The sequence below is a fragment of the Pseudomonas sp. S2_B10 genome (assembly GCF_054668425.1).
Genome location: NZ_CP162768.1, coordinates 3,825,172 through 3,940,514, shown reverse-complemented (window position 1 = coordinate 3,940,514; position 115,343 = coordinate 3,825,172). Strand labels below are relative to the sequence as shown.

Sequence of the window (115,343 nt, the reverse complement as noted above, 5' to 3'; positions counted from 1 at the left end):
CCGGCACGGTTTCGCGGCGGCGCTGGTCGAGTTTCTTCAAACGCACTTCGGCCAGTTCCATGATCTGCTCGATCATCTCGGTGAAGCCGTGACTGGAGTCCTGCAAACGGTACAGCCACGGATCGCTGAGATCCACCGAGGCATCGTCCTCGTGCATCACCTGCCCGGCCTGCAATTTTTCGCAGCCCAGACCGATCACCAGTGCTTCGCCACCCAGGTTCGGGTTGCGCGCCAGATTGCGCACGGTACGAATCGGGATGTAGGCATCGGTCGCGGTAATCGCCACACCGCAGCCATAACTGTGGGTCAGCGCCACCACGTCATCGACGTGCGGGTACTTCGGCAGCAGCTCTTCCTTGATGCGCTTGACCGCGTGATCGAGCACACCGGTGACGCACTGCACGGTGGTGGTGATGCCGAGAATGTTGCGCGTGCCGACGGTGCCGTCGGCGTTGCGATAACCCTCGAACGTGAAGCCTTCCAGCGGTGCCTGCGCATCCGGCACGTCGGTGGACAGCGGCAAGCTGTCCAGCGGCGGCGCGGTCGGCATGCGCAGTTGATCTTCCTTGACCCAACTGCCGCGACGGATCGGCTGCAACGCATAGCCGATAATCTGCCCGTAACGAATCACCGGGCCGCCCTCAGGAATATCCTCCAGGGTGACCTTGTGGCTCTGCGGTACGAAATCCAGTGTGACCAGGCCATCGGCAAACTCGGTACCGGCCGGTACGCCCTGATCGTTGACCACCACTACAACGTTGTCCCGCTCGTGCAGGCGGATGTAGCGCGGCGAGTCGGAATGTTCAATCAACTGCATGACGCCGCTCCTCAGGAATGCGCTTGAGACAAATTGCCGGTGGCTTCATTGCCGCCCTTGGCTGGCGGCTCTTTCAGGACCACACGCTTGATCGGGCCGACGATCACCAGATAGCTGAACACCGCGACCAGTGCGTTGGCACCGACAAACACCAGCGCCCACTTGAACGAGCCGGTGGAGCTGATGATGTAGCCGATGACGATCGGCGTGGTGATCGAAGCGATGTTGCCGAAGGTGTTGAACAAGCCACCGCTCAGACCGGCGATCTGTTTCGGCGAAGTGTCGGAAACCACCGCCCAGCCCAGTGCGCCAACGCCTTTGCCGAAGAATGCCAGCGCCATGAAGCCCACGACCATCCATTCCACTTCAACATAGTTGCACGCGACGATGCTGCTCGACACCAGCAGGCCGGCGATGATCGGCGCCTTGCGAGCGAAGGTCAGCGAATGGCCCTTGCGCAGCAGGTAATCGGAAATCACCCCGCCGAGCACGCCGCCGATAAAGCCGCAAATGGCCGGCAACGAAGCGATGAAACCGGCCTTGAGAATGGTCATGCCACGCTCTTGCACCAGATACACCGGGAACCAGGTCAGGAAGAAATAGGTGATGCCGTTGATGCAGTACTGGCCCAGATACACGCCGAGCATCATGCGGTTGGTCAGCAACTGACGGATGTAATCCCACTTCGGACCGTCGGACTTCTTGCCCTTCTGATCCATGTCGACCATGCCGCCGTTGTCAGCGATGTGCTTGAACTCGGCCTCGTTGACCCGTGGGTGTTCGCGCGGGCTGTAGATGACTTTCAGCCACACCAGCGAGAACACGATACCGAGGATACCCATGACGATGAACACGTGCTCCCAGCCGAAGCTGTAGACGATCCAGCCCATCAACGGCGCGAACAGCACGGTGGCAAAGTATTGCGCCGAGTTGAAGATCGCCGAAGCGGTACCGCGTTCAGCGGTCGGGAACCACGCCGCCACGATGCGCGCGTTGCCGGGGAACGATGGCGCTTCGGCCAGGCCCACGAGGAAGCGCAGCATGAACAGCGCAACCACTGCCGTGGACATGCCGAATTCACCGACGAAGCCTTGCAGCACGGTGAACAGCGACCAGGTGAAAATGCTCAGGGCATAGACTTTTTTCGAGCCGAAGCGATCGAGCAGCCAGCCACCGGGAATTTGCCCGGCCACGTAAGCCCAACCGAATGCGGAGAAGATGTAGCCGAGGGTGACGGCGTCAATGCCAAGGTCCTTTTGCAGGCTGGAGCCGGCAATGGCGATCGTGGCACGGTCGGCGTAGTTGATCGTGGTCACCAGAAACAGCATGAGCAGGATCAAATAGCGGACGTGAGTCGGCTTGGAGGATTGCATGCAGATGTACTCCCACTGATTATTTTTATGCGGGGTGAAGCTTCTTTGGTCTTGCATTTATTGCCTGTAGGAGCTGCCGAAGGCTGCGATCTTTTGATCTTGATCTTGAAAAAAAAGATCAAAAGATCGCAGCCTTCGGCAGCTCCTACAGGGGTATTGCGTGTATCAGGAGCCTACATAGGCGGTTTTCACCACGGTGTAGAACTCTTGTGCATAGCGGCCCTGCTCACGGGAGCCGTAGGACGAACCTTTACGCCCGCCGAACGGTACGTGGTAATCCACACCGGCGGTCGGCAGGTTGACCATCACCATCCCGGCCTGGGAGTGGCGCTTGAAGTGGTTGGCGTACTTCAGCGAGGTGGTGGCGATGCCGGCCGACAAGCCGAATTCGGTGTCGTTGGCCATTGCCAGCGCAGCTTCGTAATCGGCCACGCGGACAATGTTGGCCACCGGGCCGAAGATCTCTTCGCGGCTGATGCGCATCGACGCTTCGCTGTCGGCGAACAGCGTTGGCGCGAGGAAGTAGCCCTCGGTGTCGCATGTCACCACACCGCCGCCGCTGACCAGACGTGCACCTTCGGACTGGCCGATGTCGATGTACTTCATGTCCTGTTCCAGCTGCGCCTGGGAGACCACCGGACCGATGTCGGTGCCGGCCTTCAGCGCGTGGCCGACCTTGATCGACTTCATGCGCTCGGCCATCGCTTCAACGAACTTGTCGTGAATGCCGGCGGTGACGATCAGACGGCTCGATGCTGTGCAGCGCTGGCCGGTGGAGTAGAACGCGCTCTGCACCGACAGCTCGACCGCTTGCTTGAGGTCGGCGTCGTCGAGAATGATCTGCGGGTTCTTGCCGCCCATTTCCAGCTGCACCTTGGCCTGGCGCGAAACGCAGTTGACGGCGATCTGGCGGCCAACGCCCACCGAACCGGTGAAGCTGATGCCGTCGACTTTCGGGCTGTTGACCAACGCCTCGCCAACCACGCGACCGCTGCCCATTACCAGGTTGAACACACCGGCCGGGAAGCCCGCGCGGGAGATGATTTCGGCCAGCGCCCAGGCGCAGCCCGGCACCAGATCGGCAGGCTTGAGCACGACGCAGTTGCCGTAGGCCAGGGCCGGAGCAATTTTCCACGCCGGGATGGCGATCGGGAAGTTCCACGGAGTGATCAGACCGACCACGCCCAGGGCTTCGCGAGTGACTTCGACGTTGACGCCCGGGCGTACCGACGGCACGTAGTCACCGGACAGACGCAGGCATTCACCGGCGAAGAACTTGAAAATGTTGCCGGCGCGGGTCACTTCACCGATCGCCTCCGGCAGGGTCTTGCCTTCTTCACGGGCCAGCAGGGTGCCAAGCTCTTCGCGACGGGCGAGAATTTCCGTGCCGACTTTATCCAGCGAATCGTGACGAGCCTGGATGCCCGACGTGGAGTACGCCGGGAACGCAGCGCGGGCAGCGTCGATTGCGGCGTTGACCTGGGTCAGGTCAGCCTTGGCGTAGTCGCCGATGGTGTCGCTGAGTTCGGACGGGTTGATGTTGGCCGAGTAATCGGCACCGGCGACCCATTCGCCATTGATGTAGTTGTCGTAGCGTTTTGCAGTTGTCACAGGGCAGCCCTCAACTCTAAAAGCCTTCACGCAAAAAGCCGCTGATTGCTCAGCGGCCTCGCTTTTCTCGCTTATTGCGCGCCTTGCTTGTCGATCAGCGCGGCGAGCATTTCGTACTCTTCGCCGGTCAGGTCGGTCAGCGGCGCACGCACCGGACCTGCGTCATAGCCGGCGATTTTTGCACCTGCCTTGACGATACTCACGGCGTAACCGGCCTTGCGGTTGCGGATGTCCAGGTACGGCAGGAAGAAGTCGTCGATGATCTTGCCGACGGTGGCGTGATCTTCGCGAGCGATCGCGTGGTAGAAGTCCATCGCGGTTTTCGGGATGAAGTTGAACACCGCCGAGGAGTACACCGGCACGCCCAAAGCCTTGTAGGCAGCGGCGTAGACTTCAGCGGTCGGCAGACCACCCAGGTAGCTGAAGCGATCACCGAGGCGGCGACGGATCGACACCATCAACTCGATATCGCCCAGGCCATCCTTGTAGCCGATCAGGTTCGGGCAGCGCTCGGCCAGACGTTCCAGCAGCGGCGCGGTGAGACGGCAAACGTTGCGGTTGTAGACGACCACGCCGATTTTCACCGATTTGCACACGGCTTCAACGTGGGCGGCAACACCGTCCTGGCTCGCTTCGGTCAGGTAGTGCGGCAGCAGCAGCAGACCTTTGGCGCCCAGACGCTCGGCTTCCTGAGCGTATTCGATGGCCTGGCGGGTCGAACCACCAACGCCGGCGAGGATTGGCACGCTGGTTGCGCAGGTGTCGACGGCAGTCTTGATGATTTCCGAGTATTCGCTGGCGGCCAGGGAGAAGAACTCACCGGTGCCACCGGCGGCGAACAGAGCCGAAGCGCCATACGGAGCCAGCCATTCCAGGCGTTTGATGTAGCCCGCGCGGTTGAAATCGCCCTGCGCGTTGAAATCGGTCACCGGGAAAGACAGCAGGCCGGCAGAGAGGATGGACTTCAGTTCTTGTGGATTCATTATTCGAACACCCTGGTAGCAACGTTTTATTGTGAGTGGACCGTTCAGCCTTCGCCGAAGTTGTAGGTCATCGTACAACTTAAAAAATAACCGTCAACTGCATTTCATCGTTGGCAGGGCTTTTTTGTCGGACAAGATTGGCTTTTGCGCTTTATGAAATGGCTACAAGGCTCGTGCTTGACGCTTTCGAAGGCTGAAATATCCGGTCTGGATTCGTTTAATTCTGTAGCGACCTGCGGCTCGTAAAGTACGTCGACTGCCACGAAGGATCGTGGCGGACCACTCAAAGGAAGCCGCTATGTCGATGCATTTTGCCGCCCCCACCCTCACCCACGTCGCCCCAGCGCAAGACGATTGCGTGACGCTTCAGCTCTCGCAATTGCCGGACATCCTCACCGTGCAGGTCCCGGATTCCAGCGATTTCGCAGCAAACTGGAGCGTCTACGCGGTCCTCGGCAGCGATGCCGAGGAACCTGAATGGGAAGGTGATGAGGTGGACACTGGCGCCTGGGACGACGCCGAGGATGAAATGGAAAAGTTGCTCGACATCGAGGTGCAGCTGCCGAAAGAGGCATTGCAACCGTACCTGAACCGCGAGGTGGAGCTGCGTTACAAGTTTCGCGATGAGTCGAGCATGGAGCCGTATTCGCTGCCGCTGCGATTGCGCATAGAGGCGTAAGACTCAGCTTCGCTGCGCCTGCGCCTCTTCATGAGCCTGGCGCAGTCTTTCACGGCTATTGGTCAGGTGCAGACGCATCGCCGCACGCGCGGCATCGGAGTCCTGACGGGCAATCGCGTCGTAGATTTCCTCGTGCTCGCGGCTCAGGCGGCTCATGTAGTGCTGTTGATCATCGTGGGCCAGCCGCGCCGAGTTCAGCCGCGTACGTGGAATGATGCTGGTGCCCAGGTGCGTCATGATGTCGGTGAAGTAGCGGTTGCCGGTGGACAGGGCGATTTCCAGGTGGAAAGCGAAGTCCGACGACACCGCATCGCTGGCATGGGACGCGCTTTCGTTCAAGGCGTCGAGGGCGGCGCGCATGGTTGCCAGTTGCTCGGGGCTGCGGCGTTGCGCGGCAAGGCCAGCGGATTCGACTTCGAGGCTGATGCGCAATTCGAGAATCGCCAGCACGTCACGCAGGGTGACAACGGTGGCCGGATCAATGCGGAAACCGCTCGGGCTCGGCGTATCGAGAACAAAGGTGCCGATGCCATGGCGGGTTTCTACCTGGCCGGCGGCCTGCAGACGGGAAATTGCCTCGCGGACCACGGTGCGGCTGACGCCATGGGCTTCCATGATCGCCGACTCGGTGGGCAACTTGTCGCCACGCTTGAGCAGGCCATCGCGGATCTGCTCGCTCAACACCGTAACCAATTCCTGGGCGAGGCTGCGGCGCTTGCGGGGGAGGCGCGGGGTGTCGATCAGCTTTTCCATGGTCTGCATCTTGTCTCGAAAGTTCGGCTTGGCGCCATCATAGCTCAAGCGGGTTGTACGATCACCGTCAACACGACCTCCATGTAGGAGCTGCCGAAGGCTGCGATCTTTTGATCTTGATCTTAAAAACCAAAAGATCGCAGCCTTCGGCAGCTCCTACAAGGGATCCGTGGGGTCAGGCAGTTACGGGTTGCTCCACCAGGTGCCCGCTGTCGATCCGCACGTGCCGTGGATGGAATCGTTTCAAACTGCTTCGGTGACCGACGCTGACAATGCTCAACCCCGGAATCTCATCGATCAACGCCTGATACAAGGTCGCCTCGTCCTCTTCATCCATCGCCGATGTAGCCTCGTCCATGTACAGCCATTGCGGTGCGTAGAGAAGCGCGCGGGCGAAGGCCAGGCGTTGTTGCTCGCCCGGTGAAAGCATGCGCTGCCAGTGATTGGCTTCATCCAGCCGCCCGACCAGGTGTGGCAGACGGCAAGTTTCCAGCACCTGTGCATAACGTTCCGGCGCGTAGGTGTCGCCCGGTTGTGGATAACTCAACGCTTCACGCAATGTGCCGATCGGCAGATAAGGCTTCTGCGGCAGGAACAGATAACGCGCCGCCGGCAAACGAATATTGCCGTGCCCCGCCGGCCACAAATGCCCCATCGCTCGCAGCAGTGTCGACTTGCCGCTGCCGGACCGCCCGCTGAGCATAACGCGCTCACCCGGTTCAACGGTCATGTCGGCGTCGGTCAGCAGGTGACGACCATCGGCCAGATCGAGGCCGAGGTTGTGCACCTGCAACTCACTGCCCTGGTTCTGCACGTCAATGGCCGGGGTGCGTTGTTCGTTGTCGCTCATGGCCTGACGGAAACTCAGCAAACGATCACAGGTGGCGCGCCACGCGGCGAGATCCGAGTAGGCGGTGATGAACCAGCTGAAATTCTCCTGCACGTTGCCGAACGCCGAGTTGATTTGCATCAGCTCGCCCAGTTCGATCTTGCCGGACAGATAGCGCGGTGCGGCGACGACAAACGGGAAAATGATTGCGATCTGCCCGTAGCCGGAGGTGAAGAACGTCAGGCGCTTGGACACGCGCATGATGTCCCAGAAATTGTGCCAGACCAGTCCGAAGCGATTGCTCAAGCGGCGGTTTTCATTGGGTTCGCCGTTGTACAAGGCGATGCTTTCCGCATTCTCACGCACGCGCACCATGGAAAAACGCAGGTCTGCTTCGAAGCGTTGTTGCTTGTTGTTCAGACCGATCAGACGGCGACCGATCAAATGCGTCAGCCAACTGCCGACCGCCGCGTACAACAGTGCGCACCAGAACATGTAGCCGGGAATCTCGATGCCGAACACTTCGATACTGCCCGACACGCCCCACAAAATGATCGAGAACGACACCAGACTGACAATCGTGCGCAGCAGCCCGAGGCCCAGGCTCAGGGTGTTGGCGGTGTAAGTGTTGAGGTCTTCGGAAATCCGCTGGTCGGGGTTATCGGTATAACCGCCCTGCTCCAGCTGGTAGTAATTCTTGTGGTCCAGCCAGCGCTTGAAGTGCTTTTCGGTCAGCCACGCCCGCCAGCGGATCGTCAGCATCTGCGTCAGATACAACCGATACACCGCGCCGAGAATCGCCACGGTCGCGATGCCGCAGAAATACAGAATCAACTGCCAGAACGCGGCTTCATCCTTTCTCTGCAAAGCGTTGTAGAAATCCTTGTACCAACTGTTGATCCACACCGAAATCGCCACGCTGAACAGCGTCAGCGCAATTACGGCAATCAGCAACGTCCAGGCCTTGCCCTTCTCTTCGCTGCGCCAGTAAGGCGTGGTCATCGCCCAGACTTTGCGAAAAAACTGCCCGCGCACAGCATCGTTGACCGCGGAATATTCAGCGTTCTGATTCATGGATAAGGCTCGATAGTAAAAAGAACGGACACGCGCCGATCATAGATGATCGGCGCGTTTTATCGCGAGGGCTGGCGATAGTCGTTCAGCGCAGGTTCAGCGACGCACCGGGCGCTTCTGCAGTTTGCGCTGCAAGGTGCGGCGGTGCATGCCCAGCGCGCGGGCCGTGGCGGAAATGTTGCCTTCGTGCTCGGTGAGCACGCGCTGGATGTGCTCCCATTGCAGGCGGTCGACCGACATCGGGTTTTCCGGCACCAGACTGTCGAGGTCGGCATGCTCGGACAGCAGCGCGGCCAGCACGTCGTCGGCATCGGCGGGCTTGCACAGGTAGTTGCAGGCGCCACGCTTGATCGCCTCCACTGCGGTGGCAATGCTCGAATAACCGGTGAGAATCACCACGCGCATTTCCGGATCGAGTTCCAGCAGCTTGGGCAGCAGGACCAGACCGGAGTCGCCGTCCATTTTCAGGTCCAGCGCGGCGTAATCAGGCAGATCGGCCTGGGCGATGGTCAGGCCTTCTTCAGCGGAACCGGCGGTGCTGACGCGAAAGCCGCGACGGGCCATGGCGCGGGCCATGACGCGGGTGAAGGTCGCGTCGTCGTCGACCAGCAGCAGATGCGGCAGTTCTTCGCCTTCGACTTGGATTTCGTCACTCATGTTGGTCTCCTCGGGCGCCGTGGGGCAGGCGCAGCTCGGTGAGCGTGCCGCCTTCCTCATGACTATAGAGTTTCACTGAGCCGCCGGCGCGTGTCACGCTGGCCTTGCTCAAAAACAGGCCCAGGCCGAAGCCTTTGCCCTTGGTGGTAAAAAACGGCTTGCCGATCTGCTCGGCGATGGCCAGCGGCACACCGGCGCCGTGGTCGCGAATGCTGATGGTCAAAGTCTCTGCGTCCCAGTCGAGGGTCACCTGGAGATTTTCCGGGCAGGCGTCGGCTGCATTGTTGAGCAAATTCAGCAAGGCCTGGGTCAGATCCGGCGGCGGCGCCATGCGCGGCACCGCCCCCTGACCGAGACGCTGGAAGCGATAACTGGCCTCCGGGCGCATCAGGTGCCAGCGGTTCAGCGCTTCGTCGAGCCAGTCGGTGACATCCTGCATCTCCACTGCCAGGCGCCGATTGGCCTCGGCGGCACGGACCAGTTGCTGCAAGGTTTCCTTGCACAGCTTGACCTGATCCTGCAGCACTTTCAGATCGTCCTGCAGCAGCGCATCGGGGTGATCCTGCTGCATTTCCTTGAGCAACACGCTCATGGTGGCCAGCGGTGTGCCCAATTCATGCGCAGCACCGGCGGCCTGGGTCGCAACGGCGAGCAGCTGCTGATCACGCAGCCCTTCCTCCCGACGAATCGCCCGCAGCTCTTCCTGCCGACGCAGTTCTTCAGCCATGCGCGCGGCGAAGAAGGTGATCACCGCAGCGGCCAGGGCAAAGCTCAGCCACATGCCGTAGATCTGCAGATTCTCACGGGCGACCGGCAAGGTTTCCAGCGGATAGAAACGCGTCAGCATCAGCGTGTACAGCGCCAGCGCGATGCCCGACAGAATCACCGAATAACGCCACGGCAAGGTCACCGCCGCGATGGTCAACGGCACCAGATAATAGGAAACAAAGGGGTTGGTCGAACCGCCGGAGAAATACAGCAGCGCACTGTGAATCACCAGATCGCAGGCCAGTTGCAGCGCGTATTCGAGCTCGGTCACCGGCCACGATGTGCGCAGGCGCACGGCAGTGAACACGCAGAGCAGAATCGAACAGCCCAAGGTCATAGCCAATTGTACCCACGGCAAAGGCAACAATTGCAGCCAGTAGGCCAGGCCCACGGAGCCGGCCTGCGCGGCGAGCACCAGGGTGCGGATGAAAGTCAGCCGCCAGAGGTTCTGGCGAGTGGCGGAAGTCAGTTGTACGGGGGCGAGCATGAGCTCTCCTGATGAGCGCTCCAGGCGGATCGCACGGAGTATAACCAACGCGCGGGGTTCAGAGGCGAAAGTGCGGCAAACGACCACATGGCGACGATGGAGAACTCATCTGAGTTGAAGAAAATTCCGAAGGCTATTGGAGATCATTGTGGCGAGGGGATTTATCCCCGCTGGGTGGCGGAGCCGCCCCAAATCATGCGACCTCATTTAACCAGACATACCGCATCAGCCGGATTTGCGCCTGCTGCGCAGCCGATCGGGGATAAATCCCCTCGCCACAGAAGCACTCCCCACTGCGCGCAGGTATCTGTATAGAAGTTGTAACTGGGCGAACCGGATCATAGAAGTTAGAGTCTGATGGTTCACGCAGGCCGCGACCCATCACCTGCGCCTCATTCAAGGAGCCTTCATGCACACATTTCGCCGCAGCGCCGCCCTCCTCGCTCTGACCGTCGGCAGCGTCGCCAGCCTCCCGGCGCTGGCCGCCGATGAGCTGCACTACAACCAGATTTCCCTGCGCGCCGAAGTCAGCCAGGAAGTGGCCCGCGACCAGATGATCGTGACGCTCTACACCGAAGAGCAGAACACCGACCCGGCCAAACTCGCCGCCGCCATCAGCACCACCATGAACAAGGTCACCACCCAGGCCAAGCAAGTCAAAGACATCACCCTGCGTACGGGCAGCCGCAACAGCTATCCGATCTACGACACCAAAGGCCAGAAGATCACCGGCTGGCGCGAACGCGCCGAACTGCGCCTGGAAAGCACCGACTTCGCCGCTCTGTCCAAACTCACCGGCGAGCTGCTGACCGACCTGAAAATGGGCGGCATGGACTTCGCCATCGCCGACCCGACCCGCAAGGCCAGCGAAGACCAGTTGCTCAAAGAAGCCGTCACCGCCTTCAAGACCCGCGCCCAACTGGCCACCGATGCACTGGGCGGCAAGGGCTACAAAATCGTCAACCTGAACCTCAACAGCAACGGTTATCCACAACCGTACCTGCGCGCGCCGATGATGATGAAAGCCGCAGCCATGGATTCCGCACCAGTCACCCCGGAAGTCGAAGCCGGCACCAGTCAGGTCAGCATGACCGCCGATGGCTCGATTGAAGTGTTGATGCAGTGATTTGAGCTTGGCTGAATGAAGGACCGGCAATCAGTAAATGGTTGCCGGTTTTTTTGTGTCCGGGTTTTGTAGTGAAGGATCCACCGCTATCGCGAGCAGGCTCGCTCCCACAGGTTGAACGCATTTCCATGTGGGAGCGAGCCTGCTCGCGAAGAACGATGACGCGATCTCAAGCGTGCGGATCAACCCGATCCAGCGCCCGATTCACCGCCAGCTCCGCCAGCATGATGATCTGCTGAATCGCCAGCGCCGTATTGCGTTGCGGACGACCGAGCTGATCGGCGAAATCGCTGGCCAGCGTATTGGCTGAAGCAAGGGACTCACAGGCGTGAGCCAGCAGGCTTTCGGTGTCGATGTCGGGCTGGATCAGAAACATCGTGCTGGGTGGATGGGGTTTGCCGGGTGGCGGGCAGAGATAGAAATCGAGGGCACGCTTGATGGCTTCGCGGTTCTTCGCGAGATCGTCGGCACGCAGCGCGGCTTCAAGGGGGGTTGAGGTTTCTTCGGGTGGGTCGGGGACTGGTTTGCTCATGCGCTTCACCTATGAGGTTGAGCCATCTCGATGCCGTTTCTCACACGACGAAGAGGTGGCAGCTTTGTGCGGGGTGAGAAAACCGGTCATAGGCACCCGGCCGGACATAAGCCCGCCCGCACAGAGCCGCCATAACGCACTTGCAGGCAGCAAACTTGCTGGCGGCAATTATGCGGATCTGGGCACTGAATGACTATGAATGTCGGGTTCTCACACCCGATCGCTGAACAACCAGCGACGACCCAAGCCTAGAGAGCGGACGTCCGACGGACAACCTGAAAACCTTGTGGGAAGGTTCTGGCTGTTTCGCAGCGGATTTAAACAGCCAAAAAGCAAACCCTCACCCTAACCCTCTCCCAGAGGGAGAGGGGACTGACCGAGGTGTTTGGGGGAGATACGCCAACGTGAAACTCCGAGTTGAACTCAGGATTTGAAAAACACACAAATCAGCCCCTTCTTCTCGGGGAGAGGGCTGGGGTGCGGGGCAAATCCACAACAAAAATAACGCCGAACACCCGCTCTTCACCACTCAATAGGCCGAGTGTCAGCTCGCCTGCTCTTGATCTTGATCCACCGGCGACGTCGGAAGGCTGAGTGGAGGGATTGATCCGGGCGTGGGAGCGCAGCGACCGTACGACGCAGTCGTACACAGCGAGTGTAGGTGCAGCGAAGCAAACCGGAGCCGCTGCGCCCGGATCAGTCCCGCAGCGAAGGAACCCGAGCCTGCGAGGGCCGAACGCAGGAGCAAGCCTTTTCGGTTACCTTTTTGGCGTTTGAAAAAGGTGACCCGCCGTAAGGGCGGAACCGCAATCCGCAACACTCGCAGAAACGGATATACACTCAAAACCCAAGAGCCTGGTCGGCCCAAAGGCCGCCAAGGTGCCACCAATCGAAACACCCAGTTGCACCAAGTAAAACTCCCCAATCCCTGCCCCAATCCACCCCACCAAAGCCCACCCCGAAAACCCCTCAACCCCGCCCATCCCCAAGGGTATAAATAAGTAACACCAAGCCCCACCCCAGCGCACCCGACACCTCCACCGCACCATTTCAGTGCCCCGAATGCACCGCAAAAACCACCCGCAAACGGTCAAATGCGTCAAAAGTTATACGGATGCGACATTAAGGTACGTTCGTGCCACCGTTTAACGCCGCCGACCGCTCTGGATCTTGCATTGGGTATGGGGCCTGCATAAGTATCCGCAGGCACGACTCACGAGGTCGTACCTCACAACTAAAAAATGACAACAAATCATGAGGCCAACATGCTTAAACACGCGGTCATTCCGTTTCTAGTCGGCGCAGGCTTGTTAGCCTCCGCACCTTTCGCCACCGCTGCGACTAACCTGGTGTTCTGCTCCGAAGGGAGCCCGGCCGGTTTTGATCCAGGCCAATACACCACCGGAACCGACTTCGACGCCTCAGCCGAAACCATGTTCAACCGCCTGACCCAGTTCGAGCGCGGCGGCACCGCCGTGATTCCTGGCCTGGCGACCAAGTGGGACATTTCCGATGATGGCCTGACTTACACCTTCCACCTGCGTGAAGGCGTCAAGTTCCACACCACCCCGTATTTCAAGCCGACTCGTGAGTTCAACGCCGACGACGTGCTGTTCACCTTCAATCGCATGATTAACAAGGATGACCCGTTCCGTAAGGCGTACCCGACCGAATTCCCGTACTTCACCGACATGGGGATGGACACCAACATCACCAAGATCGATAAAGTCGACGACCACACCGTCAAGTTCACCCTGAAAGAAGTCGACGCCGCGTTCATCCAGAACATGGCCATGAGCTTCGCTTCCGTGCAGTCCGCCGAATACGCGGCCCAACTGCTCAAGGATGGCAAAGCCGCCGACATCAACCAGAAGCCGATCGGCACTGGCCCGTTCGTATTCAAGAGCTACCAGAAAGACTCGAACATCCGTTACACCGGCAACAAGGACTACTGGAAACCTGAAGACGTGAAGATCGACAACCTGATCTTCGCCATCACCACCGACCCGTCAGTGCGTATCCAGAAGCTGAAAAAGAACGAGTGCCAGGTCACCCTGTTCCCGCGTCCGGCCGATCTGAAAGCGCTGAAAGAAGACAAGTCGCTGAAGATGCCGGATCAGGCCGGCTTCAACCTGGGCTACATCGCCTACAACGTGATGGACAAGGTCAAGGGCAGCAACGAGGCCAACCCGCTGGCTGACCTGCGCGTGCGTCAGGCGCTGGACATGGCCGTGAACAAGCCGCAGATCATCGATTCGGTTTACCAGGGCGCGGGCCAACTGGCCGTCAACGCGATGCCGCCGACCCAGTGGTCCTACGACACCACCATCAAGGATGCCAAGTACGATCCTGAGAAAGCCAAACAGCTGCTCAAGGAAGCCGGCGTCAAGGAAGGTACCGAGATCGTCCTGTGGGCGATGCCGGTGCAGCGTCCGTACAACCCGAACGCCAAACTGATGGCTGAAATGCTCCAGTCCGACTGGGCCAAGATCGGCTTGAAAGTGAAGATCACCAGCTACGAGTGGGGCGAGTACATCAAGCGCTCCAAAGGTGGCGAGAACCAGGCCATGATCATTGGCTGGAGCGGTGACAATGGTGATCCGGACAACTGGCTCAACGTTCTGTTCGGCTGCGACTCGCTGAGCGGCAACAACTTCTCCAAGTGGTGCGACAAGAAGTTCGACGGCCTGGTGAAAGAAGCCAAACGCACTACCGACCAGGGCAAGCGCACCGAGCTGTACAAACAGGCGCAACACGTCCTCAAAGATGCAGTTCCAATGACACCTATCGCTCACTCGACGGTGTATCAACCCATGCGCGCCAACGTGCAGGATTTCAAGATCAGCCCATTTGGCCTGAATTCCTTCTACGGCGTCAGCGTCAGCAAGTAAGACATTGCAACGGCGGCGTTTCTGACGTCGCCGTTGCTTTATCTACCGGGAAAAAAGGAAAAGGCCTACACCCAAATCCGCCGCAGATGATTGCTTCGGTATAGGCGCGTCGACTTTTCCTACGAGCATTAAGGCAATTACGTATTTACTGCCAGAGGCACGGTGCCTACCGTCGCGTACTGACCAGTGTCTGCGTGGGCCACCGGTTTTGCCGTACGTATTTGGATTGAGCTCAATGCGACCAGAAAGTCCCGGGATCGGGATCCAGGTGCATTGCATAACACTAAAAAAAGAGGGAGCGTCATGCGCCATACCTTGGTTTTTTCCGCACTGTTGGGCGCCGGCCTGTTGGCCGCCACGTCTGCAAGCTACGCCGCCAGCGACAGCCTGGTGTTCTGCTCGGAAGGCAGCCCGGCGGGTTTCGATACCGCGCAATACACGACGGCCACCGACAACGACGCCGCCGAGCCGCTGTACAACCGCCTGGTGGAGTTCGAAAAAGGCGCGACCAATGTCGTACCCGGTCTGGCAACCAAGTGGGACATTTCCGAAGATGGCCTGAAATACACCTTTCACCTGCGTGAAGGCGTGAAATTTCACACAACCCCTTACTTCAAGCCGAGCCGCGATTTTAACGCCGACGACGTGCTGTTCACGTTCAATCGCATGCTCGATGCGCAACAGCCGTTCCGCAAGGCCTATCCCACCGAGTTTCCGTACTTCAACGGGATGAGCCTGAACAAGAACATCGCCAAGGTCGAGAAGACCGGGCCGCTGACCGTGGAGTTCACGCTCAACAGTGTTGACGCCGCGTTCATCCAGAACATCGCCATGAGCTTCGCCGCCATTCTGTCTGCCGAATACGCCGACAAGCTGCTGGCCGACGGCAAGCCGAGCGACATCAATCAGAAGCCGATCGGCACCGGGCCGTTCGTGTTCAAGAGCTACCAGAAAGACTCGAACATCCGTTACACCGGTAACCCGCAGTACTGGGATCCGAGCCGGGTCAAGCTGAAGAACCTGATTTTCGCGATCAACACCGACGCGTCGGTACGTGTGCAGAAGCTCAAGGCCAACGAGTGCCAGATCACCCTGCACCCGCGTCCTGCCGATGTTGAAGCGCTGAAGGCCGACCCGAAACTGCAACTGATTTCCAAGCCAGGCTTCAACCTCGGCTACATCGCCTACAACGTGCGCCACAAGCCGTTCGATCAACTGGAAGTGCGTCAGGCGCTGGACATGGCGGTGAATAAACAGGGAATTCTCAACGCTGTTTATCAAGGCGCCGGCCAACTGGCCGTCAACGCCATGCCACCGACCCAGTGGTCCTACGACGACACCATCAAGGACGCCGCCTACAACCCGGAAAAAGCCAAGGAACTGCTCAAGGCTGCCGGCGTGAAAGAAGGCACCGAGATCACCCTGTGGGCAATGCCGGTGCAGCGTCCGTACAACCCGAACGCCAAACTGATGGCCGAAATGCTCCAGTCCGACTGGGCCAAGATCGGTCTGAAAGTGAAGATCGTCAGCTACGAATGGGGCGAGTACATCAAGCGCACCAAGAACGGCGAGCACGACGTCAGCCTGATTGGCTGGACCGGTGACAACGGGGATCCGGACAACTGGCTGGGCACGCTGTACAGCTGTGACGCCATCGGCGGCAACAACTACTCCATGTGGTGCGATCCGGCTTACGACAAGCTGATCAAACAGGCCAAGGTCGTCACCGACCGCGACCAGCGCACCGTGCTTTATAAACAGGCCCAGCAATTGCTTAAACAGCAAGTGCCGATCACGCCTGTCGCCCACTCGACGGTCAACCAGCCGTTAAGCACCCGGGTTGAAGGATTCAAAGTCAGCCCTTTCGGCCGCAACGTGTTCTCGGGTGTCAGTATCGATTAAACCAACCGATTAGCCGCAATGCTGAGGGGAGCCGTCTACTCCCCTCACGCAAGCGCTTTGCCTAAATTCGCCAATCCGGCTTTTTGCAAACGTTTGCGATGTGTGAACGAGTTCTAAACCAATAACCGGCATACCAAAAAAAGCCGGGATAAAAAGAAAGTAAAGGAGCTTCACCCATGAAACTGAGCAGCACCGCGATACTGGCCCTGGCCATCAGCAGCATCACCGCCACGGCTTATGCGGAAACCCAGAGCCAGGCGTTCACCCCGGTGACCGTCAACACCAAGAGCGCCCAGGCTGAGGCCACTGGGTTCGTCGAAGGACAGTCGATCACCGGTACGACACGTAACTGGTACGCCAACGAGCAACTGAAGCGCGGCGGCAAATTCTCCTATAAAAAAAATGGTTCTCCGGCCGAAACTGACCGTCGGATCAACTGGGTGCAAGGGACCATCGTCAAGTACAACTCGGGTTTCACCGAGGGCACTGTAGGTATCAGCACCGAAGTTGCGGCATATAACGCAATTGCGCTTGAACGTGATCGTGAAAATCTGGCTTCCGGAAATGGCGGCGCCCCAAAGACGGGCGTGGGATCGGGTAACAACCGCACCCTGACGCACAAGAATAACGGTGAAGCCGTAGATCAGTGGAGCAAGGTAGGCCTTGCCAACATCAAGGCGCGCGTTTCCAACACCACTCTGACTGCCGGTCGTATGAGCTTCAGCAGCCCGCAGGTCGACGTGATCGGCAACCGTGCACTGCCTTCGAGCTTCGAGGGTGTCTCCCTGCACAGTGAAGAGTTGAACAATCTGTCCTTCGACTTGGCCACTTTTGATCGCGTCTCGCCACGATCGGAACAAAGCCTGCAGAAATTCCGCGCCGAGTATGCCAACGGCCGTGTCGAATCCGACAAGGTCAACACCGCCGGTATCAGCTATCAGCCGCTCGAAAGTCTGAAAACCAGTCTATGGGGCACGCAAGTTGAAGATCTGTGGAACCAGTACTACTTCGGCGCCACCCATGAACTGGGTGACAGCAGCGTCCTCGCCCTGACTACCGGTTTCAACTACTACAAAACCGTCGACGAAGGTAAGAAGCTGCTGGGCGACATCGACAACGACACCTACTCGCTGTCGTTCGGACTGACCCACCAAGCGCATAACCTGACCTTCTCCTACCAGCAAGTAAACGGTAACGAGTACTTCGATTACCTGCACGAGACTAACGGTATCTACCTAGCCAACTCCCTGCTGTCGGACTTCAACGGCCCGAACGAGAAATCCTTCCAGGTTTCATACGCCATCAATATGGCCGAGTACGGTGTGCCGGGCCTGAAATTCAACATCTATCAAGCTCGCGGCTGGGGAATCGATGGCACGCACTACAACGGCAACAAAGGCGTTGAAGGCAAAGGCTACGACGGCATCCAGGAACAGGATGGCGAGCACCACTATGAATACGGCATCGGTGCGACCTATGCGGTACAAAGCGGTCCTCTGAAAGCCACCACGATTCGCGGCACCTACACAGCCCACCGTGCGAGCGAGTTCCAATCGGACGGCAGCATCAACGAGTTCCGCCTCGTAACCACCATCCCGTTCAACATTCTGTAAAAACGCCAACCGACGGCTGACTCATGATGAGTCGGCCGTTCGGTTTTCTGTCTTCAACCGATTGCAGAGGGTTATCGATGAAAATGCTTCCCCTACGTGCGGCCATCGCGGCTGCGTTGCTGAGTGTCGCTGTCGGCGCCTCGGCCAAACCCTTGGTGGTCTGCACCGAAGCCAGCCCGGAAGGCTTCGATATGGTCCAGTACACAACTGCAGTCACGGCGGACGCTGTGGCCGAAACCATCTTCAATCGCCTGGCCGATTTCAAGCCCGGCACCACCGAAGTGATCCCGGCGCTCGCCGAGTCCTGGGACATCAGCGAAGACGGCCTGACCTACACGTTCCACCTGCGCAAAGGCGTCAAGTTTCACACCACCGAATATTTCAAGCCGACCCGCAACATGAATGCCGACGACGTGGTCTGGAGCTTCCAGCGTCAGCTGGACCCGAATCACCCGTGGCACAAACTGTCGAGCGTAGGCTTCCCGTACTTTGAAAGCATGGGCTTCAAGGAACTGCTCAAAAGCGTAGAAAAAGTCGACGACAACACGGTCAAGTTCACCCTGACCCGTCGCGAAGCGCCGTTCCTGGCCGACATCGCCATGGCGTTCTCGTCGATCTACCCGGCCGAGTACGCCGACCAGTTGCTCAAGGCCAACAAGACCGGCGATCTTAACAACAAGCCGATCGGCACCGGCCCGTTTATCTTCCAGCGCTACGCCAAGGATGCGCAGGTGCGCTTCAAGGCCAACCCGGATTATTTCCGTGGCAAGCCACCGGCCGACGCGTTGATCCTGGCGATCGCCACCGACAACAACGTGCGCCTGCAAAAGCTCAAGGCCAACGAGTGCCAGGTCGCGCTGTATCCGAAACCGGATGACATCCCGAGCATCAAGAAAGACAGCAACCTGAAAGTCGACGAGCTGGACGCGATGACCGTTTCGTACATCGCCATGAACACCCAGCACAAGTACATGAGCGACGTACGCGTGCGCAAAGCCATCGACATCGCGTTCGACAAGGAAGCCTACGTCAACGCGCTGTTCGGCAAGGGCAACGCGTCGGTGGCGGTCAACCCGTACCCGCCGACCCTGCTCGGCTACAACCATGATCTGAAAAACCCGCCACGCGACCTCGACAAGGCACGCGCCCTGCTCAAGGACGCCGGGGTTCCGGAAGGCACCACTTTCACACTGTTCACCCGCAACGGCGGCGGTCCGACCAACCCCAACCCGATGCTCGGTGCGCAGATGATGCAGGCTGACCTGGCGAAAGTCGGGATCAAGATCGACATCCGCGTGATGGAATGGGGTGAAATGCTCAAGCGCGCCAAGGCCGGCGAGCACGACATGGTCTCGGCCGGATGGGCGGGCGACAACGGCGACCCGGATAACTTCCTGACGCCTATGCTCAGTTGCGAGGCCGCCAAGAACGGCGAAAACTACGCACGCTGGTGCAACGAGAAATTCCAGGCACTGCTGGATGAAGCGCGGGCTAAAGTAGATCCGGCCGAACGCGCCGCGCTCTACGAACAGGCTCAAGTGCTGTTTAATCAGGACCAGCCATGGATCAGCATGGCCCATACTCGGATGTTCACTGCAATGCGCAACAATGTAGAGGGCTACCACATCAGCCCTCTCACCACTAATAACTTCGCCACCACCCAGGTGAAGTAGATAAGAAACGCCCGGCGTCCCTTACCTGAGGGACGCCGGACACGCCTAACCGGCTGATGAGGTACCACACAAGATGTTTAGTTTTATTGCCCGCCGACTGGGGTTGTTGATCCCCACGTTTTTCGGCATCACCTTGCTGACTTTCGCGTTGATTCGCATGATTCCGGGCGACCCCGTGGAAGTGATGATGGGCGAACGTCGGGTCGACCCCGAAATGCACGCTCAGGCAATGGAACGCCTGGGGCTGAACAAGCCGCTGTATGCCCAGTATCTGGACTACATCGGCAAACTGGCCCAGGGCGATCTCGGTGAGTCGTTGCGTACCCGTGAAAGCGTGTGGACCGAGTTCACCTCTCTTTTCCCGGCGACCCTGGAACTGTCCATGGCCGCCCTGCTGTTCGCTGGCATCCTCGGGCTTCTGGCCGGGGTGATCGCGGCACTCAAACGAGGATCGCTGTTCGACCACGGGGTGATGGGCATCTCCCTCGCGGGCTATTCGATGCCGATCTTCTGGTGGGGCCTGATCCTGATCATGTTCTTCTCGGTGAGCCTGGGCTGGACCCCGGTCTCCGGGCGCATCGACCTGCTGTATGACATCGAGCCGAAAACCGGCTTCATGCTGATCGACACGCTGCTGGCCGATGACGTCGGCGCGTTCTTCGACGCTCTGCATCACCTGATCCTGCCGGCCATTGTGCTCGGTACCATTCCGCTGGCGGTAATCGCGCGGATGACCCGTTCGTCGATGCTCGAAGTGCTGCGCGAAGACTACATCCGCACCGCCAAGGCCAAAGGCCTGTCGCCGTCGCGCGTGGTGTTCGTGCACGGTCTGCGCAATGCGCTGATTCCGGTGCTGACCGTGGTCGGCCTGCAGGTCGGCACGCTGCTGGCCGGTGCGGTCCTGACCGAAACCATCTTCTCCTGGCCCGGCATCGGTAAATGGCTGATCGAAGCCATCGGCGCCCGAGACTATCCGGTGGTGCAAAACGGCATCCTGTTAATCGCCTGCCTGGTGATTCTGGTCAACTTCGTGGTGGACATCCTCTACGGCTTTGCCAACCCACGCATCCGTCATCAGCGCTGAGGTCAATACCCATGAGCACTCCAACATCCTCAGTAGCCACCGCCACGTCCGCCGTGGATCAGAGCCTGCTGTACCCGTCGCCGTACAAAGAATTCTGGCAAGCGTTCTCGAAGAACAAGGGCGCCGTTGCCGGCCTGCTGTTCATGCTGCTGATCATCTTCTGCGCGATCTTCGCGCCGTGGGTCGCGCCGCATAATCCGAGCGAGCAATACCGTGACTTCCTGCTGACGCCGCCGGCGTGGCTCGAAGGCGGGCAGATGCAGTTCCTGCTCGGCACCGATGAACTCGGCCGTGACCTGCTGTCGCGTCTGATCCAGGGTTCGCGCCTGTCGCTGCTGATCGGCTTGTCGTCGGTGGTGATGTCGCTGATTCCGGGGATCCTGCTGGGTCTGTTTGCCGGTTTCTTCCCGAAAGTGGTCGGCCCGACCATCATGCGTCTGATGGACATCATGCTGGCCCTGCCGTCGCTGCTGCTGGCCGTGGCAATCGTCGCCATCCTCGGCCCTGGCCTGATCAACACCGTGATCGCGATTGCCGTGGTTTCCCTGCCGTCCTACGTGCGTCTGACCCGTGCCGCCGTCATGGGCGAACTGAACCGCGACTACGTCACCGCCGCGCGTCTGGCCGGTGCCGGTCTGCCGCGCCTGATGTTCATCACCGTGCTGCCCAACTGCATGGCGCCGCTGATCGTGCAGGCAACCCTGAGCTTCTCTTCGGCGATTCTCGATGCCGCCGCACTGGGCTTCCTCGGCCTCGGCGTACAACCGCCAACCCCTGAGTGGGGCACCATGCTGGCCTCGGCCCGCGACTACATCGAACGCGCCTGGTGGGTGGTGAGCCTGCCTGGTCTGACCATTTTGCTCAGCGTGCTGGCAATCAACTTGATGGGCGACGGCCTGCGCGATGCGCTGGACCCGAAACTCAAGAACGCCGCCTGAGGAGATTCAAATGTCACTGTTAGAAATCAAGAATCTCAACGTCCGCTTCGGCGACAAGACCGCGACTCCGGTGGTCGACGGCCTCGACCTGAAAGTCGACAAAGGCGAAGTATTGGCCATCGTTGGCGAGTCGGGTTCGGGTAAATCCGTGACCATGATGGCGCTGATGGGCCTGATCGAGCACCCCGGCATCGTCACCGCTGACTCGCTCAGCTTCGACGGCAAGGACATGCTCAAGCTGAGCAATCGTCAGCGTCGGCAGATCGTCGGCAAAGACCTGTCGATGGTCTTCCAGGACCCGATGACCGCGCTGAACCCGAGCTACACCGTCGGTTTCCAGATCGAGGAAGTGCTGCGCCTGCACCTGAAAATGTCCGGCAAGCAAGCGCGCAAGCGTGCCATCGAACTGCTGGAAAAGGTCGAGATCCCGGGCGCCGCCAGCCGCATGGACGCCTACCCGCATCAACTGTCTGGCGGTATGAGCCAGCGCGTCGCGATCGCCATGGCGATTGCCGGCGAGCCGAAACTGTTGATCGCCGACGAACCGACCACGGCGCTGGACGTAACGATTCAGGCGCAGATCATGGATCTGCTGCTGGCGTTGCAGAAAGAGCAGAACATGGGCCTGGTGCTCATCACTCACGACCTCGCGGTCGTGGCTGAAACGGCCCAGCGCGTCTGCGTGATGTATGCCGGCCAGGCCGTGGAAGTCGGTCAGGTGCCGCAACTGTTCGACATCCCGGCGCACCCGTACAGCGAAGCGCTGCTCAAGGCGATTCCCGAGCACAGCCTCGGCGCCTCACGCCTGTCGACCCTGCCGGGCATCGTCCCGGGCCGCTACGACCGTCCGCAGGGGTGCCTGCTGTCGCCGCGCTGCCCGTACGTGCAGGACAACTGCCGCACCCAGCGTCCGGGCCTTGATCCGAAAGCCAACAGCCTCGCCCGCTGCTTCTACCCGCTGAACCAGGAGGTGGCGTAATGGCCGTCGTACTTACCGCCCGCGACCTGACCCGTCACTACGAAGTCTCCCGTGGCCTGTTCAAGGGCCACGCCACCGTGCGCGCGCTTAACGGCGTGTCGTTCGAACTGGAAGCCGGCAAGACCCTCGCCGTAGTGGGTGAGTCGGGCTGCGGCAAATCCACTCTCGCCCGCGCCCTGACGCTGATTGAAGAGCCGTCATCGGGCTCGCTGCAGATCGCCGGCCAGGAAGTCGCCGGCGCCGACAAGGCCGAGCGCAAGCAACTGCGCAAAGACGTGCAGATGGTGTTTCAGAGCCCGTATGCGTCGTTGAACCCACGGCAGAAAATCGGTGATCAACTGGCCGAGCCGCTGCTGATCAACACCAAGCTGTCGGCCACCGAACGTCGCGAGAAAGTCCAGGCGATGATGAAGCAGGTCGGCTTGCGGCCCGAGCATTACCAGCGCTATCCGCACATGTTCTCCGGCGGTCAGCGCCAGCGTATCGCTCTGGCGCGGGCAATGATGCTGCAACCGAAAGTGCTGGTCGCGGACGAACCGACTTCGGCACTGGACGTATCGATTCAGGCCCAAGTGCTGAACCTGTTCATGGATTTGCAGCAGGAGTTCAACACCGCCTACGTGTTCATCTCGCACAACCTCGCGGTGGTCCAGCACGTGGCCGATGACGTGATGGTGATGTACCTCGGCCGCCCGGTGGAATTGGGTCCGAAGAACGACATCTACGAACGCCCGCTGCACCCTTACACCCAGGCGCTGCTGTCGGCGACCCCGACCATCCACCCGGACCCGAACAAGCCGAAAATCAAAATCGTCGGCGAACTGCCCAACCCGCTGAACCCGCCACCGGGCTGTGCTTTCCACAAGCGCTGCCCGTACGCGACCGAACGCTGCAGCACGGAAGAACCGCTGTTGCGTGAGCTGGATAATCGGCAGGTGGCCTGCCACTACGCCGAGCAGTTTCTCGACGGCGCGGCGTAGGCCCACGAAATATCTCATGTGGGAGCGAGCCTGCTCGCGAAGGCGTCATTTCGGTCAACATCATCGGTGACTGATTAACCGCTTTCGCGAGCAGGCTCGCTCCCACAGGGAATTCGTGTTGATTCAAGAGTTCACGCGATAACAAAACCCCTTCCACCTCCATTGCGCATCAGTCGAGGCAGAAGGGGTTTTTCTTTGGCCGGCGATCTATGTCTGGCTATCGCCTTCGTCACCCGGATCATCGGTGTCCGGCTCGTCGGTCGTCGAGTCATCATCTTCGGCGCTGCCACCCTGATTCATATCCCCCGGCTCCGACTCGGATTTGGCCAGCATCAGCCCGCTATGCCCGACCTGCCCATTGAACGCCTGAGATTCGTGATCCTCGCACTCGGCCCACGCCGTTGCGGTGCCGAGGGATAGCATCACCATCACTTTCAACAACATCAAAACCCGTAGCAATCTGCTTTTCATGGCCGACTCCATCCTGTTGCGCTAAGACATGCTTGCCGGACTGGCTCCGTGTGAAATCTAGTTGCGATCCGACCGGCTCACCACCTAGGACGCGACCGCGCAGGCAGAAATGCCATCGACCGCCAGATTGCTTTCGAATAACCCCGATAACCGAATCAGCTAAGCGCCGCGCGTGGCCTGCCAGGTCAGTGGAATGGAAATCAGCACCAGCAGCGCGCTCATCAACCAGACACTGTGCCCGCCAAACTGGCCATACAGCTGACCGCTGAGCACCGGCGACAACAGCGCGCTGGCACTCCAGCTCATGAAGAACAGCCCGAAGTACTGACCGCTCTTGCCGCTCTGCGCAAAGTGCATCGCCAGCACATTCAGTGGAGGCATGAACAGCGCCTCGCCTAGCGTCCAGATCAGCGTCGACAGACAGACAAAAGCCAAGCCGGAACCGAACGGCAACATGCCCAGCCCACAGGCCAACAGGACACTGCCAACGAGCATCTGCCAACGCGAGCCCCAACGCTCGACCGCGTGCGATAGCGGGATTTGTAAAGCGATCACCAACAGCGCATTGAGCCCGAACTGCCAGCCGATCGCCTCTGTGCTAAGGTGGTAGTAATCACGCAGATAATTGCCCAGCGTGCTGTAGACCGTGTCGAACGCAATGCCGAGCACGGCCGTCGCCGCCAGCAGCCAGAGGAACGGCTTGTCGCGAAGCGGCACGCTCGAGCCATCGGTGGATTCGTCTCCAACCACCAGCACCGGCCGCCGCCACGTTGTGCGCACGAACCACAGCAACGCCAGCATCGTCATCGCTGCACTGGCAAAAAACACCCAACGAAAATCCGCCTGCGCCAACACCCCACCCGCCACCCCGGCAGCGGCCATGCCCAGATTACGCGCGACCCGACTAAGGGCCTGCGCACGCGAGCGTTGCGCGACTTGGCAATACTCCATGATCAACCGCTGATGCAACGTCCGAATCGCCCCATCGATGACACCGCTAAGCAATAGCAAACCGGCGAGCCAAGGCACCTGCGTCACCAGCCCCAACAGCATCAACACCCACACCGAAACGAAAAACAGCGCCGCCGTCAGCCGCGCCGTGCGCACGTGATCACTGAGCCAGCCACCGAGCATCGAACCGACCAACAACCCCCCGCCATAGGCCGACAGCAACCAGCCGACGGTTTCAATCGCCAGCCCCAGTTCCTGACGCAAGTACAACGCCATGAAGAGTTTGACCATGGCGCTGAGGCGGTTGATGAACAATAGAGCCGCGAGGACCCAGGCCATGGGGGTGAAATAGCCTTTAAGAAGCAACAGGGGATTCAGCCGACTTGTCACTCCATTGACCTCTTCGAACGACTTGCAGGGATTGAAACACTAACGATCAACACGGCGGTTGTCGCACACCTGCACACCAAAACCAGGAAAAAAAGGATTCGCCCTACAACCTGCTGTAGGACATGCCGCAGGCTGAGAACTTTTGACCTTGCTTTTCAAGCTCGCACTCTCCAACAGCCGAGCTGGATTGATTGCATCAAACAGAAAATCGTCGGCTCGCAGATCGCCTTCGCGAGCAGGCTCACTCCCACAATTGGAGTGGGGACGACCTCAAGAAACAGGCCGGCTGTCAGGCCGCCATCGCGAGCAGGCTCACTCCTACAATTTGACCGCGTACCTCCTCAGAAACAGGCCGGCTGTCAGGCCGCTTTCGCGAGCAGGCTCGCTCCCACAATTGGATTGGGGACGACCTCAAGAAACAGGCCGGCTGTCAGGCCGCTTTCGCAAGCACGCTCGCTCCCACAAAAAAGCAAAGCAGCGCAGCTGCACGCGGCAAAGCCGCCCCACTCAAAACAATGAGCGCAAGCTCGAGTGCCTTTGATCTTGCTTTTGATCCACGGGCGACGTCGGAAGGCTGAGTGGAGGGATTGATCCGGGCGAGGGAGCGCAGCGACCGTTCGACGAAGTCGAACACAGCGGAAGGAGGTGCAGCGAAGCAAACCGTAGCCGCTGCGCCCGGATCAGTCCCGGAGCGAAGGAACCCGAGCCTGCGAGGGCCGAACGCAGGAGCAAGCCTTTTCGGTTACCTTTTCGGCGTTTGGAAAAGGTGACTCGCCGTAAGGGCGAAACCGCCAGCCGCAGCCCCCGCAGCAACGGATATTCACCCAAAACCCCAACAGCCTGGTCGGCCCAAAGGCCGCCAAGACCAAAACCGGCAGCCCATAAAAAAGCCCCCAAGGCCTACACCTCAGGGGCTTTCAATGATGCTCACGCGTCGCGCGGAATAAAGTGATCGGCTCATATGAGCACTCGACCTTGTATTCCTCTTTCAAACGGCTGGCGACCACATTGAACTGCAGCACAGGCGCGACGCTGAGCATGATGTCGTTGCTGCGCTCCGGGAAGAACCCCTGCGTCGCGCCGTCTTCCGCCAACTGCTGCAGACCCTGACGCAACTGCCTGGAGACGCAACGATGTTATAAGGCATAGGCCCTGAAGTCGTTGCTGTCGCGAATCAGTAATTGCATCAGCCTGGGATGGATGAACAGCTTTTCCTTACCGACCTGCACTTCTTGCAGAACGCCAATGGCGACCAGCTCTTTGAGGTAGCGGGAGGCGGCTTGACGCTGGGCAATCTGTTTATCAACGACGTTGCTGATGCGGCAGTAGGGTTGCTCGAAAATGACGTCCACCAGCTCGCGGGAATATGTTTTTGGTAGTTGCTCTCGAACAAACTGGGTGGTGTGCTCGGACAGGCTGCGGATGGCGGCGATTTTGGCGCTGGTCCAGCGGGCGGTTTCCTCCACAGCGCTGAGCATGTAAAGCAGCCAGGGTTCCCATGCTTGCTCGCGAGTGACATCGAGCAGCAATCGATAGTACTCGGCGCGGTGCGCGATGATGTAACGGCTGAGGTAAAGGATCGGCAGGTTCAGCAAACCTTCTTGAATGAGGTACAGAGTATTGAGCACTCGTCCGGTACGGCCGTTGCCATCGGTAAACGGGTGAATCGCCTCGAACTGGTAATGCCCAACGGCCATACGCACCAGTGGATCCAGATCCGTCTCGTTGTGCAGAAAGCGTTCCCAATTAGCGAGCAGATCACGCAGGTGATCCTCACCTTCGGGAGGTGTGTAGATGATCTCACCTGTACGGTCGTTGGCTAACTGAGTACCGGGCACACGGCGTATGTCCATATCCACACCTTTGAGAGTGCGACAAATCTCGACTGCCGTACCAGTGGAAAGTGGGCGTTCGGCCAAAGACTGGAAGCCATGATGGAGAGCTTTGCGATAGCGCAGAGCTTCTTTAGTAGCGGGGTCGGCGTGATTTTCGCCATCATGGGCGTGCTGAAAGAGCAAATCCGTGGTGGTGACTATGCTTTCGATTTCGGAGCTGTCCTTCGCTTCCAGCAATGGGATGGTGTTGATTAACACCGTTTGGTTCGGAATGAGCTCGGCTGCCTGCTTCAACTCCGCAAGCGCTGTGCGGGCCTCGATGCAGCGCTTGAGCACTGCTCGAGTCTCCAGCTCTGCTTTGGGTGGTAAGGTCGGAAGCTGGTTATACGGCTTGTCCGCCGTCCAAGGAAGTGCGTGTATGGTCATGGATGAAGGGCCTGATCCTTGGGATAAACATTAAGGTAAGGACACCTGTATGCGCCCCCTTATGGCGTCAGTGTAAACATGTGCGCTCTACGTGTCGCTTTTTTGAGATTTTGACGACACGTCATGATCTCATGTCGCTGACGACGACATGTGCGCATGTCGTGTCTTCAAAATGGATTTCAAGCGACGTATTGTTCTCCAACCCAGCGCACGTTATGAAGACAGACCATGCTCGGCCCAAAAGCCAAGACCAAAACCGGCAGCCCATAAAAAAGCCCCCAAGGCCTACACCTCAGGGGCTTTCAGAAAAACACCTCAAACCTTAATGATGCTCCCGCGTCGCGCGGAATTTCACATCCGGCCAGCGCTCTTCCATCAACGCCAGATTCACCCGCGTCGGCGCCAGGTAAGTCAGGTGACCACCGCCATCCAGCGCAAGGTTCTCCACCGCCTTGTTGGAAAACTCCTCAAGCTTCTTCTTGTCGTCGCACTCGATCCAGCGCGCCGAATACACAGTGATCGGCTCATACGAGCACTCGACCTTGTATTCCTCTTTCAAGCGGCTGGCGACCACATCGAACTGCAGCACACCGACGGCGCCAAGAATGATGTCGTTGCTGCGCTCGGGGAAGAACACCTGCGTCGCGCCCTCCTCCGCCAACTGCTGCAGCCCCTGACGCAACTGCTTGGATTTCAGCGGATCACGCAGACGCACGCGACGGAACAGTTCCGGGGCGAAGTGCGGAATACCGGTGAAACCGAGGACTTCGCCTTCGCTGAAGGTGTCGCCGATCTGGATCGTTCCGTGGTTGTGCAGACCGATGATGTCGCCAGCGTAGGCTTCTTCGAGCTGTTCACGCTCGGAGGAGAAGAACGTCAGGGCGTCGCCGATGCGCACGTCCTTGCCGGTGCGCACGTGGCGCATCTTCATGCCTTTCTCGTACTTGCCGGAGCAGATACGCATGAAGGCGATGCGGTCGCGGTGTTTCGGGTCCATGTTCGCCTGGATCTTGAAGATGAAGCCCGAGAACTTCTCTTCCACCGGCTCGACGGTACGCTCATTGGCCACACGGGCCAGCGGACGCGGCGCCCAATCGACGACAGCATCGAGCACGTGGTCGACACCGAAGTTGCCCAATGCGGTACCGAAGAACACCGGGGTCAGTTGGCCGTCGAGGAATTCCTGCTGGTTGAATTCGTGACAGGCGCCCTGCACCAGTTCCAGCTGTTCGATGAAGCGCTCGTACTCATCGCCCAGGTGCGCGCGCGCCTCGTCGGAGTCGAGCTTCTCGATGATCTTGGTTTCGGTGCGCTCGTGACCGTGACCGGCGGTGTAGACGATGATGTAGTCGTCGGCCAGGTGATACACGCCCTTGAAATCGCGGTAGCAACCGATCGGCCAGGTGATCGGCGCAGCCTTGATTTTCAGAACGGCTTCGATCTCGTCGAGCAGTTCGATCGGGTCGCGAATGTCACGGTCGAGTTTGTTGATGAAGCTGACGATCGGCGTGTCACGCAGACGGCAGACGTCCATCAGCGCAATGGTCCGTGGCTCTACACCCTTACCGCCGTCGAGCACCATCAAGGCCGAGTCCACCGCTGTCAGGGTGCGGTAGGTGTCTTCGGAGAAGTCTTCGTGGCCCGGGGTGTCGAGCAGGTTGATCATGTGCTCGCGATAGGGGAACTGCATGACCGACGTGGTAATGGAAATACCCCGCTGCTTCTCCATCTCCATCCAGTCGGATGTCGCATGGCGATCGGATTTACGGGATTTCACCGTACCGGCCACTGCAATCGCCTTGCCCATCAACAGGAGCTTTTCGGTGATCGTGGTTTTACCGGCATCGGGGTGGGAAATAATGGCGAAAGTGCGGCGTTTCGCGACTTCGGCGGCCTGTTGGGTCATGGGAAATCGCCTGGCGGTGATTCAAAAAAGGGCGGCGAGTATAGCTTAAAAAGTGATCGCCGAACCACCGTCCCTCGGCCGCGCAAAACCCCGTAGGAGCTGCCGAAGGCTGCGATCTTTTGATCTTGTTTTCAGCAGCAAAGTCAAAAGATCGCAGCCTTCGGCAGCTCCAACAGGGTGGCCAAATAGTGTCTAACGTGGGAACCTTTTAAGGCACGGAGACGTCCATCCCCTGTTACGAACTTTCGTCAGGGGCTGAAAAATCAGCAAGTTAGCCTGACGAGGCTGCGCTCATGGCTCGCTTTCAGACCGCTTTGCCGGCTCTGAAAAACGGCTACTTTTCGCGAACGACGCTCCCGGCAGCCAAGGCTTGGCATGCCACACGGGACTGCGCTCGCCGACTACAAAAAAGGAGTCCGCCTGTGGCTATCCGCTATGGCAAAGGGCTGATGGGAGGTGCGGTGGTGATCGCGCTCCTGGCCCTGCTGGTCCACTGGATCGGCATCAACACGATCGAACACTACCGCGACGATTTGTTGTTTTACCTGCAAGCTCATCTGATTCTCGTCCTCGCTTCCATGCTGGCCGCCCTTGTCGTGGGCATTCCCGCCGGTATCTTCCTCAGCCGCCCGAGCATGGTCGGCCGCGCCGAACGCTTCATGCAAATCTTCAATATCGGCAATACCGTGCCACCGCTTGCCGTGCTCGCGATTGCGCTGGGCATCCTCGGCATCGGCAGTGGCCCGGCGATCTTCGCGCTGTTCCTCGCCTCGCTGTTGCCGATCGTGCGCAACACCTATGAAGGCCTGAAAAATGTTCAGGGCTCGCTGAAAGAAGCCGCTGTCGGCATCGGCATGACGCCGCGCCAAGTGCTGTGGAAAGTCGAATTGCCCAACGCCGTGCCGATCATCGTCGGTGGCGTGCGTGTCGCACTGGCGATCAACGTCGGCACTGCGCCGCTGGCGTTCCTGATCGGCGCCAACAGCCTCGGCAGCCTGATCTTCCCTGGCATCGCCCTGAACAATCAGCCACAACTGCTGCTCGGCGCCGCGTGCACCGCGCTGTTGGCGCTGTTGCTCGATGGCGTGGTCACCCTCGCCAGCCGCCTATGGCTGGAACGCGGTCTGCGCCCGTCTTAAGGCTTTGCGAAGGAATATTTATGAAACGACTTAGCTTGATCTTAGGCTGCGTCCTGCTGTTCGCAGGAATCGCGCAAGCCGCTGAAAAACCGGTCATCCGCCTCGGCGCCCGGGTCTTCACCGAGCAGACCCTGCTCGCCGAAATCACCGCGCAATACCTGCGCAGCAAAGGCTACGACGCGCAAATCACCGGCGGTCTGGGCAGCAACCTCGCGCGCAGCGCCCACGAAAGTGGCCAATTGGACCTGCTCTGGGAATACACCGGCGTGTCGCTGGTGGCCTATAACCACGTCACTGAAAAACTCGACAGCGCGCAGTCCTACGCCCGGGTCAGAGAGCTCGACGCGAAGAAAGGCCTGATCTGGCTGACGCCGTCGAAATTCAGCAACACCTACGCCCTCGCTCTGCCGAAAAAAATCGCCGAGCAATATCCGCAGATCGGCAACATCAGCCAGCTCAACGAAGTGCTGCGCGCCGAGGCCAAGACCAACCACTTGGTGGCGCTGGACACCGAGTTCGCCAACCGCTCCGACGGTCTCGACGGCATGGTCAAGCTCTACGACATGAACCTGACCCGCAAGAACATCCGCCAGATGGACGCCGGCCTGGTCTACACAGCGCTGCGTAACGGTCAGGTGTTTGCCGGTCTGGTCTACACCACCGATGGCCGGCTCAATGCCTTCGGCCTGAAATTGCTGGAAGACGACAAGCATTACTTCCCCGACTACACCGCCGCTCCCGTGGTGCGTCAGGCCACGCTGGATGCCAACCCGAAACTGGCCGAACAACTCAAGCCGCTGGCCGAACTGTTCGACGACGAAACCATGCGCCAACTCAACGCGCGGGTCGACGTCGACCACGAGAGCCCTTCGTCCGTTGCCGCCGATTTCCTGCGCCAGCATCCACTGAATTAAGAGAGGAGAAGTCATGGAATTTCTGAACGCCTTTTCCCATCTCGACTGGCAGCAGGTAATGCACCTGACCTGGCAGCACATCACTCTGGTCGGCATCGCCGTGACCCTGGCGATCGTCATCGGCGTGCCGCTGGGCATCCTGATGACACGCTTCCCCACCCTCGCCGGCCCGCTGCAGGCCAGCGCCACGGTGCTGCTGACCGTGCCGTCGATCGCCCTGTTCGGTCTGCTGCTGCCGTTCTATTCCAAGTTCGGCCAGGGCCTGGGGCCGCTGCCGGCGATCACCGCCGTGTTCCTTTATTCGCTGCTGCCGATCATGCGCAACACCTACCTCGCCCTGACCGGCGTTGAACCGGGCATCCGCGAAGCTGCGCGCGGCATCGGCATGACCTTCGGCCAGCGCCTGCGCATGGTCGAACTGCCGATTGCGGTGCCAGTGATCCTCGCTGGCGTGCGCACCGCCGTGGTGATGAACATCGGCGTGATGACCATCGCCGCGACCATCGGCGCCGGCGGCCTCGGTGTGTTGATCCTCGCCTCCATCAGCCGCAGTGACATGTCGATGCTTATCGTCGGCGCGCTGCTGGTCAGTCTTCTGGCGATCTTCGCCGACCTGTTTCTCCAATGGCTGCAACGCTCGTTGACTCCAAAAGGACTCCTGAAATGATCGAACTTCAAAACCTCAGCAAAACTTTCCAAAGCAACGGCAAAGATGTCAAAGCCGTGGATTCGGTAAGCCTGACCGTCAATGAAGGCGAGATCTGCGTGTTCCTCGGGCCATCGGGTTGCGGCAAAAGCACCACGCTGAAAATGATCAACCGCCTGATCAAACCGACTTCGGGCAAGATCCTCATCAACGGTGAAGACACCACCGATCTCGACGAGGTGACCCTGCGCCGCAACATCGGCTACGTGATCCAGCAGATCGGTCTGTTCCCGAACATGACCATCGAAGAAAACATCGTCGTGGTGCCAAAACTGCTCGGCTGGGACAAACAGAAATGCCACGACCGCGCCCGCGAACTGATGAGCATGATCAAGCTCGAGCCCAAGCAGTATCTGCATCGCTACCCGCGTGAACTGTCCGGTGGTCAGCAACAGCGTATCGGCGTGATCCGCGCCTTGGCCGCTGATGCGCCGCTGCTGTTGATGGACGAGCCGTTTGGCGCGGTCGACCCGATCAACCGCGAGATGATCCAGAACGAATTCTTCGAGATGCAGCGCGCGCTGAACAAGACCGTGATCATGGTCAGCCACGACATCGACGAAGCCATCAAACTGGGCGACAAGATCGCCATTTTCCGCGCCGGCAAGCTGCTGCAGATTGATCATCCCGACACCCTGCTGGCGCATCCGGCGGATGATTTCGTCAGCAATTTCGTCGGTCAGGACAGCACGCTCAAACGCCTGCTGTTGGTGAAAGCCGAAGACGCGGCGGACAACGCGCCGTCGGTCAGCCCGGAAACCCCGGTGGCCGATGCGCTGGAATTGATGGACGAGCACGACCGTCGCTACGTGGTGGTTACCTGCGCCGAGAACAAGGCGCTGGGTTACGTGCGCCGTCGCGACCTGCATCGCCAGACCGGCACCTGCGCGCAATTCCTGCGCGAGTTCAACGCCACCGCAGCGTACGACGAGCACCTGCGCATCCTGTTGTCGCGCATGTACGAGTTCAACCGCGCCTGGCTGCCGGTGATGGATGCCGAACGGGTATTCCTCGGTGAAGTGACGCAGGAGTCGATTGCGGCATACCTGAGTTCGGGACGCTCACGGGGGATGAAGACCAGTATCGTCTCGCCGGCTGAGACCGTGGTCGCGTAAACCATCTACGCGGTTGAAACCCGATCCCTGTGGGAGCGAGCCTGCTCGCGAAAGCGCAATATCAGTCGACGCTGATGGCGGCTGTGAAAATGCCTTCGCGAGCAGGCTCGCTCCCACAGGATCTACGCAATTTTGTTGATCTTCACTGGGTGACAAAGAATCTCAACAGCCTCTCCTGCTAGAGTGTCGTCAATTCAGCTTCTTCAAGGTCCAAATCCCCCTTCAAAAGACTCTCTCGCTGCCAACGTCGCCGATGTTGCCGCCATCACACTTACCAACGATCTAGCCGACAAAAGCCACGAACGTGCAGGTATTTTTAACACTCGAAAATTTGCCGGGAACATCTGCCCGTCATCTCGGTCGGGTAGAAGGAGTGATGAACGCGACGCACGTCAGAAGCGTGCAAAAACGCGACATTTTTAGTTGATCTCGCGCCCCTCACGCCCTAAAGTTCGCGCCGAACGTCCATGCTGGAAACGATCCATCCGGCTCAAGTACTGACGACGAGACAGCAAGGCCAAGGGATAGCTGCACATCTCTGGGCCTTTTTGCTTTCGGCGACATGCCTTGGGAAGTAGGCGAACCAAAGTGGGGATACGGAGGGCGTTCATGCACCCATTGTTTTTACGAGTTTGCCCATAGGAGCACCCAGCATGTCGATCCAGGTCGAAGACTATTTCGCGCGCGCTACATTCGACAAAATGAAGGCGTTCGCCGACAAACAGGAAACCCCGTTCGTGGTGATCGACACCGCGATGATCGCCCAGGCCTACGATGACCTGCGCGCCGGTTTCGAATTCGCCAAGGTCTACTACGCGGTCAAGGCCAACCCGGCCGTCGAGATCATCGACCTGCTCAAAGACAAGGGTTCGAGCTTCGATATCGCCTCGATCTACGAGCTGGACAAAGTCATGGATCGCGGCGTCAGCCCGGACCGTATCAGCTACGGCAACACCATCAAGAAATCCAAGGACATCCGCTACTTCTATGAGAAGGGCGTGCGTCTGTTCTCCACCGACTCCGAAGCCGACCTGCGCAACATCGCCAAGGCTGCACCGGGTTCGAAAGTCTATGTGCGCATCCTCACTGAAGGCTCGACCACTGCTGACTGGCCGCTGTCGCGCAAGTTCGGCTGCCAGACCGACATGGCCATGGACTTGCTGATCCTCGCCCGCGACCTCGGTCTGGTGCCGTACGGCATCTCCTTCCACGTCGGTTCGCAACAGCGCGACATCAGCGTCTGGGACGCGGCGATCGCCAAGGTCAAAGTGATCTTCGAACGTCTGAAAGAAGAAGACGGCATCCACCTCAAGCTGATCAACATGGGCGGCGGCTTCCCGGCCAACTACATCACCCGCACCAACAGCCTGGAAACCTACGCCGAAGAGATTATTCGCTTCCTCAAGGAAGATTTCGGTGACGACCTGCCGGAAATCATCCTCGAGCCGGGCCGTTCGCTGATTGCCAACGCCGGTATTCTGGTCAGCGAAGTGGTGTTGGTTGCGCGCAAGTCGCGCACTGCTGTCGAGCGTTGGGTTTACACGGATGTGGGCAAGTTCTCCGGCCTGATCGAAACCATGGACGAAGCGATCAAGTTCCCGATCTGGACCGAGAAGAAAGGCGAGATGGAAGAAGTCGTCATCGCCGGCCCGACCTGCGACAGCGCCGACATCATGTACGAGAACTACAAGTATGGCCTGCCGCTGAACCTGGCGATTGGTGATCGTCTGTACTGGTTGTCGACCGGTGCGTATACCACCAGTTACAGCGCGGTCGAGTTCAATGGCTTCCCGCCGCTGAAGTCGTTTTACGTTTAAGAGGCAGCGGCAAGTTTCTAGCTGCTAGCTGCAAGTGAAAAGCCCATGACGTGTCATGGGCTTTTTTGTGTCTGTGCGTTCGACTTGAAGTTTTGCGGGGTACTTGAAACCGAGGCCCCTCACCCCAGCCCTCTCCCAAGGGAGAGGGAGCCGACCGAGGTGTAGCGCATCATGCACCGACCAGAAGGATCGAGTCGATTATGGATTCGGCAAAGCACTTTCAGGTCGGCGTACCTCTTAAACATCCCCCAATCAGTCCCCTCTCCCTCTGGGAGAGGGTTAGGGTGAGGGCTTGCGAATTCAGACGCGCTGCAATTCTGCATAGCGAAGCGAGAACCGAGCAGCCATCCCCTGGATTTTTGGATCTGTAGCACTTAACAGCGTTTCACTCGCCACCCGCAGAAAATTAAGATTGCCCCCGGCCAAGGCTTTCTCAAGCCAAACAACCGCTTCATCAACCCGCCCCTCAGCCGCCAACACCGCCGCATAACTGAACTGCCCACGAAAATCCCCTCCCTCAGCCGAACGCCGATACCACTCGCGCGCTGCCAGCGGATCCGCCGGACACACCTGCCCTTCCTCCAGATAGCGCCCCAGCAGATTCATCGATTTCGCGTGACCCAACTCAGCCGCGCGCCGGTACAACGCCAGCGCCTGCTGATGATCAACCGTCACCCCGCGCCCGGTGGCCAGTAGATTGGCCAGGTTGTACATCGCCCAGTCCAGCCCCGCCTCGGCAGCGATTCGATAATGCTGCGCCGCGACCGAGGCATCCGCCGCACAACCCCAACTATGCTCATGACAACGCCCGAGCATGTTGCGCGCCATCAGATGCCCGCGACCGGCGGCGATGCCGAACCAGCGCAATGCAAGCGGTTGATCCTGCGCGATGCCCTGACCGTCCAGCAGGATCTGCCCAAGCAGCGCCTGCGCTTCAACCTCGCCCTCGCCTGCCGCCAGCAAGATCGCCTGCGCAGCGCGGGCCGGGCTTTCTTCAAGCATTGCCGTCAACCCGGCGGCGTCGAGAACTTCCTCGCGGCGCAACTGGAAACTCATACCTCGACCCAGCGCCGCAGCAGGTTGTGATAAGTGCCAGTGAGGCGGATCAGCGAAGGGTGATCAGGCATGTCCTGCGTAAGCTGCTGAATCGCCCCGTCCATTTCGAACAGCAGCGCGCGCTGGCTGTCTTCGCGCACCAGGCTCTGCGTCCAGAAAAACGAGGCATAACGCGCACCACGTGTGACCGCATTGACCTTGTGCAAACTGGTGCCCGGATACAACACCATGTCGCCGGCCGGCAGCTTCACTCGCTGGGTGCCGTAGGTGTCCTGAATCTCCAGCTCACCGCCGTCGTAATCTTCCGGCTCGCTGAAAAACAACGTCGCCGACAGATCGGTGCGCACTCGCTCGATGCTGCCCTTGGGCTGGCGCACGGCGTTGTCGATGTGGAAATCAAAACTGCCGCCGGCCGTGTAGCAATTGACCAGCGGCGGGAAGACCTTGTGCGGCAGTGCGGCAGACATGAACAGCGGATTCTTCCACAGCCGCTCGAGCATCGCCGCGCCGATTTCCTTGGCCAGCGGGTGGCCTTCGGGCAGTTGCAGATTGTGCTTGGCCTTGGCCGACTGGAAGCCGGCGGTGATCTTGCCGTCGGCCCAATCCGCCTGCTCCAGCGCCTGGCGGATGCGCTGCACTTCGTCTTTTGCGAACAGCCCGGGAATGTGCAGCAGCATGGCGATGTCACCTGATGGCAAGAAGGCGGCAATGGTATTGATTCTTATTGACTGTGTAAAACCCCCGAGACGGATGAACAAGCAGAAACCGTAAGGGCAAATTGTAAAGAATGTAAATTCAATGCGAATAACAATGTTTCGCAATTGATACGAATACCTGTTTACCCTATATTCCGCCGCCTCAAATCCTTGGGGAGGGAAATAAAAATGGCACGTCAACACGCACAATTACCGGTCAGTTCACCACGTCTGCTCGCCTCGGCAATCGGTGTCGCAATCACCGCCGGCTCGGCTGGGCAGATGGTCTTCGCGGCGGAAAAAACCGAGAGCAAAACTTCCGGCAACGCCATTGCCCTGGACGCCACCGCCATCACCGGTGAAGCCCAGGACTCGACCTCCTATCAGGTCGAAAAAGCCTCCTCGCCCAAGTACACCGCGCCGCTGGTCGACACGCCGCGATCGGTCACCGTCATCCCGCAACAAGTGCTCAAGGACACCGGCGCGCTGAATATGCAGGACGCCCTGCGTACCGTGCCGGGCATTACCTTCGGTGCTGGTGAAGGCGGCAACCCACAGGGCGATCGCCCGTTCATTCGCGGCTTCGATGCTCAGGGTGACACTTACCTGGACGGCGTGCGCGACACCGGTTCGCAGAGCCGCGAAATCTTCGCCGTGGAAAACATCGAAGTCAGCAAAGGCCCGAACTCGGCGATTGGCGGTCGCGGCGCCGCCGGCGGCAGCATCAACCTGGTGAGCAAGAAAGCGCACCTGGGCAACTCCTTCGACGGCGGCTTCACCTACGGCTCCGACCAGACCCAGCGCTACACCCTCGACGGCAACTATCAGTTCAGCGACAGCGCTGCCGGCCGCCTCAACCTGATGAGCCACGAGAGCAACGTCGCCGGTCGCGACAAGGTCGATTACGACCGTTGGGGCATCGCGCCGTCGCTGGCCTTCGGCCTGGGCACCGATACCCGTGTAAACCTCGACTACTACCATCTGGAAAGCAACGACACCCCGGACTCGGGCATCCCGTACACCATCCCAACCGGTGGTTCGGCCGCACGCACCAAGTCCAATCCGGACAAGCCGTACGCCGGTGGCGATCACGACAACTTCTATGGTCTGGATCGTGACTTCCGCAAGGGCCGCACCGACACCGCGACCTTCGCCATCGAGCACGACCTCAACGACGCGCTGACCATCAAGAACACCCTGCGCCACGGCAGCAGCATGCAGGATTACATCCTCACCCAGCCGGACGACAGCAAGGGCAACGTCAACAATGGCAGCGTCTGGCGTCGGGCCAACACGCGGGTGAGCAACACCGAAACCACCACCAACCAGACCGACCTGTTCGGCACCTTCTACGTGGCCGGTTTCAAGAACAGCTTCTCCACCGGCGTCGAATACACCCGTGAGCAGAGCGAGAAATCCTCGTACAACGTCAACACCGACACTACGCCGCGCACCAGCGTCGTCACCACCAACTGCAACCCGGGCCTGATCGGCGCCGCCAGCGGTTACAACTGCACCTCGCTGTCGAACCCGAATCCGAATGATCCGTGGAACGGCGCAATCTCGCGCAACTACGCCGGCACCGACACCCAGGCCGACACCTACGCGCTGTACGTGTTCGACACGCTGGAGTTGTCCGAGCAGTGGCTGGTGAACATGGGCCTGCGCTATGACCACTTCGACACCGACTACAAGACCTACAACGCCGCAGGGACCACCACCTCCAAGGGTGATGACACCAGCGAATTCGTCACCGGCCAGTTCGGCGTGGTCTACAAGCCGGCGGAAAACGGCAGCATCTATGCCTCTTATGCGACCTCGGCGACACCGCCGGGCAACACCTTGGGCGAAGGTCAGGAAGGCAACCCGCTGGGCGGCACACCGGATCGCAGCGGCAACCTGCTGAGCAGCGACATGGAGCCGGAAACCACCAAGAACTACGAGATCGGCACCAAGTGGGATCTGCTCAATGATCGCCTGTCGCTGACCGCCGACATCTTCCGCACCGAGAAGGAAAACGCTCGCGTGCAAGTCGATACCAGCTCCTACGAGAACGCCGGCAAGACCCGCGTGCAAGGCTTCGAACTGTCGGCCAGCGGCAAGATCACCGACAAGTGGCAGGTGTTCGCCGGTTACGCCTTCATGGACAGCGAACAGGTTGATGGCGGCCCGCTGGGTCGTGCCAACGACGGCAACGATCTGCCGAACACACCGAAAAACAGCGCCAGCCTGTGGACCACGTACCAGGTCACGCCAAAGCTGACGATCGGTGGTGGCGCGTTCTACGTCGACGACGTCTACGGCAGTGTCGCCAACACGACGATGGTCGATTCGTACGTGCGTTACGACGCGATGGCGGCCTACAAGCTGACCAAGAACGTCGACCTGCAACTCAACGTGCAGAACCTGACCGACGAAACCTATTACGACAAAGCCTTCTCGACCCACTTCGCCAATCAGGCGGCGGGACGTACGGCGCTGTTGAGCACCAATTTCCACTTCTGACGATTTGGAACCTGTAGGAGCGAGCCTGCTCGCGAAGGCAATCTTTCAGCAACATCGATGCTGACTGACACACCGCTTTCGCGAGCAGGCTCGCTCCCACAGGGAATGTGCCGCGAGGCTCGGCCCCGTTCATTCAGTTGAACGGGGCTTTTGTGTGTTACGCAAAACGCTTCTTGATAACCCACGGCATAATGCGCGCCGTGATGACAATTTCCGAACGGACGGCGAGTGACGTGTTGAAGAAAACCCTGTTCCAGTTGCACTGGTTTTTTGGCATCACCGCAGGGCTGGTGCTGGCCCTGATGGGCATCACCGGCGCGGCCTATTCGTTTCAGGACGAGATCCTGCGCGCGCTCAATCCGTCCGTTCTGCAGGTGGAAAAACAAGTCGCTGGAGTGCTGCCGCCAGTGGAACTGGTGGAGCGCATCGAAGCTGCGTCCGGCAAGAAAGTCGCGATGCTCTGGGTCGAGACCGACAGCGGTCACGCCGCACGGGTGTTCTTCACCCCGCCCAAGGGCGAACGACGTGGCGAAATGCGCTACTTCGACCCGTACACCGCCGAGTTCAAGGGCGATGCCACCGGCCAGGACTTCTTCGGCCTGATGCTGCAACTGCACCGTTTCCTCGCCATGGGCGATACCGGGCGCAACATCACCGGCGCCTGCACCTTGATGCTGCTGTTCTTCTGCCTCTCCGGCCTTTATCTGCGCTGGCCACGCCAGTGGAACAGCTGGCGCGTGTGGTTAACCCTGGACTGGAAAAAGAAGGGCCGCGCGTTCAATTGGGATCTGCACTCGGTGGCCGGCACTTGGTGTTTGCTGGTGTATCTGCTGCTGGCGTTGACCGGGTTGTCATGGTCGTACGAGTGGTACAACAAGGGCCTGACCCGACTGCTTTCCGACGCGCCGCAAAACGAACGCGTACGCGGCGGTCGCGGCCCGGCGCCGGAAGGTCCGGCACCGACCGCCGACTACGCAGCGATGTGGAGCAGCATCTACAGCGCTGCCGGCCCGGGTCTGGCCGCGTACAACATTCGCATGCCGGCGGTGGCCGGCCAGCCGGCGACGGTGTTCTACCTGCTCGACAGCTCGCCCCATGACCGCGCGCTGAACCAGATCACCCTCGACCCGGCCACCGGCGTGGTCAAACGCGTCGACCGCTATGCCGACAAAAGCTTCAAGGCCCAACTGCTGACCAGCATTTATGCGCTGCACGTCGGCAGCTATTTCGGCCTTGTCGGGCGCATCATCGTGACGATCGCGGCGGTGTGCATGCCGCTGTTTTTCATCACTGGCTGGCTGCTGTATCTGGACCGTCGGCGCAAGAAAAAGCAGATCAAGGATGCCCGCCAGGGCCTCGCACAACCCTCCGCCGATGCTTCGGCATGGCTGATCGGTTTCGCCAGCCAGAGCGGTTTCGCCGAACAATTGGCGTGGCAGACCGCCGGACAATTGCAGGCCGCCGGGTTGCCGGTCAACGTGCAGCCGCTGGCCAATCTCAGCGAACAGGATCTGCGGGATTCGAACAACGCCTTGTTCGTGGTCAGCACCTTCGGCGACGGCGAAGCGCCGGACAGCGCGCGCGGTTTCGAACGCAAAGTGCTGGCCAAGGCCTCGACACTCGACGGCCTCAACTACGCCGTGCTCGGCCTCGGCGATCGGCAGTACGCGCACTTCTGTGGCTTCGCCAAACGCTTGCATCAATGGCTCGGCGAGCACGGCGGCAAGACGCTGTTCGCCCCGGTGGAGGTCGATAGCGCCGATCCCTACGCGCTGCGTCATTGGCAAACGCAACTCGGCCAGCTCACCGGACAGGCGCCTAGCGAAACCTGGCAAGCACCCAGCTACGACAACTGGACGCTGGTGCGGCGCGAACTGATGAACCCCGACAGCAGCGGCGCGCCGGTCTATCTGCTCGGCCTCAAAGCCCCGGACACCCGCAGCTGGCTGGCTGGTGACCTGGTCGAAGTGTTGCCACGCAATTGCCCGTGGGCCATCGAGCATTTCCTCGACGGCCTCGGCATCCGTGGCGAAACACCGGTGAAGGTCAACGGCATCGACGAACCACTGGAAGTGGCCCTCGCCTCACGGCAACTGCCCGAACACCGCGCGCATCTGGTCGGCCTGCATGCGCAGTCGCTGGTCGACGCGATGGTGCCGCTGGCCATGCGCGAATACTCCATCGCCTCGATTGCCGCTGACGGCGTGCTGGAGCTGATCGTGCGTCAGGAACAGCACAGCGACGGCAGCCTCGGCATAGGCTCCGGCTGGCTCACCGAGCATGCGCCTGTGGGCGGCAGCATCAGCCTGCGCGTGCGGCGCAACAGTGGTTTCCACCTGCCGAACGAACCCGTGCCGATGATCCTGCTGGGCAACGGCACAGGCCTCGCCGGCCTGCGCAGTTTGCTCAAGGCACGCATTGCCGATGGTCAGCAACGGCAGTGGCTGCTGTTCGGCGAGCGCAACCTCGAGCACGACTTCCTGTGCCGCGCCGAGCTGGAGGAATGGCTGGTCAATGGCGATCTGGCGCGGCTGGATCTGGCGTTTTCGCGGGATCAGGCTGAGAAGGTTTATGTGCAGGATCGCTTGCGTGAGTCGGCGGATGAACTGAAGAAGTGGTTGGCTGGTGGTGCCGTCATTTATATCTGCGGCAGCCTTCAAGGGATGGCCTCAGGCGTAGACCAGGCGCTCAACGATATCCTCGGCAGCGCCGAAGTCGAACGCCTGATCGAACAGGGCCGCTACCGCCGGGATGTTTACTAACGCCTGCGAAAACCCCCTCACCCTAGCCCTCTCCCAATGGGAGAGGGGACCGACTGGGGGATGCTCGAGATCGACGCCGACCTGAGCGTTCTTCACTGAATCCATAGCCATAATTACCTCGGTCGGCTCCCTCTCCCTCTGGGAGAGCGCTGGGCGGGCGGCGTTCCGATGAGGGAAATGGGCTACTGTTAAATCTCCACTCAACTTCACAAGGACCGTGAAGCCATGCCAAGCCGCCCTACCCTCGCCCAATTCGCCCGCCACTTGCGCACCGACCAGACAGATTGCGAACACCTGCTCTGGCAGCGCCTGCGTTCCCGGCAGATAGCCAACCTGAAATTTCGCCGACAGTTTCCATGTCCGCCGTTTGTGCTGGATTTTTATTGTGTAGAGTTGAGATTGTCGATTGAGCTGGATGGTGGCCAGCATTATGAGACGGCCGGGGTGGTTCACGATCGGCGCCGGTCGAACTTCCTGTCTCAACAAGGCATCGACGTCGTGCGATTCAGCAATCTTGAGGTGCTTCAGCAGATGGATGATGTGTTGGAGCAGATCATCAGAATTGCGGCAGAGCGGAAAATGCCCTCACCCTAGCCCTCTCCCAGAGGGAGAGGGGACTGATTGGGGGATGCTCGAGATCGACGCCGACCTGAGCGTTCCTCACTGAATCCAAAGCCATAATCACCTCGATCTTCCAGGTCGATGCTTAACGCGAGACACCTCGGTCGGCTCCCTCTCCCTCCGGGAGAGGGCTGGGGTGAGGGGCTTTTGATCCAGCGTGATTAAACAGGCTGCAACTTCTGCTCAAACACTGCTACACCATCCAGATCCCGCAACACCACGCTCATCTCCCCGCTCTGCCCTTCGATATTCACCTCGCCAAAAAACTGAAACCCGGCAAACGGCGAGGTGTTCTGTGCGGGCGGTGCTTTCTCGAACACCACCTCTGGGCCAAACGTCTTGTCCAGTGGGTTCGGCCCGAAACTGCCGGCGTTCAACGGTCCGGCGACAAATTCCCAGAACGGTTCGAAATCCTGAAACGCCGCGCGGTCCGGATGATAGTGATGCGCCGCGCAGTAGTGCACGTCCGCCGTCAGAAACACGAAATTGCGCACCTGCTGCGCACGTAAAAATCCGAGCAGCTCGGCGATTTCCAGCTCTCGCCCCTGCGCCGGGCCGGGGTCGCCGTTGGCCACGGCTTCCCAACGCGCAACGCCCGCACTGACCTCGCCGTCCGGCACGCCAAGGCCGATGGGCATGTCGGCGGCGATGACTTTCCACTGCGCCGTCGATGCCTGCAACTCACGCTTGAGCCAGTCCAGCTGCTCGCGGCCGAGAAACGGTTTTGCCGCGCCCAGGTTGGCATCGTTGGCCTCGCGATAGCTGCGCATATCCAGCACGAATACGTCGAGCATCGGCCCGTAGCTGAGCTTGCGATAAATCCGCCCCGCCGCCGTCCGCCGCTTGCAAACGCATCGGCGCATATTCCAGCCACGCCTGCCGCGCGCGGCCGACCAGCTTGTGGATATCTTTCTCCTGATAGCGTTCATCCAGCTGCTTGCCCGGCGACCAGTTGTTGACCACTTCGTGGTCGTCCCACTGCCAGATCTGCGGCACCTCGGCGTTGAAGCGGCGGATGTTTTCGTCCATCAGGTTGTAGCGATAGTTGCCGCGATAATCGTCGAGGGTCTGCGCGACTTTGCTTTTGGCTTCAGTGGTGACATTGCGCCAGATGCGCCCGCTTTCTGTGGTCAGTTGCGCGGGCACCGGGCCGTCGGCGTAGATGGTGTCGCCGCTGTGGATAAAGAAGTCCGGCAGACGCAGGCGCATGGCTTCGTAGATGCGCATGCCGCCGATGTCCGGGTTGATCCCGAAGCCTTGGCCTACGGTGTCACCGCTCCAGACAAAACGGATGTCGCGTTTTGTCGTTGGCACGCTGCGCAGATGGCCGAACCACGGTTCGCTGGCGACGCCGCTCTGGGCGTCTTCGAAGTGCACGCGATAGAAAATTGCCTGGTTGGCCGGCAGGCCGGTGAGTTCGACGCGGGCGGTGAAATCGCTGCGCGCATCGGCCAGTGGCGAGACGAATTTGCGCGGGTTGCCGAACAGGCTGCCGGTGTCCCACTCGACCACCATGCGCGCCGGCCGATCGCTGCGACTCCAGATCATCGCGCGGTCGCCGAGCAGGTCGCCGGACTGCACGCCGTCGGTGAGCTGCGGACGATCCTTGACCGAGGCAATCACCGCCGGCGCCAGCCCCGGCAGCAACAGCCCGGCGCCGACCGCTTGCATGACGCGACGCCGACCGAGATTGAAATCGCTCATGGTGTTCTCCCTGCAAAAGGGAAAACTTAAGCACGGGTGTATGAATCCGCTATGACAATGCAGACTCCTGTGGGAGCGAGCCTGCTCGCTCCCACAGGGATTTGGTGTTGTCGGTCAGGCCTTGGCGGGCTCCAGCGGTAGCTCGACAGCCTCAGGCCGTTTGAGCAGCGCATACACCACCGCCGTGACCAGGCTCCCCGCAACGATCGCCAGCAGATACAGCAGAGCATGGTTGATCGCATTGGGGATCGCCAGCACGAACAAGCCACCGTGCGGCGCCATCAGTTTGCAGCCGAAGTACATCGACAAGGCACCGGTCAGCGCGCCGCCAGCGATGCTCGCCGGGATCACCCGCAGCGGATCTTTCGCAGCAAACGGAATCGCCCCTTCCGAGATAAAGCACAGGCCCAACACGAAAGCCGCTTTGCCGGCCTCCCGTTCAGTCTGGGCGAACTTGCGCCGGGCAATGAACGTGGCGATACCCAGGCCAATCGGCGGCACCATGCCGGCGGCCATGGTCGCGGCCATCGGTGCGTAACTCTGCGAGGCCAGCAGCCCCACCGAAAACGCATAGGCGGCCTTGTTGATCGGCCCGCCGAGGTCGACGCACATCATGCCGCCGAGCAGCACGCCGAGCAGAATTGCGTTGGTGGTGCCCATGCTGTCGAGGAACTGGGTGAGCGCGGCGAGCATGCCGGCGACCGGTTTGCCGACCACGTAAATCATCACCAGGCCGGTCACCAGACTGGCCAGCAACGGGATGATCAGAATCGGCTTCAGCGCTTCCAGGCTCTGCGGCAATTTCACATAGCGGGCGATGGCTTTGGCGGCGTAACCGGCAATGAAACCGGCAATGATCCCGCCGATGAATCCGGCGCCCAGAGTGCCTGCGAGCAAACCGCCGATCATCCCCGGCGCAAGGCCCGGGCGATCGGCGATCGAGTAGGCGATGTAACCGGCGAGTAACGGCACCATCAGCTTGAACGCGGTGTCGCCGCCGATCTGCATCAGCGCCGCCGCCAGCGTGCCTTCTTCCTTGTACGCGGTGATGCCGAACACGAACGACAATGCGATCAGCAAACCACCCGCCACCACCATTGGCAGCATGTACGACACACCCGTGAGCAGGTGCTTGTAGACGCCGGTTTTCTCGGACTTGGCCGGGGCCTTGCCGTCGCTTGCCGCACTTTCGACAGCGCCTTCGGCCAAGGCTTTTTTCAAAGTCGCTTCAGACTGCTTCAGCGCAACGCCCGTGCCGCAGCGATAGATTTTCTTGCCAGCGAAACGCTCGGTAGCGACGTCGATATCCGCCGCCAGCAGTACCACGTCAGCCTCGGCGATGGCCGTTGCGCTGAGCGGGGTTTTCGCGCCGACCGAGCCTTGGGTTTCGACCTGCAATTCATAGCCCAGACGCTTGGCGGTCTGCTGCAACGCTTCGGCGGCCATGAAGGTGTGGGCGACGCCGGTCGGGCAGGCCGTGATGGCGACGATGCGCGGCGCACGTGGCGCGTCAATCGCCGGTTCGACTGCGCTGGCCACGTAGACTTCGGCTTCTTCAGCACCGCGACGCAGTACCGCTTCGACATCCTGCAGCGCCTGCGCCGGAGCGATCTGGAACACGCGCTTGCCGACGAAGCGACTCATGTCCACCGCGCCAGTGGTGACCAGCAAGACCCACTCGGCGGCTTCGATGGTCGCCGCCGACAATTCGCGTTCCGGGTGTGCCGGATCGACCACTTCAACGCTGGTGCTCCAGCCCTGGCGCTGCGCCGCTGCATCGAGCAGGCGCGCGCACAGCACACTGGTGACCATGCCGTTCGGGCAAGCCGTAACAATGGCTAACTTCATCACAAACCCTCTTATTGTTCTGTCAGGGGGCGCACGCGCACGCCCTGTTCGAGCTGCGCCAGTTGCGCAGCGTCGTTGATGCCAAAACCGATCTGGGTCACCGCCATTGCCGCAATCGCGGTGGCGGTGCGCAGGGTTTGCTGCGGCGTATCAGCACTGAGCAGACCGTGGAGCATGCCAGCCAGCAATGAATCGCCGGCACCGACCGTGCTGGCCACGCTGACTTTCGGCGGCGAGGCATGCAGGGCCGAGCCGACACTGAACCAGTTGACCCCGTCAGCGCCGTGAGAGATCACCACGTGCTCGATGCCTTGCGCATGCAAACGTGCGGCGGCTTGTGCTTCGGCGATCGGCGACACCACTTCGCAGCCGAGGGCGTGGGCCAATTCTTCGGTGTTCGGTTTGATCAGCCAGGGGCTGGCCTGCAACGCGGCGCGCAAAGCCTCACCACTGGAATCAAGGGCGACTTTCAAGCCGAGCGCGTTCAGCCGTTCAATCAGCTCGCGCAACCATTGCGCAGTGACGCCACGCGGCAGACTGCCGGCGACCACCACCGCATCGTGCCCCGGTGCGATCTGCAGCAAGCGATCAAGCAAAGCTTGCTGCGCCATTGCATCGACCATTGGCCCCGGACCGTTGATGTCGGTAATGCGCCCGTCCTGTTCGGCGATCTTGATGTTGCTGCGCGTCTCGCCCGGCACGCGGATGAACGCGTCGATAAAACCACGCTTGGCGAACAGGGTTTCGAACGCTTGCAGATTGTCTTCGCCGAGAAAGCCGCTGACGGTGACCTGATGGCCGAGGTCCGCCAGCACCTGGGCGACGTTGACGCCTTTGCCCGCAGCGTGGGTGTGCATCTCCTCGCTGCGATTGACCTGACCGGCATCGAGCCGTGACAGCTCGACGGTGAGGTCGAGTGCCGGGTTGAGGGTCAGGGTGAGAATCTTGGCCATTACAGGGCCTCCACTAATGCGCGCACTTCATTCGCGCTGCCCACGGCCAGGGCCTGTTGAGCGAGGGTTTGCGCCTGGGGCAGGCTGAGTTCACGGATGCGCGCCTTGACTTCGGCAATGCTGCGCCCGGACACGCTGAGCTCGTCGACACCGAGGCCAACCAGCACCGGCACCGCCAGCGGATCCGCCGCCAGCTCGCCGCAGACACCCACCCATTTGCCATGGGCATGGGCGGCACGCACGGTGATGTCGATCAGTTGCAGGACCGCCGGGTGCAAGCCGTCCGCTTGTGCAGACAGCGTCGGATGACCACGGTCGATGGCCAGGGTGTATTGGGTCAGGTCGTTGGTGCCGACGCTGAAGAAATCCACTTCCTTGGCCAGCACTGGCGCAAGCAATGCGGCGGACGGCACCTCGATCATGATCCCCAGTTGCAGGTCGGCGACTGGAATTTCCAAACGCAAGCGTTCGGTCATGTCGCGGGCCTGGCGCCACTCTTCGACGCTGCCGACCATCGGGAACATGATCCGCAGCGGACGGTTGTCGGCCGAACGCAGCAAGGCGCGCAGTTGCGCTTCCATGATCTGCGGCCGCTGCAGGGTCAGGCGAATGCCGCGCACGCCGAGGAACGGGTTTTCTTCCTTGGCGATCGGCCAATACGGCAGCGGTTTGTCGCCGCCGACGTCGAGCGTGCGCACCACCAGCGGCCGTCCGGCCAGACCATCGAGGACGCGACGGTATTCGGCTTCCTGGGTTGCCTCATCCGGTGCCTGCGGGTGGGCCATGAAAATCAGTTCGGTGCGCAGCAAGCCAATGCCTTCAGCGCCCTGCTCCACCGCGCTGGTCACTCCTGCGCTTTCGCCGATGTTGGCGAACACTTCGACGGCGTGGCCGTCGGTGGTGTGCGCCGGTTGATGGCGTTGTTCGGCGGCGATCTTCAGGCGTTGCTCGCGGGTGTCTCGTTCTTCGGCGGCACGCTTGAGGGTCGCGGCATCGGCGTCGACATGCAGACGGCCACGCTGACCGTCGAGCAACAGCGGCGTGCCCGGCTCGAGCAACAGCACCGCCGCACCCGCGCCGACCAGTGCTGGAATACCGAGGGCACGAGCGACGATGGCGCTGTGCGCGGTAGCGCCGCCGCGCGCGGTGAGAATCCCCGCAACCCGCGCAGGATCCAGACGCGCGACATCGGACGGGCCGACTTCGTCCATCACCAGAATGTACGGTTGCTCAGGTTCGTTCGCGGTCTGCACGCCACACAATTGCGCCAGCACCCGGCGACCGATGTCGCGCAGATCGGCGGCACGCTCGGCGAGCAAAGCGTCCTGCAGCGATTCCTGCTGTTTGGCCGCCGCTTCGATCACCGCCATCCACGCCGCTTCGGCGCTTTCGCCTTGCTTGAGGCGGGTGTCGACTTCATCGGTCAGATCCGGGTCGTCGAGCATTTCCTGGTGAGTAATGAAAATCTCGCGAATCGCCTTGGCCTTGCTGCGTTCGATCAAGCCTTGAATGTCGCGGCGCACGTCGCTAAGCGCTTGCTTGAGGCGCTCGCGCTCGATCGCGGCAGATTCGCCGCGCAACGGGTAATCGATGGCTTGCAGCACCTGAATGTGCGCAGGGCCGATGGCGATGCCCGGTGCGGCAGGAATCGCCTGCAACAGGCTGCCGGAGGCCGGCGCGATCAGCACTTCGGCGATGTCGGCGATCACTTCGCGCTGCTGACTCACGGCCGGCAGCGGCTCGACTTCCTCACCGAGGCCTTCTTCAATCGCCGCGAGCAAGGCCGGCAAGGCATCGCTGGCGATGCTCGGCTCGGCGATCAGCTCCAGCACCTGACCGCGCCGGGCGCCGAGGCTGAGCAGTTTGCTCAGGCTCTTCACCGATACGGCGCTGTCCTGGCTGTCGACGATGCGCACGCGGATTTCGCCGTCAAAACTCTTCGCCAGTTGCGCAAGGATCTTCGCCGGGCGCGCATGCAGACCGTGGGCGTTGGCCAGGGCAATACGCGCGCTCGGCCAATCGGCAGGCAGTTCACCGCCCAGCACTTCGAGGACTTTGCGGCTGCTGGTGGCGCGGCCCAGTTCGTGGCCGCGACCTTCGATCAGCAACGCGCACAAACGCTCGAGCAGCGCCTGATGCGCTTCGCCCAGACTCGCCAGGCAGAAGAGACCGCTAAGCGGCTGGCCGAGGTAGCGCATCGGTTTGTCCGGGGTGACGAACGCCAGCCCCGGACGCTTCACGGTCTGCTCGCTGTGCAACCACCACAGGCCATCACCCAATGGCAGCGCTTCGACTTGCTGCAACACGCCGGCAAAGCCATTGCTCACACATTCGGCCTGACGCAGCAGACGTGCGCCGCGCCAGACCAGTTCTTCGAAATCGTCGGCCGACACGCCGAGGCCGATCATCTGCGCGTCCAGCGCCAGTTCCTGCGGCGCGCCTTGCAGCAGCTTCAGCAGCGCTTCGGGCGAGCTGGCGCGACGCAGGGCCTGGCCCAGATCGGTCTCGCCGAGGGCGCGGGTCAGCAGTTGCAGCAGGCGCAGGTGTTCATCGGATTTCGCCGCGATGCCAATCGCCAGATAAACGATCTGGTCATCGCCCCAGTCGACGCCGTCGGGAAACTGCATCAGGCGCACGCCGGTGGCGAATACCTGATCGCGGGTTTCCGGCGTACCGTGGGGAATGGCGATGCCTTGACCGAGAAAGGTCGAGCCCTGGGCTTCCCGGGCCTGCAGGCCGGCGAGGTAGCCGTCGGCAACCAGACCATCGGCGACCAGATGACTGGCCAGCAATTGCAGGGCAGCGGGTTTATCCACGGCCGACTGGCCCATGGATATCTGCTCTATAGTGAGCTCGAGCATGCGATCTCCTTTTTGGCGCAGTTCAACGCCAGGTATTGTTTTGAATGGTTCACAGCTTAGGCGCTCTGCCGCGCTTTTCAGCGGCAGTTTTGGCGGTTTCACGGCAGAACCGGCCAAAGGCGTCTAAAACGTAGAAAATACGCTTGCTGAAACGTTTAATCTAGATTGATCGGCACGTTACTCGATAATGTCTCATCCTTGAAGTCCAACTGGTCGGATCTGCCCAGGCAATAAGTCGACTGCCCTTATCGGGTAGGATTGGCGAAAATGTCGCGGCATGCTCGAAAAAACAAGGAAATACCGGGTTGAAACTCAGTGATATCGCGCGGTTGGCCGGCGTCTCCGTCACCACCGCCAGCTACGTCATCAACGGCAAGGCCGAACAGCAACGCATCAGCAACGCGACCGTCGAGCGCGTGCGCGCGGTGGTCGATCTGCACGGCTTCACGCCCAATCCGCAAGCGGCCGGCCTGCGCAGTCGGCACACGCGCACCTTGGGCTTTATCCTGCCGGATCTGGAAAACCCCAGTTACGCGCGGATCGCCAAGTTGCTCGAACAAGGCGCGCGGGCTCGCGGTTATCAATTGCTGATCGCCAGCTCCGACGATGCGCCGGACAGCGAGCGCCAGTTGCTGCAACTGTTCCGCGCGCGCCGATGCGATGCGCTGATCGTCGCCAGTTGCCTGCCGGCCGGTGATGACAGCTATCGCCAGTTGCAGGCCAAGGGTCTGCCGATCATCGCCATCGACCGGGTCATGGAACCGGAGCATTTCTGCTCGGTGATCAGCGACGACCGCGAGGCCAGCCTGCATCTGACCCAGAGCCTGCTCGATCCGCAGCCAAAGCAGATCGTCCTGCTAGGCGCACGCCCGGAGCTGAGCATCAGCCAGGAGCGTGCCGCCGGTTTCCGCGCAGCGCTCAAAGACTTCAAAGGTGAGGTGCTGATCGAGCACGCCGAGTCGTTCAGCCGCGAGTGCGGCAAGCAATTGATGGAAGAACTCCTGCAGCGTCTGGGGCATTTGCCTGACGCACTGGTGACCACTTCCTACGTACTGCTGCAAGGCGTGTTCGATGCGCTGCATGATTTCCCGCTGAAATCGCGGCCGCTGCGCTTGGGCACGTTCGGCGACACGCAGTTGCTGGATTTCCTGCCGTTGCCGGTCAACGCCATGTCCCAGCAACACCAATTGATCGCCGACAAGGCCCTGGAACTGGCCCTGGCCGCCGTGGAGCAGGACGACTACCAACCGGGCGTGCAAGCCATTGCGCGAACTTTCAAGCAGCGTATTCATCGGGACTGAAGCGTGGAGCTGATCGACAGCCACACCCACCTCGACTTCCCCGACTTCGACGCCGATCGCGCAGAGTTGCTGGCCGAAAGCCGCGCTCTCGGCGTGCGGCGCATCGTCGTGCTGGGCGTGCATCAGGGCAACTGGCAACGGGTGTGGGACCTGGTGCAGAGCGATGCCGACCTGTATGCGGCGTTCGGTCTGCATCCGGTGTTCCTCGATCAGCATCGCTCCGAGGATTTGCACGCGCTGGGGGACTGGCTGACACGGTTGCGCGGGCATCGGCAGTTATGCGCGGTGGGCGAAATCGGCCTCGATTATTTCATCGAAAACCTCGATCGCGAACGGCAACAGGCGTTGTTCGAAGCGCAGCTGCAACTGGCGGCGGACTTCGGGTTGCCGGCGCTGATCCACGTACGCCGCAGCCACGCAGCGGTGATCGCCACGCTCAAGCGCTTCAAACTCAAACGCGCCGGCATCATCCACGCCTTCGCCGGCAGCCGCGAAGAAGCGCGGGAATACATCAAGCTCGGGTTCAAACTGGGTCTCGGCGGCGCACCGACCTGGCCGCAGGCGTTGCGCATGCATCGGGTCCTGCCGGAACTGCCGCTGCAATCGGTGGTACTGGAAACCGACTCACCGGACATGGCCCCCGCCATGTTCCCCGGCCAGCGCAACAGCCCGGCGCATCTGCCGGCGATTTGCGCGGCGCTGGCCGAGCTGATGAATATCACTGCTGAACAACTCGCCGCTGCCAGCACCGCCAACTGCTGCGAAGTCTTCGGCTGGTAACACGTACCCGGGTAGGAGCTGACGAGTGCAACGAGGCTGCGATCTTTTGATCTTCAAAGGCAAAGTCAAAAGATTGCAGCCTCGTTGCACTCGTCAGCTCCTACAAGGATTGTTTGGGGCTCAGACGCGAAACGCGCTGATCAGCTGTTTGAGCTCAACCACCTGCGCCGACAGCGCGCGGCTGGCATCTTCGGTCTGGTGCGCGCCTTGCGCCGTGCGTTCGCCGGCACGGTTGATCTCGACGATATTCTGGTCGATGTCGTGGGCCACGGCGGTCTGCTGTTCGACGGCGGCGGCGATCTGCTGGTTCTGGTCGACGATCATGCCCACCGCGCCAAGGATGTTTTCCAGCGCCTGCTGGACCTTCTCCGACTGGCCCACCGTGCCGTTGGCCATCTGATGGCTGACGCCCATGGCCTTCACCGCCGCGCCGACGCCGCCATGCAGTTTGGCGATCATCTGCTCGATTTCTTCGGTCGATTGTTGGGTGCGTTTGGCCAAGGTGCGTACTTCGTCGGCGACCACGGCAAAACCGCGCCCCTGCTCGCCGGCTCGCGCGGCTTCGATCGCCGCATTGAGTGCTAGCAGGTTGGTCTGTTCTGCGATGCTCTTGATCACCTCAAGCACACGGCTGATCGACTGGCTGTCGCTGGCCAGTTGATTGATCACCAGCACCGACTGATCGATTTCGCTGGCCAGCGCGGCAATGCTGCCCTGCTGCGATTCCACCAGCCCGCGTCCGCTGAGGGTTTCGTCGTTGACGCTGTGGGCGCTGCTCACCGCAGCGGCGGCACTGCGAGCGACTTCCATTGAGGTCGCCGACATCTGGTTCATCGCCGTCGCCACTTGTTCGATCTGCGAGCGCTGCCCGGCCACGGCCTGATTGCTCTGCGCCGACACGCTCTCCACCTGCCCGGCCTGGCGCTCGACCTCACCCACGGTGTGGCCCACGCGTTCGATCAAGTCGTGAATCTTCTTCACCGTACCGTTGAACACCTCGCCCAACTCGCCCAGTTCATCACGGCTGCTGGCCTTGAAGTTGACGGTCATGTCACCGGCCGCGACCTTGTCCATCATCGCGCCCAGGCTTTTCAGGGTGGTCCGGGTCGAGGCGTAGAAACCGCCATAAAGATAGAAAATCAGCACAAACACCACCGACAGCGCAGAGGCTTGCAGAATCATGTGCGTGCGGTTCTGCGCCAGACGCTGCTGCAACTGGTTGTCGAGGAATTTCAGCGTGGCCTGATTGAGCTGGTAGGTGTGCTCCATCAGCCCGGTGACCTGATCGTAGAATGCCTGCCACGGCGCATCGAGGGTATCGGCCATCACCACTTGTTCTTCGAACAGTTCGCTGGCCTGCTTGAGCGAAGCTTTGCTGGTGTCGGCCTGGGCACTGAGGGATTCGCGCGCAGCACTGCTGGAACCGAGGGCGTCTTGCAGTTTCAGGGCGTACTCGGCCTGGAGTTTTTCGATCTGCACCAGCAACTCGTCGAAACGCGTGCTCGAGGAACTGTTGAGAAAGCCCTGGCCCAACGAATACGAACCAATTGCCCGGCCTTCGCCGAGGGTTTGCGTGACGCTGGGGGTAATCAGCGTGACCAGTTCGCTGAGCTGACGAATGTCGCTCTGGTTGTCGCGGCTCAACCCGGCCTGACTGGTGATGATCTGGCTGAAAATCTGCGCACTGGCCAGCAACTTGCCAATCAACGCGCTTTTGCTTTGCAGCGAGCTCTCCGCTTGCTGGGCCTTGAACGCGGCGATCATTTCATCGCGCTTGGCCTCGAACTGCTTGATCTGCTCGGGGTCTTCGGTCATCGCCGTCAGCCCTTCGAGCCGCGCGAGCAAAGCCTGCTCCAGCGTCTGGATCTGCGCTTCGACATTGCCGGCCTTGCCGGACTGGCCGAGGGTAACGTCGATCTGCACCAGATTGTTCAGGGTCTCCAGATCCCGGCGCAGGTTCAGGCTGCTGCCCAGCAGGTCGAGGCTCTGCAATTCGACGCGTGTGCCCTGAAATTCGCGATAGGAATCGCGTACCAGATAGAAATTGGTCACCAGCATCGGCACCAGGAACAGCACGCTGATCAGGCTGAACTTCATGCCGAAGCTCAGACGGTTCATCAGCGAGACGGCGGGATAGAGCAAGCTCTTCACTGGAAGTCTCCCTTGGTTTTTCTTGTTTTTATTGGCAGGCGCGGGACGAGAGCAGATAGCCACTATCGGGCGCTATCTCTGTATAGCGTAAATCGGCGGGAGGTTTTGTAACTTAAGGTTAATGGCAATGCAGTGATCGCCAAATCAAAAGCAAAAAGATCGCAGCCTTCGGCCAGGTAGGAGCTGCCGAAGGCTGCGATCTTTTGATCTTGCTGTAATCAGTGAACCAGAACCGTCCACAAGGCAAACCCGGCATACCACAGCACCGCCGCACGCAGCAGCAGTTCCCACAGACAATCGAGGGTGTTGATGCCGTCCGGGCCGACCACTGGCGGTGGAACTTCCCCGGCTGCCAGGCCGACCTTGTTGATCAACTGCGCAGCGCTGATGTTCCAGTTGAGCAGCTCATGCAGCATCACCCGGCTGACCGCAACGAAGTTGCCGACCAACGCAAGACTCGCCGCCAGCAAGCGCACCGGCACCCAATCGAAGGCATGACGCAACTGCGCAGCACGCTCGACCAGCGCCGGATTGCAGCCGTGCTCTTCGGCTAGCGCCAGCAGGCGATAGGCCAATGCCGCCACGGGGCCGAGGAGGAAATACCAGAAGATCACCGCAAAAAAACTCTGATAGGCCTGCCACAGCAGATGCCCTTGCACCCGCTCGAGCAACTGCTCGCCGCTGTCGGCGCAGATATCCAGGTCGCGCTTGGCGACGTGCGCCGCCGCTTGCAGATCCTCACGGCGCCAGGCATCGCGGAACGGGCCGAGGCCACCGAGCAGATCGCCACGCCCGAGGCTGTAGATCACCACCAGCAAATGCACCGGCAACGCCAGCAAACCGTAAGCCACAGGTTCCAGCACCAGCAGCAACAGCGCCAGCAACGCCACCGGGAACAGCACCAGAATCGTCAGCACCAGCCACGGTTGCCTGGCCAGCCGTTTGCTGTTTTCGAGTTTGTGCAGTTCGCGGATCCATCCGCCGTCGCGTTGAAGCCGATGGCGCAGGGCCGAAAACTTCTCGATCCACAGCGCCAGCAGTAACACCAGAAAACTCATTGTCCTTCCTCTTTTGCCAGGGCGGCGCGGTAGCGTGCCCAGTCGAATGCCGGTCCCGGATCAGTCTTGCGCCCCGGCGCGATATCGCTGTGGCCGCAGATGCGCTGATCGGTGATCGCCGGAAAGCGTTTCTGCAACTGCCGGGTCAGCGCAGTCAACGCGCGATATTGCTCGTCGGTGAACGGCAGATCATCGGTGCCTTCCAGCTCGATGCCCACGGAAAAATCGTTGCAGGTTTCACGGCCTTCGAACATCGAAACGCCGGCATGCCACGCCCGTTCCAGACAGGAGACAAACTGGGTGACGTTGCCGTCACGTTCGATCAGAAAATGCGCCGAGACGCGCAGGTCAGCGATGCCTGCAAAGTACGGGTGTTCGGTGACATCCAGACGATTCTGGAAAAATTCCTGCACCTTGCCCGTGGCGAATTGCGCCGGCGGCAGGCTGATGTTGTGGATGACCAACAGGGACACTTCGCCCGCCGGGCGCTCATTGAAGTTGGGCGACGGGCAGATCTGCACGCCATGACACCACCCGCTCGCGGGATCCAACTGCATACCGATTCCTTCAACGCCGACCATGTGGGCGCCCAGTATGCCGCGATCCGCCCTCACCGCGCGATCACTTGCCGCGATTGAGTCGCCGCAGGTCGCCCAGCACCGATTCCAGTGCGCGGTCGAACAGCAAGGTGTCATCCAGTGCGCGCGCGGCGCCACGGCTGAAAGCCAAGGCGAGGTCGGTGCGGCTGTGCTCCAGCACTTTCGTCCCGGTGCGGTCGACGAAGACATATTTGCCGGTCTCTTCGATGGTCGCGGCGAGTTTGCAACGCAAGGTCTGTTCCTCGTCTGCGTCGAACACCACCCAGTTGCCCACACGCAACTGCTCGACCTGAGACAGACCGGCATCGTCTTGCGCCAGGCGCGGCGCCGGGGTCGCTGCTGCCTGGTCGGCACTGTGCTGCAAGACCTCGGGCGTGACTTCGATCAGCGGCATGGCGCTGTGCTCGGCATCGTCGGAACGTTCCAGCACGCGTACGTGCAGAGCCTCCAGTTCGCTGAAAAATTCGCTGGTGGCAAACGGGTCGAACGCGGTGCTGCTCAGGCCATCGCGCAGCGACTTGAGCAAACCCGGCACCAGTGCCAGCAGGCGCAGGCTGGATTCGCCGTCGTCATGGCGCTGCACGCTCCAGACCAACTGTTCCATGGTCTGCACATCGGCATGCCATTCGGCGGACTGATCGCCGTGCTTGAGGCAGGTCAGCAACAGCACTTTGCTCCAGGCCTGCTGGACGAAACTCACCACCGTCGCCGGCAGCACTTTGCCCAGTAGCGCCTGTTGCAACGCCTGCGCGACACGCCGCTGAGCCAGCTCGGCCTTCGCCCGGCCTTCCTCGGCGTCCCGCAAGCGTTGTTCCAGCAGTTCGGTGCGGCGGCGCTCTTCCTGAGTGAAGGCGAGGAAGTCGGCGAGCAGTTCGGAGAAGATCGCCGGGTCATCCACAAAATCACTCAGCAAGCGCTGCACCACTTGTTCGATGCGCACGTATAGGTTGTCGCGCTCAGCGCCGTCGCAATCGCTCCAGCCCATTGCGGCCTCGGCGATTTCGTTGAGCAGGCGCCGCGCCGGGTGCGTGCTGCGGCTGAAGAAACTCTTGTCCAACACCGCAACCTTGAGCATCGGAATCTGCAATCGGCCGATCAGCGCCTTGAGCGCATCGGGCACGTTGCGATCGTCGAGGATGCAGTCGAAAACCATGGCGATCAGGTTGATCACATCTTCGTCGGCGGTCGCGACGACGCGGGACCTGCCGCTTCTGACGCTGACCCGGGTCAGCAGTTGCTCGAGCTGATGACGCAGATCGAAATCTTCCTGAGCCTCCAGCGCCGGTACGTATTGCTGCAAGTGCGACAACAACCGCAGCAGGTCGCGGGTGTTGATCGGATGCGCCGGGGCGCCGGGCTCCAGGGTCGGTGTGACGCGGCCGCGGACCTGGGCGAGCAATTGCTGCATCGCTGCGAACACTTCCTCGATGCCTTCGTCCGCTGGCGGCTCGTCGAGATCTTCAATCAATGTGTCGCTGTCCGCAGGCTCGACCATGCGACGAGCCACGGCGGGTTTCAGATGTGGCAACACGCCGGTGGCGAGCAACAACTGATTGGCCTCGCCATACAACTGTTCGGTGTCAGCCAGCACATAGCGTTCGAACAGCTTGAGCAGGATCAGCTTGACCTTGATCTCGACGCCGAGGTTACGTCCGGCCTGCAGGAAATATTCGCACAGCATGGCCGGACTCAGCGGATTGTGCTGATCGTCCAGACGCTTGCCGAGCATCGAGCTGAAGCGTGCGGTGAGTTGATCGAGAGCGAAGCCGTCGCGCTTGAGCACACGGCTGACCATGGTCTGCACGGCGACGGTACGCTCCATGGCATCGGTGCGCGGCGCCGACTCTTCGACCACCGGCGTGCGTGGCAGTGTGTTGGCGGCGGGGTCGTATTGGGTAAGGCCGGCGAAGGCTTCAAAGAACAGTTCCAGAAAGCCGCGCTCGATGTTTTTGCGTTTGAGGCGCAGGTCGCGCATGGCTTCGAAAAAAATGTTCTGATCGACGTCGTTGCGCGCCCGGTCGGCCATTTCGAACAGCGTGTCGTCGGCGTTATCGAACAGCTCCTGCAAATCGTGGCGCAGCTGCTGCGCAGCCTTGTCGCGAACCTGCAGCAGAATCACCGGCAAGCGGGCAAGCGGCGAGTGGTCCGCCAGATCGGCAGTCGCCCGGTGCAAAGGCACCACTTTCCCGTCGTTGCGCATCCAAGCCTCCTGGAACGGTGATTCGGTTCGTCGCTTTGACACTGCCCAACTGGACTCGTTCGTCAAAGCCATGACGTCAAATACAAGGCGGATTATCTGGCAAAACAGGCCGGCGATGCTATAGGCCTCAGGGTTTCCCCTATACGCCACACCTCGCACTCAGCGCAGGAAAATCGACCAGATGCGTCAGGCACGAACGTTCTCGCCTTGGGTTGGCTCGCGCCCTGCCCCTATAATCGAACCACTTTGTTTGTGGAGTCCGTTATGCCGAATCTACGTCTCGCCGATCTGACCGCCGAAATCGAAAACAACGTGCGCCGTGCGTTGCTCGAAGACGTCGGCAGCGGCGACATCACCGCGCAACTGATCCCGGCCGAACGCCTGGCCAAAGCCACCATCATCACCCGTGACGACGCCGTCATCTGCGGCACCGCGTGGGTCGATGCGGTGTTTCGCCAGCTCGATCCGCGCGTGGCGGTGCATTGGCAAGTGGTCGACGGCCAGCGGGTCAAAGCCAATCAGCCGCTGTTTCACCTGGAAGGCCCGGCTCGCTCACTGCTGACGGGGGAACGCAGCGCGCTGAACTTCTTGCAGTTGCTGTCCGGCGTAGCGACGCGCGCGCAGTACCTGGCGGACTTCGTCGGCGAGACGCAGGTCAAGTTGCTCGACACGCGCAAAACCTTGCCGGGCCTGCGGATGGCGCAGAAATACGCAGTGACCTGCGGCGGCTGCCACAACCACCGGATCGGTCTCTACGATGCCTTCCTGATCAAGGAAAACCACATCGCCGCCAGTGGTGGCATCGCCGAAGCCGTGGCCGCCGCACACAAGATCGCCCCGGGCAAACCGGTGGAAATCGAAGTGGAAAGTCTTGAGGAATTGAAGCAAGCGCTGGAAGCCGGCGCCGACATCATCATGCTCGACGAACTGAGCCTGGACGACATGCGTGAAGCCGTACGCCTGACCGCCGGCAAGGCGAAACTGGAAGCCAGCGGCGGCATCAACGAAAGCACGCTGCTGCCGATCGCCGAAACGGGCGTGGATTACATCTCGATCGGCGCGATGACCAAGGATGTCAAAGCGGTGGATCTGTCGATGCGACTAAGCCTCTAAACGCAGCGGCAAGCTACAAGCTACAAGCTACAAGCTGAGCGATTGTGCTTTTACTTGTAGCTTGCAGCTTAAAACTTGTAGCTGCTTTTAAACGACGAGATTGTTCATCTCGCAGTACTCTTCCCACTCGACACCCAATACTTCCGCCGCTTCCTTGTGCAGCACGAGGCGCTGCGCCTCGAACTCCTCCGGCGTGCTCGTGTACTTGAGGGTCAGCTCCCACGGCTGCAAGCCCTGCGCTTCGGCTTCATCTTCGAAGGCCCACTGGATCTGGTCTTTTTGATCATCGGGACTCAGGTCCTTGATCTCATCCTTCAGGTCCGGCACATCCAGAAGGTATTTTTCCAGCGCTTGTTCGTGGCGTTGCTCTTGGGTCAATTCAGTCATGGGGTTCTCGCTGATCTTAGGAATGGAGGATGGATCTGGATCATCAAGGATCTCTCTGACGCGGACTGGCCGGCCTTCGGAACCATTCGGGATCATCTGAAAACTGCTAAGCGATGCTCATGCAGGCACCGAATATAGGACGTTTGCATGACGAATTACACGGCTCTTTACATCTCTTGCACAAAAAGCTGACCTGCGGAACATGAATCGATGTGGCGCGCTGAGGAGTTGGTGCCCGAGACAGGAATCGAACCTGCGACCTTCGCGTTACGAGTGCGCTGCTCTACCGGCTGAGCTACACGGGCGGTGGGCTAAACCTAGCACCGGTCTCGAGCTGCGGCAAATTTGTGGGTTGTCTGATGGTATTCTTTTGAGAACCACATTTGTGGCGAGGGGATAAATCCCCTCGCCACAATTTCTTAATTTCAGATAAAAAAATGCCCCCGCCGTTTGCACGGCGGGGGCATCTTCATTGCGCTAAAGCGTTGGGGTGATTAAACGCCCGAAGCCTTGGCAGCTGCCACGTCTTTGATGGACAGCTTGATACGGCCGCGGTTGTCCACGTCCAATACCAGCACTTCCACTTCCTGGCCTTCTTTCAGGATGTCGGTCACTTTCTCAACGCGAGCGTCGCTCAGCATCGAGATGTGCACCAGACCGTCCTTGCCCGGCAGGATGTTGACGAATGCGCCGAAGTCGACGATGCGCTCAACCTTGCCGACGTATATCTTGCCGATCTCGGCTTCTGCCGTGATGCTCAGAACGCGCTGACGAGCAGCTTCTGCGGCATCTTTGGTTTCGCCGAAGATCTTGATCGAACCGTCGTCTTCGATGTCGATCGAAGCCTTGGTTTCTTCGCAGATCGCACGGATGGTCGCGCCACCTTTACCGATAACGTCACGGATCTTGTCGGTGTCGATCTTCATCGCGATCATGGTCGGAGCGTTGGCCGACAGTTCGGTACGCGACTGGCCAATGATCTGGTTCATCTGGCCGAGGATGTTCAGGCGCGCTTCAAGGGCCTGGCCCAGAGCGATTTCCATGATCTCTTCGGTGATGCCCTTGATCTTGATGTCCATCTGCAGCGCAGTAACGCCTTTGGCGGTACCGGCTACCTTGAAGTCCATGTCGCCCAGGTGATCTTCGTCGCCGAGGATGTCGGTCAGGACGGCGAACTTCTCGCCTTCTTTAACCAGACCCATGGCGATACCGGCTACCGGTGCCTTCATCGGTACACCAGCGTCCATCAGTGCCAGGGAAGCACCGCACACGGAAGCCATCGAGCTCGAACCGTTGGATTCGGTGATTTCCGATACCACGCGGATGGTGTACGGGAACACGTCAGCGGCTGGCAGCATGGCCGAAACCGAACGACGGGCCAGACGGCCGTGACCGATTTCGCGACGACCGGCGCCACCCATGCGACCACACTCGCCTACCGAGAACGGTGGGAAGTTGTAGTGCAGCATGAACGGGTCTTTCTTTTCGCCTTCCAGGGTGTCCAGCAGTTGCGCATCACGGGCGGTGCCCAGTGTTGCAACAACCAGTGCCTGGGTCTCGCCACGGGTGAACAGAGCCGAACCGTGAGTCTTTGGCAGGACGCCGACTTCGATGTTCAGCGGACGTACAGTCTTGGTGTCGCGACCGTCGATACGTGGCTTGCCGTTAACGATGTTTTCGCGAACGGTGCGGTATTCGATTTCGCCGAAGGCTGCTTTGACTTCAGCAGCGCTTGGCTGGCCTTCCTCACCGGACAGCTTGGCGACCACTTGGTCCTTCAGCTCACCCAGGCGAGCGTAACGGTCGGCCTTGATGGTGATGGTGTAAGCCTGGGAGATCGCTTCGCCGAACTCGGCACGGATAGCGCCCAGCAGTTCGGTGGCTTCTGGCGCAGGAGCCCAGTTCCAGGTTGGCTTGGCGGCTTCGGCAGCCAGTTCCTTCACAGCGTTGATCACAACCTGGAATTCGTCGTGAGCGAACAGTACCGCGCCCAGCATCTGGTCTTCGGTCAGCTCTTTGGCTTCCGATTCAACCATCAGCACGGCGTCGGAAGTACCGGCAACGACCATGTCCAGGCTCGAAGCGGCCTGCTGCTCGTAAGTCGGGTTCAGCAGGTAGCCGGTGCTTTCGTGGAAAGCCACGCGAGCGGCGCCGATCGGGCCGTCGAATGGAATGCCGGAGATGGCCAGGGCAGCCGAGGTACCGATCATCGCAGCGATGTCCGGATCGGTCTTCTTGCTGGTGGAAACGACGGTGCAGACAACCTGCACTTCGTTCATGAAGCCTTCTGGGAACAGCGGACGGATCGGACGGTCGATCAGTCGGGAAGTCAGGGTTTCTTTCTCGGAAGGACGGCCTTCACGCTTGAAGAAACCGCCAGGGATCTTACCGGCGGCGTAAGTCTTTTCCTGGTAGTGCACGGACAGAGGGAAGAAACCCTTGCCCGGATCGGCTTGCTTTGCACCGACAACAGTCACCAACACGCTGACGTCGTCGTCAACGGTGACCAATACTGCGCCGGAGGCCTGACGGGCGATACGGCCTGTCTCGAGGGTAACGGTCGATTGACCGAACTGGAATTTTTTGATTACCGGGTTCACGGTGTCCTACCTTCTTTGTGGCTCTTGGGGGAAACGGTTTCTTGCGAATTCTTGGGCAATCTCGGGAATCGGCCCGATGGCAATTGTCCGGGTGCTACAGGTAAAGCCATGCTGCAGATAAAACTTGAGGCTGGGAGCCTGCAAGGCGCCAGCGGAAAACCGCTGACGCCCGACAGACCACCAACCTCATAGCGCAATCGCTGATTAGCGACGCAGACCCAGGCGAGCGATCAGAGCGGCGTACCGGCTCACGTCCTTGCCTTTCAGGTAGTCCAGCAGCTTGCGACGCTGGTTAACCATGCGGATCAGACCACGACGGGAGTGGTGATCTTTACCGTTGGCCTTGAAGTGACCTTGCAGTTTGTTGATGTTGGCGGTCAGCAGTGCAACCTGCACTTCTGGCGAACCAGTGTCACCAACAGCTTGCTGGTAGTCAGCAACGATTTGAGCTTTTTCTTGAACGTCGAGAGCCATGAGGCAATCCTTCCTTATCAGGAAACTGTTTCAGGGAAACAGCTTCAACAGGCCAGGGACAAATCCCTGTATCTATAAATGAGTAGTGACCATGCCTGTTAACAGCCACACTCGCCGGCCCGCTTAACGCAGACCGGTTCCGGTCATTCTGACCGAATCAAGCGACGCGGCGCGATGCGCCCGTCTTCGCTCACTTCACCGATACCGATGAAGCGACCATTGTGATCCTGTACTCGTACCATGCCGAACTTCGGTGCATCCGGGGCACGTACCGGCTGGCCGTTGAGCCAGTAGAACGCGCTCGCTTCCGAGAAGTGCAGCAACGGCCAATCCTGCAGGCCGCTGTCCGATGGCATCAGGAAGCGATCGATCGCTTCGTTGCCGCCTTCGGCATGTACCGCTTCCAGCTCTTCGAGAGTAACAGTCTGCGCCAGGGTGAAAGGCCCGGCCTGGGTCCGACGCAATTCTGCGACGTACGCACCACAACCGAGTTGCTCACCGATATCCTCCACCAGGGTCCGAATATAGGTGCCCTTGCTGCAGTCCACCGCAAGCCGCGCAGTATCGCCTTCGAAGGCCAGCAATTCCAAGCGCGCAATAGTAACAGAACGCGGTTCGCGCTCCACTACTTCGCCTGCACGTGCCAGTTTGTACAGCGGCTGGCCATCACGCTTGAGTGCCGAGTACATCGGCGGTATCTGACTGATTTGCCCACGAAATTTCGGCAGAACCGCTTCGACATCGGCGCGACCAACGGTCACCGGACGCTCCTGCAAAACCTCGCCTTCGGCATCGGCCGTGGTGGTGGTCTTGCCCAGTTGCGCCAGAGTCTCGTAGCCCTTGTCGGAATCGAGCAGGTATTGCGAGAACTTGGTCGCCTCGCCGAAGCACAGCGGCAACACGCCGGTGGCCAACGGGTCGAGGCTGCCGGTGTGCCCGGCCTTCTCGGCATTGAGCAGCCAGCGTACCTTCTGCAATGCCGCGTTGGAGGTGAACCCCAACGGCTTGTCTAGCAGAATGATGCCGCTGACGTTACGACGGATACGTTTGACCTGAGCCACCGAATTACTCCTTGGTGTCTTCAGGTGCAGGAGCGGCAACGTGCTGATTGTCTTCAGCGACGGCGCGCTCGATCAGCGCCGACAGGTGCGCGCCACGCACGACGGATTCGTCGTAGTGGAAGTGCAGTTGCGGCACGCTGCGCAGCTTCATTTCGCGGGCCAATTGCATGCGCAGGAAGCCTGCGGCGGCATTGAGCACCTTGATGCTTTGCGCGATGTCTTCAGCGTTGTCCTGACCCATCACGGTAATGAAAATCTTCGCGTGACCGACGTCACGGGACACTTCCACAGCGGTGATGGTGACCAGGCCGACGCGCGGGTCTTTGACTTCGCGACGGATCAGTTGCGCCAGCTCGCGCTGCATCTGATCGCCGATACGTTGGGTACGGCTGTATTCTTTTGCCATGATTTGTTACCTGTTACTGCCCAGCGGTGAAACCCGCAAGGTCTGAAAGCGGCAAACGCCCGGCCTGACAAAAGCCAGACCGGGCGTTGCGTTTAGAGTCCGGACGCTGTGCCGTGCATTTGCATGCTACGGCCCATCGTGGCCCTTGAAGTGCGCGAGTCAGAGGCTGCGAGCAACCTGAACCTTCTCGAAGACTTCGATCTTGTCGCCGACTTTGACGTCGTTGTAGCTCTTCACGCCGATACCGCATTCCATGCCGGCACGTACTTCGGAAGCGTCATCCTTGAAGCGGCGCAGGGATTCCAGCTCGCCTTCGAAGATAACGATGTCTTCACGCAGTACACGGATCGGACGGTTACGGTGCACAACACCTTCGATCACCATGCAACCGGCGATCGCGCCAAACTTCGGCGAACGGAACACGTCACGCACTTCGGCCACACCCAGGATGTTCTCGCGAACATCGCTGCCGAGCATGCCGGTCAGGGCTTTCTTGACGTCTTCGATGATGTCGTAGATCACGTTGTAGTAACGCATATCCAGACCTTCCTGCTCGACGATCTTGCGAGCGCCGGCATCGGCACGCACGTTGAAGCCGAACAGTACAGCGTTGGAAGCCAGTGCCAGGTTGGCGTCGGATTCGGTGATACCACCGACACCGCCACCCACGACGCGCACTTGTACTTCGTCGTTGCCCAGGCCATTCAAGGCACCGTTCAACGCTTCCAGCGAACCACGGACGTCGGATTTGAGGACGATGTTGAGCGTCTTCTTCTCGGCCTGACCCATGTTTTCGAAGATGTTTTCCAGCTTGCCGGCGTGAGCGCGAGCCAGTTTGACTTCGCGGAACTTGCCTTGACGGAACAGAGCCACTTCACGGGCTTTCTTCTCGTCGGCAACCACGCTCATCTCGTCGCCAGCGTCCGGGGTACCGTCCAGGCCGAGGATCTCGACAGGGATGGATGGACCGGCTTCCTTGATCGGCTTGCCGTTCTCGTCGAGCATGGCACGTACACGGCCGTAGTTCGAACCGACCAGAACCATGTCGCCTTGACGCAGCGTACCGTCCTGAACCAGCACGGTTGCCACCGGGCCACGACCCTTGTCGAGACGCGATTCAACCACGACACCACGGCCAGGAGCCGATGGAGTAGCTTTCAGTTCGAGAACTTCGGCCTGCAGCAGAACGGCTTCAAGCAGCTCGTCCACGCCAGTACCCATCTTCGCCGAAACCGGAACGAATGGTGTGTCGCCACCCCAGTCTTCGGAAGTCACGCCGTGAACCGACAGCTCGCTGCGGATGCGATCGAGATCGGCGCCCGGCTTGTCGATCTTGTTCACTGCTACCACCAGCGGCACGCCAGCTGCCTGAGCATGCTGAACCGCTTCGATGGTTTGCGGCATCACGCCGTCGTCCGCTGCAACCACGAGGATCACGATGTCGGTCGCCTTGGCACCACGGGCACGCATTGCGGTAAACGCAGCGTGACCCGGGGTGTCGAGGAAAGTGACCATGCCGCGATCAGTCTCAACGTGGTATGCACCGATGTGCTGGGTGATACCGCCGGCTTCGCCAGCAGCTACCTTGGCACGACGGATGTAGTCGAGCAGGGAAGTCTTACCGTGGTCAACGTGGCCCATTACGGTCACGACTGGTGCACGGGAGAACGACTCACCTTCAAACTTCAGGGACTCGGCCAGGGAATCTTCCAGAGCGGTGTCGCTGACCAGGGTCACTTTGTGGCCCAGTTCTTCGGCTACCAGTTGAGCAGTTTCCTGATCAAGCACCTGGTTGATGGTCGCTGGGGTACCCAGTTTGAACATGAACTTGATGATTTCAGCCGCTTTGACCGACATCTGATTGGCCAGATCGCCAACCGTGATGGTCTCGCCGATCTGCACATCACGCACGACAGGGCCGGTCGGGCTCTGGAAACCGTGGGCGTTGCGCTTCTTCAGCTTGGCCTTGCCGCGACCACCACGACGGAAGCCATCGCTTTCTTCGTCGGTAGTGCGTGGCGCCACACGTGGTGCCGGGGCTTTTTCTTTGACCGATGCGCGATGCGGAGCGTTTTTGCGCTCGCCATCACCGCCACCGCTGCGACGATTGTTATCGTCGGCACGTGGCTTGTCCGGACGGCGCTGTTCGTTCTGCTTGTTGCGAACGTCAGCCGATGGAGCAGGAGCAGCAGCCACCGGTGCGCTTTCGCGAACAGGTTCGGCAGCAGCCGGTGCCGCAACGGCGTCGCTGGCAGCGGTTTGCGCAGCAGCAGGCTGGCGACGCGCTTCTTCTTCGGCGCGCTGCTTGGCTTCTTCTTCAGCCTTCTGACGGGCAGCATTTTCTACTGCGCGACGCTCATCCAGTTCACGCTTGCGCTCGGCTTCGATTTCTTCCGGGCTGCGCTGTACGAAAACTTTCTTCTTGCGAACTTCAACGCTGATGCTCTTGCTACCAGCCACACGCAGGGTGCTGGTGGTTTTACGCTGCAGCGTGATCTTGCGTGGTTCTTCCACTTTCGCCTTGTGACTGCTCTTCAAGTGAGTCAGCAGGGATTGCTTCTCACTGTCAGTCACATTTTCGTCGGCGGCGGTGTGCGGCAGACCTGCCTCACGCATCTGCTGCAACAGGCGCTCTACCGGTGTTTTGACCTCATCGGCCAGTTGTTTCACCGTGACTTGCGTCATGCACTTCTCTCCTCAGGCCGCGCCTAATTACTCGAACCAGTGGGCTCGGGCGGCCATGATCAACTTGCCGGCACGATCATCGTCAATGCCGTCGATGTCGAGCAGGTCGTCAATAGACTGCTCGGCCAGGTCTTCGCGGGTAATTACGCCGCGCACCGCCAGTTCCATCGCCAAATCCTTGTCCATACCCTCAAGCGAGAGCAGGTCTTCGGCCGGATGGGCGTCTGCCAGCTTTTCCTCAGTAGCGATGGCTTTGGTCAACAAGCGATCCTTGGCGCGAGCACGAAGCTCGTTGACGATGTCCTCGTCAAAGCCGTCGATGTTGAGCATCTCCTCCACCGGTACGTAGGCAATCTCTTCCAGGCTGGTGAAACCTTCATCTACCAGCACCTGAGCCAGTTCTTCGTCGACTTCCAGCTCGTCGATGAAGTTGCGCAGGATGTCGCCGGTTTCTGCTTGCTGCTTAGCCTGGATGTCCGATTCGGTCATCACGTTCAGGGTCCAGCCAGTCAACTGGCTCGCCAGACGCACGTTCTGACCACCGCGACCGATGGCCTGAGCCAGATTGTCTGCGCCAACGGCGATGTCCATGGCATGGGCATCTTCGTCAACGATAATTGCCGCAACCTCGGCCGGGGACATGGCGTTGATCACGAACTGGGCCGGGTTGTCGTCCCACAGCACGATATCAACACGCTCACCGCCCAACTCACCCGATACCGCCTGAACGCGCGAACCGCGCATACCGATGCAGGCACCTTGTGGGTCGATGCGTTTGTCCTTGGAACGGACGGCGATCTTGGCACGCGAACCCGGATCACGGGAGGCTGCCATGACCTCGATGAGGCCTTCAGCGATTTCCGGCACTTCGATACGGAACAGCTCGATCAGCATTTCCGGCGCGGTACGCGACAGGATCAGCTGCGGGCCGCGGTTCTCGGTGCGGATTTCCTTGAGCAGCGCACGCAGACGCACGCCGACACGGAAGGTTTCGCGAGAAATGATGTCTTCGCGGGCCAGCAACGCTTCAGCGTTGTTGCCCAGATCGACGATCACGTTGTCGCGGGTAACTTTTTTCACGGTGCCGGAGATGATTTCTCCCAGGCGCTCGCGATAGGCGTCGACCACTTGAGCGCGCTCGGCTTCGCGAACTTTCTGCACGATGACCTGCTTGGCAGTCTGTGCAGCGATGCGGCCGAACTCGATGGATTCGATTTTCTCTTCGACGACGTCACCGACCTTGGCACCAGGATGCGTTTCGGCAACCTTGCTTGGCCAGGTCTCGATGGCCGGATCGTCGAGATCATTCTCTTCGACGACCGTCCAGCGACGGAAGGTTTCGTAAGAACCGGTGTGGCGGTTGATTTCCACACGCAGGTCCACTTCGTCTTCAAAACGCTTTTTGGTAGCAGTGGCCAGAGCCAGCTCCAGCGCTTCAAAAATTACGCTTGCCGGTACACCCTTTTCATTGGATACCGACTCAACAACCAGCAGTACTTCTTTGCTCATCGTACGCCTCGCCTTTCGCAAGCCATTGGATCCGCGGGATCCGCGTCTCAGTCAAAACTGGGAATAATGTTGGCCTTGTCGATCATATCGATCGGCAACAGGAACTCGTGGTCTTCTACCTGCACCACGACGTCCTGCTCTTCTACACCGCGCAGAAGGCCCTGAAAGTTGCGTCGACCTTCGAAAGGCGAGCGCAGCTTGATCTTCACTTGTTCACCGGCAAATTTGGCAAACTGCTCAAGAGTGAACAGCGGGCGCTCCATGCCAGGCGAGGAAACTTCAAGGGTGTATTCAACGGAGATCGGATCTTCAACATCCAGAACGCCGCTGATCTGACGGCTGACAATGGCGCAATCGTCCACCAGCACGCCACCCTCTTTATCGATATAAACGCGCAACATCGAGTGACGACCCTGAGCCGAAAACTCGATACCCCAGCATTCATAGCCCAGGGCCACGACCACCGGGGCCAGCAAGGCCTGCAACTCTTCTAGCTTGCTCGACACCTGAACCCCCTAGTGCATGATATGTGCATGCTTTGCAAAATAAAAAAATGGGCATAACGCCCATCCTTGAAACGCCGTCGAACAGCGGCGTTGAAAGTATCCAGCTAACAAAAAGCCCCTTAAAAGGGGCTCCTTAAACTGGTTGCGGGGGCCGGATTTGAACCGACGACCTTCGGGTTATGAGCCCGACGAGCTACCAGACTGCTCCACCCCGCGACAAAGCTGGGGCGGAAGTATACGACCGATCCCTTTTAGGGTCAATGTAACCTTCCACCTGCAAGAAAGCCCGCAACAGCGGGCTCTCCTGACTAATTGGTACCGAGAAGGGGACTCGAACCCCTACACCCTATGGGCACAACCACCTCAAGGTTGCGTGTCTACCAATTCCACCACCTCGGCAATACTACGTTTGAAACCCTTCTTACTTCTGCTCTTGAGCTGGAGGCACGTCAGTCGCTGGAGTAGCCGACTTTTGCTCTTGAAGCACCGGGACATCATCAGAAGCCGGTTGTTGCTTAGGTACTTCCAACACTGCTGGATCTGGAAGACCTGCTTGAGTCAGCTGATGAGCTTTCTCTTTAGCAAAGTAACCTAACCCCAAGCTGGTTATGAAGAAACCGGCGGCAAGTATAGCAGTAAACTTACTAAGAAAGGTAGAGGAACCTTGGCTTCCGAACACAGTATTTGAAGCACCTGCTCCGAAAGACGCGCCAGCGTCCGCACCCTTACCCTGCTGCAGCAAAACCAGAGCAACTACGCCCAATGCACCCAGCAGATGAAAAACGACTACGACTGTTTCCAGCATTTTTTCAGTTTCCCGCGGCGCGACAAATCGCACCGAACTCATCTGCATTCAGGGAAGCTCCACCAATGAGCCCCCCATCGATATCCGGCATGCCGAACAGTTCGACCGCATTGGCCGCCTTCACGCTGCCGCCGTATAGAAGCCGCACACCTCGTGCGACTTCAGAATTCTCTGCCGCCAACTGCTCGCGAATGGCCTTATGCACATCCTGAGCCTGTTGCGGCGTTGCAGTCAGCCCGGTACCAATGGCCCAGACCGGCTCGTATGCAATCACTGCCTTGGCAAAGGCACCGACACCCAGCTCCTCGATGATGCTGCCCAGCTGACGCCCGACAACTTCAAGAGTTTTTCCGGCTTCGCGCTGCTCGAGGGTTTCCCCTACACACAACACCGGAGTCAAGCCACATGCCTGTGCCGCTGCGAACTTGCGATTCAGCATCCCGTCTCGCTCGCCCATAATCTGGCGGCGTTCGGAGTGCCCGACAAGCACCAGGGAACAACCTGCATCCACCAGTTGGCTGGGAGCAATCTCACCAGTCAAGGCACCTTGCATGGCTTCCACCGCAGAATTCTGCGCGCCGACCGAAATCGACTTGCCTTTCAAGCCATCAATCACTTGATTGATATACAAGCAAGGCGGGAACACCGCGACATCAACACCGCTAGGCAAGGCCAGATGACGAAGGCCGTTGATCAGCTCAGCGACGCTGGCGCGGGTACCGTGCATCTTCCAGTTACCAGCTACCATAGGGCGACGCATGCTGTACCTCGTCGGTCAAAGTGGGCGCAGATGTTACCCAACACAATCATGGCTTGCAAGCCGTATCAGGCAGAAACTTCGGTTACCAGTTTTGCCAGCTCTTCGGCATAGCCGCGAACCTGGTTTTCGTCCTCGCCTTCGACCATTACGCGCACCAGAGGCTCTGTGCCGGACTTGCGCAGAAGCACGCGACCGCGCCCCGCCATCGCCTGAGTTACACGGGCACTGGCTTCCTTGACAGCCGGATGCTCCAGCGGGCTTTCACCGCCGCCAAAGCGAACGTTGATCAGCACCTGAGGGCACTTGCGCAACGCCTGCCGGGTTTGTGCCAAGCCTTCGTTGCGGGATTTCAGAGCCATCAACACCTGCAGAGCCGCGATGATCGCGTCGCCCGTGGTGGTGTGGTTGAAGCAGACCACATGCCCGGAGTTTTCCCCACCAACGAGCCAGTTGCGCTCTTGCAGTTCGGCAATCACGTAGCGGTCACCGACATTGGCGCGAACGAACGGGATCGACAGATCCGCAAGGGCCAGTTCGAGACCAAGATTGCTCATCAACGTACCGACGACGCCACCCTGCAACTTGCCACGCTCATGCAGATCGCGGGCAATGATAAACAGCAGGTCGTCACCATCAACAATGGCGCCGGTGTGATCGACCATCAATACCCGATCACCATCACCGTCGAAGGCGATACCCAGGTCCGCATGCTCAGCCAGAACGGCGGCCTGCAATGGGCCCATATGCGTGGAACCGCAGTTATCGTTGATGTTCAACCCATTCGGCTGGGCAGATAGCACGACAACTTCGGCACCCAGCTCACGGAAGACGCTCGGTGCAACCTTGTAAGTCGCACCATGCGCGCAGTCGATGACGATCTTCAGGCCGGCGAAATTGGAGCCAGTAGGAACGCTGCTTTTGCAGAACTCGATGTAGCGACCCGATGCGTCATTGATTCGCGACACCTTGCCGATCTTGCTCGACTCGACAACGGTCATCGGCGTGTCGAGCAATTCTTCGATCATCAACTCCAACTCATCCGGCAGCTTGGTGCCTTTACCGGAGAAGAACTTGATGCCGTTGTCATCATGCGGGTTGTGCGAGGCACTTATCACGATACCGGCTTCAGCCTGGAACGTACGCGACAGATAAGCGATGGCAGGCGTCGGCATCGGGCCGAGCAGCATCACATCGGCGCCCGCCGAGGTCAGCCCGGCCTCGAGTGCCGATTCGAACATATAACCGGAGATCCGCGTGTCCTTGCCGACCAGCACCTTGCAGGCCCCCATCTTGCGGAAAGCCATACCAGCCGCCCAGCCGAGCTTGAGCATGAAGTCAGGCGTGATCGGGTATTCACCAACACGACCGCGAATGCCGTCGGTACCAAAATATTTCTTGCTCATAAGTGCTCCATCATTCTTATTCGGCTGATTCAACGGCCGCAATCATTCGCACAACATCGACGGTTTCCGCCACATCGTGGACGCGCAATATACGTGCGCCTTTAACTGACGCCAGCGCCGCCAGCGCCAGTCCGCCGTGCAGGCGCTCGCCCACGGGACGGTTCAACGCGTGGCCAATCATACTCTTGCGCGAAACACCTACCAGCAATGGCCGCCCCAGCGCATGCAGGGCCTCCATGTGTTTGAACAAGCTTAGATTGTGCTGCAGGGTCTTGGCGAAGCCGAAGCCGGGATCAAGAATGATCCGCTCGGCAGGAATGCCCGCCTGGGCGCACTGATCCATGCGCTCGGCGAGAAACTCGCCGACCTCGCGGGTGACATCCTGATACTGCGGATTATCCTGCATATCGCCCGGTTCGCCGAGCATGTGCATGAGGCAGACCGGCAATCCGGTAGCCGCCGCCGCATCCAGCGCACCATCGCGACGCAACGAACGCACATCGTTGATCAGGCCGGCACCGAGCCGTGCGGTTTCGCGCATGACTGCCGGGGTGGAAGTATCGACCGAGATGATCACATCCAGCTCGCGATTGATCAGCTCGACAATCGGCGCGACGCGCTCGAGCTCCTCCAGAGGAGAAACCGCTCGCGCGCCTGGCCGGGTCGATTCGCCGCCGACATCAATCAACGTCGCGCCAGCCAGCACCATCGCTTCGGCATGGCGCAAAGCCGCATCGAGCTGGCTATAGCGGCCGCCGTCGGAAAAGGAATCAGGAGTGACATTGAGAATGCCCATGACATGCGTCTGGGCCAAATCAAGAACCCGGTTGCCACAAGGCAACCGGGTCAGGGACTGTACAGAAGTCATTTCAAGCCTTAAACGTCAGCAGCCGGACCGCCAATCGGTTTTTCCGGACGCTCATCCTGCACGACAGGCGGCGGAGGCGTACCGGTGCCACCCGACCAGTCGCGAGGTTCGCGAGGTGTGCGGCCGGCCATGATGTCGTCAATCTGCTCGGCATCGATGGTTTCGTACTTCATCAGCGCATCAGCCATGGCATCCAGCTTGTCACGGTTATCCGTGAGGATCTGCTTGGCGGTGCCGTAGCACTGATCAATGATGCTGCGCACTTCGGAGTCGATCAGTTTGGCTGTCTCACCGGAGAAGCTGGCAGCCTGACCACCACCACCGCGACCGAGGAACACTTCGCCTTCTTCTTCGGCGTACATCAGCGGACCGAGTTTTTCCGACAGACCCCATTTCGTCACCATGTTCCGGGCAATCTGACTTGCACGCATGATGTCGTTGGAGGCCCCGGTAGTCACACCATCGAAGCCCAGGGTCATTTCTTCAGCGATACGGCCACCGTACAACGAGCAGATCTGGCTGATCAGCGCACGTTTGGACAGGCTGTAGCGATCTTCTTCCGGCAGGAACATGGTCACACCCAGCGCACGACCGCGCGGGATGATCGATACCTTGTAGACCGGATCATGCTCAGGAACAACGCGACCGACAATGGCATGGCCAGCTTCGTGGTAGGCCGTGTTCTGCTTTTCTTTCTCGGACATGACCATGGATTTGCGCTCGGCGCCCATCATGATCTTGTCTTTCGCCAGTTCGAACTCTTTCATCTCGACGATACGCTTGCCGCTACGGGCAGCGAACAGCGACGCTTCGTTGACCAGGTTGGCCAGGTCAGCACCCGAGAAGCCCGGAGTACCACGTGCGATCACTGCCGGAGCAACGTCGTCGCCCATTGGCACTTTGCGCATGTGCACTTTCAGAATCTGCTCGCGACCGCGAATGTCTGGCAAGCCAACCACCACCTGACGGTCGAAACGGCCCGGACGCAGCAGCGCAGGGTCGAGTACGTCCGGACGGTTGGTCGCAGCAATCACGATGATGCCGTCATTCATTTCGAAGCCGTCCATCTCTACCAGCAACTGGTTGAGAGTCTGCTCACGCTCGTCGTGGCCGCCACCCATGCCGGCGCCACGATGGCGACCTACCGCATCGATTTCGTCGATGAAGATGATGCAAGGTGCATGTTTCTTGGCCTGCTCGAACATGTCACGGACGCGGCTAGCGCCGACACCCACGAACATTTCAACGAAGTCAGAACCGGAAATAGTAAAGAACGGCACTTTGGCTTCGCCGGCAATCGCCTTGGCCAGCAAGGTCTTACCGGTACCTGGTGGGCCGACCATCAATACGCCGCGCGGAATACGACCGCCCAGACGCTGGAACTTGCCCGGATCGCGCAGGAACTCAACCAGCTCGCCGACTTCTTCCTTGGCTTCGTCGCAACCGGCAACGTCAGCCAAAGTGGTTTTGACCTGATCTTCGGAGAGCAGGCGCGCCTTGCTCTTGCCGAAGCTCATCGGCCCGCCCTTGCCACCGGCGCCGCCCTGCATCTGGCGCATGAAGAACATGAACACCGCGATGATCACCAGGATCGGGAAGCTGGCCACCAGGAGCTGAGTCCAGATGCTTTGCTGTTCAGGCTGCTTGCCTTCAACCACAACGTGATTGTCGACCAGATCGCCGATCAGGCCATTGTCCTGAATTGCCGGACGAATGGTCTTGAAGCTGTCGCCATCGGTGCGCTTGCCGGTAATCACATAGCCGTCAACGGCTACGCGTTCGACCTTGCCATCCTTGACCTGCTGGATGAAGTCGGAATAGTTGAGGGTCTGCGGCTCGTTAGGGCTGGAGAAGTTGTTCATCACCGTCACCAGGACTGCCGCGATGATCAACCACAGGATCAGATTCTTTGCCATATCGTTCAATTAACTACCCTCTGAAGCAAGCTCCGCTACTGGCGCGCGCTTCGCATGATATTCACCGGCCTAACTTACTACATTACCTACAACTCTGGCAGGCGCCGTCTGTAACCCTTTGTGAAACACTTTCTACACAATATTCGCTTATGCCTGCAGAGCGAAATATGAAAAACCTATCGCCCCGCCGAAAAACCTCGTTTCAGGCATCACCACCGCGATAACCCCAGGCCAGCATGTACTGCTCTCGGGAGCTGCCACGGGAAGAGTCTGGCTTGATCATCTGGATCTTGTCGAATTTCTTCCGAGCATCCTTCAGATAAACGTCGAACCCTTCGCCCTGGAAAATCTTGATGACGAAGTTGCCACCGGGCTTGAGGATCCGTTCCGCCAGGTCCAGCGCCAGCTCGCACAGGAACATGGCCTTGGGCATATCCACTTCGGGCGTACCACTCATATTGGGGGCCATATCGGAAATCACAAGGTCCACCTGCGAATTACCCACAGCCTCAAGGATTTGAGCCAGCACCGAGTCCTCAGTGAAGTCACCTTGAATGAAGGTCACGTCCGGAATGCCGTCCATTTCAAGAATGTCCGAAGCGATCAGACGCCCCTGACCACCGATCAGCCGACTGGTGACTTGCGACCAGCCACCCGGCGCCGCGCCGAGGTCGACCACGCTCATGCCCGGACGGATGAGTTTGTATTTTTCCTGGATCTCCAGAAGCTTGTAACTTGCACGCGAGCGGTAGCCATCCTTCTGCGCCTGCTTCACATAAGGATCGTTGACATGTCTTTTCAGCCAACCAAGGCTTGTCTTGGAACGCGCCATTGGGCACCTCGATGATTAGGGTCGTGATTAGTTGGGCGGATCCACGAACCCTCGGGTAAAATGGCCGCCATTTTACAGAATCCAGACGAAAGGGTCAGATTATGCCGCTCACTCCAGAGCAGAAGAAACAGTACAAATCCATCGGCCACCACCTCAAACCAGTGTTGACGGTGGCGGACAACGGTTTGACTGAAGGTGTTTTAGCCGAACTTGAACGCGCCTTGGCCGATCACGAGCTGATCAAGATCAAGCTCAATATCCTTGATCGCGAGTCGCGCCTCGCGCACATCGCCGAGCTGTGCAAGGTCGGCAAAGCGGACCTGGTTCAGGTCATCGGCAAGATGGCTCTGGTCTACCGCAAGAACTTCAGCGTCAACAAGCAGCTGTCGAACGTTCATCGCTTCAAGTGATGCGCAGGGTCAAGGGTGTGCTTCGCGCACCCTGCCACCCCATCCCGGCACCGGCTGCATGACCAGCACCAGCCCGGAAAAACCCAGCACCAGATAACTGAATACCTGCCAGCGCTGCGCATCCGGCCAGCCGACACGCACGGCGACATACATCGCGCACGCGTACAACGCCATCAACAGCACCTGCCCGCGAAAATCCCGCCATAGACTGGCAAGGCCCTCGGCCTGTACCAGCACCAAAGCCTGAAAGATCACGCACAGAGCGGCGAATCCCACCACCAGCACTTCGAAAGCACTGGCCACTTCGTCGATCAACAGCGGCGCCAGACCGATCCGGCCCAGCGCCGGCTGCAAACCGACATGAATCAACCATAGCCCACCGACCCAAAGCATCTGGGTCAGTTGCCAAAGCATGGCGCCCGCATGCAGCGGGCGCCTTCTTTCAGATGTGACGAACTTCGACAATCTCGTACTCGATCACGCCGCTTGGCGTTTTGACGGCGACAACGTCACCCTCTTCCTTACCAATCAAGGCGCGGGCCAGCGGCGAACCGACGGAGATCTTGCCGAGTTTGAAGTCAGCCTCATCCTCACCCACGATGTGGTAAGTGACGCTTTCATCAGTCTCGACGTTGGCGATCTCGACGGTGGTACCGAAAATCACTTTACCGGTGTGAGGAATGGTCGTGACGTCGATGATGACCTGATTCTGAATCCGGCCCTCGATATCACGAATACGCGCTTCGACCATGCCTTGCTGTTCGCGGGCAGCATGGTATTCAGCGTTTTCCTTCAAGTCACCCAACTCGCGGGCCGTACCGATGTCCTGGCTGAGCTTCGGACGGACGACCTTGGTCAGGTGAGCATGCTCCTCTTCCAGGGCGCGAGCGCCCTGAACAGTCATTGGGTACTTGGTTATGCTCATGCCTTCAATCCTGCGTGTAGATCCTGCAAGCGGCGCACGGTCTTTTCCGGACCGAACTTCAGCGCTTCGCAGATCGCTTCGCCCGCAGCAATAGTGGTGGTGCAGTAGATCTTGTGCTGCAGGGCGTTGCGACGAATGGAGTACGAATCGGCGATCGACTGACGACCCTCGGTGGTGTTGATGATCAGCGTGACTTCGTCATTCTTGATCATGTCGACCACGTGCGGACGACCCTCGGTCACCTTGTTCACGCGGCGCACTTTCAGGCCTGCGGCTTCGATCAGCTTGGCAGTGCCGGCAGTGGCGACCACTTCGAAGCCCAAGTTGATCAGATCACGGGCCACGCCTGCAACCAGTGGCTTGTCGTCATCGCGCACGCTGATGAACGCGGTACCGCCGGTCGGCAGAACTTCGCTGGCACCCATCTGCGCCTTGGCGAATGCTTCGCCGAAGGTGTCGCCGACGCCCATCACTTCACCGGTCGACTTCATCTCTGGGCCGAGGATCGGGTCAACGCCAGGGAACTTGGCGAACGGGAACACCGCCTCTTTCACGCTGTAGAAGTTCGGGATGATTTCCTTGGTGAAGCCGATTTCCTTCAGGGTCTTACCGGCCATCACGCGCGCAGCGATCATGGCCAGGGAAACACCGATGCACTTGGAAACGAACGGTACGGTACGCGAGGCGCGCGGGTTGACTTCGATGACGTAGATGTCTTCGCCCTGCAAAGCCAACTGCACGTTCATCAGGCCGACAACGCCCAGTTCCAGAGCCATTTTCTTGACCTGTTCGCGCATCTCGTCCTGGATGTGTGCCGGCAGCGAGTACGGCGGCAGCGAGCAAGCGGAGTCACCGGAGTGAACGCCCGCCTGTTCGATGTGCTGCATGATCGCGCCGATCACTACATCTTTGCCGTCGCAGACCGCATCCACGTCCATTTCGATGGCGCAGTTGAGGAAGTGGTCGAGCAGCACCGGGCTGTCGTTGGACACTTGCACCGCGTCACGCAGATAGCGCTTGAGTTCGTCTTCCTTGTAAACGATTTCCATCGCACGGCCGCCCAACACGTAGGACGGGCGCACCACCAGCGGATAACCGATCTTCGCCGCAGCACGAACGGCTTCGTCTTCGCTGCGCACAGTGGCGTTTGGCGGCTGACGCAGGTTCAGACGCTCGACCATTTGCTGGAAGCGCTCACGGTCTTCGGCGCGGTCGATGGCGTCAGGGCTGGTGCCGATGATCGGCACGCCAGCAGCTTCCAGTGCGCGAGCCAGTTTCAGCGGAGTCTGGCCGCCGTACTGGACGATCACGCCTTTCGGCTTCTCGACGCGGCAGATTTCCAGTACGTCTTCCAGGGTTACCGGCTCGAAGTACAGACGGTCGGAAGTGTCGTAGTCGGTGGATACGGTTTCCGGGTTGCAGTTGACCATGATGGTTTCGTAGCCGTCTTCGCGCAGGGCGAGAGCAGCGTGAACGCAGCAGTAGTCGAACTCGATGCCCTGGCCGATACGGTTCGGACCGCCACCCAGAATCATGATCTTGTCGCGACCCGACGGCGCTGCCTCGCACTCTTCCTCGTAGGTCGAGTACAGGTAAGCGGTGTCGGTAGCGAACTCGGCGGCGCAGGTGTCAACGCGCTTGTAGACCGGGAACACTTCCAGCTTCTGACGATGCGTACGCAGGTTTTTCTCGGTGACGCCCAGCAGTTTCGCCAGACGCTGATCGGAGAAGCCTTTGCGCTTGAGCTTGAACATCAGGTCGCGGTCGATCGAGGACAGACCAAGGGTCTTGACCTTCTCTTCGTCCTTGATCAGGTCTTCGATCTGCACCAGGAACCACGGGTCGATCATGTTCATGCCGAAGATGTCTTCGACCGACAGACCGGCGCGGAAGGCGTCAGCCACGTACCAGATACGCTCGGCGCCCGGCACGGTCAGTTCGCGCTTGAGCACGCTCATGCTGTCCGGGTTGCTCAGATCGAGCTTCTCGTCCAGACCGCAAACGCCGACTTCCAGACCGCGCAGGGCTTTCTGCAGGGATTCCTGGAAGGTCCGGCCGATGGCCATGACTTCACCGACCGACTTCATTTGCGTGGTCAGGCGCGCGTCAGCCTTGGCGAATTTCTCGAAGGCGAAGCGTGGCAGCTTGGTAACGACGTAGTCGATCGACGGTTCGAAGGACGCCGGGGTCTTGCCGCCGGTGATGTCGTTCGACAGCTCATCAAGGGTGTAGCCCACAGCCAGTTTGGCCGCGACCTTGGCGATCGGGAAACCGGTGGCTTTCGAAGCCAGTGCCGAGGAACGCGAAACACGCGGGTTCATTTCGATCACGACCATACGACCAGTGTTCGGGCAGATACCGAATTGAACGTTGGAACCACCGGTCTCGACGCCGATCTCGCGCAGTACCGCCAGCGAGGCGTTACGCAGGATCTGGTATTCCTTGTCGGTCAGCGTCTGGGCTGGAGCTACGGTGATCGAGTCACCGGTGTGCACGCCCATCGGGTCGAAGTTTTCGATCGAGCAGACGATGATGCAGTTGTCCTTTTTGTCGCGGACAACTTCCATCTCATATTCTTTCCAGCCGATCAGCGATTCGTCGATCAGCAGCTCTTTGGTCGGCGAAAGGTCCAGACCACGGGCGCAGATTTCTTCGAACTCTTCACGGTTGTAAGCGATACCGCCACCGGTGCCGCCCATGGTGAAGGACGGACGGATGATGCACGGGAAACCGAGGGTTTCGAGGACCGCGTTGGCTTCTTCCATGCTGTGGGCGATGCCGGAACGCGGGCACGCCAGGCCGATGGATTTCATCGCCTTGTCGAAACGCGAACGGTCTTCAGCCTTGTCGATGGTATCGGCGTTGGCACCGATCATCTCTACGCCGAACTTCTCCAGAACGCCTTCGCGCTCCAGGTCCAGAGCGCAGTTCAGAGCGGTCTGGCCACCCATGGTTGGCAGCACGGCGTCCGGACGCTCTTTTTCGATGATCTTGGCCACGGTCTGCCACTTGATCGGTTCGATGTAGGTGGCGTCGGCCATGTCCGGGTCGGTCATGATGGTGGCCGGGTTGGAGTTCACCAGGATGACGCGGTAACCCTCTTCGCGCAGGGCCTTGCAGGCCTGGGCGCCGGAGTAGTCGAATTCGCAGGCCTGGCCGATCACGATCGGGCCAGCGCCGAGAATCAGGATGCTTTTAATGTCTGTACGTTTTGGCATGGTTTGTCACTCAAATCCGCAGGTCAGTCGGCAAGCCGTCTTGATCGATTTCTGAAGTCCCGAAGGGGCCGCCGGAACCGGGGCCGCCCTCGAGGGCTTCTCTCTACAGTCTCAAGGCGAACGCTTAGCGTCGCTTGGCCATCTCGTTGATGAAGCGGTCGAACAGTGGCGCGACATCGTTCGGGCCCGGGCTCGCTTCAGGGTGACCCTGGAAGCTGAACGCGCTCTTGTCGGTGCGCTCGATGCCTTGCAGGGTGCCGTCGAACAGCGATTTGTGGATCGCGCGCACGTTGGCTGGCAGGGTGGCTTCGTCTACCGCAAAACCGTGGTTCTGGCTGGTGATCATCACCACGCCTGTATCCAGATCCTGCACCGGGTGGTTGGCACCGTGGTGGCCGTGGCCCATTTTCAGGGTCTTGGCGCCGGAGGCCAGAGCCAGCAGTTGGTGGCCGAGGCAGATGCCGAATACCGGCGTCTCGGTTTCCAGGACTTCCTTGATCGCCTGGATCGCGTAGTCGCATGGCTCCGGATCACCAGGGCCGTTGGACAGGAACACGCCGTCCGGCTTCAGCGCCAGCACATCGGCGGCTGGAGTCTGCGCAGGCATTACGGTGACGCGGCAGCCGCGCTCGACCAGCATGCGCAGGATGTTGACCTTGACGCCGTAGTCGTAAGCAACCACGTGATATGGCAGCTCGGAAGCTTCGATGGTCGCGTGGCTGTCGGTTTTCAGATCCCAGACAGTCGAGCGCCATTCGTATTGGGTCTTGGTGCTGACGACTTTCGCCAGGTCCATGCCCTTCAGGCCCGGGAAGCCCTGCGCAGCGGCGATGGCTGCTTCTTCGGAGATGTTGTCGCCGGCCATGATGCAGCCGTTCTGAGCGCCTTTTTCACGCAGGATGCGGGTCAGGCGACGGGTGTCGATACCGGCGATTGCCACTACATTGTTGGCTTTCAGGTAATCAGACAGGGACATCGTGTTGCGCCAGTTGCTCGCTACCAGCGGCAGGTCACGGATGACCAGGCCAGCGGACCAGACGCGGTCGGACTCGGCGTCTTCCGGCGTGGTGCCGGTGTTGCCGATGTGCGGGTAAGTCAGGGTAACGATCTGCTGGGCGTAGGAAGGATCGGTAAGGATTTCCTGATAGCCGGTCATTGCGGTGTTGAACACCACCTCACCAACGGTCTGACCGTCGGCTCCAATGGCTTCGCCGCGAAAAATGCTGCCATCAGCAAGGGCGAGTATGGCTGGCTTAGTCAAGAAGACCTCCCGTAAATAACGCATGAAAGGGCAATCGCAGGTTGTAAAAAAGCGGAGTGACGTATGGACACGTCACCCCGCTTCTTCACTGAAATTATTCTGCGCGCTTTTAGTGGACACACTAAAGCTGTAGCTTACAGAAAAGGGCGTTTTTGGTCCACCGCTAAAGAGCCTTAAAGGCCGGAGAATGCGACAGGTCGTCGCCAAGCGGTAAAAACCGGCGCAAAACGGGACGTTTGCGCCGGGTTCAGCAACGACTCAACGCAGGTCGAGTACGTCTTGCATGTCGTACAGGCCCGGCTCGCGACCATCCAGCCACAGCGCCGCACGCACCGCGCCCTTGGCGAAGGTCATGCGGCTCGATGCCTTGTGGGTAATCTCGACGCGCTCGCCATCGGCAGCGAACAGCACGGTGTGATCACCGACGATATCGCCAGCACGCACGGTGGCGAAACCAATGGTTTCACGCTCACGCGCACCGGTCTGGCCTTCGCGACCGTAGACCGCGACCTTCTTCAGATCACGCCCCAGGGCATCGGCAATCACTTCACCCATGCGCACCGCGGTACCGGAGGGAGCATCGACCTTGTGGCGGTGATGGGCTTCCATGATCTCGATATCGACATCGTCTCCCAGCACGCGCGCAGCGGTGTCGAGCAACTTCAGGCACAGGTTGACGCCGACGCTGAAGTTGGCGGCGAAGACGATCGGAATGTCCTTGCCCGCATCGGCCAGCAATTGCTTCTCTTCAACACTGAAACCGGTGGTGCCGATGATCATCGCTTTGCCGTGCTTGCGGCAGAACGCGAGATTCTTCAGGGTCACGGTCGGGTGAGTGAAGTCGATCAACACATCGAACTCTTCAACCACACGATCCAGATCACCGGACAGCGGCACGCCGATACGGCCCAGCGCTGCCAGCTCACCGGCATCCGCGCCGACCAGCGTGCTGTCGGGACGATCGACCGCCGCCGTCAGACCGGCGCCCGACGTCTGCTGCACCGCTTCAATCAGGGTCTTGCCCATGCGCCCGGCGGCGCCCATCACTGCAATACGTCGCATGCCGACTCCTTACAAATCGCCGAAGAAACGCTTCACACCGTCGAACCAACCGGTGGTTTTCGGCGAGTGGCTGTTGTCGTCGGCCAGGGAACTGCGGAATTCTTCCAGCAGTTCACGCTGACGACGGTTGAGGTTGACCGGCGTTTCCACAGCGACACGGCACATCAGGTCGCCGGCACCGCCGCCACGCACTGGCGCAACGCCTTTGCCGCGTACGCGGAATTGCTTGCCGGTCTGCGTGCCTTCAGGGATTTTCAGTTTGACGCGACCGTCGAGGGTCGGAATCTCCAACTCGCCGCCCAGTGCAGCGTCGACGAAGCTGATCGGCACTTCGCAGAACAGATGCTTGCCGTCACGCTGGAAGATGTCGTGTTCGCGCACATTGATCACAACGTACAGGTCGCCAGTCGGCCCGCCCTGGGTACCCGCCTCGCCTTCGCCGGACAGACGAATACGGTCGCCAGTATCAACACCGGCAGGCACTTTGACCGACAGGGTTTTGTACTCTTCGACACGACCGTCGCCGTGGCAGGAGTCGCACGGGTCGGAAATGATCTTGCCCTGGCCATGGCAGCGCGGGCAGGTCTGCTGCACCGAGAAGAAGCCCTGCTGCATGCGCACCTGGCCGATGCCGCCGCAGGTCGGGCACGTCGTCGGCGAGGAGCCCTTCTTGGCGCCGGAACCATCGCACGGCTTGCAGTTGACCAGTGTCGGAACGCGGATATTCACCGACGTGCCGCGCACCGCTTCTTCCAGATTCAGCTCCAGGGTGTAGCGCAGATCGCTGCCACGCTGAGCGCCGCCACGGGCACCGCCGCGACCGCCACCGAAGAAATCACTGAAGACATCGCCGAAGATGTCCGAGAAGTTCTGGCCACCGAAACCGGCACCGCCGCCGCCCATGCTCGGATCAACTCCGGCATGACCGTACTGATCGTATGCTGCGCGCTTGCTGGCGTCGGACAACACTTCATAGGCCTCGTTGGCCTCTTTGAATGCTTCTTCCGAAGCTTTGTCGCCGGGATTACGGTCGGGGTGGTGCTTCATGGCCAGGCGGCGATAGGCCTTCTTCAGGTCCGCTTCGCTCGTGCCCCGCTCGACACCCAATACTTCGTAATAGTCACGCTTTGCCATAAGTTCTTTGCACTCTTAAGGACGTTCGGCAAACCCCTCCTGAGCCTCGCCAAACTCGTTGAGCCCCCATTAAGGCCCGGACCCAACTCACGTCAATTCAACGATCCTGGTCTTGATTGATGCGGTATCTGCGGCGCGAAAAGCAGGAGCATTCCCGGCCATACCGCCAACATCCGAACGGTGTCGCATGCTGTAAAAATTCGCGTATTCCAGATACGCCAACGCGGGAGGCAAGCTCCCGCGCGGCGACATCCTACCAGTCACCGCCGCAAGGCAGTCAACCGGGCGACCAACAACTTACTTGTGGTCTTTGACTTCTTCGAACTCGGCGTCGACAACGTCGTCAGCCTTCTCAGCCGATTCGCCTTGCGGGGCCGCGCCATCAGCTGGCTGAGCCTGTTCGGCGTACATCTTCTGAGCAACCGGAGCGGAGACTTTCGACAGCTCTTCAACCTTGGCTTCGATGGCAGCCTTGTCGTCGCCTTTGACGGCGGCTTCCAGCGCAACCACTGCAGCTTCGATTGCAGTCTTCTCTTCAGCGGTGACCTTGTCGCCCGCGTCAGCGATCATCTTGCGAGTCGAGTGCACCAGTGCGTCACCCTGGTTACGGGCAGCGGCCAGCTCTTCGAACTTGCGGTCTTCCTCGGCATTCGCCTCGGCGTCACGCACCATGCGCTCGATTTCTTCGTCGGACAGACCGGAGTTGGCCTTGATCACGATCGACTGGGTCTTGCCGGTAGCCTTGTCTTTCGCGCCGACGTGCAGGATGCCGTTGGCGTCGATGTCGAAGGTCACTTCGATCTGCGGCACGCCACGTGGAGCTGGTGGAATGTCGGCCAGGTCGAACTTGCCCAGCGATTTGTTCTGTGCAGCTTGCTTGCGCTCGCCCTGCAGAACGTGAATGGTCACAGCACCCTGGTTGTCGTCGGCAGTCGAGAACACTTGCGATTTCTTGGTAGGAATCGTGGTGTTTTTCTCGATCAGCGCGGTCATCACGCCACCCATGGTTTCGATACCCAGGGTCAGCGGGCTGACGTCGAGCAGCAGCACGTCTTTAACGTCACCGGCCAGAACAGCGCCCTGAATCGCAGCACCCATGGCAACGGCTTCGTCCGGGTTGACGTCTTTACGCGCTTCTTTACCGAAGAAATCGGTAACCAGCTTCTGTACCAGCGGCATACGAGTCTGACCACCGACCAGAATCACGTCGTTGATCGCGCTGACGTCGATACCGGCGTCTTTCATGGCAATGCGGCAAGGTTCGATGGTGCGCTGAACCAGGTCTTCAACCAGTGCTTCGAGCTTGGCACGGGAGATTTTCACGTTCAGGTGCTTAGGACCGGTCGCATCTGCAGTGATGTACGGCAGGTTGACGTCGGTCGACTGAGCGGACGACAGCTCGATCTTGGCTTTCTCAGCGGCTTCTTTCAGGCGCTGCATGGCCAGCGGGTCACCTTTGAGGTTCATGCCGCTTTCTTTCTTGAATTCGTCAACGAGGTAGTCGATCAGACGAATGTCGAAGTCTTCACCGCCGAGGAAGGTGTCACCGTTGGTGGCCAACACTTCGAACTGGTGCTCACCGTCAACTTCAGCGATTTCGATTACGGAAACGTCGAAAGTACCGCCACCCAGGTCATAAACGATCACGGTGTGATCGCCCTTGGCCTTGTCCATACCGTAAGCCAGAGCGGCTGCGGTTGGTTCGTTGATGATGCGTTTTACGTCCAGACCAGCGATGCGGCCGGCGTCTTTGGTGGCTTGACGCTGGCTGTCGTTGAAGTAGGCCGGAACGGTGATCACCGCTTCGGTCACTGCCTCGCCGAGGTAGTCTTCGGCGGTCTTCTTCATCTTCTTCAGAATTTCAGCCGAGATCTGTGGCGGTGCCATTTTCTGGCCGTTCACTTCTACCCAGGCGTCGTTGTTGTCAGCCTTGACGATCTTGTAAGGGACCATCTGGATGTCTTTCTGCACAACTTCTTCGTCAAAACGACGACCGATCAGACGCTTTACCGCGTACAGGGTGTTGTGCGGGTTGGTTACAGCCTGACGCTTGGCCGACTGACCTACCAGAATTTCGCCATCGTTGGCGTAAGCGATGATCGACGGCGTGGTACGCGCGCCTTCAGCGTTTTCAATAACTTTGGCTTTGCCGTTTTCAAGCACGGAGACGCAGGAGTTGGTAGTCCCCAGGTCGATACCGATAATTTTGCCCATGTTCACTCTCCCGAAACTTTGGATTTTGTTGCCGCAGCAGTGGTGGCTGACTGCGGTAGCACTTAAACGCTTGACTTCTAAATGGGGGCCTTGCGGCTAATTTCAAGCCTGCTCGTCAATCGAAGGCGAAACCGGTGCCGGCGCCTTGCTGACCACGACCATCGCCGGGCGCAGCAGGCGACCATTGAGCTGGTAGCCCTTCTGGAAAACCTTCAACACGCTATTCGGCTCGACGTCGGCACTTTCCTGCATGGCCATCGCCTGATGGTGAACGGCGTTGAACGGTTCGCCATGCGGATCGATCGCTTCAAGCTGGTAGCGCTTGAGGGTGTCGTGGAACATTTTCAGGGTCAGCTCGATGCCTTCGCGCATCGGGCGGATGCTTTCGTCGTCCGGGCTCGACAGCTCGAGGCCGCGCTCCAGGCTGTCGACGATCGGCAGCAGGTCGCTGGCAAATTTCTCAAGGGCAAACTTGTGCGCCTTCTCGACGTCCTGCTCGGCACGGCGGCGAACGTTCTGCAGATCGGCAGCAACACGCAGAGACTGATCCTGCGCGGCGGCCAATTGCTCTTCGAGCACTTGCACACGGGTCGCCAGGTCGTCACCCGAACCTTCGGGCGCCTGATTGGCATCTGGGTTTTGCGTATCTACTGTCTGTTCGTCAGCCATAGAATTCTCCTTTCAATTTCGTCCGCGAGCCTGACTCGCGCTTCTGCCCCGATATATGGGGCCGCAAAATCAGGCTTCAAGGGCTGCAATCGATTGTCCTTACAAAAAAGTGCTGAATAGTCATTCTTGAATGCGCTAAGAAAACTCTCTGATCAAGCAAATCGAGCTAAGGGCGGGCATTGTCAGGCCTGAACAAAACACTGTATAAATAACCAGACCTCAAGCCTGGGAGCTGCCTTTATGCTGGTGCACCTGTCCGTACACAACTACGCCATCGTCGAACATCTCGATCTCGAACTTGATCGCGGGATGAGCGTGATCACAGGGGAAACCGGCGCCGGCAAATCGATCATGCTCGACGCCCTGGGCCTGACTCTGGGCGATCGCGCCGACAGCGGCGTGGTTCGCCCGGGCGCTGATAAAGCCGACATTCTCGCCACCTTCGATCTCGCTGATATCCCTGAAGCCAGCGCCTGGCTGGCCGAGCGCGATCTGGAAAACGACGGGCCTTGCATCCTGCGCCGGGTCATCACATCGGAAGGTCGTTCGCGCGGTTATATCAACGGCACGCCCTGCCCGCTCGGCGACCTCAAAGCCCTCGGCGAGCTGCTGATCGATATCCACAGCCAGCACGAACATCAGTCGCTGCTGAAGACCGACACCCATCGCCGCCTGCTTGACGAGTACGCCGGTGCCACCGATCTGGCGCGTCAGGTGCAGCTTGCCGCGCAACGCTGGCGTCAGACCCGCCAGGAACTGGAGCGGCTGTCCAACTCCGGCGACGAACAACGCGCACGTCATCAGTTGCTCAGCTATCAGCTTGAGGAATTGGAGAACCTCGGCCTCGGCGAAAATGAACTGGAGCAACTGGAGCAGGAACACAAGAACCTGACCAACGCCGAAACCTTGCTGGGCATATGCCGGCAAGTGGTCGAGCAGTGCAGTGAAAGTGATTCAGGGAATGTCCTGAATGCACTGACCGCCAGCCTCAATCGTCTGTCCAGTGTGAACAGCTCGGTGGGGGCGCTGGGTGAAGCCAGCAGCCTGCTGACCAGCGCACAGATTCAGGTAGAAGAAGCGGTCGGCGAGCTCAACCGCTTCCTCGACAACTTTGATGCCGACCCGGCTCGCCTGCAATACCTGGAAGAGCGCCTCGACGCGATCTACACCCTGGCGCGCAAACACCGGATTCAACCGACCGAAGTCGGCGAGATGCAGCAAAAGCTGCTCGATGAAATCGAAACCCTCAACGCCAACGATGAATCCATCGAACGCCTGGGTGAAGAACTGGCGTCCTACGCCCGCCACTATCAGGAGAAAGCGCGCGAGCTGAGCGACCTTCGTCATCAAGCTGCCGGTAGCCTCGCCAGTGCAGTGGAGCAGGAAATCCAGCGCCTGGGCATGCCCGGCGGCCGCTTTACCATCGAACTGAAAGCCAACAGCAGCGATGAGTTGCTGCCGAACGGGCTGGAACAGGTCGAACTGCTGGTCAGCGCCAACCCCGGCCAACCGCTCAAGGCACTGGCAAAAGTCGCCTCCGGTGGTGAGCTGTCGCGGATCAGTCTGGCGATTCAGGTCATTACCGCCCAGACCTCCCGCGTGCCGACGCTGGTGTTCGACGAAGTGGACGTAGGTATTGGCGGTCCAACTGCCGAGATTGTCGGCCAGTTACTGCGCCGTCTCGGTGATCGCGGCCAGGTCCTGACCGTGACGCACTTGCCGCAAGTGGCGGCGCAAGGGCATCAACATCTGTTCGTGCACAAGGTTCGCGACGAGAAGGCGACTCACACCGCTGTCGCGAAGCTGACAAAGAACGAGCGCATCGAAGAAGTCGCGCGCATGCTCGGCGGCATCGATCTGACCAAGGAATCCCTGGCTCACGCGAAAAAAATGGTGGTGACCGCCAAGGCGTAATAAATAGTAGAAAGCACGAAGGCGACCCTTGGGTCGCCTTCGTTCGTTTAGCGAATGTGAAATTCGCGCGACATGCTTACTTTTTCTTGCGTACGTACAGCACCAGGTTGTGATCAACCATCTCGAAGCCATGCTTCTCGACGATCGATTTCTGAAGTTTTTCGATTTCTTCGTCGAAGAATTCGATCACTTCACCCGATTCCACGTTGACCATATGGTCGTGGTGGCCACCGTCAGCCAGTTCGAAGACCGCGTGGCCGCCGTCGAAGTTGTGGCGGACCACGAGGCCGGCCGCTTCGAACTGGGTCAGTACACGGTAAACCGTGGCCAGACCAACGTCCTCACCAGCTTCCATCAACGCCTTGTAGACGTCCTCGGCACTCATGTGGCGCTGCTCGGTAGAGTCGAGCATTTGCAGGATCTTGACCCGTGGCAGGGTCACTTTGAGGCCGGCTTTGCGTAGTTCGCTATTTTCAACCATGGTCAGCTTTCTCGCGATGCTGCTTCGCAGCTTCTCTTAATGCGGGTATGATCGGCGTTTACGTTGTCCCAGCCAAGATAGTGGAAGTCGCCCACCGATGCAAAACACCAAGCTCTTGCTAACCAGTTTCACCTTTGTGGGACTGCTCGCACTCGCCGGTTGTTCATTCCCCGGGGTTTACAAAATCGACATCCAGCAGGGCAATGTCGTCACGCAGGACATGATAGACCAGTTACGCCCGGGAATGACCCGGCCGCAAGTACGGTTTATAATGGGCAACCCTCTGCTTGCCGACACGTTCCATGCCGATCGCTGGGATTATCTGTACAGCCTGCAACCGGGTGGCGGTGAACGCCAGCAGGAACGAATCAGCGTTATCTTCAACTCCAACGACCAGCTTGTCAGCCTGTCCGGTGACTTCATGCCCGGCGTGAGCCGTGACGAAGCCATTCTCGGCAAGGACAGCGGTACTACCGTGACCGCGCCTGCTGAAAACGCCGACAAGCCAGAAGCTGAAAAGCCAGCCAAACCAGGCTCCTTGCTGGATCAGATCCAGAAGGACGTCGATGGTGTAGAAACCGTACCGGTTCCGACACCAGAGCCGCTGGACACCTCGCCGCAGTAATAGGCGAGGCAATAAAAAACCCGGACATTCCGGGTTTTTTATTGCCTGCCGTTTGGCCTGATCAAGAATTGCGTGCTTTGGCCTCGGCAGCCTTGGCCGCACGCAAACGTCGAACTTCTTTGGGATCAGCCAGCAGCGGTCGATATATTTCGATCCGGTCGCCCGCCTGAACAGGGCGAGAATCCGCGTCAGCCACGACCTTGCCAAAAATCCCCAGCGGGCATTGCGCCAGATTCAGCTCAGGAAACTCGGCCGCGATGCCCGATGCGTGCACCGCAGCCCGAATGCTAACGCCTTCAGCCACGCTGATCGCACGCATAACCTGCCGATCAACCGCTGCGTACACGACTTCTATCTCGATCACCGGCTCAACCATGCATCTGCTTGGCGCGCTGGCAGAAAGCATCCACCAACTGATTGGCCGCCTGATTGAACAACGGCCCCAGAGTTGCGCGCACCAGCGGCCCGGCATAATCGAACGACAGATCCAGACTGATCTTGCAGGCCTTTTCGTTCAGCGCCTTGAATACCCAGATGCCGTGCAACTGAGTGAACGGGCCTTCCTCAAGATTCATCTCGATCGACTGCCCCGACACCAGCGTATTGCGCGTGACGAAATGCTGACTGAGGCCGCCCTTAGCCACGCCGACACTGGCGCGCATGTGTTCCGGCGAGCTTTCCAGCACTTCCGCCTCCGAGCACCACGGCAGAAACTCTGGGTACCGCGCGACATCGTTGACCAGGTCGTAGAGAAATTGCGCCGGGTACGGCAGGAGCGCGGATCGTTGGATATGTGTCGTCATGTAAGCGTTACTTCCAGAGCTGAGCGGCAAAGACTACAAGAATGCCGATAGGCGCCACGTAGCGCATCAAGAACAGGGACAGAGCAAACAGAACCGGGTTACGGATGGACAATTCATCCCGCACCGCTTCACGCCCCATCACCCATCCCGCGAACAGCACGAAACACAAGCCACCGAGGGGCAACATGATCCGCGAGGTGAAGAAATCGATCACGCCGAAGAAGTCGAGACCGCTCTGCGCACCCCATTGATAGAGGCTGAACGCCCCGCCTTCGTTCACGAAAAACTTGGCTTCCTTCCAGATATTGAAAGAAAACACCGTTCCGAGACCAACGAACCAGCAGGTGAACGCAAGCCAGAACGTGACCCAGATGCGGCTGATTTTAGTGCGTTCAACCAGGTAAGCCACCATTGGCTCAAGCAGCGAAATCGCCGAACTCCAGGCAGCCACCGCGACCAGCACGAAGAACACCACGCCCATCAACTGGCCGAAAAATACATTACCAAAAGCAAATGGCAGGCTGACGAACATCAGTCCCGGACCTTCGCTTGGGTTCAGGCCAGCAGCGAACACAATCGGAAACAGTGCCAGACCGGCGACCAGCGATACGAAAGTATCCAGCAGCGCGACACCGACCACCGTGCCGGACAGCGAGGTGTTCTTCGGCATGTAGGCGCCGTAGATCATGATCGAACCGACGCCGACGCTCAGCGAGAAGAACGCGTGCCCCATCGCCGGCAGCAGACCGTCGAGGACTTTTTCCGGGTGGAAGTCGAACATGAAATGCACGCCTTCCATGAAATGCCCGGTGGTCATGCTGTAGCCCAGCAGCACCAGAATCATCACGAACAGCAGCGGCATCATGATCCGCAGGCTACGCTCAAGCCCGGCGACCACGCCTTTGGCGATCACGAAGGCCGACAGCAGCATGAAAATCGTGTGCCAAAGTGTCAGGCGCCATGGATTGGAAATGACATTGCCGAAATAGGCGCCGACCTGATCAGCCGTCGCGCCCTGGAAATCGCCACGACCCATGTCGACGATGTAGTCCAGCGACCAGCCGCCGACCACACTGTAGAAAGACAGGATCAGCAGGGCCGTGATCATCCCGGCAAACGCGCCCCAAGACCATTTGGCCGAGTGTCCGGCTTCCAGTGCCAGCACCTTCAAGGCGTTCGCCGGACTTTGCCGGGCGCGCCGGCCGATCAGGGTTTCCGCGAGCATGACCGGCACGCCGATGAGCGCGATGCACGCCAGGAACATCAGCACAAAGGCACCGCCGCCGTAGACCCCGACCATGTAGGGGAACTTCCAGATACTACCCAGTCCCACGGCCGAACCGGTCGCGGCGAGTATGAATACCCAGCGGCTAGCCCAACTGCCGTGGACAGAAACCTTGTCTGTCGACATCGTTTATCACGCCCAAGCGTTAGAAAAAGAGGCCGCATTGTCCGGGATTCACTCAACCTGCTCAAGCACGCAGCAACACCGTAGCCGACAGCCGAACAACTCCATATAATGCCGCCCCTATGGCTAAACAGAAGAAACACCCAACAGGGACCATCGCGCAGAACAAAAAGGCGCGACACGATTACTTCATCGAGCACAAGTTCGAGGCTGGTCTGGTCCTGGCCGGCTGGGAAGTAAAAAGTCTGCGGGCGAGCAAATTGCAGCTGGTCGACAGCTATGTGCTGCTCAAGGATGGCGAAGCATGGTTGCTCGGCAGCCACATCACGCCTCTGATGACCGCAAGCACCCATGTCATCGCCGACCCGGTGCGCACGCGCAAACTGCTGCTCAACCGCCGCGAGCTGGACAAGCTCGCCGCCGCCGTGCAGCAGAAGGGTTACGCCTGCGTCTGCCTGTCCTGGTACTGGAGCAAGCACATGGTCAAGTGCGAGATCGCTCTGGGCAAGGGCAAGAAGGAATACGACAAGCGTGACACCGAGCGCGAGCGCGATGCCGGTCGTGAGTTGCAGCGTGCGGTGCGCAACAAGGGCAAGGAAGACTGATCTTCCTCCTTTAGCGCCAATTCGCGAGCAGGCTCGCTCCCACCTTGGAATGCATTTCAAAGGTGGGAGCGAGCCTGCTCGCGAAAGCTATTTCAGCATCAACACAAACACACCTGATCACATCCCCTTGCGCCGCTCCGCCCGAGCCATGCGCTGCACCTCCTGACGCACCTCTTCCAGCACTTCCTGCACATACAGAATATGTCGGCTGGACACTTCCCTCGCCTGCTCGGCACGCCCTTCGATAATCGCCAGATACAATTCCCGGTGCTGCGAGATCAGCATGTCGCGGGTTTCCGTACGCTGTTTATACATGCCGCCGATGTTGGTCACGACGTTGCGCTTGAGCAGATCGAACAGTCCGCGAATCGTATGCAGCAACACCGCGTTATGGCTGGCCTCGGCAATCGCCAGATGAAACTTCGCATCCGCCGCGCCCTCTTCCGCCCGGCTGACTTCTTCGTGACGCGAGTAGCAATCCTGCAGCTCTTCGAAGGCAGCAGTCAGGCGTTCACGATCGACATCGGTGGCGCGCAATGCGGCGTAGTAGGCGCACGATGCCTCCAGGGTGTGCCGGAATTCGAGCAAATCACGTTGCGCTTCGGGATTGCTTTCAAGCAATTGCAACAGCGGATCGCTGAACGTCGAACCCAGGCCTTCCACCACATAATTGCCGCCGCCCTGGCGACTGACCAGCAAGCCTTTGGCCGCCAGCTTCTGAATTGCCTCGCGCAACGACGGGCGTGATACGCCAAATTGTTCGGCCAGCGTGCGCTCGGCCGGCAGACGTTCGCCCGACTTCAGCGTGCCCTCGAGGATCATCCCCTCGAGGCGCTCGACAATATCGTCAGACAAACGGCGCTGACGTATCTGATCAAAGCCCATAACTCATTTCTCCACGATCCCGACCGCTCGCCGGGGTGTCTATTCTGGCCTATCCGCGCGCCGCCGACACCTGCCAGACGCCACTTCGCCAAAGCGGATCAGTTGCTGTCTGCACCGCATCTTCGACGAAAGTTTCAGAGCGGCAAATTGACACACCGCTACCAAGGCTTTTACCCTAGCCAACAGCGCTTGTAAATTGGTCTTACCAATTATCCAAGATTGCTCACAGTGCCTGACCAACAACAATTAGGGGCCACCCCACCATGCAAACCTGGCAACAGCTCTACAGTCCGCTCGGCAGTCTTGGCGTCTCCGCTCTCGCGGCCGTCATTCCCATCGTGTTCTTCTTTCTCGCCCTGGCGGTATTCCGCCTCAAAGGCCATGTGGCCGGCAGCATCACCCTCGCGCTTTCGATTGCCGTGGCGATTTTCGCCTTCCAGATGCCAGTGGACATGGCCTTCGCCGCCGCTGGTTATGGTTTCGCTTATGGTCTGTGGCCGATTGCCTGGATCATTGTCGCGGCAGTGTTCCTCTACAAGCTGACGGTGAAGAGCGGTCAGTTCGAGGTCATCCGCAGCTCGGTCCTGTCGATCACCGATGACCAGCGCTTGCAGGTGTTGCTGATCGGTTTCTGCTTCGGCGCATTTCTGGAAGGTGCCGCCGGATTCGGCGCGCCGGTCGCGATTACTGCCGCACTCCTTGTAGGACTGGGCTTCAACCCGCTGTACGCCGCCGGCCTGTGCCTGATCGCCAACACCGCTCCGGTGGCGTTCGGCGCTCTGGGGATTCCGATCATCGTGGCAGGCCAGGTCACTGGCATCGACGCCTTCAAGATCGGCGCCATGACCGGTCGCCAGTTGCCACTGCTGTCGCTGTTCGTGCCGTTCTGGCTGGTGTTCATGATGGACGGCCTGCGCGGTGTGCGCGAAACCTGGCCGGCCGCGCTGGTGGCAGGTCTGAGTTTCGCCATCACCCAATACTTCACCTCCAACTTCATCGGCCCGGAACTGCCGGACATCACCTCGGCACTGGCCAGCCTGATTTCCCTGACCCTGTTCCTCAAGGTCTGGCAACCACGTCGCGCCGCCGGCCAGCACATCGTTGGTGCCGTATCCGCTTCGGTGGTCAGCGCCAGCGTCGGCGGTTTCGGCCAGAAGCGCACTACCGTCGCGTCGCCCTACAGCCTCGGGGAAATTTTCAAGGCGTGGTCGCCGTTCCTGATCCTCACCGTGCTGGTGACGATCTGGACGCTGAAGCCATTCAAAGCCATGTTCGCCGCCGGCGGTTCGATGTACAGCTGGGTGTTCAACTTCGCGATTCCGCACCTTGATCAACTGGTGATCAAGACTGCGCCAATCGTGGCCAACCCGACCGCGATTCCAGCGGTGTTCAAACTTGACCCGATTTCCGCCACCGGCACGGCGATTTTCTTCTCCGCGCTGATTTCGATGCTGGTGCTGAAGATCAATTTCAAAACTGGTCTGACCACTTTGAAAGAGACCTTCTATGAGCTGCGCTGGCCGATCCTGTCGATCGGCATGGTGCTGGCGTTCGCCTTTGTCACCAACTACTCCGGCATGTCCTCGACCATGGCCCTGGTGCTGGCGGGTACTGGCGCCGCGTTCCCGTTCTTCTCGCCGTTCCTCGGCTGGCTAGGCGTATTCCTCACCGGTTCGGATACGTCGTCGAACGCGCTGTTCAGTTCGTTGCAAGCGACCACCGCCCACCAGATCGGCGTCAACGACACCTTGCTGGTGGCGGCCAATACCAGCGGCGGCGTGACCGGCAAGATGATCTCGCCGCAATCGATCGCCGTGGCCTGCGCCGCGACCGGTCTGGTCGGCAAGGAATCGGATCTGTTCCGCTTCACCCTCAAGCACAGCCTATTCTTTGCAACGATTGTCGGTTTGATCACCTTGGCTCAGGCCTACTGGTTCACCGGCATGCTGGTGCACTAAACCTACAAGACGCCTACAAGAAAGACGGAAATAACCGACGCCGGCCCGTGATCCGGCGTCAGCAATTCACCACCGGGTCTGTAAGGCTGCTGAAAGCAATGCGCTTTATATTCGGCAGCCGCAGCAGACGGATAACCGGGCCTACCCGGAGACACGCCTGATGAGCGAGCTTTTTTACAACGCTGTGCCGAACGCAACCCGCGTGGCACCGCCACTGCCCGAACCTCGGCAATACCCCAGCGAGAAACCGTCGCGGGTCTACCTGTTCGGCACGTGTGTGGTCGACCTGTTCTACCCCGAAGCCGGGATGGACGCGATCCATCTGCTGGAGCGTGAAGGGATCCGGGTCGAGTATCCGCAAGGCCAGAGTTGCTGCGGCCAACCGGCCTACACCTCGGGTTACACCGAGCAGGCGCGGACGGTAGCGCGCTCGCAACTGGCGCTGTTTGCCGGGGATTATCCGGTGGTAGTGCCCTCGGGTTCCTGCGCCGGCATGCTGCGCGAGCATTACGCCGACTTGTTCAAGGACGAGCCGGAAACCTTGAAACAGGTGCAGGCCCTTGCGGCTCGTACTTATGAGCTGGCCGAGTTTCTGCTGTTCGTCTGCAAGGTGCAGCTCAAGGACAGCGGCGAACCGGTGAAAGTCGCGCTGCACACCTCGTGTTCGGCACGCCGCGAAATGAACACCCACCTGCACGGCCGCGAGTTGTTGGCGCAGTTGAGCAATGTGGAGCGGGTCAATCACGACCACGAAAGCGAATGCTGTGGCTTCGGTGGGACATTCAGCGTCCGTATGCCAGACATTTCCGGCGCGATGGTGGCTGACAAGACCCGTGCGTTGAAAGAGTCCGGCGCACACAAGGTACTGAGTGCCGACTGCGGCTGTTTGATGAACATCAACGGCGCGCTGGAGAAACAGCAGGAAGCGTTACGCGGGCAACATCTGGCGAGCTTCCTCTGGCAGCGAACCGGAGGTGCACAATGAGCACCTCAACGATTATTCCTACGGTCGCCGTAGAAGAAGATTTCCGCACCCGGGCACACAATGCCTTGGGTGATCAGCAGCTGCGGAACAACTTCCGCACTGCCATGGATTCACTGATGACCAAGCGGGCAGCGGCTTTCAGCGATGCCCACGAAAGAGAACACTTGCGCGCACTGGGCAATTCGATCAAGGCCCGCGCGCTGTCCAAGTTGCCCGACCTGCTCGAGCAACTGGAACACAACCTGACCCGCAACGGTGTGACAGTGCACTGGGCGGAAACGGTGGACGAGGCCAATGGCATCGTCTTATCGATCATCCGCGCTCACGAGGCGCGGCAAGTGATCAAGGGCAAATCGATGGTCAGCGAAGAGATGGAGATGAACCATTTCCTCGAGGCTCGGGACATTGAATGTCTGGAGTCCGACATGGGGGAGTACATCGTCCAGCTCGACCACGAGAAGCCTTCACACATCATTATGCCGGCGATCCACAAGAATGCCGGTCAGGTCGCGTCCTTGTTCCACGACAAACTTGGCGTGGAATACACCAAGGACGTTGACCAACTCATTCAGATCGGTCGCAGGGTCCTGCGGCAGAAATTCTTCGAAGCCGACATCGGCGTCTCCGGCGTCAACTTCGCCGTCGCCGAAACCGGCACCCTGCTGCTGGTGGAAAACGAAGGCAACGGGCGCATGACCACCACCGTTCCCCCGGTGCATATCGCCGTTACCGGTATCGAAAAAGTCGTGGAAAACCTGCGCGACGTGGTGCCGCTGCTGTCATTGCTGACGCGCTCGGCGCTGGGCATTCCGATCACCACTTACGTCAACATGATCTCCGGCCCGCGCAAGGAACACGAACTCGATGGCCCGCAGGAAGTGCATCTGGTCCTGCTCGACAACGGTCGCAGCCAGGCCTTCGCCGACAGTGAATTGCGCCAGACCCTGAACTGCATCCGCTGCGGCGCCTGCATGAATCATTGCCCGGTTTACACCCGCGTCGGCGGCCACACTTATGGCGAGGTGTACCCGGGGCCGATTGGCAAAATCATCACCCCGCACATGGTCGGCCTGGCCAAGGTCCCGGACCACCCGAGCGCGTCCTCACTGTGCGGCGCCTGCGGTGAAGTCTGCCCGGTGAAAATTCCGATCCCGGCGATCCTGCGCCGTCTGCGCGAGGAAAACGTCAAAGCCCCGGACGCACCGAATCAGGTGATGCGCGGCCAGGGCAGCAAATATTCGCGCAAGGAGCGTTTTATCTGGAACGCCTGGGCCAGACTCAACAGCTCGCCGACGCTGTACCGCATGTTCGCTTTTTTCGCCACGCGCCTGCGCGCCCTCACACCGAGCAACGTCGGCCCATGGACGCAAAACCACAGCGCACCAAAACCGGCCGCGCGTTCGCTGCATGACATGGCCCGCGAGCATCTGGCCAAACAGGGAGAGCGTCGATGAGCGCCAAGCAAAATATCCTCGGCAAGCTGCGGAAAAGTCTGACCGGCACCACGCCAATTGCCGACAACTTCGATGTCGACCTGGTCACCCAGCCTTACACCTACAGCGCCGAGCAACGCATCCCGCAACTGCGCAAACTGATGGAGGCGGTGCACACCGAAATCCACCTGACCTCGGGTGCCGAGTGGCCGGCATTACTGGCGCAACTGCTGCGCGACCGCCAATTGCCGAGCCTGCTGATCGCACCGAATACGCTGCACGGGCAACGCATCGCACAGCACTGGGCGAACAATCCCGAGCTGCCAGAACTGAAGTCCTACGACCGGCCAATGGAAGAGTGGAAAGCCGAGCTGTTCAACGACACCCCGGCCAGCCTTACCGGCACCCTCGGTGCCATCGCCGCGACCGGCAGCCTGATCATCTGGCCAACCCGTGAAGAACCGCGCTTGATGAGCCTGGTGCCACCGGTGCATTTCGCCCTGCTCAAGGCCAGCGAAATCCGCGACAACTTCTATCAGGTGCAAGAGGAATTCGAATGGGCGCAAGGCATGCCGACCAACGCGCTGCTGGTCTCCGGCCCGTCGAAAACCGCCGATATTGAACAGGTGCTGGCGTATGGCGCGCATGGCCCGAAAGATCTGGTCGTGCTGATTCTGGAGGATCAATGAGTCTTCCTGCTGCTTTCCTGCGTGATGCCGAGCAACTGATTCCAGCAGACCGGCGTTTCGACGACCCGCTGTCGACTCTGGCCTTCGGCACCGACGCCAGTTTCTATCGACTGATCCCGAAACTGGTGATTCGCGTCGAGTCTGAGGACGAAGTCGTGGCGCTGCTGCAACTGGCCCAGCGCGACCACGTGCCGGTGACCTTCCGCGCCGCCGGCACCAGCCTGTCCGGGCAGGCGATCAGCGACTCGGTGCTGATCGTGCTTGGGGATAACTGGAACGCCCGCGAGATTCGCGGCCAAGGCACGCAGATCCGCCTGCAACCGGGCGTGATCGGCGCGCAGGCCAACGCCTGGCTGGCGCCGTTCGGACGCAAGATCGGCCCGGATCCGGCGTCGATCAATGCCTGCAAGATCGGCGGCATCGTCGCCAACAACGCCAGCGGCATGTGCTGCGGCACTGCGCAGAATACCTATCACACATTGGCCGGAATTCGGCTGGTGCTGGCCGACGGCACGCGCCTCGATACCGAAGATCCAGCCAGCGTCGCGGCATTTCGCTCCAGCCACGGCGACCTGCTCGAACGCTTGGCGACATTAGGCCGCGAGACCCGCGCCAACGCCGCACTGGCCGCAAGAATCCGCCACAAATACCGTCTGAAAAATACCACCGGCCTGTCGCTCAACGCCCTGGTGGATTTCGACGAGCCTGTGGATATCCTGAGCCACCTGCTGGTCGGCTCCGAAGGCACGCTCGGCTTTATCAGTGCGGTGACTTACGACACCGTCATCGATCACCCGAACAAGGCCTCGGCGCTGATCGTGTTCCCCGATGTCGAAACCTGCTGCAACGCGGTCACGGTGCTGAAAAGCCAACCGGTGTCAGCGGTGGAGTTACTTGATCGGCGCAGTTTGCGCTCGGTGCAGGACAAAAAAGGCATGCCCGCTTTCGTACAGCTGCTGTCGGAAAATGCCTGCGCGCTGCTCATCGAATCCCGCGCCGCTTCGTCGACATTGCTGCAGGAACAACTGGGGCAAATCATGGCGTCCCTGCGCGATTTTCCCGTAGAGAAGCAGGTCGACTTCACCGAAGACCCGGTGGAAAACGCCCGACTCTGGGCCATCCGCAAAGACACCTTCCCCGCCGTCGGCGCCGTGCGCAAAACCGGCACCACGGTAATCATCGAAGATGTGACCTTCCCGGTCGAACAACTGGCCGTCGGCGTCAATCGCCTGATCGAGCTGTTCGACAAACATGCTTACGACGAAGCGATCCTTTTCGGACACGCACTGGAAGGCAATCTGCACTTCGTCTTCACCCAAGGCTTCAACAGCCCGGAAGAAATCGCACGCTACCAAGCGTTCATGGACGACGTCGCGCAACTGGTTGCAGTGGAATTCGGCGGCTCGCTGAAAGCCGAACACGGCACCGGCCGCAACATGGCGCCGTTCGTGGAACTGGAATGGGGCAGCGATGCCTATCAACTGATGTGGCAGCTCAAACGCCTGCTCGACCCCAACGGCATTCTCAATCCGGACGTGGTGCTCAGCGAAGATCCGCAGATCCACCTCAAGCACCTGAAACCGCTGCCAGCGGCGGACGAGATTGTGGACAAGTGCATCGAGTGCGGTTTCTGCGAACCGGTCTGCCCATCGAAAGGCCTGACCCTGAGCCCGCGCCAGCGCATCGTCATCTGGCGCGATATCCAGGCGAAAAAGCGCGCCGGCGTCGACACCACCGAACTGGAAAAAGCCTACGACTACCAAGGCATCGACACCTGCGCCGCGACCGGCCTGTGCGCGCAACGCTGCCCTGTAGGCATCAACACCGGCGAACTGGTGAAAAAGCTCCGTGGCCGACACGCCACGCACCAGAAAACCGCTGACTGGATCGAAGGAAATTTCGCCAAGACCCTGCAAGGCGCGCGCTTCACCCTGCACGTCGCCAACGGCGCGCGAATGATGCTCGGTGCACCGCGTCTAGCAAAGTTGTCGGCAACGCTGACGCGCCTGTCCAAAGGCCAGGTGCCGTTGTGGACCAACGCCATGCCACAACCGGAAAAAGCCATTCGCTTCAGCCCGAGCGTGGCGGACGAGCGCCCGCGCGTGGTTTATCTGGCAGCTTGCGTGTCGCGGGTCATGGGCCCGGCGGCGGGTGACAAAGAGCAGATGTCGCTGTACGACAAAACCCGTGGCTTGCTGGAAAAGGCCGGTTACCAGGTAGTCTTTCCCGACAATCAGGACAACCTCTGCTGCGGCCAGCCGTTCGCCTCCAAAGGCTACGCCGAACAGGCCGAGCACAAACGTCAGGAGCTGATCAGCGCCCTGCTCCACGCCAGTCGCGGCGGCCTCGATCCGATCTATTGCGACACCAGCCCATGTACGTTGCGACTGGTTCAGGACATCGGCGAAACACGACTGGATCTGTACGATCCGGTGCGCTTCATCCGTACGCATTTGCTGGATCGCTTGGACTTCACACCCCAGGAAGCGCCGATTGCCGTCCACGTGACCTGCAGCACTCAGCATTTGGGCGAAAGCCAGGCGCTGATCGATCTGGCGCGCAAATGCAGCACCACTGTGGTGATTCCTGAAGGCATACATTGCTGCGGATTTGCCGGCGACAAAGGCTTCACCACACCGGAGCTGAACAGCCATTCGCTGCGTACGCTCAAGGACGCCGTGCAGCACTGCAGCGAGGGGATTTCCACCAGCCGCACCTGCGAAATCGGCCTGACCCAGCATGGTGGAATCGACTATCACGGGCTGGTTTACCTGGTGGATCGGGTGACACGGGCGAAAGCCTGCTGAGGAAAAAATCAGAACCCTTGAGCGAGGCGGTAGTCCACTGCACATGCCCCGGACGATTCGGGGCCTGTTCAACGGTCAGCGAAGTCTGAACCCTCAGTTCAAGGAGATACACATGAACCGCTCTGTAATGTTAGGTCTGTTTGTCACTGCCTCGATGATGGCGTCCACTTCGTTCGCCGCTGAAAAACCTGGCGATTTATGCGATGCCAATCTGCAGAGAATCGATAGCGCAAAATCCCAATACCTGACGTCGACAGACCTGAATGCGCGCGTATCGGCCAGTGTCAGCAAAGCCCGCGCCCTGAAAGCACAAGGCAAGATTGACGACTGCCTCGCTGAAACACAGCAAACCCTGCTGGACATTCAAAACGCTACCGGTGACACCAAAAAATGATTCATGCGCCGACCTTTTACAGGTCGGCTGCATCGGCACCTGGCCGACCGATCTGGCCTTTTGACATTCGTTGCAAATAAAACCGAATTCCTGCGCAGCGAAGCGGTCAACCAGACAGGTCCTATACTGACCTCGCTTGTCTTGACCTCGGCATCGCGGCCAAACCGTCCGGCAGCACCGAGCCCCCATCGTTCAAGGAGATACCCATGAAGCATTCTGCAATTGCTGGATTGTTTATCACTGGTGCACTTCTGGCCTCGCCGGTGTTCGCGGCGGACAAAGACCTCTGCGCCGGGAATCTTCAAAGCATCAAAGATTTCGTCACCAGCCAGCCGTCCCTTCCTGAAAGCTCCATGAATAACATCAAGGAAGCACAGGAAAAAGCCACTGCGGCCCAGGCGTCCGGCAACGACAAGGAATGCATCGAGGTTACCAACGGCATCATCAGCAAGATGCAGATCCGTAACCCGACGCGTAACTGATGTCCCGCAGGCCAACCTTCGGGTTGGCCTGCCAAGCGTTTTGACGTACACTGTGCACGCTTGTTGCCCGAACAGATTCACCGGGCAATGAGTTCGGGGCCGTTTAGGATTCGACGCCGGTTGCGAAACTCTAGGTGCATGCCGACTTGGTAACAGAAGTCGTAAATCCACTGTTGCAACTACTTATAGTTGCCAATGACGACCAATACGGTGTTGCTCTCGCTGCTTAATTGCAGCTGACAATGCTCCTGGTACCTTCGGGTCCAGCAATCATCAGGGGATGTCTGTAAACCCGAAATGATTGTCATATAGAACAGAATCGCCGTGCAGTACGTTGTGGACGAAGCGGCTAAAACTTACACAACTCGCCCAAAGCACCCTGCCCGTCGGGTCGCTGAGGGTTAACTTAATAGACACGGCTACGCATGTAGTACCGACAGCGGAGTACTGGCGGACGGGGGTTCAAATCCCCCCGGCTCCACCACTTCATCATCTAAAGACGTCCACGGACGTCTTTTTTTTGTGCCTGAAATCCCGTAAATACGGGGGTTTCAGGGCTATTGAGCTCCACAGCGCTTCAGGCAGATCCATTTTGAAATGTATTCCAAGGCGTATTCCAAGCCCGTGACTGGTAAATTTTGGAATACACAAACAGCGTTGGAGTACCCATGGGAGCCCGAGCAACACGCCTTTCAGACCTAAAAATCAAAGCCGCCAAGACCAAGGACAAAGACTACACATTGACCGACGGCGACGGCCTTCAGTTACGAGTCCGAACCAACGGTTCGAGGCTTTGGAATTTCAACTACATCCATCCCGTGACCAAGAAACGGATCAACATGGGACTGGGGACATTCCCGGAACTCAGCCTGGCTCATGCGCGAAAACGCACGGTTGAAGCCAGGGAGCTGGTTGCCCAAGGACTGGACCCAAAAGAGCAACGCGATGCAGATCGCCAAGCGAAAAAAGCTGCGACAGAGCACACCTTTCAAAACGTCGCGACAGCCTGGTTTGAACTGAAGAAAGACTCCGTGACAACCGCCTACGCTGAAGACATCTGGCGCTCGCTCACGCTGCACATCTTCCCGGATCTACAAGCGACCCCGATTTCTGAAATCAGCGCGCCTCAGGTCATCAAGTTGCTTAGGCCACTTGAAACCAAAGGCAGCTTGGAAACGGTCAAGCGCCTGACCCAACGCCTCAACGAAATCATGACTTACGGGGTGAACTACGGACTCATTCATGCCAACCCCTTGAGCGGAATTCGATCGGTCTTCAAAAAACCAAGGAAGAAAAACATGGCGGCATTGCCCCCGGATGAGCTCAATGAACTCATGGTGGCAATTGCCAACGCCAGCATCAAAAGAACCACCCGATGCCTCATCGAATGGCAGCTCCACACGATCACTCGGCCAGCAGAGGCTGCAACCACTCGATGGGCTGACATCGACTTCAATAAGAAGATCTGGACGATCCCAGCGGAGCGCATGAAGAAACGCCGCACACACATCATCCCGCTCACGGAGCAAGCTTTGGCGCTTCTGGAAGCGATCAAGCCCTACAGCGGACACAGGGAGTACGTGTTTCCCGCCGACCGTAACCCCCGCACTCATTGCAACAGCCAGACCGCCAACATGGCGCTGAAGCGGATGGGGTTTGAGGGGCGACTCGTAAGCCACGGAATGCGCTCCATGGCGAGCACCATCCTGAACGAGCATGCCTGGGACGCCGAATTGATTGAGGTTGCCCTGGCTCATGTCGACAAAGATGAGGTCAGAAGCGCTTACAACCGCGCGGACTACATTGAGCGTCGACGCCCAATGATGGCCTGGTGGAGCGAGCACATTCAAAAAGCGGCCACGGGTGACTTTTCAATAGCAGCAACCCATGAAAACAGAAGCCAGAAAGTCGTCTCGATTCGTTAATCAGAGTCAACTTGATGGCGACGGCGGCGACAGCGGCGACAACCCTCGTCTGATCTGACCACGGGCGAGGCGACACACTGGCGGCCGTCGCCACCACCAGTATCGAACCTACTTTTCCGCTAACGCCGCTGCGACCGGGAAGGCTTCACCGCAACGCTTGAAGTGGCTCGCTCGACGATCTTACAAAAGGTCATAAATCTATCTAGAGCTACCGAGATCCAAGGTCTTCTACGTCAATTGCACTCCCCGATGTCCCGGTTGATCGCGAGTCGAGCGCGGAGTACACCAACGCCTCAAGAGGAGCAGTAAACGACGATACCGAGTAGTTGTAGAACGCTGAGACTACGACGCATCGGCATGCTTTCTCCTCAGTAACGATGAAAAATCTGACGTCCTAGGAGATTGTTGTCGATGCAATTGTGCGAAAAATGCGATCCACCGAGCCCTCTCTTGGATTATCGACCCCAACCATTGACCTACCCGGTCGAAGCGCTCGGTGAACTCCTGGGGGGCGCGGTAGAACGGATGGCAGAGGTCATCGGAGCACCGAAAGCCATGGCCGCACAATCGGTGCTGGCCACTGCGGCTCTAGTGACTCAAGGCCACGTTAACGTACAACTCGATGGCCGCACCTATCCGCTGTCTCTGTATTTGCTAACGATCGCATCATCAGGCGACCGTAAAAGTGCAGTGGATCATCAAGCTCTCTCTGCAGCGCATAACTGGGAGCGAGAGCAGTGGTCTGTGTACACGGAAAAGCTCAATGCCTACCAATCTGCCATCCGCCTTGCGGCCAAGGCCCAGCGACAGGCAAAGCATGAAATCTGTGAACTCTCCGACCCCGTCCAGCCCAGACTGATTTCCACCGACCCTACCATCGAAGGCCTCACAAAAAACTTGCGTTATGGGCTACCAAGCATGGGCTTGTTCAATGACGAAGGTGGTCAATTCCTCGGTGGCAGCACCATGAGTAAAGAGAACCAGCTCAAAGCAATCACCACACTGTCGAAAATATGGGATGGCAGTCCGATTGATCGGACACGGTCCTCGCCCGGGGAAAGCCTGCGAGCCTATGATCGTCGTCTCAGCATGCATCTGATGCTGCAGCCGTGCCTGGCTCACCAATTCCTCAAAGATCCAATGATCAATGGCCAAGGTGTGCTCGGCAGATTCCTGATCAGTTGGCCCGAACGTTTGATCGGTCAGCGCCTGTACCAGGCAGTAGATCTGACGCAAGACCCCAAGATCCAACGCTACCAAACGCATATCACTGATCTGCTGAAGAAACCGTTAGCAACCAACAAGGACGGATCGCTCAAGCTCACGACATTGGAATTGACGCATAGCGCCCGCATGGCCTGGATTGATATTCACGACACCATAGAGTGCCAGTCTGGCGAGTTCGGTGAGCTGGCCGGCGTTCAGTCCGTCGCGAGTAAAGCTGCTGCCAATATTCTGCGCATCGCGGGGGTTCTGGCGGTAATCGAAGAAGCCACTGCCTTGAACGAGGAGCATATTCAGCGCGCTTCAACGCTAATGGACTATTACCTCGCCGAGATCCAGCGTTTGACTGAGCAAGAGCCGGTTAACCCTCTAAGAGAAGAAGCGGATCGTTTGCTACGCTGGCTGAAACAGAAAGGCTGGACCCGCTTTACCATCCGAGACATCAATCGCAACGGCCCTCGCTTTGCACGCAAGAGCTGTAAGCACACCGCCACGCTCCTCGTTGAGTTACTCACAGCGAACTGTGTGAAATGCCAAGACGCCAAGACTTTCGAGGTGTGCCGTGTTCCGTCTGAATGACGCAGTACGCCGCTTTCATTCGAAAAATCGGACGCCCCCTGTCCTGCGGTGTGTCGCCACGTCCGTCGCCAATCTGTCGCCAGATGCCAACCGTGGCATCCCGCAGGTTGTCGCCAGTGTCGCCGCTGTCGCCGCTGTCGCCGCATCCAACTCAGATCGTGTCGACATCAAACTGCTCATCCAGCAATTGCGTAATGACGGGGTGGTGCTGCACCTCCATGAAAACACTCTGCACATCCGACCGAGACACTGGCATCAGCTGGAGCAAATCAACGGATGCTGGAAAGCTGTGCTTCTCTTCCTTCAAACGAATGAAAATGGATGATTAGGGTGAGGATCGATCAGCGTGAGAACCATGACGATGGCTATCTCCAACTGCTGACTGATCAAAGGCTTGCGGGCTACGCCAAATTCAGAAGACGAAAGTATCGGATGCAGACAACTCTGCGCCCAACATTAGGAAGCACTCGATAGCCGGTTTTCGGATTGACGGCAAATGTCAGTGGATGCAATTTAGAAGCTCACACTAGCCGCCAGGATCTTCGAGACGGCACTGCGGTTTCCCGCAGGATCCTCCCAAAACGCATCGCTTCCGGAAGCGCGGACAGTCGACCTGTATGTCGACGGAAGCATGATTTTCCCTCACCCAAGACGGGCCTCCCCGTCTTGGGGCAGGCCTTTTATAATTTTGGAGGCCTTAATGAAAAATCGACTGGCAATGTACAAAGCCCTAAAGGCGATTAACGTGCCTGAGCAGCGAATCGAAGCAGTTATCCGAGCGATGGATTCTGATATGCATTCATCCTTTCCAGGTACATCTGGTCCCGACTTCGAACAATTTCGGGCAGAGCTGTCCTGGCTTCGGGAGAGTCTCATTATAGATATTGGCGTGATGCTCTCACTCGTGGTGGCGACTCTCTTCACTGGGATTGCGTTTATCCGCTGACAAAGGCTCTCTTCCAGCAACACCGAGAACCACCTGCTCCAGGACAGGTGGTTTTTTATTGCTCCACTTCCAGTCACTGGACCGCGCAGGCAGTGTCGACTAGGCCGTGCCCCGCTGGCTAAGTGCATGAGTGGCTAGGGGCAGCTATCGGCCAGAAGCGGACACACTTAGTCTAAGAAATAGTTGCTGACTATGTCCTATGGGGCGCAATATCGGGAAGCATGCCGGGGCTACTTAGGGGGCGCTGCATTGGATGTATAGAAAATCAAAAGTACTTCACCCCAACATCTAAAATACTACCTATTTAATCACTATCTAAGCGTGACAAGATAATAAAAGGTCGCCATCAAAAAAAACAGCGACCGTTATATTGGCCAGAGATGTTTAAAAATTAATGGGGTCACCGGGTGTTACGAATTTTCGTGCCTGATGCAGGCTCTTGTTTCTCATTAGAATCACGAACAATAAAATTGACGGAACTTTCTAGTCTCAGCCCTGATCTAATTGACTCTGGCCATTCTTGCATGGCTTGTTGAGCTTTGATGACCTGCTGCGCCAATACACTTGACTTTTTCATTTTCCCCACTCCGTATTTAGTCTGCTGAGAGTTTAACATCCAGTTTCCCAAGAAGGTTTGGAATTTCACGACCGACTATCAGTTGTTCAAGCTGAAGGTAGGTGTCAATATACCGAACGATACGGGGCTGATGACCCATTTCCCGCCAGTCTACGGCCCTCCCATCGTCATCTTTACGCGGCCGACTCGGCTCAAAAATTTCTTGATACTGACGTGGGGCGATGCCTTGGAACGGCTCAAAATTCACCTGGGTTCTCGATGCGGTCGGCGCATCAATGCTAATCGAGTCCTGGTGTAACTGCTTGGCTTTGCTCTTCGGATACGGCTCGATATAAACGACACGCTTGATACCACTCGCCACAATATGCCGAGCACACATATGGCAGGGAAATGTCGTGCAGTACAGCGTCGCTCCAGCGACGGACACTCCTAACCGTGCGGCTGACATCAGCGCAGCCATTTCAGCGTGAACGCTCCTGCCAAACTCCAGAATATTCATTATCCTACTGTTTTTTAGTATTTTTTTGTCTGTCCCGGAAATCAAATTTTGTACCAGTGAGCTAATATCTTGTTCTGTTGCCTTGGCTGAAAGTAAGCCATTTGTATTTAGGCGCTCGAGCATTTCTCCCAAAACCTGTACCCGCTCGTCTGCCATTGAGTCGACACCTTTTTGGAAGTCACGAGCGTCATCTTTATCCCCCGGCCAATACAAATCGCCTCCGGACTTAGGGACGTCGTTGCATCCTACTGCGATAATATCTCCCTCTGGCTTCAAGATAGCAGCACCAACTTGTCGGTTTAGATCTGCTGACCGCAGCGCGGCAGATCTAGCGTGATATATGCCATGCTCGTCGCGTGAGGGTGTGAGGAAGGAATTCCCAAATATGAGTTGTAGAAAACGACCTATCTGAAAATCTATGGTTGATTTGTTCCTCCCGTCGACAAAAAGGTCAGCTAAGGGAAAAGCATCTTTTACATCTTGACCCAGAGGGATGCTTTCTTCCTGTTCGTCCTTTTGAACTAATGCCTCGGCAATCGCACGTGGGTTAGTCCCTACTCCGAACTGGGACCTGCTTATTTTTTCAGATAGCGCGGTTACGCGGACATCGCGAGGTGAGTAGACCGAAATAAGAAAAAATCCTTTTCCATACACGGCTCGGAGCATTTCAACTTCTTTAGGATGCTTCAATGACCTCAAAATAAACGCGTGTCTTGAGGGCTTCCCACCGCTGTGGTCATCTCGAAGTTGGCGGATTGCTGCTAATCCCAGCATCGCTACTGCGGCGCCCTCGTTACCCTCAACCCTGAGTCTCGTTCCCGCGTCCATTAGCGCTGTTATGCGTTCAGCTTCAGGCTTTGAGCTGTGAGAAATATCAAAAAAGCTTTCTATCTGTTCGCTGAGCCTCACGACATGAGGAGTGTACTCAAGGCCATTAAGTTGGCTTTTCAATACCGCGATAACGGGGTCAAGGTTTACGCCAATCGGCCCTACTAACCCGAAGACCAGTTCGGGGTCTTTCTTGGGAGTTAAAGACGAGACCTCCACTCCGGGGGGCGAGCCCTGATCAAGTTTTCGCCGATTTCGGCTTCTGCCTCCTGTGGATTTTTCGGCCATCACATCACCAAGTTTTGGTTTTATCGGTCTGAAGGATGCGTAAACGGAGAGCAGGATGACTTATCGGTTCGCGACGCCTGCGTCTCCAACCTTTACCTTAGCTATTTTTTCTCAAATATCCTGTTGCCGGAAGGCGAATTACTTCGGCTGAGAGATTCTTTCGCTTCGGTGCTTCCAAACCTCCAAAGCACTCAGCTGTGAACGGCTGCTACTGGCCGCGGCTGTGTAAAAACGATTTTCAGCGCGATTGGAACCCAGTGTTGTACTGAGAATCGAATTTCTAAGCAAAATCCAGATCGGCTGAGCAGCCGATGATTTTCAGATTTCGCATAGACGCGCAAACTTCAACACTACATAGAAAATCGCTTATTATTAATTAGGTCTAAGAGTTGGTCGAGCTCACTTTAGCTTCGCTCAGGGAATATAGTTTGAACCGGGGATCAATTATTCACGAGTTCAAATTTTTCCTGTGTATCCACCGGCCTCGCACCTCCCTCGCTAGCCTGGTCACGTATAGGAAAGTCGATTCCAAAAAATAATATATCTTCCAATAGATTGTTTTTTCCTTGAGAACACTTTAAATTGCATTCTTTTGGCAATGTGCCATCCTCAGCTCAGGCCAACAGATTCTGACGAGTCGTTTTTTTTAAAAAGTCTAAAAAAGGATATGGAATGAAAATTGCTGATGACCCATTCATTAAATACAAAGTGCATCTAGAGCGCCGCAAGCGTCAACGAATCGTAATGTCGGTAGTGCCTATCGCACTTGGAATGCTTTTGCTATTTGGACTTCAATATTTCCCATACTTAAATAACGAAGTGTTTCAGTTTTATGGTGTGTATTTATCCCCCTACCCAACGCTTATTTCATTAGCACTGTCTTGCATGGTTGCAGGGGGTGGGTATTTGTTGTATTGGTATTTGCAAACAGGTTTTAAAAATGACTACGAGGACACACTTCATGACTATAATTATAACCATGAGATAAGGTCGGGTAATTTTGGCAATTACATCAGCACTGAAAATAGTCATGAGTTAGAGAGCGTCCACAAAAAACTCACTGCGCTTGAGGCGCAACTTCAAGAAGTAGAGAATCGTTTAGATTTTTCCCCTGGAGCTATCGATGAGCTTTTCGATCAGATGAAGGAAAAGCTAACTACGAGCGTAGGTAGCGAAATGTTAAACGACGTTCGAAAAGTGTATGAAAAAGAACTTGGGATTGATGGGGCCGAGGCAAAGCTCACTCAGGCGCACCAAAAAACCTCAATAAGATTGGAGCGTGAAATCGAAACGCTAGGGCGAAGAGGCAGTACAAATCTAACACTAGGGGTGGTCACAACCTTAATTGGTCTGTTTTTACTTACGGCTTTCATATTTATGAAAAACGACTTCCCACTTGGATCAATGGAATACTTGATTAATTTTACGCCACGACTTTCATTGGTCGTTTTTGTAGAGGTTTTTGCATATTTTTTCTTGCGACTCTATAAGGCAGGGCTCTCGGAAATAAAATACTTTCAAAACGAGCTGACTAATCTAGAGTCAAAGCACATCGCGTTGATGGCAGCATTAAGAAGTCAAGATTCAAACATGATGAATAAAGTAATTGAGGCTGTTGCGGCTACGGAAAGAAATCAAATTATTGAGAAAGGGCAAACTACCGTTGAAATACAAAAAATGCAAATGGATAAAGATCATTTTATAGAGGTAGCGAAAACCATTGCCTCCATCGTTCCAAAACGGTAGTTGCAAGTTCCAGTTTTAGAGCTTTTTCCTCGTTATTTACTTAATGATTGCGAAGTATTTTTGGTCAATCAAGATCTAGTTATGCAGCTATAAAGGCGGTGATCCTGACTGTGTTTCGACCTGCCCTTCCGACGTGGTATAAAATACTATGAATGTTATCGAAGGGTCGTAAGCGGACGAAGTCAGTCGTGATCGGCTGATATCGGCCCAACGCTATCCTTGGTGGTGGGGGGGCAATCGGCTATTAGCCGACAACCGTATAAACTGAGCAGGATGGCTGTTTACGAAATGTAGGAAGGGCTAAGCGCTAGCGAGCCAAGGCGGACATCAAGCGATCCCAAAAGTAAGTGCGGTATTAAAAAACCACGCTCATTGTTAAGCTTAATTCCTCTGAGGCACTAGCGACCTCTCTATAGTCTGCTTGAATTCCAATATTTTTTATTGGTAAATTTAACTTTGCGGCCACGCTCAGGCTTTTATTGGCTTCCCTTGTTAGGTTGATACAAATATTTTGTTCCTTTATTTGGTTGCTTTGATGGCCGCGCTGCTCTACGAGCCCACGTAGCACAGAGTCATTCCAAAGCAGGTTTTTACGGAGGTACTGCTCGGCTCCTGTAATGTCAGGTTGTGCGCCGGAATAGCTACTGCTAATTGAAAATACGTTTTTTAGAACTTTTGAAATTGAGCTTTCATAACATACTTCGGCTGTCGCTAGAGTAGTTCGGCCTTCTAGATTGAGAGTGGAGGTTGCCCCTTCTTTTGTAATGTCCACTTGCTTGATCTGCACCTTTGACGCACCTAGAATCTGGCAAAGCCTAGTAAAGTGGCGCATTTTTTCCATTGAAAATACTTCTTTAGCCTCCGGCAGTTCCGCATATACGTCTCTATCGTAGGGGCTTTGGATAAGTATATTGCCATGCCTCACCTGATCAGAGTCAAGGATGTTGGTCAGGGCAAGGCATTCTTCTTTTGAAGATAGCGCGGAGGTCGGCAAAACAAACGCTTCTTCACTATATAAAAAACTCCGTTCCTCTGGTGGCAAGTCGTAGCGACAGAGCTCGATATCTGACTCGTTAAGGACTAAGATCGCTCTGCGCTTGGAGTGAAGTTCCGGAAACAATGACATTCAGATTTTTACTCTCGCTTACTAGTGGCGACTATTAATGAATCTAACTATCCAGCTGATTATTTCCTGGATCCATCTCATGCCTCCTGCCAAAGAATTGCGTTGATATCTTTTTTTTTGATAAATTCGCAGATTATGGAGAAGCTCATCTAGTTTTGGTGCATCGACGGTTCGGTTTACTCGGGATAGAAACGTTTTCATTTGAATATTAACATCAACATCATCAGGACTATTTTGACTATCAATCAAACACACAATCGGTGCCGATCTTCCGAGCGAATCACTTTCGGATGTTATTATCTGCGCTACGAAATAATTTTTAAGATGGAATATTTTCCATCCATCTCCAGAGGCTGCTAGTTTCCCGTCTGCGGTCACATGGGATATTTTCGACAAGGTTTTCTGTCTCTGTTCTGAGACTGAAATTATCTCGCTATTTTCGTTGAGCATAGTGTCGCCAGACCTATTGTCGAGCGCCTGCGCGTAAAACGCTAGAGCCTTCATACAGTCCCCATAACCTGGATTAAATGCTGAACTGTCGACTTCATTCTGGAGTCGACATCAAATGATCCGAGGATTACTTTTGGTCGTGCATTTAGCTTAGAAAGCCCGGCCTCAAGCTGCACTCTTATGAAGTCGTCTCTAAAGTCTCCCTTGACCGCAGAGCTGGCAGTAAGATAGCCATCAATTTTATCCATGTGAGTGACTATCACTATAAGAGTCGGTGCTTTCTTGCCGTTGTCCTTCAGCGCTTTCTGCCACACTTCTGCAAGCCCTAGGTCTCGCTGGACACGACCAACATCAATACAAGAGGCTTTGATTAGGTACAGGGCGTAGTCAGCTGTTTTGTATAGCCTATGCCAATCCTCTTTAGCATCTGCGCCACCAGGGACGTCAAGCGTTGCTTTGAGTTCGAATTTTAAATCTTGCAAAGAAAGTCGATTGGACGCAACTCTCTCATTCGAAACTGTTTGGGCATTAACTGTATTGAGGGTGCCAGTGCTCAGAAAATGTAGCAAAGTGCTTTTTCCGGCACCCCTCGCTCCAAGCACGGCGATTCTCTTCCCCGAAATCTTGATTACGATTTTGTCCCAAGCGTCAGTTATAATTGTGAAAGGCGAGAGAATTGCTTCAATGACGTCGTCGAACATGCTCATGAGAGATTCCAATCCGTGGTGCTTAAGCAGTTTTCGGCTACCTAACCAGATACTTTAGTTGTTGGTGAAGGCTGTCTATAGATTTGACCCGCCGCTGTTGCTGTCAGTTGGGGCCGAAGGCGGAGGGTCGCCAAAAGCTTACGAAACAAATGTCCAAGTAGACCCCATAATACCATTCGCAGTGGATGCATTCTGCTCTTGCCAACGGAAAGCACGGTCGAATCAAAGCACTCCGCGAGGAGGATTGATCTCTCACGTTGAAAACGTCATAACGAGCGCCCCGACTCCTGGCCAAACTCTGAACCTACAGCCTTGGGATGAATGTCCGCAATGGGTCGAAAGTGGTAACTCACTAACGTCCGCTTTTGGCCGTTTTCTGCCCGTCGCGAAACGGTAGCCCCCCCTAACCACCCCATTTTAACTGCTAGTTATCATCCCCCCAGACCTTCGGCAGAAAGCTCTCGGTCAACCTGGATATCAATGTTGTCGACTTGCACGCCTATGCGATTCACGGCGTCAATCGCCAAGGCAACTCCGCACTCCGCCTTTCCCACAGCTCCCTGCGCAGGCGTGGCTTGGGGACCATGCCGCACCTGCGCAGGGAGCCGACAAGGCCGAAGGCCGCGTCAGCACCACAGGCAGTCGATGAATATGCATCTATCACAGCTGCTGTCCCTGCCCAATAAAGCGCAACTCATGAGAAGGGCCGTCACTGCAAACCGCAGTGACGGCCCCGCCGACGCCTCAACATCACGGGCAAATCCTGAATCCTAAAACGTGCGGCATACATGATGATGCCCCCATACACTGGCCCAGCAAAAACCTATGACGACAGGTTCGAGAGTCGTCATCCCAACAGCGCAAAACTCCTGCAAGCGCTGATCCAGCTGGATGGAGTTAGCCAGGTATGCAAGGTTCCAGAAGCATACCGACCCATACCCATGGGACGGAGCCGCCTTTGTCTGTAGACCTATTCCCTAATATGCCGCTACTACGCTGTCCCAAATAGCAGACCTTTGCGCAATGGCAACTGCTTCCACTTAACAATCCCATCAATTTCCTTGGAGTACTCATCCATATCAAAAACTAACTCATCCCGCTCCACCTCCGTCCGACCTTCCAGCAGGAAGGAAGACGGACGTCTCAGCCGAGACACCGGTGTTTCCTGAACACCATGCCCCTGCCCTTCGGGGATCTCGCCTAGCGAGTTGGCACCAACACTTACCAATGATTTTCAGGAAAGGACAACAGCACAAAACAAAGCTAGTGAGTGGATGGGATATGGACGATTTGACCTACACCCTGCGGCAACTTTGCCGGCGCAATCGCGATGGCAGTCACAACACTCAGGCTGACCGTATCCGCTCATTGGGGCTGATCGCTCGCCAGCTGCGTGAGGTTGGCTTCCGCCAGATGAAAGCCCCCTCGCTCAAGGGCAAACACGTACAGGCACTGCAGGATCGATGGCAAGGCGAAGGACTGTCAGTAGGCACCATCAAAAATCGGCTTGCGCACCTTCGATGGTGGGCTGAAAAGATCGGCAAGGCTGGCATTCTCCCCGCGGACAACACACAACTGGGTGTGGCCGAACGGTGCTTTGTCACTAACGTCAGCAAAGCTCAGGAACTGGGAACAGACCTTGGCAAGATCACCGATGCCCATGTACGCATGAGTCTCCAACTTCAGTCCGCGTTTGGACTACGCCGTGAAGAAGCGATCAAATTTCAGCCCAAGTATGCGGATCAGGGAGATCACATTCTCCTCAAGGGCTCATGGACGAAGGGTGGGCGTGATCGCTTTGTTCCGATCACTACTTCGCAACAGCGCGAGGTGCTGAACGCGGCACATCAGCTAGCGGGAGCCAGCTCATTAATCCCGGCTCAGAAAACGTATATCCGGCAGAGAAACACCTACGATGGTCAGTGCAAGGCAGCAGGCCTTAGCCACATGCATGGGCTGCGTCATCATTACGCACAAAGCCGTTACGTAGCTTTGACAGGATGGAAGGCTCCGGCGGCAGGAGGAATCTCGGCCAAGGAATTGACCCCAATGCAGCGTTCTCAAGACCGTACCGCTCGACAAATTATCAGCCGCGAACTCGGGCATGAGAGAACACAAATTACCGCGACTTACCTCGGTCGGTAGTTCAGTGCGTTCGACGTCAATACTCAACACCCCGAATCTGAAGGTGGTGGTGAGCGCTGACAGGGAGAAGCCTCATACAACATTAGGAAACAGTCGAAAACCG

At 58.7% G+C, this 115,343-nt stretch carries 92 protein-coding genes, 3 tRNA genes, 1 other RNA gene and 2 pseudogenes (1 of these 98 running past the window's edge); 39 read left to right on the top strand and 59 right to left on the bottom strand.

Features of this window, described 5'->3' with window-relative positions:
• The 4 genes from garD to kdgD form a co-directional block, all read right to left on the bottom strand.
• Positions 1 to 817: the 5' portion of a galactarate dehydratase gene (gene garD / locus AB4O45_RS17500; protein WP_016771706.1), read on the bottom strand. 737 nt of this gene lie to the left of the window's left edge; only the first 817 of its 1,554 coding nucleotides appear in the window; its start codon is at positions 815 to 817; the stop codon falls past the left edge of the window.
• Between the two features lie 11 nt (positions 818 to 828).
• The gene (locus tag AB4O45_RS17495; RefSeq protein ID WP_051600602.1) at positions 829 to 2,190 is read right to left on the bottom strand and encodes an MFS transporter; all 1,362 of its coding nucleotides are present in this window, start codon (positions 2,188 to 2,190) and stop codon (positions 829 to 831) included.
• 165 nt (positions 2,191 to 2,355) lie between these two features.
• Positions 2,356 to 3,801 (bottom strand): aldehyde dehydrogenase family protein, encoded by a 1,446-nt coding sequence (locus tag AB4O45_RS17490; protein ID WP_041477963.1) that lies wholly within the window; start codon positions 3,799 to 3,801, stop codon positions 2,356 to 2,358.
• 71 nt (positions 3,802 to 3,872) lie between these two features.
• The gene (gene kdgD / locus AB4O45_RS17485; protein ID WP_039759443.1) at positions 3,873 to 4,784 is read right to left on the bottom strand and encodes a 5-dehydro-4-deoxyglucarate dehydratase; all 912 of its coding nucleotides are present in this window, start codon (positions 4,782 to 4,784) and stop codon (positions 3,873 to 3,875) included.
• Between the two features lie 298 nt (positions 4,785 to 5,082).
• Here kdgD and AB4O45_RS17480 point away from each other — a divergent pair, with 298 nt between their 5' ends.
• A complete protein-coding gene (locus AB4O45_RS17480) occupies positions 5,083 to 5,463 on the top strand; it encodes a hypothetical protein (RefSeq protein ID WP_150636096.1) in 381 nt (126 codons plus the stop codon).
• A gap of 3 nt (positions 5,464 to 5,466) precedes the next feature.
• Here AB4O45_RS17480 and AB4O45_RS17475 read toward each other — a convergent pair whose 3' ends face one another.
• From AB4O45_RS17475 to AB4O45_RS17460, 4 genes are all read right to left on the bottom strand, one after another.
• On the bottom strand, positions 5,467 to 6,216 hold the full coding sequence (locus AB4O45_RS17475; protein WP_177327011.1) for a FadR/GntR family transcriptional regulator: 750 nt from the start codon (positions 6,214 to 6,216) through the stop codon (positions 5,467 to 5,469).
• Positions 6,217 to 6,391: 175 nt separating this feature from the next.
• Positions 6,392 to 8,119: an ABC transporter ATP-binding protein/permease gene (locus AB4O45_RS17470; RefSeq protein ID WP_041477961.1), complete on the bottom strand. Its 1,728-nt coding sequence runs from the start codon at positions 8,117 to 8,119 to the stop codon at positions 6,392 to 6,394.
• Between the two features lie 96 nt (positions 8,120 to 8,215).
• Positions 8,216 to 8,776: a response regulator transcription factor gene (locus AB4O45_RS17465; protein ID WP_003221630.1), complete on the bottom strand. Its 561-nt coding sequence runs from the start codon at positions 8,774 to 8,776 to the stop codon at positions 8,216 to 8,218.
• On the bottom strand, positions 8,769 to 10,031 hold the full coding sequence (locus tag AB4O45_RS17460; protein WP_016771713.1) for an ATP-binding protein: 1,263 nt from the start codon (positions 10,029 to 10,031) through the stop codon (positions 8,769 to 8,771). The genes AB4O45_RS17465 and AB4O45_RS17460 overlap by 8 nt, the downstream gene beginning before the upstream one ends.
• Positions 10,032 to 10,440: 409 nt before the next feature.
• On the opposite strand from AB4O45_RS17460, the gene AB4O45_RS17455 reads away from it, so the two are divergent.
• A complete protein-coding gene (locus tag AB4O45_RS17455; RefSeq protein ID WP_460160370.1) occupies positions 10,441 to 11,157 on the top strand; it encodes an SIMPL domain-containing protein in 717 nt (238 codons plus the stop codon).
• A 169-nt stretch (positions 11,158 to 11,326) separates the two neighbouring features.
• Here AB4O45_RS17455 and AB4O45_RS17450 read toward each other — a convergent pair whose 3' ends face one another.
• Positions 11,327 to 11,689 carry a DUF6124 family protein gene (locus tag AB4O45_RS17450; RefSeq protein WP_460160369.1) on the bottom strand — a complete coding sequence of 121 codons (363 nt, stop codon included), beginning with the start codon at positions 11,687 to 11,689 and terminating at the stop codon, positions 11,327 to 11,329.
• Positions 11,690 to 12,954: 1,265 nt separating this feature from the next.
• Here AB4O45_RS17450 and AB4O45_RS17445 point away from each other — a divergent pair.
• The 8 genes from AB4O45_RS17445 (at position 12,955) to AB4O45_RS17410 (ending at position 23,749) form a co-directional block, all read left to right on the top strand.
• On the top strand, positions 12,955 to 14,580 hold the full coding sequence (locus AB4O45_RS17445; RefSeq protein WP_016771716.1) for an ABC transporter substrate-binding protein: 1,626 nt from the start codon (positions 12,955 to 12,957) through the stop codon (positions 14,578 to 14,580).
• Positions 14,581 to 14,883: 303 nt separating this feature from the next.
• Positions 14,884 to 16,482: an ABC transporter substrate-binding protein gene (locus tag AB4O45_RS17440; RefSeq protein WP_041477956.1), complete on the top strand. Its 1,599-nt coding sequence runs from the start codon at positions 14,884 to 14,886 to the stop codon at positions 16,480 to 16,482.
• 176 nt (positions 16,483 to 16,658) lie between these two features.
• Positions 16,659 to 18,095: an OprD family porin gene (locus AB4O45_RS17435; RefSeq protein ID WP_056782911.1), complete on the top strand. Its 1,437-nt coding sequence runs from the start codon at positions 16,659 to 16,661 to the stop codon at positions 18,093 to 18,095.
• A gap of 77 nt (positions 18,096 to 18,172) precedes the next feature.
• The gene (locus AB4O45_RS17430) at positions 18,173 to 19,768 is read left to right on the top strand and encodes an ABC transporter substrate-binding protein (protein ID WP_460160368.1); all 1,596 of its coding nucleotides are present in this window, start codon (positions 18,173 to 18,175) and stop codon (positions 19,766 to 19,768) included.
• A gap of 73 nt (positions 19,769 to 19,841) precedes the next feature.
• Positions 19,842 to 20,852 carry an ABC transporter permease subunit gene (locus tag AB4O45_RS17425; RefSeq protein ID WP_016771720.1) on the top strand — a complete coding sequence of 337 codons (1,011 nt, stop codon included), beginning with the start codon at positions 19,842 to 19,844 and terminating at the stop codon, positions 20,850 to 20,852.
• A gap of 11 nt (positions 20,853 to 20,863) precedes the next feature.
• Positions 20,864 to 21,790 (top strand): ABC transporter permease subunit, encoded by a 927-nt coding sequence (locus AB4O45_RS17420; protein ID WP_016771721.1) that lies wholly within the window; start codon positions 20,864 to 20,866, stop codon positions 21,788 to 21,790.
• A gap of 10 nt (positions 21,791 to 21,800) precedes the next feature.
• Complete coding sequence (locus AB4O45_RS17415; RefSeq protein ID WP_016771722.1) at positions 21,801 to 22,769, top strand: ABC transporter ATP-binding protein; 969 nt, start codon at positions 21,801 to 21,803, stop codon at positions 22,767 to 22,769.
• Positions 22,769 to 23,749 (top strand): peptide ABC transporter ATP-binding protein, encoded by a 981-nt coding sequence (locus AB4O45_RS17410; protein WP_071174376.1) that lies wholly within the window; start codon positions 22,769 to 22,771, stop codon positions 23,747 to 23,749. The genes AB4O45_RS17415 and AB4O45_RS17410 overlap by 1 nt, the downstream gene beginning before the upstream one ends.
• A 207-nt stretch (positions 23,750 to 23,956) precedes the next feature.
• Here the strand turns inward: AB4O45_RS17410 and AB4O45_RS17405 are convergent, their stop codons facing one another.
• The 5 genes and pseudogenes from AB4O45_RS17405 to AB4O45_RS17385 all read right to left on the bottom strand — a co-directional run bounded on the left by AB4O45_RS17405 (position 23,957) and on the right by AB4O45_RS17385 (position 29,728).
• Positions 23,957 to 24,220: a hypothetical protein gene (locus tag AB4O45_RS17405; protein WP_056782908.1), complete on the bottom strand. Its 264-nt coding sequence runs from the start codon at positions 24,218 to 24,220 to the stop codon at positions 23,957 to 23,959.
• A 159-nt stretch (positions 24,221 to 24,379) separates the two neighbouring features.
• Positions 24,380 to 25,561 carry an MFS transporter gene (locus tag AB4O45_RS17400; RefSeq protein ID WP_460160367.1) on the bottom strand — a complete coding sequence of 394 codons (1,182 nt, stop codon included), beginning with the start codon at positions 25,559 to 25,561 and terminating at the stop codon, positions 24,380 to 24,382.
• A gap of 935 nt (positions 25,562 to 26,496) precedes the next feature.
• Positions 26,497 to 26,685 (bottom strand): annotated as a pseudogene (gene prfC / locus AB4O45_RS17395) (peptide chain release factor 3); the annotation flags it as partial.
• 12 nt (positions 26,686 to 26,697) lie between these two features.
• A complete protein-coding gene (fic, locus tag AB4O45_RS17390) occupies positions 26,698 to 27,822 on the bottom strand; it encodes a protein adenylyltransferase Fic (protein ID WP_252868795.1) in 1,125 nt (374 codons plus the stop codon).
• A 322-nt stretch (positions 27,823 to 28,144) separates the two neighbouring features.
• Positions 28,145 to 29,728 (bottom strand): peptide chain release factor 3, encoded by a 1,584-nt coding sequence (locus AB4O45_RS17385; RefSeq protein WP_016771727.1) that lies wholly within the window; start codon positions 29,726 to 29,728, stop codon positions 28,145 to 28,147.
• Between the two features lie 449 nt (positions 29,729 to 30,177).
• On the opposite strand from AB4O45_RS17385, the gene AB4O45_RS17380 reads away from it, so the two are divergent.
• From AB4O45_RS17380 to AB4O45_RS17360, 5 genes are all read left to right on the top strand, one after another.
• Positions 30,178 to 30,867, top strand: coding sequence for an ABC transporter permease (locus AB4O45_RS17380; protein ID WP_166554532.1), 690 nt, complete (start codon positions 30,178 to 30,180; stop codon positions 30,865 to 30,867).
• A 20-nt stretch (positions 30,868 to 30,887) separates the two neighbouring features.
• Positions 30,888 to 31,781 carry a glycine betaine ABC transporter substrate-binding protein gene (locus AB4O45_RS17375; RefSeq protein WP_095180363.1) on the top strand — a complete coding sequence of 298 codons (894 nt, stop codon included), beginning with the start codon at positions 30,888 to 30,890 and terminating at the stop codon, positions 31,779 to 31,781.
• A gap of 13 nt (positions 31,782 to 31,794) precedes the next feature.
• Positions 31,795 to 32,448, top strand: coding sequence for an ABC transporter permease (locus AB4O45_RS17370; protein WP_039759484.1), 654 nt, complete (start codon positions 31,795 to 31,797; stop codon positions 32,446 to 32,448).
• The gene (locus AB4O45_RS17365) at positions 32,445 to 33,602 is read left to right on the top strand and encodes an osmoprotectant ABC transporter ATP-binding protein OsmV (RefSeq protein WP_016771732.1); all 1,158 of its coding nucleotides are present in this window, start codon (positions 32,445 to 32,447) and stop codon (positions 33,600 to 33,602) included. The genes AB4O45_RS17370 and AB4O45_RS17365 overlap by 4 nt, the downstream gene beginning before the upstream one ends.
• A gap of 653 nt (positions 33,603 to 34,255) precedes the next feature.
• The gene (locus AB4O45_RS17360; protein ID WP_016771733.1) at positions 34,256 to 35,419 is read left to right on the top strand and encodes a type III PLP-dependent enzyme; all 1,164 of its coding nucleotides are present in this window, start codon (positions 34,256 to 34,258) and stop codon (positions 35,417 to 35,419) included.
• A 300-nt stretch (positions 35,420 to 35,719) separates the two neighbouring features.
• Here AB4O45_RS17360 and AB4O45_RS17355 read toward each other — a convergent pair whose 3' ends face one another.
• Entirely contained in the window at positions 35,720 to 36,475 is a 756-nt protein-coding gene (locus AB4O45_RS17355; protein ID WP_460160366.1) for a tetratricopeptide repeat protein, read from the bottom strand.
• The gene (locus AB4O45_RS17350; RefSeq protein WP_130928102.1) at positions 36,472 to 37,152 is read right to left on the bottom strand and encodes a Fe2+-dependent dioxygenase; all 681 of its coding nucleotides are present in this window, start codon (positions 37,150 to 37,152) and stop codon (positions 36,472 to 36,474) included. The genes AB4O45_RS17355 and AB4O45_RS17350 overlap by 4 nt, the downstream gene beginning before the upstream one ends.
• 207 nt (positions 37,153 to 37,359) lie before the next feature.
• Here AB4O45_RS17350 and AB4O45_RS17345 point away from each other — a divergent pair, with 207 nt between their 5' ends.
• From AB4O45_RS17345 to AB4O45_RS17335, 3 genes are all read left to right on the top strand, one after another.
• Positions 37,360 to 39,675: a TonB-dependent receptor gene (locus AB4O45_RS17345; protein WP_256809563.1), complete on the top strand. Its 2,316-nt coding sequence runs from the start codon at positions 37,360 to 37,362 to the stop codon at positions 39,673 to 39,675.
• Between the two features lie 233 nt (positions 39,676 to 39,908).
• Positions 39,909 to 42,437, top strand: a complete 2,529-nt coding sequence (locus AB4O45_RS17340) for a PepSY domain-containing protein (protein WP_460161511.1) — start codon at positions 39,909 to 39,911, stop codon at positions 42,435 to 42,437.
• Positions 42,438 to 42,662: 225 nt separating this feature from the next.
• Positions 42,663 to 43,031: an endonuclease domain-containing protein gene (locus AB4O45_RS17335; RefSeq protein ID WP_252885359.1), complete on the top strand. Its 369-nt coding sequence runs from the start codon at positions 42,663 to 42,665 to the stop codon at positions 43,029 to 43,031.
• A 188-nt stretch (positions 43,032 to 43,219) separates the two neighbouring features.
• Here the strand turns inward: AB4O45_RS17335 and AB4O45_RS17330 are convergent.
• The 4 genes and pseudogenes from AB4O45_RS17330 to ptsP all read right to left on the bottom strand — a co-directional run bounded on the left by AB4O45_RS17330 (position 43,220) and on the right by ptsP (position 50,424).
• A pseudogene (locus AB4O45_RS17330) lies at positions 43,220 to 44,762 on the bottom strand (alkaline phosphatase D family protein).
• Between the two features lie 114 nt (positions 44,763 to 44,876).
• The gene (locus tag AB4O45_RS17325; protein WP_095180358.1) at positions 44,877 to 46,610 is read right to left on the bottom strand and encodes a PTS fructose-like transporter subunit IIB; all 1,734 of its coding nucleotides are present in this window, start codon (positions 46,608 to 46,610) and stop codon (positions 44,877 to 44,879) included.
• Positions 46,611 to 46,621: 11 nt separating this feature from the next.
• Positions 46,622 to 47,563: a 1-phosphofructokinase gene (pfkB, locus tag AB4O45_RS17320; protein ID WP_460160365.1), complete on the bottom strand. Its 942-nt coding sequence runs from the start codon at positions 47,561 to 47,563 to the stop codon at positions 46,622 to 46,624.
• Positions 47,563 to 50,424, bottom strand: coding sequence for a phosphoenolpyruvate--protein phosphotransferase (ptsP, locus tag AB4O45_RS17315; RefSeq protein WP_460160364.1), 2,862 nt, complete (start codon positions 50,422 to 50,424; stop codon positions 47,563 to 47,565). Before ptsP ends, pfkB begins: the two co-directional genes overlap by 1 nt.
• Positions 50,425 to 50,729: 305 nt before the next feature.
• Between ptsP and cra the strand changes: the two genes are divergently transcribed.
• Both cra and AB4O45_RS17305 read left to right on the top strand, forming a co-directional pair.
• Complete coding sequence (cra, locus tag AB4O45_RS17310) at positions 50,730 to 51,725, top strand: catabolite repressor/activator (RefSeq protein ID WP_122699955.1); 996 nt, start codon at positions 50,730 to 50,732, stop codon at positions 51,723 to 51,725.
• A gap of 3 nt (positions 51,726 to 51,728) precedes the next feature.
• Positions 51,729 to 52,505, top strand: coding sequence for a TatD family hydrolase (locus AB4O45_RS17305; protein WP_423664490.1), 777 nt, complete (start codon positions 51,729 to 51,731; stop codon positions 52,503 to 52,505).
• A gap of 120 nt (positions 52,506 to 52,625) precedes the next feature.
• On the opposite strand, the gene AB4O45_RS17300 is transcribed toward AB4O45_RS17305, so the two are convergent.
• From AB4O45_RS17300 to AB4O45_RS17285, 4 genes are all read right to left on the bottom strand, one after another.
• Positions 52,626 to 53,315, bottom strand: coding sequence for a methyl-accepting chemotaxis protein (locus AB4O45_RS17300; protein ID WP_370695133.1), 690 nt, complete (start codon positions 53,313 to 53,315; stop codon positions 52,626 to 52,628).
• A 1,559-nt stretch (positions 53,316 to 54,874) separates the two neighbouring features.
• Positions 54,875 to 55,714 carry a regulatory signaling modulator protein AmpE gene (ampE, locus tag AB4O45_RS17295; protein WP_122747369.1) on the bottom strand — a complete coding sequence of 280 codons (840 nt, stop codon included), beginning with the start codon at positions 55,712 to 55,714 and terminating at the stop codon, positions 54,875 to 54,877.
• Positions 55,711 to 56,271: a 1,6-anhydro-N-acetylmuramyl-L-alanine amidase AmpD gene (gene ampD / locus AB4O45_RS17290; RefSeq protein WP_095180353.1), complete on the bottom strand. Its 561-nt coding sequence runs from the start codon at positions 56,269 to 56,271 to the stop codon at positions 55,711 to 55,713. Before ampD ends, ampE begins: the two co-directional genes overlap by 4 nt.
• Before the next feature lie 64 nt (positions 56,272 to 56,335).
• Complete coding sequence (locus AB4O45_RS17285; RefSeq protein WP_460160363.1) at positions 56,336 to 58,513, bottom strand: DUF1631 domain-containing protein; 2,178 nt, start codon at positions 58,511 to 58,513, stop codon at positions 56,336 to 56,338.
• 264 nt (positions 58,514 to 58,777) lie between these two features.
• Here AB4O45_RS17285 and nadC point away from each other — a divergent pair, with 264 nt between their 5' ends.
• Positions 58,778 to 59,626, top strand: a complete 849-nt coding sequence (gene nadC, locus AB4O45_RS17280) for a carboxylating nicotinate-nucleotide diphosphorylase (RefSeq protein ID WP_076565789.1) — start codon at positions 58,778 to 58,780, stop codon at positions 59,624 to 59,626.
• 87 nt (positions 59,627 to 59,713) lie between these two features.
• On the opposite strand, the gene AB4O45_RS17275 is transcribed toward nadC, so the two are convergent.
• The 17 genes from AB4O45_RS17275 to rlmE form a co-directional block, all read right to left on the bottom strand.
• Positions 59,714 to 60,013 (bottom strand): DUF6388 family protein, encoded by a 300-nt coding sequence (locus AB4O45_RS17275; RefSeq protein ID WP_076565788.1) that lies wholly within the window; start codon positions 60,011 to 60,013, stop codon positions 59,714 to 59,716.
• Positions 60,014 to 60,242: 229 nt separating this feature from the next.
• Positions 60,243 to 60,318 (bottom strand) — tRNA-Thr (locus tag AB4O45_RS17270).
• A gap of 189 nt (positions 60,319 to 60,507) precedes the next feature.
• Positions 60,508 to 62,613 (bottom strand): polyribonucleotide nucleotidyltransferase, encoded by a 2,106-nt coding sequence (gene pnp / locus AB4O45_RS17265; RefSeq protein WP_024011572.1) that lies wholly within the window; start codon positions 62,611 to 62,613, stop codon positions 60,508 to 60,510.
• Between the two features lie 204 nt (positions 62,614 to 62,817).
• Entirely contained in the window at positions 62,818 to 63,087 is a 270-nt protein-coding gene (rpsO, locus tag AB4O45_RS17260; protein ID WP_016771751.1) for a 30S ribosomal protein S15, read from the bottom strand.
• A gap of 143 nt (positions 63,088 to 63,230) precedes the next feature.
• On the bottom strand, positions 63,231 to 64,148 hold the full coding sequence (truB, locus tag AB4O45_RS17255) for a tRNA pseudouridine(55) synthase TruB (protein ID WP_150636060.1): 918 nt from the start codon (positions 64,146 to 64,148) through the stop codon (positions 63,231 to 63,233).
• 4 nt (positions 64,149 to 64,152) lie between these two features.
• Positions 64,153 to 64,554, bottom strand: a complete 402-nt coding sequence (gene rbfA, locus AB4O45_RS17250; protein ID WP_016771753.1) for a 30S ribosome-binding factor RbfA — start codon at positions 64,552 to 64,554, stop codon at positions 64,153 to 64,155.
• Between the two features lie 159 nt (positions 64,555 to 64,713).
• Positions 64,714 to 67,239 (bottom strand): translation initiation factor IF-2, encoded by a 2,526-nt coding sequence (gene infB / locus AB4O45_RS17245; protein ID WP_041477933.1) that lies wholly within the window; start codon positions 67,237 to 67,239, stop codon positions 64,714 to 64,716.
• A gap of 27 nt (positions 67,240 to 67,266) precedes the next feature.
• Positions 67,267 to 68,748 (bottom strand): transcription termination factor NusA, encoded by a 1,482-nt coding sequence (nusA, locus tag AB4O45_RS17240; RefSeq protein ID WP_024011569.1) that lies wholly within the window; start codon positions 68,746 to 68,748, stop codon positions 67,267 to 67,269.
• A gap of 47 nt (positions 68,749 to 68,795) precedes the next feature.
• Complete coding sequence (rimP, locus tag AB4O45_RS17235) at positions 68,796 to 69,254, bottom strand: ribosome maturation factor RimP (RefSeq protein WP_007973115.1); 459 nt, start codon at positions 69,252 to 69,254, stop codon at positions 68,796 to 68,798.
• A gap of 139 nt (positions 69,255 to 69,393) precedes the next feature.
• A tRNA-Met gene (locus AB4O45_RS17230) sits at positions 69,394 to 69,470 on the bottom strand.
• Between the two features lie 97 nt (positions 69,471 to 69,567).
• A tRNA-Leu gene (locus AB4O45_RS17225) sits at positions 69,568 to 69,653 on the bottom strand.
• A 22-nt stretch (positions 69,654 to 69,675) separates the two neighbouring features.
• Positions 69,676 to 70,059 (bottom strand): preprotein translocase subunit SecG, encoded by a 384-nt coding sequence (gene secG / locus AB4O45_RS17220; RefSeq protein ID WP_016771756.1) that lies wholly within the window; start codon positions 70,057 to 70,059, stop codon positions 69,676 to 69,678.
• 4 nt (positions 70,060 to 70,063) lie between these two features.
• Positions 70,064 to 70,819 carry a triose-phosphate isomerase gene (tpiA, locus tag AB4O45_RS17215; RefSeq protein ID WP_056782873.1) on the bottom strand — a complete coding sequence of 252 codons (756 nt, stop codon included), beginning with the start codon at positions 70,817 to 70,819 and terminating at the stop codon, positions 70,064 to 70,066.
• 65 nt (positions 70,820 to 70,884) lie between these two features.
• Entirely contained in the window at positions 70,885 to 72,222 is a 1,338-nt protein-coding gene (gene glmM / locus AB4O45_RS17210) for a phosphoglucosamine mutase (protein ID WP_041477931.1), read from the bottom strand.
• Positions 72,223 to 72,238: 16 nt separating this feature from the next.
• Entirely contained in the window at positions 72,239 to 73,090 is an 852-nt protein-coding gene (folP, locus tag AB4O45_RS17205; protein ID WP_056782869.1) for a dihydropteroate synthase, read from the bottom strand.
• A gap of 8 nt (positions 73,091 to 73,098) precedes the next feature.
• Positions 73,099 to 75,006, bottom strand: a complete 1,908-nt coding sequence (ftsH, locus tag AB4O45_RS17200) for an ATP-dependent zinc metalloprotease FtsH (RefSeq protein WP_016771759.1) — start codon at positions 75,004 to 75,006, stop codon at positions 73,099 to 73,101.
• 202 nt (positions 75,007 to 75,208) lie between these two features.
• Complete coding sequence (gene rlmE, locus AB4O45_RS17195) at positions 75,209 to 75,838, bottom strand: 23S rRNA (uridine(2552)-2'-O)-methyltransferase RlmE (RefSeq protein ID WP_056782866.1); 630 nt, start codon at positions 75,836 to 75,838, stop codon at positions 75,209 to 75,211.
• 101 nt (positions 75,839 to 75,939) lie between these two features.
• Between rlmE and AB4O45_RS17190 the strand changes: the two genes are divergently transcribed.
• Positions 75,940 to 76,248, top strand: coding sequence for a YhbY family RNA-binding protein (locus AB4O45_RS17190; protein ID WP_003221534.1), 309 nt, complete (start codon positions 75,940 to 75,942; stop codon positions 76,246 to 76,248).
• 9 nt (positions 76,249 to 76,257) lie between these two features.
• On the opposite strand, the gene AB4O45_RS17185 is transcribed toward AB4O45_RS17190, so the two are convergent.
• From AB4O45_RS17185 to grpE, 8 genes are all read right to left on the bottom strand, one after another.
• Positions 76,258 to 76,662, bottom strand: a complete 405-nt coding sequence (locus AB4O45_RS17185; protein WP_150636055.1) for an MFS transporter — start codon at positions 76,660 to 76,662, stop codon at positions 76,258 to 76,260.
• A gap of 28 nt (positions 76,663 to 76,690) precedes the next feature.
• Positions 76,691 to 77,167, bottom strand: coding sequence for a transcription elongation factor GreA (greA, locus tag AB4O45_RS17180; RefSeq protein WP_038861135.1), 477 nt, complete (start codon positions 77,165 to 77,167; stop codon positions 76,691 to 76,693).
• 2 nt (positions 77,168 to 77,169) lie between these two features.
• Complete coding sequence (gene carB, locus AB4O45_RS17175) at positions 77,170 to 80,391, bottom strand: carbamoyl-phosphate synthase large subunit (protein ID WP_016771764.1); 3,222 nt, start codon at positions 80,389 to 80,391, stop codon at positions 77,170 to 77,172.
• 124 nt (positions 80,392 to 80,515) lie between these two features.
• Positions 80,516 to 81,652 carry a glutamine-hydrolyzing carbamoyl-phosphate synthase small subunit gene (carA, locus tag AB4O45_RS17170; RefSeq protein WP_460160362.1) on the bottom strand — a complete coding sequence of 379 codons (1,137 nt, stop codon included), beginning with the start codon at positions 81,650 to 81,652 and terminating at the stop codon, positions 80,516 to 80,518.
• A gap of 258 nt (positions 81,653 to 81,910) precedes the next feature.
• Entirely contained in the window at positions 81,911 to 82,714 is an 804-nt protein-coding gene (dapB, locus tag AB4O45_RS17165; protein WP_460160361.1) for a 4-hydroxy-tetrahydrodipicolinate reductase, read from the bottom strand.
• 9 nt (positions 82,715 to 82,723) lie between these two features.
• Entirely contained in the window at positions 82,724 to 83,848 is a 1,125-nt protein-coding gene (gene dnaJ, locus AB4O45_RS17160) for a molecular chaperone DnaJ (protein ID WP_016771767.1), read from the bottom strand.
• A 297-nt stretch (positions 83,849 to 84,145) separates the two neighbouring features.
• Entirely contained in the window at positions 84,146 to 86,062 is a 1,917-nt protein-coding gene (gene dnaK / locus AB4O45_RS17155; RefSeq protein WP_042608859.1) for a molecular chaperone DnaK, read from the bottom strand.
• A gap of 102 nt (positions 86,063 to 86,164) precedes the next feature.
• Positions 86,165 to 86,731, bottom strand: a complete 567-nt coding sequence (gene grpE, locus AB4O45_RS17150) for a nucleotide exchange factor GrpE (protein ID WP_039759570.1) — start codon at positions 86,729 to 86,731, stop codon at positions 86,165 to 86,167.
• 240 nt (positions 86,732 to 86,971) lie between these two features.
• Here grpE and recN point away from each other — a divergent pair, with 240 nt between their 5' ends.
• Complete coding sequence (gene recN / locus AB4O45_RS17145) at positions 86,972 to 88,645, top strand: DNA repair protein RecN (RefSeq protein ID WP_016771769.1); 1,674 nt, start codon at positions 86,972 to 86,974, stop codon at positions 88,643 to 88,645.
• Positions 88,646 to 88,721: 76 nt separating this feature from the next.
• On the opposite strand, the gene fur is transcribed toward recN, so the two are convergent.
• Positions 88,722 to 89,126 carry a ferric iron uptake transcriptional regulator gene (fur, locus tag AB4O45_RS17140; protein ID WP_016771770.1) on the bottom strand — a complete coding sequence of 135 codons (405 nt, stop codon included), beginning with the start codon at positions 89,124 to 89,126 and terminating at the stop codon, positions 88,722 to 88,724.
• A 97-nt stretch (positions 89,127 to 89,223) separates the two neighbouring features.
• On the opposite strand from fur, the gene AB4O45_RS17135 reads away from it, so the two are divergent.
• A complete protein-coding gene (locus tag AB4O45_RS17135) occupies positions 89,224 to 89,751 on the top strand; it encodes an outer membrane protein assembly factor BamE (protein ID WP_016771771.1) in 528 nt (175 codons plus the stop codon).
• 61 nt (positions 89,752 to 89,812) lie between these two features.
• Here AB4O45_RS17135 and AB4O45_RS17130 read toward each other — a convergent pair whose 3' ends face one another.
• Genes AB4O45_RS17130 through AB4O45_RS17120 form a run of 3 tightly spaced genes read right to left on the bottom strand, consistent with a single transcriptional unit; the run spans position 89,813 to position 91,965 of the window.
• Positions 89,813 to 90,127 (bottom strand): RnfH family protein, encoded by a 315-nt coding sequence (locus AB4O45_RS17130; RefSeq protein ID WP_150636053.1) that lies wholly within the window; start codon positions 90,125 to 90,127, stop codon positions 89,813 to 89,815.
• Positions 90,120 to 90,554: a type II toxin-antitoxin system RatA family toxin gene (locus tag AB4O45_RS17125; RefSeq protein WP_056782859.1), complete on the bottom strand. Its 435-nt coding sequence runs from the start codon at positions 90,552 to 90,554 to the stop codon at positions 90,120 to 90,122. Before AB4O45_RS17125 ends, AB4O45_RS17130 begins: the two co-directional genes overlap by 8 nt.
• A 7-nt stretch (positions 90,555 to 90,561) precedes the next feature.
• On the bottom strand, positions 90,562 to 91,965 hold the full coding sequence (locus tag AB4O45_RS17120) for a sodium-dependent transporter (protein ID WP_016771774.1): 1,404 nt from the start codon (positions 91,963 to 91,965) through the stop codon (positions 90,562 to 90,564).
• Positions 91,966 to 92,084: 119 nt separating this feature from the next.
• On the opposite strand from AB4O45_RS17120, the gene smpB reads away from it, so the two are divergent.
• Positions 92,085 to 92,567 (top strand): SsrA-binding protein SmpB, encoded by a 483-nt coding sequence (smpB, locus tag AB4O45_RS17115; RefSeq protein ID WP_007953781.1) that lies wholly within the window; start codon positions 92,085 to 92,087, stop codon positions 92,565 to 92,567.
• A gap of 117 nt (positions 92,568 to 92,684) precedes the next feature.
• On the opposite strand, the gene AB4O45_RS17110 is transcribed toward smpB, so the two are convergent.
• Positions 92,685 to 93,452 (bottom strand): FCD domain-containing protein, encoded by a 768-nt coding sequence (locus tag AB4O45_RS17110; protein ID WP_016771775.1) that lies wholly within the window; start codon positions 93,450 to 93,452, stop codon positions 92,685 to 92,687.
• A gap of 263 nt (positions 93,453 to 93,715) precedes the next feature.
• Between AB4O45_RS17110 and AB4O45_RS17105 the strand changes: the two genes are divergently transcribed.
• From AB4O45_RS17105 to AB4O45_RS17050, 12 genes are all read left to right on the top strand, one after another.
• Positions 93,716 to 95,410, top strand: a complete 1,695-nt coding sequence (locus tag AB4O45_RS17105) for a lactate permease LctP family transporter (protein ID WP_016771776.1) — start codon at positions 93,716 to 93,718, stop codon at positions 95,408 to 95,410.
• 160 nt (positions 95,411 to 95,570) lie between these two features.
• On the top strand, positions 95,571 to 96,395 hold the full coding sequence (locus tag AB4O45_RS17100) for a (Fe-S)-binding protein (protein WP_041477925.1): 825 nt from the start codon (positions 95,571 to 95,573) through the stop codon (positions 96,393 to 96,395).
• A complete protein-coding gene (locus tag AB4O45_RS17095) occupies positions 96,392 to 97,849 on the top strand; it encodes a LutB/LldF family L-lactate oxidation iron-sulfur protein (RefSeq protein WP_460160360.1) in 1,458 nt (485 codons plus the stop codon). Before AB4O45_RS17100 ends, AB4O45_RS17095 begins: the two co-directional genes overlap by 4 nt.
• Positions 97,846 to 98,517 carry a LutC/YkgG family protein gene (locus AB4O45_RS17090; RefSeq protein ID WP_460160359.1) on the top strand — a complete coding sequence of 224 codons (672 nt, stop codon included), beginning with the start codon at positions 97,846 to 97,848 and terminating at the stop codon, positions 98,515 to 98,517. The genes AB4O45_RS17095 and AB4O45_RS17090 overlap by 4 nt, the downstream gene beginning before the upstream one ends.
• Positions 98,514 to 101,324: an FAD-binding and (Fe-S)-binding domain-containing protein gene (locus AB4O45_RS17085; RefSeq protein ID WP_460160358.1), complete on the top strand. Its 2,811-nt coding sequence runs from the start codon at positions 98,514 to 98,516 to the stop codon at positions 101,322 to 101,324. Before AB4O45_RS17090 ends, AB4O45_RS17085 begins: the two co-directional genes overlap by 4 nt.
• Before the next feature lie 112 nt (positions 101,325 to 101,436).
• Entirely contained in the window at positions 101,437 to 101,718 is a 282-nt protein-coding gene (locus AB4O45_RS17080; RefSeq protein WP_041477921.1) for a hypothetical protein, read from the top strand.
• A 206-nt stretch (positions 101,719 to 101,924) separates the two neighbouring features.
• On the top strand, positions 101,925 to 102,200 hold the full coding sequence (locus tag AB4O45_RS17075; protein ID WP_016771781.1) for a hypothetical protein: 276 nt from the start codon (positions 101,925 to 101,927) through the stop codon (positions 102,198 to 102,200).
• 95 nt (positions 102,201 to 102,295) lie between these two features.
• Positions 102,296 to 102,684: a transfer-messenger RNA gene (gene ssrA, locus AB4O45_RS17070) on the top strand.
• A 184-nt stretch (positions 102,685 to 102,868) separates the two neighbouring features.
• Positions 102,869 to 104,125: an integrase domain-containing protein gene (locus tag AB4O45_RS17065; protein ID WP_460160357.1), complete on the top strand. Its 1,257-nt coding sequence runs from the start codon at positions 102,869 to 102,871 to the stop codon at positions 104,123 to 104,125.
• Positions 104,126 to 104,536: 411 nt separating this feature from the next.
• Positions 104,537 to 105,928 (top strand): YfjI family protein, encoded by a 1,392-nt coding sequence (locus AB4O45_RS17060; protein ID WP_460160356.1) that lies wholly within the window; start codon positions 104,537 to 104,539, stop codon positions 105,926 to 105,928.
• Complete coding sequence (locus AB4O45_RS17055) at positions 105,912 to 106,253, top strand: hypothetical protein (RefSeq protein ID WP_460160355.1); 342 nt, start codon at positions 105,912 to 105,914, stop codon at positions 106,251 to 106,253. The genes AB4O45_RS17060 and AB4O45_RS17055 overlap by 17 nt, the downstream gene beginning before the upstream one ends.
• Before the next feature lie 375 nt (positions 106,254 to 106,628).
• Positions 106,629 to 106,874 (top strand): hypothetical protein, encoded by a 246-nt coding sequence (locus tag AB4O45_RS17050; RefSeq protein ID WP_460160354.1) that lies wholly within the window; start codon positions 106,629 to 106,631, stop codon positions 106,872 to 106,874.
• A 400-nt stretch (positions 106,875 to 107,274) separates the two neighbouring features.
• Here AB4O45_RS17050 and AB4O45_RS17045 read toward each other — a convergent pair whose 3' ends face one another.
• Both AB4O45_RS17045 and AB4O45_RS17040 read right to left on the bottom strand, forming a co-directional pair.
• Complete coding sequence (locus AB4O45_RS17045) at positions 107,275 to 107,451, bottom strand: hypothetical protein (protein ID WP_460160353.1); 177 nt, start codon at positions 107,449 to 107,451, stop codon at positions 107,275 to 107,277.
• A 16-nt stretch (positions 107,452 to 107,467) separates the two neighbouring features.
• Positions 107,468 to 109,066, bottom strand: a complete 1,599-nt coding sequence (locus AB4O45_RS17040; RefSeq protein ID WP_460160352.1) for an anti-phage dCTP deaminase — start codon at positions 109,064 to 109,066, stop codon at positions 107,468 to 107,470.
• A 672-nt stretch (positions 109,067 to 109,738) separates the two neighbouring features.
• Here AB4O45_RS17040 and AB4O45_RS17035 point away from each other — a divergent pair.
• Positions 109,739 to 110,812, top strand: coding sequence for a hypothetical protein (locus AB4O45_RS17035; protein WP_460160351.1), 1,074 nt, complete (start codon positions 109,739 to 109,741; stop codon positions 110,810 to 110,812).
• A 355-nt stretch (positions 110,813 to 111,167) separates the two neighbouring features.
• On the opposite strand, the gene AB4O45_RS17030 is transcribed toward AB4O45_RS17035, so the two are convergent.
• The 3 genes from AB4O45_RS17030 to AB4O45_RS17020 are packed head-to-tail and all read right to left on the bottom strand — an operon-like array spanning position 111,168 to position 113,095.
• Entirely contained in the window at positions 111,168 to 111,938 is a 771-nt protein-coding gene (locus AB4O45_RS17030) for a hypothetical protein (protein WP_460160350.1), read from the bottom strand.
• A 21-nt stretch (positions 111,939 to 111,959) separates the two neighbouring features.
• Positions 111,960 to 112,442, bottom strand: coding sequence for a hypothetical protein (locus AB4O45_RS17025; protein ID WP_460160349.1), 483 nt, complete (start codon positions 112,440 to 112,442; stop codon positions 111,960 to 111,962).
• On the bottom strand, positions 112,439 to 113,095 hold the full coding sequence (locus AB4O45_RS17020) for an ADP-ribosylation factor-like protein (RefSeq protein WP_460160348.1): 657 nt from the start codon (positions 113,093 to 113,095) through the stop codon (positions 112,439 to 112,441). The genes AB4O45_RS17025 and AB4O45_RS17020 overlap by 4 nt, the downstream gene beginning before the upstream one ends.
• Positions 113,096 to 114,376: 1,281 nt before the next feature.
• Between AB4O45_RS17020 and AB4O45_RS17015 the strand changes: the two genes are divergently transcribed.
• Entirely contained in the window at positions 114,377 to 115,240 is an 864-nt protein-coding gene (locus AB4O45_RS17015) for a phage integrase N-terminal domain-containing protein (RefSeq protein ID WP_460160347.1), read from the top strand.
• The last annotated feature ends 103 nt before the right edge of the window (positions 115,241 to 115,343 follow it).

What these genes read in the sequence shown, in the direction of transcription:
- AB4O45_RS17495 (WP_051600602.1), bottom strand. Translation starts at nt 2,190, where the DNA reads ATGCAATCCTCCAAGCCGACTCACGTCCGCTATTTGATCCTGCTCATG.
- kdgD (WP_039759443.1), bottom strand. Translation starts at nt 4,784, where the DNA reads ATGAATCCACAAGAACTGAAGTCCATCCTCTCTGCCGGCCTGCTGTCT.
- AB4O45_RS17480 (WP_150636096.1), top strand. Translation starts at nt 5,083, where the DNA reads ATGTCGATGCATTTTGCCGCCCCCACCCTCACCCACGTCGCCCCAGCG.
- AB4O45_RS17475 (WP_177327011.1), bottom strand. Translation starts at nt 6,216, where the DNA reads ATGGAAAAGCTGATCGACACCCCGCGCCTCCCCCGCAAGCGCCGCAGC.
- AB4O45_RS17470 (WP_041477961.1), bottom strand. Translation starts at nt 8,119, where the DNA reads ATGAATCAGAACGCTGAATATTCCGCGGTCAACGATGCTGTGCGCGGG.
- AB4O45_RS17465 (WP_003221630.1), bottom strand. Translation starts at nt 8,776, where the DNA reads ATGAGTGACGAAATCCAAGTCGAAGGCGAAGAACTGCCGCATCTGCTG.
- AB4O45_RS17460 (WP_016771713.1), bottom strand. Translation starts at nt 10,031, where the DNA reads ATGCTCGCCCCCGTACAACTGACTTCCGCCACTCGCCAGAACCTCTGG.
- AB4O45_RS17455 (WP_460160370.1), top strand. Translation starts at nt 10,441, where the DNA reads ATGCACACATTTCGCCGCAGCGCCGCCCTCCTCGCTCTGACCGTCGGC.
- AB4O45_RS17450 (WP_460160369.1), bottom strand. Translation starts at nt 11,689, where the DNA reads ATGAGCAAACCAGTCCCCGACCCACCCGAAGAAACCTCAACCCCCCTT.
- AB4O45_RS17445 (WP_016771716.1), top strand. Translation starts at nt 12,955, where the DNA reads ATGCTTAAACACGCGGTCATTCCGTTTCTAGTCGGCGCAGGCTTGTTA.
- AB4O45_RS17440 (WP_041477956.1), top strand. Translation starts at nt 14,884, where the DNA reads ATGCGCCATACCTTGGTTTTTTCCGCACTGTTGGGCGCCGGCCTGTTG.
- AB4O45_RS17435 (WP_056782911.1), top strand. Translation starts at nt 16,659, where the DNA reads ATGAAACTGAGCAGCACCGCGATACTGGCCCTGGCCATCAGCAGCATC.
- AB4O45_RS17430 (WP_460160368.1), top strand. Translation starts at nt 18,173, where the DNA reads ATGAAAATGCTTCCCCTACGTGCGGCCATCGCGGCTGCGTTGCTGAGT.
- AB4O45_RS17425 (WP_016771720.1), top strand. Translation starts at nt 19,842, where the DNA reads ATGTTTAGTTTTATTGCCCGCCGACTGGGGTTGTTGATCCCCACGTTT.
- AB4O45_RS17420 (WP_016771721.1), top strand. Translation starts at nt 20,864, where the DNA reads ATGAGCACTCCAACATCCTCAGTAGCCACCGCCACGTCCGCCGTGGAT.
- AB4O45_RS17415 (WP_016771722.1), top strand. Translation starts at nt 21,801, where the DNA reads ATGTCACTGTTAGAAATCAAGAATCTCAACGTCCGCTTCGGCGACAAG.
- AB4O45_RS17410 (WP_071174376.1), top strand. Translation starts at nt 22,769, where the DNA reads ATGGCCGTCGTACTTACCGCCCGCGACCTGACCCGTCACTACGAAGTC.
- AB4O45_RS17405 (WP_056782908.1), bottom strand. Translation starts at nt 24,220, where the DNA reads ATGAAAAGCAGATTGCTACGGGTTTTGATGTTGTTGAAAGTGATGGTG.
- fic (WP_252868795.1), bottom strand. Translation starts at nt 27,822, where the DNA reads ATGACCATACACGCACTTCCTTGGACGGCGGACAAGCCGTATAACCAG.
- AB4O45_RS17385 (WP_016771727.1), bottom strand. Translation starts at nt 29,728, where the DNA reads ATGACCCAACAGGCCGCCGAAGTCGCGAAACGCCGCACTTTCGCCATT.
- AB4O45_RS17380 (WP_166554532.1), top strand. Translation starts at nt 30,178, where the DNA reads ATGGGAGGTGCGGTGGTGATCGCGCTCCTGGCCCTGCTGGTCCACTGG.
- AB4O45_RS17375 (WP_095180363.1), top strand. Translation starts at nt 30,888, where the DNA reads ATGAAACGACTTAGCTTGATCTTAGGCTGCGTCCTGCTGTTCGCAGGA.
- AB4O45_RS17370 (WP_039759484.1), top strand. Translation starts at nt 31,795, where the DNA reads ATGGAATTTCTGAACGCCTTTTCCCATCTCGACTGGCAGCAGGTAATG.
- AB4O45_RS17365 (WP_016771732.1), top strand. Translation starts at nt 32,445, where the DNA reads ATGATCGAACTTCAAAACCTCAGCAAAACTTTCCAAAGCAACGGCAAA.
- AB4O45_RS17360 (WP_016771733.1), top strand. Translation starts at nt 34,256, where the DNA reads ATGTCGATCCAGGTCGAAGACTATTTCGCGCGCGCTACATTCGACAAA.
- AB4O45_RS17355 (WP_460160366.1), bottom strand. Translation starts at nt 36,475, where the DNA reads ATGAGTTTCCAGTTGCGCCGCGAGGAAGTTCTCGACGCCGCCGGGTTG.
- AB4O45_RS17350 (WP_130928102.1), bottom strand. Translation starts at nt 37,152, where the DNA reads ATGCTGCTGCACATTCCCGGGCTGTTCGCAAAAGACGAAGTGCAGCGC.
- AB4O45_RS17345 (WP_256809563.1), top strand. Translation starts at nt 37,360, where the DNA reads ATGGCACGTCAACACGCACAATTACCGGTCAGTTCACCACGTCTGCTC.
- AB4O45_RS17335 (WP_252885359.1), top strand. Translation starts at nt 42,663, where the DNA reads ATGCCAAGCCGCCCTACCCTCGCCCAATTCGCCCGCCACTTGCGCACC.
- AB4O45_RS17325 (WP_095180358.1), bottom strand. Translation starts at nt 46,610, where the DNA reads ATGAAGTTAGCCATTGTTACGGCTTGCCCGAACGGCATGGTCACCAGT.
- pfkB (WP_460160365.1), bottom strand. Translation starts at nt 47,563, where the DNA reads ATGGCCAAGATTCTCACCCTGACCCTCAACCCGGCACTCGACCTCACC.
- ptsP (WP_460160364.1), bottom strand. Translation starts at nt 50,424, where the DNA reads ATGCTCGAGCTCACTATAGAGCAGATATCCATGGGCCAGTCGGCCGTG.
- AB4O45_RS17300 (WP_370695133.1), bottom strand. Translation starts at nt 53,315, where the DNA reads ATGGAAGTCGCTCGCAGTGCCGCCGCTGCGGTGAGCAGCGCCCACAGC.
- ampE (WP_122747369.1), bottom strand. Translation starts at nt 55,714, where the DNA reads ATGAGTTTTCTGGTGTTACTGCTGGCGCTGTGGATCGAGAAGTTTTCG.
- ampD (WP_095180353.1), bottom strand. Translation starts at nt 56,271, where the DNA reads ATGCAGTTGGATCCCGCGAGCGGGTGGTGTCATGGCGTGCAGATCTGC.
- AB4O45_RS17285 (WP_460160363.1), bottom strand. Translation starts at nt 58,513, where the DNA reads ATGCGCAACGACGGGAAAGTGGTGCCTTTGCACCGGGCGACTGCCGAT.
- nadC (WP_076565789.1), top strand. Translation starts at nt 58,778, where the DNA reads ATGCCGAATCTACGTCTCGCCGATCTGACCGCCGAAATCGAAAACAAC.
- AB4O45_RS17275 (WP_076565788.1), bottom strand. Translation starts at nt 60,013, where the DNA reads ATGACTGAATTGACCCAAGAGCAACGCCACGAACAAGCGCTGGAAAAA.
- rpsO (WP_016771751.1), bottom strand. Translation starts at nt 63,087, where the DNA reads ATGGCTCTCGACGTTCAAGAAAAAGCTCAAATCGTTGCTGACTACCAG.
- rbfA (WP_016771753.1), bottom strand. Translation starts at nt 64,554, where the DNA reads ATGGCAAAAGAATACAGCCGTACCCAACGTATCGGCGATCAGATGCAG.
- infB (WP_041477933.1), bottom strand. Translation starts at nt 67,239, where the DNA reads ATGACGCAAGTCACGGTGAAACAACTGGCCGATGAGGTCAAAACACCG.
- nusA (WP_024011569.1), bottom strand. Translation starts at nt 68,748, where the DNA reads ATGAGCAAAGAAGTACTGCTGGTTGTTGAGTCGGTATCCAATGAAAAG.
- secG (WP_016771756.1), bottom strand. Translation starts at nt 70,059, where the DNA reads ATGCTGGAAACAGTCGTAGTCGTTTTTCATCTGCTGGGTGCATTGGGC.
- tpiA (WP_056782873.1), bottom strand. Translation starts at nt 70,819, where the DNA reads ATGCGTCGCCCTATGGTAGCTGGTAACTGGAAGATGCACGGTACCCGC.
- glmM (WP_041477931.1), bottom strand. Translation starts at nt 72,222, where the DNA reads ATGAGCAAGAAATATTTTGGTACCGACGGCATTCGCGGTCGTGTTGGT.
- folP (WP_056782869.1), bottom strand. Translation starts at nt 73,090, where the DNA reads ATGACTTCTGTACAGTCCCTGACCCGGTTGCCTTGTGGCAACCGGGTT.
- ftsH (WP_016771759.1), bottom strand. Translation starts at nt 75,006, where the DNA reads ATGGCAAAGAATCTGATCCTGTGGTTGATCATCGCGGCAGTCCTGGTG.
- rlmE (WP_056782866.1), bottom strand. Translation starts at nt 75,838, where the DNA reads ATGGCGCGTTCCAAGACAAGCCTTGGTTGGCTGAAAAGACATGTCAAC.
- AB4O45_RS17190 (WP_003221534.1), top strand. Translation starts at nt 75,940, where the DNA reads ATGCCGCTCACTCCAGAGCAGAAGAAACAGTACAAATCCATCGGCCAC.
- AB4O45_RS17185 (WP_150636055.1), bottom strand. Translation starts at nt 76,662, where the DNA reads ATGCTTTGGCAACTGACCCAGATGCTTTGGGTCGGTGGGCTATGGTTG.
- carB (WP_016771764.1), bottom strand. Translation starts at nt 80,391, where the DNA reads ATGCCAAAACGTACAGACATTAAAAGCATCCTGATTCTCGGCGCTGGC.
- dapB (WP_460160361.1), bottom strand. Translation starts at nt 82,714, where the DNA reads ATGCGACGTATTGCAGTGATGGGCGCCGCCGGGCGCATGGGCAAGACC.
- dnaJ (WP_016771767.1), bottom strand. Translation starts at nt 83,848, where the DNA reads ATGGCAAAGCGTGACTATTACGAAGTATTGGGTGTCGAGCGGGGCACG.
- dnaK (WP_042608859.1), bottom strand. Translation starts at nt 86,062, where the DNA reads ATGGGCAAAATTATCGGTATCGACCTGGGGACTACCAACTCCTGCGTC.
- grpE (WP_039759570.1), bottom strand. Translation starts at nt 86,731, where the DNA reads ATGGCTGACGAACAGACAGTAGATACGCAAAACCCAGATGCCAATCAG.
- recN (WP_016771769.1), top strand. Translation starts at nt 86,972, where the DNA reads ATGCTGGTGCACCTGTCCGTACACAACTACGCCATCGTCGAACATCTC.
- fur (WP_016771770.1), bottom strand. Translation starts at nt 89,126, where the DNA reads ATGGTTGAAAATAGCGAACTACGCAAAGCCGGCCTCAAAGTGACCCTG.
- AB4O45_RS17135 (WP_016771771.1), top strand. Translation starts at nt 89,224, where the DNA reads ATGCAAAACACCAAGCTCTTGCTAACCAGTTTCACCTTTGTGGGACTG.
- AB4O45_RS17130 (WP_150636053.1), bottom strand. Translation starts at nt 90,127, where the DNA reads ATGGTTGAGCCGGTGATCGAGATAGAAGTCGTGTACGCAGCGGTTGAT.
- AB4O45_RS17125 (WP_056782859.1), bottom strand. Translation starts at nt 90,554, where the DNA reads ATGACGACACATATCCAACGATCCGCGCTCCTGCCGTACCCGGCGCAA.
- AB4O45_RS17120 (WP_016771774.1), bottom strand. Translation starts at nt 91,965, where the DNA reads ATGTCGACAGACAAGGTTTCTGTCCACGGCAGTTGGGCTAGCCGCTGG.
- smpB (WP_007953781.1), top strand. Translation starts at nt 92,085, where the DNA reads ATGGCTAAACAGAAGAAACACCCAACAGGGACCATCGCGCAGAACAAA.
- AB4O45_RS17110 (WP_016771775.1), bottom strand. Translation starts at nt 93,452, where the DNA reads ATGGGCTTTGATCAGATACGTCAGCGCCGTTTGTCTGACGATATTGTC.
- AB4O45_RS17105 (WP_016771776.1), top strand. Translation starts at nt 93,716, where the DNA reads ATGCAAACCTGGCAACAGCTCTACAGTCCGCTCGGCAGTCTTGGCGTC.
- AB4O45_RS17100 (WP_041477925.1), top strand. Translation starts at nt 95,571, where the DNA reads ATGAGCGAGCTTTTTTACAACGCTGTGCCGAACGCAACCCGCGTGGCA.
- AB4O45_RS17095 (WP_460160360.1), top strand. Translation starts at nt 96,392, where the DNA reads ATGAGCACCTCAACGATTATTCCTACGGTCGCCGTAGAAGAAGATTTC.
- AB4O45_RS17090 (WP_460160359.1), top strand. Translation starts at nt 97,846, where the DNA reads ATGAGCGCCAAGCAAAATATCCTCGGCAAGCTGCGGAAAAGTCTGACC.
- AB4O45_RS17085 (WP_460160358.1), top strand. Translation starts at nt 98,514, where the DNA reads ATGAGTCTTCCTGCTGCTTTCCTGCGTGATGCCGAGCAACTGATTCCA.
- AB4O45_RS17080 (WP_041477921.1), top strand. Translation starts at nt 101,437, where the DNA reads ATGAACCGCTCTGTAATGTTAGGTCTGTTTGTCACTGCCTCGATGATG.
- AB4O45_RS17075 (WP_016771781.1), top strand. Translation starts at nt 101,925, where the DNA reads ATGAAGCATTCTGCAATTGCTGGATTGTTTATCACTGGTGCACTTCTG.
- AB4O45_RS17065 (WP_460160357.1), top strand. Translation starts at nt 102,869, where the DNA reads ATGGGAGCCCGAGCAACACGCCTTTCAGACCTAAAAATCAAAGCCGCC.
- AB4O45_RS17060 (WP_460160356.1), top strand. Translation starts at nt 104,537, where the DNA reads ATGCAATTGTGCGAAAAATGCGATCCACCGAGCCCTCTCTTGGATTAT.
- AB4O45_RS17050 (WP_460160354.1), top strand. Translation starts at nt 106,629, where the DNA reads ATGAAAAATCGACTGGCAATGTACAAAGCCCTAAAGGCGATTAACGTG.
- AB4O45_RS17045 (WP_460160353.1), bottom strand. Translation starts at nt 107,451, where the DNA reads ATGAAAAAGTCAAGTGTATTGGCGCAGCAGGTCATCAAAGCTCAACAA.
- AB4O45_RS17040 (WP_460160352.1), bottom strand. Translation starts at nt 109,066, where the DNA reads ATGGCCGAAAAATCCACAGGAGGCAGAAGCCGAAATCGGCGAAAACTT.
- AB4O45_RS17035 (WP_460160351.1), top strand. Translation starts at nt 109,739, where the DNA reads ATGAAAATTGCTGATGACCCATTCATTAAATACAAAGTGCATCTAGAG.
- AB4O45_RS17030 (WP_460160350.1), bottom strand. Translation starts at nt 111,938, where the DNA reads ATGTCATTGTTTCCGGAACTTCACTCCAAGCGCAGAGCGATCTTAGTC.
- AB4O45_RS17025 (WP_460160349.1), bottom strand. Translation starts at nt 112,442, where the DNA reads ATGAAGGCTCTAGCGTTTTACGCGCAGGCGCTCGACAATAGGTCTGGC.
- AB4O45_RS17020 (WP_460160348.1), bottom strand. Translation starts at nt 113,095, where the DNA reads ATGAGCATGTTCGACGACGTCATTGAAGCAATTCTCTCGCCTTTCACA.
- AB4O45_RS17015 (WP_460160347.1), top strand. Translation starts at nt 114,377, where the DNA reads ATGGACGATTTGACCTACACCCTGCGGCAACTTTGCCGGCGCAATCGC.